The 114,934-nt window shown below is 62.4% G+C and carries 103 protein-coding genes, 1 pseudogene and 1 riboswitch; of the genes and pseudogenes, 71 read left to right on the top strand and 33 right to left on the bottom strand.

Features of this window, described 5'->3' with window-relative positions; all coding sequences use genetic code 11:
- Positions 1-65: 65 nt before the first annotated feature.
- The 7 genes from NKH42_RS08455 (at position 66) to NKH42_RS08485 (ending at position 8,237) form a co-directional block, all read left to right on the top strand.
- Complete coding sequence (locus tag NKH42_RS08455; RefSeq protein WP_352751576.1) at positions 66-1,376, top strand: lytic murein transglycosylase; 1,311 nt, start codon at positions 66-68, stop codon at positions 1,374-1,376.
- Between the two features lie 199 nt (positions 1,377-1,575).
- Entirely contained in the window at positions 1,576-3,219 is a 1,644-nt protein-coding gene (locus tag NKH42_RS08460; RefSeq protein ID WP_352506125.1) for an ABC transporter substrate-binding protein, read from the top strand.
- 18 nt (positions 3,220-3,237) lie between these two features.
- Positions 3,238-4,305, top strand: coding sequence for an ABC transporter permease (locus tag NKH42_RS08465; protein WP_352506126.1), 1,068 nt, complete (start codon positions 3,238-3,240; stop codon positions 4,303-4,305).
- A 13-nt stretch (positions 4,306-4,318) separates the two neighbouring features.
- The gene (gene nikC / locus NKH42_RS08470) at positions 4,319-5,239 is read left to right on the top strand and encodes a nickel transporter permease (RefSeq protein ID WP_254816191.1); all 921 of its coding nucleotides are present in this window, start codon (positions 4,319-4,321) and stop codon (positions 5,237-5,239) included.
- A complete protein-coding gene (locus tag NKH42_RS08475) occupies positions 5,236-6,069 on the top strand; it encodes an ABC transporter ATP-binding protein (RefSeq protein WP_352506127.1) in 834 nt (277 codons plus the stop codon). The genes nikC and NKH42_RS08475 overlap by 4 nt, the downstream gene beginning before the upstream one ends.
- On the top strand, positions 6,066-6,815 hold the full coding sequence (locus NKH42_RS08480; protein WP_352506128.1) for an ABC transporter ATP-binding protein: 750 nt from the start codon (positions 6,066-6,068) through the stop codon (positions 6,813-6,815). Before NKH42_RS08475 ends, NKH42_RS08480 begins: the two co-directional genes overlap by 4 nt.
- Positions 6,816-6,959: 144 nt before the next feature.
- Positions 6,960-8,237, top strand: coding sequence for a 4-aminobutyrate--2-oxoglutarate transaminase (locus NKH42_RS08485; RefSeq protein WP_352475991.1), 1,278 nt, complete (start codon positions 6,960-6,962; stop codon positions 8,235-8,237).
- Between the two features lie 63 nt (positions 8,238-8,300).
- Here NKH42_RS08485 and NKH42_RS08490 read toward each other — a convergent pair whose 3' ends face one another.
- Together NKH42_RS08490 and NKH42_RS08495 are read right to left on the bottom strand one after the other, a co-directional pair.
- A complete protein-coding gene (locus NKH42_RS08490; protein ID WP_352475990.1) occupies positions 8,301-8,903 on the bottom strand; it encodes a sulfotransferase family protein in 603 nt (200 codons plus the stop codon).
- Positions 8,904-9,023: 120 nt separating this feature from the next.
- Positions 9,024-10,274, bottom strand: coding sequence for an NAD(P)/FAD-dependent oxidoreductase (locus NKH42_RS08495; RefSeq protein ID WP_352506129.1), 1,251 nt, complete (start codon positions 10,272-10,274; stop codon positions 9,024-9,026).
- A 422-nt stretch (positions 10,275-10,696) separates the two neighbouring features.
- On the opposite strand from NKH42_RS08495, the gene NKH42_RS08500 reads away from it, so the two are divergent.
- From NKH42_RS08500 to trmB, 17 genes are all read left to right on the top strand, one after another.
- The gene (locus NKH42_RS08500) at positions 10,697-11,989 is read left to right on the top strand and encodes an imelysin family protein (protein WP_352506229.1); all 1,293 of its coding nucleotides are present in this window, start codon (positions 10,697-10,699) and stop codon (positions 11,987-11,989) included.
- Positions 11,990-12,043: 54 nt separating this feature from the next.
- Positions 12,044-12,355, top strand: a complete 312-nt coding sequence (locus NKH42_RS08505; protein WP_352506130.1) for a (2Fe-2S)-binding protein — start codon at positions 12,044-12,046, stop codon at positions 12,353-12,355.
- Positions 12,321-12,806: a bacterioferritin gene (gene bfr, locus NKH42_RS08510; protein WP_023676883.1), complete on the top strand. Its 486-nt coding sequence runs from the start codon at positions 12,321-12,323 to the stop codon at positions 12,804-12,806. Before NKH42_RS08505 ends, bfr begins: the two co-directional genes overlap by 35 nt.
- A gap of 12 nt (positions 12,807-12,818) precedes the next feature.
- Positions 12,819-14,423, top strand: coding sequence for a di-heme oxidoreductase family protein (locus tag NKH42_RS08515; protein WP_352506131.1), 1,605 nt, complete (start codon positions 12,819-12,821; stop codon positions 14,421-14,423).
- Entirely contained in the window at positions 14,423-15,496 is a 1,074-nt protein-coding gene (locus tag NKH42_RS08520) for an imelysin family protein (RefSeq protein WP_352974036.1), read from the top strand. Before NKH42_RS08515 ends, NKH42_RS08520 begins: the two co-directional genes overlap by 1 nt.
- A gap of 2 nt (positions 15,497-15,498) precedes the next feature.
- Positions 15,499-16,605, top strand: a complete 1,107-nt coding sequence (locus NKH42_RS08525; RefSeq protein WP_352751479.1) for a DUF1513 domain-containing protein — start codon at positions 15,499-15,501, stop codon at positions 16,603-16,605.
- Positions 16,606-16,764: 159 nt separating this feature from the next.
- Positions 16,765-17,457 carry a tRNA (adenosine(37)-N6)-threonylcarbamoyltransferase complex dimerization subunit type 1 TsaB gene (tsaB, locus tag NKH42_RS08530; RefSeq protein WP_352506134.1) on the top strand — a complete coding sequence of 231 codons (693 nt, stop codon included), beginning with the start codon at positions 16,765-16,767 and terminating at the stop codon, positions 17,455-17,457.
- Complete coding sequence (rimI, locus tag NKH42_RS08535; protein ID WP_254816257.1) at positions 17,457-17,951, top strand: ribosomal protein S18-alanine N-acetyltransferase; 495 nt, start codon at positions 17,457-17,459, stop codon at positions 17,949-17,951. Before tsaB ends, rimI begins: the two co-directional genes overlap by 1 nt.
- Before the next feature lie 21 nt (positions 17,952-17,972).
- Positions 17,973-18,773, top strand: coding sequence for a lyso-ornithine lipid O-acyltransferase (olsA, locus tag NKH42_RS08540; RefSeq protein ID WP_352506135.1), 801 nt, complete (start codon positions 17,973-17,975; stop codon positions 18,771-18,773).
- 62 nt (positions 18,774-18,835) lie between these two features.
- On the top strand, positions 18,836-20,245 hold the full coding sequence (miaB, locus tag NKH42_RS08545) for a tRNA (N6-isopentenyl adenosine(37)-C2)-methylthiotransferase MiaB (protein ID WP_352751480.1): 1,410 nt from the start codon (positions 18,836-18,838) through the stop codon (positions 20,243-20,245).
- A gap of 83 nt (positions 20,246-20,328) precedes the next feature.
- On the top strand, positions 20,329-21,321 hold the full coding sequence (locus NKH42_RS08550) for a PhoH family protein (RefSeq protein ID WP_352464821.1): 993 nt from the start codon (positions 20,329-20,331) through the stop codon (positions 21,319-21,321).
- Between the two features lie 17 nt (positions 21,322-21,338).
- Positions 21,339-21,836, top strand: coding sequence for an rRNA maturation RNase YbeY (gene ybeY / locus NKH42_RS08555; RefSeq protein WP_352506137.1), 498 nt, complete (start codon positions 21,339-21,341; stop codon positions 21,834-21,836).
- A gap of 28 nt (positions 21,837-21,864) precedes the next feature.
- Positions 21,865-22,938 (top strand): hemolysin family protein, encoded by a 1,074-nt coding sequence (locus NKH42_RS08560; RefSeq protein WP_352448597.1) that lies wholly within the window; start codon positions 21,865-21,867, stop codon positions 22,936-22,938.
- Between the two features lie 69 nt (positions 22,939-23,007).
- Positions 23,008-24,594, top strand: a complete 1,587-nt coding sequence (lnt, locus tag NKH42_RS08565) for an apolipoprotein N-acyltransferase (RefSeq protein WP_352506138.1) — start codon at positions 23,008-23,010, stop codon at positions 24,592-24,594.
- Between the two features lie 137 nt (positions 24,595-24,731).
- Positions 24,732-25,151, top strand: a complete 420-nt coding sequence (locus NKH42_RS08570; protein ID WP_023676895.1) for a helix-turn-helix domain-containing protein — start codon at positions 24,732-24,734, stop codon at positions 25,149-25,151.
- Positions 25,152-25,482: 331 nt separating this feature from the next.
- Positions 25,483-26,772 carry a methionine adenosyltransferase gene (metK, locus tag NKH42_RS08575; RefSeq protein ID WP_023719567.1) on the top strand — a complete coding sequence of 430 codons (1,290 nt, stop codon included), beginning with the start codon at positions 25,483-25,485 and terminating at the stop codon, positions 26,770-26,772.
- Between the two features lie 11 nt (positions 26,773-26,783).
- A complete protein-coding gene (gene trmB, locus NKH42_RS08580) occupies positions 26,784-27,485 on the top strand; it encodes a tRNA (guanine(46)-N(7))-methyltransferase TrmB (protein ID WP_352506139.1) in 702 nt (233 codons plus the stop codon).
- 58 nt (positions 27,486-27,543) lie between these two features.
- Here the strand turns inward: trmB and NKH42_RS08585 are convergent, their stop codons facing one another.
- Positions 27,544-27,708: a hypothetical protein gene (locus NKH42_RS08585; RefSeq protein ID WP_254816264.1), complete on the bottom strand. Its 165-nt coding sequence runs from the start codon at positions 27,706-27,708 to the stop codon at positions 27,544-27,546.
- A 281-nt stretch (positions 27,709-27,989) separates the two neighbouring features.
- Here NKH42_RS08585 and rimP point away from each other — a divergent pair, with 281 nt between their 5' ends.
- From rimP to NKH42_RS08640, 11 genes are all read left to right on the top strand, one after another.
- Entirely contained in the window at positions 27,990-28,622 is a 633-nt protein-coding gene (rimP, locus tag NKH42_RS08590) for a ribosome maturation factor RimP (protein WP_254816265.1), read from the top strand.
- Positions 28,623-28,668: 46 nt separating this feature from the next.
- Positions 28,669-30,264 (top strand): transcription termination factor NusA, encoded by a 1,596-nt coding sequence (gene nusA, locus NKH42_RS08595; protein ID WP_023719563.1) that lies wholly within the window; start codon positions 28,669-28,671, stop codon positions 30,262-30,264.
- A 38-nt stretch (positions 30,265-30,302) separates the two neighbouring features.
- Positions 30,303-30,953, top strand: coding sequence for an RNA-binding protein (locus tag NKH42_RS08600; RefSeq protein WP_352644408.1), 651 nt, complete (start codon positions 30,303-30,305; stop codon positions 30,951-30,953).
- Entirely contained in the window at positions 30,950-33,517 is a 2,568-nt protein-coding gene (gene infB, locus NKH42_RS08605; protein WP_352506141.1) for a translation initiation factor IF-2, read from the top strand. The genes NKH42_RS08600 and infB overlap by 4 nt, the downstream gene beginning before the upstream one ends.
- Before the next feature lie 213 nt (positions 33,518-33,730).
- Positions 33,731-34,081, top strand: a complete 351-nt coding sequence (locus tag NKH42_RS08610) for a hypothetical protein (RefSeq protein WP_352506142.1) — start codon at positions 33,731-33,733, stop codon at positions 34,079-34,081.
- Between the two features lie 96 nt (positions 34,082-34,177).
- Positions 34,178-34,603 carry a 30S ribosome-binding factor RbfA gene (gene rbfA / locus NKH42_RS08615; protein WP_254816270.1) on the top strand — a complete coding sequence of 142 codons (426 nt, stop codon included), beginning with the start codon at positions 34,178-34,180 and terminating at the stop codon, positions 34,601-34,603.
- Complete coding sequence (gene truB, locus NKH42_RS08620; protein ID WP_352506143.1) at positions 34,603-35,556, top strand: tRNA pseudouridine(55) synthase TruB; 954 nt, start codon at positions 34,603-34,605, stop codon at positions 35,554-35,556. Before rbfA ends, truB begins: the two co-directional genes overlap by 1 nt.
- Positions 35,557-35,702: 146 nt before the next feature.
- Positions 35,703-36,797 (top strand): magnesium/cobalt transporter CorA, encoded by a 1,095-nt coding sequence (gene corA / locus NKH42_RS08625; protein ID WP_352751483.1) that lies wholly within the window; start codon positions 35,703-35,705, stop codon positions 36,795-36,797.
- A gap of 140 nt (positions 36,798-36,937) precedes the next feature.
- Positions 36,938-37,249 carry a 30S ribosomal protein S15 gene (gene rpsO, locus NKH42_RS08630; protein ID WP_280940423.1) on the top strand — a complete coding sequence of 104 codons (312 nt, stop codon included), beginning with the start codon at positions 36,938-36,940 and terminating at the stop codon, positions 37,247-37,249.
- A 407-nt stretch (positions 37,250-37,656) separates the two neighbouring features.
- Positions 37,657-39,804 (top strand): polyribonucleotide nucleotidyltransferase, encoded by a 2,148-nt coding sequence (pnp, locus tag NKH42_RS08635; protein ID WP_352686808.1) that lies wholly within the window; start codon positions 37,657-37,659, stop codon positions 39,802-39,804.
- Positions 39,805-39,892: 88 nt separating this feature from the next.
- The gene (locus tag NKH42_RS08640; RefSeq protein WP_352974038.1) at positions 39,893-40,906 is read left to right on the top strand and encodes a class I SAM-dependent methyltransferase; all 1,014 of its coding nucleotides are present in this window, start codon (positions 39,893-39,895) and stop codon (positions 40,904-40,906) included.
- 36 nt (positions 40,907-40,942) lie between these two features.
- On the opposite strand, the gene fabI is transcribed toward NKH42_RS08640, so the two are convergent.
- The 3 genes from fabI to fabA all read right to left on the bottom strand — a co-directional run bounded on the left by fabI (position 40,943) and on the right by fabA (position 43,632).
- Entirely contained in the window at positions 40,943-41,755 is an 813-nt protein-coding gene (gene fabI / locus NKH42_RS08645) for an enoyl-ACP reductase FabI (RefSeq protein WP_352475969.1), read from the bottom strand.
- Between the two features lie 13 nt (positions 41,756-41,768).
- Positions 41,769-42,989, bottom strand: a complete 1,221-nt coding sequence (fabB, locus tag NKH42_RS08650) for a beta-ketoacyl-ACP synthase I (RefSeq protein ID WP_352686801.1) — start codon at positions 42,987-42,989, stop codon at positions 41,769-41,771.
- Between the two features lie 124 nt (positions 42,990-43,113).
- Positions 43,114-43,632 carry a 3-hydroxyacyl-[acyl-carrier-protein] dehydratase FabA gene (fabA, locus tag NKH42_RS08655; protein ID WP_352506149.1) on the bottom strand — a complete coding sequence of 173 codons (519 nt, stop codon included), beginning with the start codon at positions 43,630-43,632 and terminating at the stop codon, positions 43,114-43,116.
- A 240-nt stretch (positions 43,633-43,872) separates the two neighbouring features.
- On the opposite strand from fabA, the gene irrA reads away from it, so the two are divergent.
- The gene (gene irrA, locus NKH42_RS08660; RefSeq protein ID WP_023676913.1) at positions 43,873-44,304 is read left to right on the top strand and encodes an iron response transcriptional regulator IrrA; all 432 of its coding nucleotides are present in this window, start codon (positions 43,873-43,875) and stop codon (positions 44,302-44,304) included.
- A gap of 253 nt (positions 44,305-44,557) precedes the next feature.
- Here the strand turns inward: irrA and NKH42_RS08665 are convergent, their stop codons facing one another.
- Complete coding sequence (locus NKH42_RS08665) at positions 44,558-45,115, bottom strand: SH3 domain-containing protein (RefSeq protein ID WP_023676915.1); 558 nt, start codon at positions 45,113-45,115, stop codon at positions 44,558-44,560.
- Positions 45,116-45,270: 155 nt separating this feature from the next.
- Between NKH42_RS08665 and NKH42_RS08670 the strand changes: the two genes are divergently transcribed.
- On the top strand, positions 45,271-46,272 hold the full coding sequence (locus tag NKH42_RS08670; protein ID WP_254816279.1) for a 2-hydroxyacid dehydrogenase: 1,002 nt from the start codon (positions 45,271-45,273) through the stop codon (positions 46,270-46,272).
- 71 nt (positions 46,273-46,343) lie between these two features.
- On the opposite strand, the pseudogene NKH42_RS08675 reads toward NKH42_RS08670, so the two are convergent.
- From NKH42_RS08675 to NKH42_RS08730, 12 genes and pseudogenes are all read right to left on the bottom strand, one after another.
- Positions 46,344-46,826: pseudogene (locus NKH42_RS08675) on the bottom strand (GNAT family N-acetyltransferase); the annotation flags it as partial.
- A complete protein-coding gene (locus tag NKH42_RS08680) occupies positions 46,823-47,584 on the bottom strand; it encodes a molybdopterin-synthase adenylyltransferase MoeB (RefSeq protein ID WP_352506150.1) in 762 nt (253 codons plus the stop codon). The pseudogene NKH42_RS08675 and the gene NKH42_RS08680, both read right to left, overlap by 4 nt.
- Positions 47,585-47,663: 79 nt before the next feature.
- Positions 47,664-48,812: a DNA replication/repair protein RecF gene (gene recF, locus NKH42_RS08685; RefSeq protein ID WP_352974040.1), complete on the bottom strand. Its 1,149-nt coding sequence runs from the start codon at positions 48,810-48,812 to the stop codon at positions 47,664-47,666.
- 26 nt (positions 48,813-48,838) lie between these two features.
- Positions 48,839-49,957, bottom strand: a complete 1,119-nt coding sequence (gene dnaN / locus NKH42_RS08690; protein ID WP_023676920.1) for a DNA polymerase III subunit beta — start codon at positions 49,955-49,957, stop codon at positions 48,839-48,841.
- Positions 49,958-50,156: 199 nt separating this feature from the next.
- Positions 50,157-51,629, bottom strand: a complete 1,473-nt coding sequence (gene dnaA, locus NKH42_RS08695) for a chromosomal replication initiator protein DnaA (protein WP_352751485.1) — start codon at positions 51,627-51,629, stop codon at positions 50,157-50,159.
- Between the two features lie 914 nt (positions 51,630-52,543).
- Positions 52,544-52,810, bottom strand: coding sequence for a 30S ribosomal protein S20 (gene rpsT, locus NKH42_RS08700; RefSeq protein WP_023676922.1), 267 nt, complete (start codon positions 52,808-52,810; stop codon positions 52,544-52,546).
- Between the two features lie 159 nt (positions 52,811-52,969).
- Positions 52,970-53,743, bottom strand: a complete 774-nt coding sequence (locus NKH42_RS08705) for an enoyl-CoA hydratase (protein ID WP_254816283.1) — start codon at positions 53,741-53,743, stop codon at positions 52,970-52,972.
- A gap of 24 nt (positions 53,744-53,767) precedes the next feature.
- Entirely contained in the window at positions 53,768-54,658 is an 891-nt protein-coding gene (gene mutM, locus NKH42_RS08710) for a bifunctional DNA-formamidopyrimidine glycosylase/DNA-(apurinic or apyrimidinic site) lyase (protein ID WP_352751487.1), read from the bottom strand.
- Entirely contained in the window at positions 54,651-55,892 is a 1,242-nt protein-coding gene (locus tag NKH42_RS08715) for a phosphopentomutase (protein WP_352751489.1), read from the bottom strand. Before NKH42_RS08715 ends, mutM begins: the two co-directional genes overlap by 8 nt.
- Before the next feature lie 388 nt (positions 55,893-56,280).
- The gene (locus tag NKH42_RS08720) at positions 56,281-56,901 is read right to left on the bottom strand and encodes a TadE/TadG family type IV pilus assembly protein (RefSeq protein ID WP_352751491.1); all 621 of its coding nucleotides are present in this window, start codon (positions 56,899-56,901) and stop codon (positions 56,281-56,283) included.
- Positions 56,902-56,931: 30 nt separating this feature from the next.
- Positions 56,932-57,492: a TadE/TadG family type IV pilus assembly protein gene (locus NKH42_RS08725; protein WP_352751493.1), complete on the bottom strand. Its 561-nt coding sequence runs from the start codon at positions 57,490-57,492 to the stop codon at positions 56,932-56,934.
- Positions 57,493-57,644: 152 nt separating this feature from the next.
- Positions 57,645-58,067: a pilus assembly protein N-terminal domain-containing protein gene (locus NKH42_RS08730; RefSeq protein WP_254816289.1), complete on the bottom strand. Its 423-nt coding sequence runs from the start codon at positions 58,065-58,067 to the stop codon at positions 57,645-57,647.
- Positions 58,068-58,410: 343 nt separating this feature from the next.
- Between NKH42_RS08730 and NKH42_RS08735 the strand changes: the two genes are divergently transcribed.
- The 9 genes from NKH42_RS08735 (at position 58,411) to NKH42_RS08775 (ending at position 67,474) form a co-directional block, all read left to right on the top strand.
- Entirely contained in the window at positions 58,411-58,581 is a 171-nt protein-coding gene (locus tag NKH42_RS08735) for a Flp family type IVb pilin (protein WP_254816290.1), read from the top strand.
- Between the two features lie 152 nt (positions 58,582-58,733).
- A complete protein-coding gene (locus tag NKH42_RS08740) occupies positions 58,734-59,252 on the top strand; it encodes an A24 family peptidase (protein ID WP_254816291.1) in 519 nt (172 codons plus the stop codon).
- Positions 59,253-59,440: 188 nt separating this feature from the next.
- Positions 59,441-60,256 (top strand): Flp pilus assembly protein CpaB, encoded by an 816-nt coding sequence (gene cpaB / locus NKH42_RS08745; RefSeq protein WP_352751494.1) that lies wholly within the window; start codon positions 59,441-59,443, stop codon positions 60,254-60,256.
- Positions 60,253-61,782 carry a type II and III secretion system protein family protein gene (locus NKH42_RS08750; RefSeq protein ID WP_352702306.1) on the top strand — a complete coding sequence of 510 codons (1,530 nt, stop codon included), beginning with the start codon at positions 60,253-60,255 and terminating at the stop codon, positions 61,780-61,782. Before cpaB ends, NKH42_RS08750 begins: the two co-directional genes overlap by 4 nt.
- Before the next feature lie 14 nt (positions 61,783-61,796).
- Positions 61,797-62,531, top strand: a complete 735-nt coding sequence (locus NKH42_RS08755; protein ID WP_352751495.1) for a CpaD family pilus assembly protein — start codon at positions 61,797-61,799, stop codon at positions 62,529-62,531.
- Between the two features lie 55 nt (positions 62,532-62,586).
- On the top strand, positions 62,587-63,870 hold the full coding sequence (locus tag NKH42_RS08760) for a CpaE/TadZ family protein (RefSeq protein WP_352751496.1): 1,284 nt from the start codon (positions 62,587-62,589) through the stop codon (positions 63,868-63,870).
- A 29-nt stretch (positions 63,871-63,899) separates the two neighbouring features.
- Entirely contained in the window at positions 63,900-65,405 is a 1,506-nt protein-coding gene (locus NKH42_RS08765) for a TadA family conjugal transfer-associated ATPase (RefSeq protein WP_352751498.1), read from the top strand.
- 29 nt (positions 65,406-65,434) lie between these two features.
- A complete protein-coding gene (locus NKH42_RS08770; protein WP_352751500.1) occupies positions 65,435-66,448 on the top strand; it encodes a type II secretion system F family protein in 1,014 nt (337 codons plus the stop codon).
- A gap of 9 nt (positions 66,449-66,457) precedes the next feature.
- Positions 66,458-67,474, top strand: a complete 1,017-nt coding sequence (locus NKH42_RS08775; protein ID WP_254816298.1) for a type II secretion system F family protein — start codon at positions 66,458-66,460, stop codon at positions 67,472-67,474.
- 114 nt (positions 67,475-67,588) lie between these two features.
- Here the strand turns inward: NKH42_RS08775 and NKH42_RS08780 are convergent, their stop codons facing one another.
- Positions 67,589-68,410 (bottom strand): tetratricopeptide repeat protein, encoded by an 822-nt coding sequence (locus NKH42_RS08780; protein ID WP_254816398.1) that lies wholly within the window; start codon positions 68,408-68,410, stop codon positions 67,589-67,591.
- Positions 68,411-68,533: 123 nt separating this feature from the next.
- Between NKH42_RS08780 and NKH42_RS08785 the strand changes: the two genes are divergently transcribed.
- From NKH42_RS08785 to pdeM, 5 genes are all read left to right on the top strand, one after another.
- Positions 68,534-69,898 carry a leucyl aminopeptidase family protein gene (locus NKH42_RS08785; protein ID WP_352506160.1) on the top strand — a complete coding sequence of 455 codons (1,365 nt, stop codon included), beginning with the start codon at positions 68,534-68,536 and terminating at the stop codon, positions 69,896-69,898.
- Positions 69,899-69,967: 69 nt separating this feature from the next.
- Positions 69,968-70,318, top strand: a complete 351-nt coding sequence (locus NKH42_RS08790) for a MarR family winged helix-turn-helix transcriptional regulator (RefSeq protein ID WP_023676939.1) — start codon at positions 69,968-69,970, stop codon at positions 70,316-70,318.
- Positions 70,281-71,192 (top strand): C40 family peptidase, encoded by a 912-nt coding sequence (locus tag NKH42_RS08795; protein WP_502896125.1) that lies wholly within the window; start codon positions 70,281-70,283, stop codon positions 71,190-71,192. Before NKH42_RS08790 ends, NKH42_RS08795 begins: the two co-directional genes overlap by 38 nt.
- A gap of 67 nt (positions 71,193-71,259) precedes the next feature.
- Positions 71,260-73,782, top strand: coding sequence for a ligase-associated DNA damage response DEXH box helicase (locus tag NKH42_RS08800; RefSeq protein ID WP_352702300.1), 2,523 nt, complete (start codon positions 71,260-71,262; stop codon positions 73,780-73,782).
- Entirely contained in the window at positions 73,779-74,495 is a 717-nt protein-coding gene (gene pdeM, locus NKH42_RS08805; protein ID WP_352506163.1) for a ligase-associated DNA damage response endonuclease PdeM, read from the top strand. The genes NKH42_RS08800 and pdeM overlap by 4 nt, the downstream gene beginning before the upstream one ends.
- A 2-nt stretch (positions 74,496-74,497) precedes the next feature.
- On the opposite strand, the gene NKH42_RS08810 is transcribed toward pdeM, so the two are convergent.
- The 3 genes from NKH42_RS08810 to NKH42_RS08820 are packed head-to-tail and all read right to left on the bottom strand — an operon-like array spanning position 74,498 to position 79,108.
- Positions 74,498-75,433 (bottom strand): dimethyl sulfoxide reductase anchor subunit family protein, encoded by a 936-nt coding sequence (locus NKH42_RS08810; protein WP_352506165.1) that lies wholly within the window; start codon positions 75,431-75,433, stop codon positions 74,498-74,500.
- Positions 75,434-75,443: 10 nt separating this feature from the next.
- Positions 75,444-76,178, bottom strand: a complete 735-nt coding sequence (locus NKH42_RS08815; RefSeq protein ID WP_352506166.1) for a 4Fe-4S dicluster domain-containing protein — start codon at positions 76,176-76,178, stop codon at positions 75,444-75,446.
- Positions 76,175-79,108 carry a molybdopterin oxidoreductase family protein gene (locus NKH42_RS08820; protein ID WP_352506167.1) on the bottom strand — a complete coding sequence of 978 codons (2,934 nt, stop codon included), beginning with the start codon at positions 79,106-79,108 and terminating at the stop codon, positions 76,175-76,177. The genes NKH42_RS08815 and NKH42_RS08820 overlap by 4 nt, the downstream gene beginning before the upstream one ends.
- A 279-nt stretch (positions 79,109-79,387) precedes the next feature.
- Between NKH42_RS08820 and NKH42_RS08825 the strand changes: the two genes are divergently transcribed.
- Positions 79,388-80,290, top strand: coding sequence for a LysR substrate-binding domain-containing protein (locus NKH42_RS08825; RefSeq protein ID WP_352506168.1), 903 nt, complete (start codon positions 79,388-79,390; stop codon positions 80,288-80,290).
- Positions 80,291-80,295: 5 nt separating this feature from the next.
- Here the strand turns inward: NKH42_RS08825 and NKH42_RS08830 are convergent, their stop codons facing one another.
- The 4 genes from NKH42_RS08830 to NKH42_RS08845 form a co-directional block, all read right to left on the bottom strand.
- Positions 80,296-81,552 carry an Hsp70 family protein gene (locus NKH42_RS08830; protein ID WP_352506169.1) on the bottom strand — a complete coding sequence of 419 codons (1,257 nt, stop codon included), beginning with the start codon at positions 81,550-81,552 and terminating at the stop codon, positions 80,296-80,298.
- A 108-nt stretch (positions 81,553-81,660) separates the two neighbouring features.
- The gene (locus NKH42_RS08835; RefSeq protein WP_254816308.1) at positions 81,661-82,452 is read right to left on the bottom strand and encodes a TIGR02186 family protein; all 792 of its coding nucleotides are present in this window, start codon (positions 82,450-82,452) and stop codon (positions 81,661-81,663) included.
- The gene (locus NKH42_RS08840) at positions 82,452-83,375 is read right to left on the bottom strand and encodes a sulfite exporter TauE/SafE family protein (protein WP_352506170.1); all 924 of its coding nucleotides are present in this window, start codon (positions 83,373-83,375) and stop codon (positions 82,452-82,454) included. The genes NKH42_RS08835 and NKH42_RS08840 overlap by 1 nt, the downstream gene beginning before the upstream one ends.
- A 191-nt stretch (positions 83,376-83,566) precedes the next feature.
- Positions 83,567-87,421 (bottom strand): peptidoglycan-binding protein, encoded by a 3,855-nt coding sequence (locus tag NKH42_RS08845; RefSeq protein WP_352974041.1) that lies wholly within the window; start codon positions 87,419-87,421, stop codon positions 83,567-83,569.
- 552 nt (positions 87,422-87,973) lie between these two features.
- Between NKH42_RS08845 and NKH42_RS08850 the strand changes: the two genes are divergently transcribed.
- The 8 genes from NKH42_RS08850 to NKH42_RS08885 all read left to right on the top strand — a co-directional run bounded on the left by NKH42_RS08850 (position 87,974) and on the right by NKH42_RS08885 (position 97,387).
- Positions 87,974-88,435, top strand: coding sequence for a MerR family transcriptional regulator (locus NKH42_RS08850; protein WP_352506231.1), 462 nt, complete (start codon positions 87,974-87,976; stop codon positions 88,433-88,435).
- Between the two features lie 248 nt (positions 88,436-88,683).
- A complete protein-coding gene (locus NKH42_RS08855) occupies positions 88,684-90,480 on the top strand; it encodes an acyl-CoA dehydrogenase (RefSeq protein ID WP_352506172.1) in 1,797 nt (598 codons plus the stop codon).
- A gap of 238 nt (positions 90,481-90,718) precedes the next feature.
- On the top strand, positions 90,719-91,888 hold the full coding sequence (locus NKH42_RS08860; protein WP_352506173.1) for an acyl-CoA dehydrogenase family protein: 1,170 nt from the start codon (positions 90,719-90,721) through the stop codon (positions 91,886-91,888).
- Positions 91,889-91,896: 8 nt separating this feature from the next.
- Positions 91,897-92,352: an OsmC family protein gene (locus NKH42_RS08865; RefSeq protein ID WP_254816313.1), complete on the top strand. Its 456-nt coding sequence runs from the start codon at positions 91,897-91,899 to the stop codon at positions 92,350-92,352.
- 17 nt (positions 92,353-92,369) lie between these two features.
- Entirely contained in the window at positions 92,370-93,578 is a 1,209-nt protein-coding gene (locus NKH42_RS08870; protein ID WP_352506174.1) for an acetyl-CoA C-acetyltransferase, read from the top strand.
- Between the two features lie 12 nt (positions 93,579-93,590).
- Positions 93,591-95,810, top strand: coding sequence for a 3-hydroxyacyl-CoA dehydrogenase NAD-binding domain-containing protein (locus tag NKH42_RS08875; protein WP_352506175.1), 2,220 nt, complete (start codon positions 93,591-93,593; stop codon positions 95,808-95,810).
- An 81-nt stretch (positions 95,811-95,891) separates the two neighbouring features.
- Positions 95,892-96,536: a S24 family peptidase gene (locus NKH42_RS08880; protein ID WP_352506176.1), complete on the top strand. Its 645-nt coding sequence runs from the start codon at positions 95,892-95,894 to the stop codon at positions 96,534-96,536.
- 11 nt (positions 96,537-96,547) lie between these two features.
- Positions 96,548-97,387 carry a thermonuclease family protein gene (locus NKH42_RS08885; RefSeq protein WP_352738427.1) on the top strand — a complete coding sequence of 280 codons (840 nt, stop codon included), beginning with the start codon at positions 96,548-96,550 and terminating at the stop codon, positions 97,385-97,387.
- Here the strand turns inward: NKH42_RS08885 and NKH42_RS08890 are convergent.
- On the bottom strand, positions 97,350-99,005 hold the full coding sequence (locus NKH42_RS08890; protein WP_352506178.1) for a lysine--tRNA ligase: 1,656 nt from the start codon (positions 99,003-99,005) through the stop codon (positions 97,350-97,352). The genes NKH42_RS08885 and NKH42_RS08890 overlap by 38 nt on opposite strands.
- Before the next feature lie 248 nt (positions 99,006-99,253).
- Between NKH42_RS08890 and NKH42_RS08895 the strand changes: the two genes are divergently transcribed.
- A complete protein-coding gene (locus NKH42_RS08895) occupies positions 99,254-99,664 on the top strand; it encodes a tellurite resistance TerB family protein (RefSeq protein WP_352506179.1) in 411 nt (136 codons plus the stop codon).
- A gap of 8 nt (positions 99,665-99,672) precedes the next feature.
- On the opposite strand, the gene NKH42_RS08900 is transcribed toward NKH42_RS08895, so the two are convergent.
- On the bottom strand, positions 99,673-100,524 hold the full coding sequence (locus NKH42_RS08900) for an ABC transporter substrate-binding protein (RefSeq protein ID WP_352686756.1): 852 nt from the start codon (positions 100,522-100,524) through the stop codon (positions 99,673-99,675).
- Between the two features lie 270 nt (positions 100,525-100,794).
- On the opposite strand from NKH42_RS08900, the gene NKH42_RS08905 reads away from it, so the two are divergent.
- The 3 genes from NKH42_RS08905 (at position 100,795) to NKH42_RS08915 (ending at position 103,027) form a co-directional block, all read left to right on the top strand.
- A complete protein-coding gene (locus NKH42_RS08905; RefSeq protein ID WP_352506181.1) occupies positions 100,795-101,526 on the top strand; it encodes a helix-turn-helix transcriptional regulator in 732 nt (243 codons plus the stop codon).
- A 97-nt stretch (positions 101,527-101,623) separates the two neighbouring features.
- Positions 101,624-102,262, top strand: coding sequence for an acyl-homoserine-lactone synthase (locus NKH42_RS08910; RefSeq protein WP_023677342.1), 639 nt, complete (start codon positions 101,624-101,626; stop codon positions 102,260-102,262).
- Between the two features lie 15 nt (positions 102,263-102,277).
- Entirely contained in the window at positions 102,278-103,027 is a 750-nt protein-coding gene (locus NKH42_RS08915; protein WP_352506182.1) for an enoyl-CoA hydratase-related protein, read from the top strand.
- A 24-nt stretch (positions 103,028-103,051) separates the two neighbouring features.
- Here NKH42_RS08915 and ppk2 read toward each other — a convergent pair whose 3' ends face one another.
- Positions 103,052-103,954, bottom strand: a complete 903-nt coding sequence (ppk2, locus tag NKH42_RS08920; protein ID WP_352506183.1) for a polyphosphate kinase 2 — start codon at positions 103,952-103,954, stop codon at positions 103,052-103,054.
- A 213-nt stretch (positions 103,955-104,167) separates the two neighbouring features.
- Between ppk2 and NKH42_RS08925 the strand changes: the two genes are divergently transcribed.
- The 3 genes from NKH42_RS08925 (at position 104,168) to NKH42_RS08935 (ending at position 107,401) form a co-directional block, all read left to right on the top strand.
- The gene (locus NKH42_RS08925) at positions 104,168-105,433 is read left to right on the top strand and encodes a sensor histidine kinase (RefSeq protein ID WP_352506184.1); all 1,266 of its coding nucleotides are present in this window, start codon (positions 104,168-104,170) and stop codon (positions 105,431-105,433) included.
- Between the two features lie 117 nt (positions 105,434-105,550).
- Positions 105,551-106,276: a phosphate signaling complex protein PhoU gene (gene phoU, locus NKH42_RS08930; RefSeq protein ID WP_352506185.1), complete on the top strand. Its 726-nt coding sequence runs from the start codon at positions 105,551-105,553 to the stop codon at positions 106,274-106,276.
- A gap of 117 nt (positions 106,277-106,393) precedes the next feature.
- A complete protein-coding gene (locus NKH42_RS08935; RefSeq protein WP_023677347.1) occupies positions 106,394-107,401 on the top strand; it encodes a magnesium and cobalt transport protein CorA in 1,008 nt (335 codons plus the stop codon).
- 110 nt (positions 107,402-107,511) lie between these two features.
- Here the strand turns inward: NKH42_RS08935 and NKH42_RS08940 are convergent, their stop codons facing one another.
- Entirely contained in the window at positions 107,512-108,036 is a 525-nt protein-coding gene (locus NKH42_RS08940; RefSeq protein ID WP_352475925.1) for a GcrA family cell cycle regulator, read from the bottom strand.
- A gap of 355 nt (positions 108,037-108,391) precedes the next feature.
- On the opposite strand from NKH42_RS08940, the gene NKH42_RS08945 reads away from it, so the two are divergent.
- The 3 genes from NKH42_RS08945 (at position 108,392) to NKH42_RS08955 (ending at position 111,690) form a co-directional block, all read left to right on the top strand.
- Positions 108,392-109,591 (top strand): aspartate aminotransferase family protein, encoded by a 1,200-nt coding sequence (locus tag NKH42_RS08945; protein ID WP_352506186.1) that lies wholly within the window; start codon positions 108,392-108,394, stop codon positions 109,589-109,591.
- A 14-nt stretch (positions 109,592-109,605) separates the two neighbouring features.
- Positions 109,606-110,517: an ornithine carbamoyltransferase gene (gene argF / locus NKH42_RS08950; RefSeq protein ID WP_352506187.1), complete on the top strand. Its 912-nt coding sequence runs from the start codon at positions 109,606-109,608 to the stop codon at positions 110,515-110,517.
- Between the two features lie 162 nt (positions 110,518-110,679).
- Complete coding sequence (locus NKH42_RS08955) at positions 110,680-111,690, top strand: Hsp33 family molecular chaperone (RefSeq protein WP_352506188.1); 1,011 nt, start codon at positions 110,680-110,682, stop codon at positions 111,688-111,690.
- A gap of 6 nt (positions 111,691-111,696) precedes the next feature.
- Here the strand turns inward: NKH42_RS08955 and apaG are convergent, their stop codons facing one another.
- Positions 111,697-112,089 carry a Co2+/Mg2+ efflux facilitator ApaG/CorD gene (gene apaG, locus NKH42_RS08960; protein WP_352506189.1) on the bottom strand — a complete coding sequence of 131 codons (393 nt, stop codon included), beginning with the start codon at positions 112,087-112,089 and terminating at the stop codon, positions 111,697-111,699.
- A 228-nt stretch (positions 112,090-112,317) separates the two neighbouring features.
- On the opposite strand from apaG, the gene NKH42_RS08965 reads away from it, so the two are divergent.
- Positions 112,318-113,472 carry a ceramide glucosyltransferase gene (locus tag NKH42_RS08965; RefSeq protein ID WP_352506190.1) on the top strand — a complete coding sequence of 385 codons (1,155 nt, stop codon included), beginning with the start codon at positions 112,318-112,320 and terminating at the stop codon, positions 113,470-113,472.
- A 35-nt stretch (positions 113,473-113,507) separates the two neighbouring features.
- On the opposite strand, the gene NKH42_RS08970 is transcribed toward NKH42_RS08965, so the two are convergent.
- Positions 113,508-114,698, bottom strand: a complete 1,191-nt coding sequence (locus NKH42_RS08970) for an O-succinylhomoserine sulfhydrylase (RefSeq protein ID WP_352506191.1) — start codon at positions 114,696-114,698, stop codon at positions 113,508-113,510.
- A 69-nt stretch (positions 114,699-114,767) separates the two neighbouring features.
- A riboswitch (SAM riboswitch) is annotated at positions 114,768-114,845 on the bottom strand.
- Between the last annotated feature and the right edge of the window lie 89 nt (positions 114,846-114,934).

Consider the following 114,934-nt stretch of genomic DNA (forward strand, 5'->3'; position numbering starts at 1 on the left):
ATCGCGCTCGTGTCCTCGAATGGCATCCCGAACCCCCCAGCGCAAAGCGCGCCAAACTGTTCGCGATGTCCTCGCACACCTGTTCGCGATGTCCCCGGTCCAAACACAGGACAGAGGGGGGTAGGACGGATCGCTGTTTTCGCAAAATAGCCGTCGCGTTTCTTCTTGCAGTCCTCTTTGCCCTCATCCTCGCCACCCCCGCCTCCGCGGCAAAGATCGACGACCAGTTCCGCGCCTGGCTTGGCAACGACCTCTGGCCCGAAGCCAAGGCCAAAGGCATCTCCAGGAAAACCTTCGATGCCGCCTTCGACGGCGTCAAGCCGAACCTCAAACTGCCCGGCCTGGTAAAGCCTGGCGAGAAGGCGACGACGCCGCGGAAGCAGCATCAGGCCGAGTTCGGTTCGCCCGGCGCCTATTTCGCCGAAACGGTCGTCCGTGCGGTGACCGCCGGCGGCCGCACCCGCGAGGCGGCCAACGCTAGGACCCTTGCAGCGATCGAGAAACGCTACGGCGTGCCTGGCGAAGTGCTGCTGGCGATCTGGGGCCGCGAGAGCGGCTTCGGCGCAGCGAAGCTGCCTTATGACGCCTTCGAGGTGCTTGGCACCAAGGCGTTCATGTCGACCAAGAAGGAATTCTTCCGCACCGAGCTCTTGGCGGCGCTGGAGATCGTCGAGCGCGGGCTTGCCCCGGTCGGTGCGATGAAATCGTCCTGGGCCGGCGCGCTCGGCCAGCCGCAGTTCATGCCGACGTCGTTCCTCAAGCATGCCGTCGATTTTGACGGCGACGGCCGCACCGACATCTGGAATTCGACGCCCGACATACTGGCATCGATCGCCAATTATCTCGTGCATTATGGCTGGGTCAGGGGCCGCGGCTGGGGCTTCGAGGTGACGGTGCCGGAGAGCGTCTCCTGCTCGCTCGAAGGTCCGGACCAGGGCAAGAAGATTTCCCAATGGGCTGATATGGGCATCAGGCGTGTGTCGGGTAAACCGTTCCCGGCGAGCGAACTGAAAGCCGAGGGCTTTCTTTTGATGCCGGCCGGGCGTAGCGGCCCGGCCTTCATCGTGACCCCCAATTTCTACGTGCTAAAGCAGTATAACACCAGCGATCTCTATGCCCTGTTCATCGGCCATGGCGCCGATCGCATCGCCCATGGCGACAGCAATTTCTCGGGCAATTGGGGCGCGGTCGGCGGGCTCTACCGCTCCGACATCGCCGCCCTGCAACGGGCGCTGGAAGCCAAGGGCTACGATGTCGGCAGCGCCGACGGCCTGCCTGGCTTCAAGACGCGCCGCTCGATCGGCAAGTGGCAGGCCAGCAACGGCCGTTCCGCTACCTGCTTTCCCGACGCCGACCTGGTTACCGCGCTGAAATAGCCGGATTTTCGCACCGCCGGTCTGGCCCAATCAACCGTTCTGCAAATGCTCGTTGCCGCGCTCGAAACCGCCGGATATGGTGAGCCGGAACCGCATAAAAATTGCCGATCGACGGACCGGGGATCACCGTTCGACGCGGCAAGAAATGCCACAACCCTGAGCCGGGAACTCAGGTCAACAAAAACAGGGAACACTTAAAATGATGATGGAAAAGTTTGCTCTAGGCACCCGCTTCTTGCTCGCGGGCGCGGCAATGTCCGCGCTGCTCCTGGCCGGTGCGCCTGCCTTCGCGGTCACGCCCGCCGACACGCTGGTCGAGGGTTTGGCCATCGACGACATCATCTCCATGGATCCGGGCGAGGCATTCGAATTGTCGACCGCCGAAATCACCGGCAACACCTACGATCTCCTGGTGCGCCTCGACCTCAGCGACACCTCGAAGGTCAAAGGCGATCTCGCAGAAAGCTGGAGCGTTTCCGACGACGGCCTTACCTACACGTTCAAGCTCAAGCCCGGCCTCAAATTCGCCTCCGGCAATCCGATCACGGCGGCGGACGTCGCCTATTCGTTCGAGCGCGCCATCAAGCTCGACAAGACCCCGGCCTTTATTATCGGCCAGTTCGGCATCGACGGCGGCAACGTCACCGAGAAGGCCAAGGCTGTTGATGATACGACGTTCCAGTTCACCGTCGACAAGGCCTATGCGCCGAGCTTCGTGCTGAACTGCCTGTCGGCGACGGTCGCCTCGGTCGTCGACGCCAAGCTGGTCAAGGAGCATGTCGCCGCGGTCACGCCGAGCGCCGACTACAAATGGGACAATGATTTCGGCAATGCCTGGCTGAAGACCGGCTATGCCGGCTCCGGTGCCTTCAAGCTGCGCGAATGGCGGGCCAACGAGGCCGTCGTTATGGAGCGTAACGACAATTACTACGGCGAAAAAGCCAAGTTTGCCCGCGTCATCTATCGCTTCATGAAGGAAAGCTCGGGCCAGCGCCTGGCGCTTGAGGCTGGCGACATCGACGTTGCCCGCAATCTCGAGCCGAACGATCTCGATGCCATTGCCAAGAACGCCGACCTCACCACCACCTCAGCCCCCAAGGGCACGGTCTTTTACATCAGCCTCAACCAGAAGAACCCGAATCTCGCCAAGCCCGAGGTTCGCCAGGCCTTCAAATATCTTGTCGACTATGATGCATTGAGCTCGACCATCCTCAAGGGCATCGGCGAGATCCACCAGACCTTCCTGCCGAAAGGCGTGCTCGGCGAGCTGGACGAGAATCCGTTCAAGCTCGACGTCGCCAAGGCCAAGGAACTGCTCGCCAAGGCTGGCCTCGCCGACGGCTTCAGTGTCACTATGGACGTGCGCAGCAGACAGCCGGAGACAGGCATGGCTGAATCGATCCAGCAGACGCTGGGACAGGCCGGCATCAAGCTGGAGATCATCCCCGGCGACGGCAAGCAGACGCTGACCAAATACCGCGCCCGCAACCACGACATCTATATCGGCCAATGGGGCCAGGACTATTTCGACCCGAATTCCAATGCCCAGACCTTTGCCAGCAACCCGGACAATTCGGATGAAGGCAAGACCAAGACGCTGGCCTGGCGCAACGCCTGGGACATCCCGGACCTGACCAAGCAGACCGAAGCTGCCCTGCTCGAGAAGGATTCGGCCAAGCGCGCCGCAATGTACCAGGATCTTCAGAGGAAGATCCTCGATACCAGTCCTTTCGTCATCATCCACCAGCAGCTGGAAGTGGCTGGCCTGCGCAAGAACCTCAAGGGCTTTGCACTCGGCCCGAGCTTCGACACCAACTTCGTCGGCCCGGTTTCGAAGGAGTGATGTCGGCGGACGCGCCGCATGAGCTTGGCTGAAAGGGAAACGACGGCGGGGCGCGGCAGCGCTCGCGCCGTTGCCATTGCCTCATCGATCGCCCGGTTCCTGGTCATCGCGATAACGACTTATCTCGGTCTGCTCGCGGTGACCTTCTTCATCGGCCGGGTGATCCCGATCGACCCGGTGCTGGCGGTGCTCGGCGACCGGGCGCCGACCAATGTCGTCGAACGAACGCGCCGCGAGATGGGTCTCGACCTGCCGTTGGTCGAGCAGTTCTACATCTATGTCAAACATGCCTTGAATGGTGATTTCGGCACCTCGGTGCTGACCACCAATCCGGTGATGACGGACATCCGCCGCGCCTTTCCGGCGACGCTGGAACTGGCAACACTGGGGACGCTGATCGGTTCGGTGATCGGCGTGCCGCTTGGTGTGCTGGCGGCCGTGCGGCGCGGCAGCATCATCGACCAGATCGTGCGCATCATCGGTCTTGTCGGCTATTCCGTGCCGATCTTCTGGCTGGGGCTGCTGGCGCTGGTGCTGTTCTACGCCAAGCTGCAATGGGTCGCCTTTCCCGGCCGCCTCGATATCGTCTACGAATACACCTTCACGCCGATTACCGGCTTTTACCTGCTGGATGCACTCTGGCAGCGGCAGTGGGACGTATTTGCCGATGCCTTCCGCCACATCATCCTGCCTGCCTCGCTGCTCGGCTATTTCTCGCTCGCCTACATCAGCCGCATGACGCGCTCCTTCATGCTGAACGAACTCACCCAGGAATACATCGTGGCGGCGCGCGCCAAGGGCCTGTCGGAAACGCGCATCATCTGGGGTCACGCGCTGCGCAACGCCGCGGTGCCGATGGTTACGGTGATCGCTCTGTCCTATGCCGGGCTGCTCGAAGGCTCGGTGCTGACCGAGACGGTGTTTTCGTGGCCGGGCATCGGCCTCTACATCACCAACTCGCTGCAGAACGCCGACATGAATGCCGTGCTTGGCGGCACGATCATCATCGGCTCGGTCTTCATCGGCATCAATCTTTTGTCCGACCTGCTCTACCGGCTGCTCGACCCAAGGACCAAGGCAGGATGAGGACCAAGGCAGGATGAGCGCAGAAGCGATTCAAACCCGCCGTGATTGGCTGCTCAGCGAGCGGCCGGCGTCGCGCGTGCAGGCAAGGCTCGGCCGCGCCTATGTAGCCTGGCGGCGCTTTTCCGCCAACCGGCTGGCCTTTGTCGGCCTGCTCATCATCATCGCCCTGCTGGTGGTCGCGGCCTTCGCCGATGTGCTGGCGCCCTATTCGCCGACATTCGGCGACCTCAAGGGCTCGCGGCTGCTGGCGCCAAGTGCCGCGCACTGGTTCGGCACCGACGATCTCGGCCGCGATATCTATTCGCGCATCATCTTCGGTTCGCGTTGGACGCTCTATGTCGTCATTCTGGTCGCCATCATCGCCGCGCCCATCGGCTTGCTGGTCGGCACCGTTGCCGGCTATGCCGGCGGCTGGACCGATGCGATCCTGATGCGCATCACCGACATCTTTCTCGCCTTTCCGAAGCTGATCCTGGCGCTGGCCTTTGTCGCCGCGCTCGGCCCCGGCATCGAAAACGCGGTGCTCGCCATCGCCATCACCTCGTGGCCGCCCTATGCCCGCATTGCCCGCGCCGAAACGCTGACGGTGCGCAATTCCGACTATATCAAGGCGGTGCAACTGATGGGCGCTTCGCCGTTTCGCATCGTGCTTCGCCACATCATGCCGCTCTGCATCTCCTCGCTGATCATCAGGGTGACGCTCGACATGGCCGGCATCATCCTGACCGCCGCCGGCCTCGGCTTCCTCGGCCTCGGCGCGCAGCCGCCGCTGCCGGAATGGGGCGCGATGATCGCGTCGGGCCGACGCTTCGTGCTCGACCAGTGGTGGGTGGCGGGCGCGCCGGGCTTTGCCATCCTCATCGTCAGCCTCGGCTTCAACCTGCTCGGCGACGGCCTGCGCGACGCGCTCGATCCGCGAAGCGGTGACCAATGAGCACGCTTCTCGAAGTCGACGACCTGCGCGTCACCTTCCCGACGCGCACCGGCCTGATCGAGGCAGTGCGCGGCGTTTCCTTCTCGCTCGGCCGCGAACGGCTCGGCATCGTCGGCGAGAGCGGTTCGGGCAAGTCGCAGACCGGCCGCGCCATTATGGGCGTCACCCCGCCGCAGGCCGAGGTGACCGCAAAGACGCTTGCTTTCGACGGCATCGACCTGCTGGCCGCCTCGCCGCGCGAGCGCCGCGCACTGCGCGGCAAGCGTATCGCCATGATCCTGCAGGATCCGAAATATTCGCTCGACCCGGTGATGAGCATCGGCCGCCAGATCGTCGAGACACTGCGCACGCATGAGACAGTCTCCAAGGCCGAAGCCCGCGACCGCGCGCTTGCCATGCTGGAGGCTGTGCAGATCCGCGATCCGGCCCGTGTCTTCGACCTGCATCCGCACGAGGTTTCCGGCGGCATGGGCCAGCGCGCCATGATCGCCATGATGCTGATCGCCGGGCCGGAGATGATGATCGCCGATGAGCCGACCTCGGCACTCGACGTCACCGTGCAGCTCGACGTGCTCGGCATCCTCGACCGGCTGGTCAGCGAGCGCGGCATGGGGCTGATCTTCATCTCGCACGACCTGCGCTTGGTCTCATCTTTCTGCGATCGTGTCATCGTCATGTATGCCGGCAAGGTGGTCGAACAGCTCAAAGCCTCGGAGCTCGGCCGTGCCCAGCATCCCTATACGCGCGGCCTGCTCAACTGCATGCCCAAGATCGGCGCCGACCGTCACCCGCTGCCGGTGCTCGACCGCAAGCCGGAGTGGGCGGCATGACGGCAGCCCTTTCCGTCGACCGGCTGGAGGTGGTCTTCGACCGTTTTCGCGCGCTGAAGGGCGTCAGCCTTGAAGTCGAGTCCGGTGAATCCTTCGGCCTGGTCGGCGAGTCCGGCTCCGGCAAGTCGACGTTACTCAGGGCAATCGCCGGCCTGGCGCCGGCCGCTTCGGGCACCATCGCCGTCAACGGCAAACGGCTCGGCGCGCGCCGCGACAAGGCGTTCTACCGCGAGGTGCAGATGGTCTTCCAGGACCCGTACGGCTCGCTGCACCCGCGCCAGACCGTCGACCGCTTGCTGCAGGAGCCGCTCGCCATTCACGGCTTTGCTGACGGCGAAAAGCGCATCCAGCGGGCGTTGGACGAGGTCGGCCTGGGCACCGGCTTCCGTTTTCGCTATTCGCATCAATTGTCCGGCGGCCAGCGCCAGCGCGTGGCAATCGCCCGTGCCCTGATCCTCGAACCGTCGATCCTGCTGCTCGATGAGCCGACCTCGGCGCTCGACGCTTCGGTGCAGGCGGAGGTGCTGAACCTGCTGGAGGAGATCCGGCGGCGGCGCAAGCTGACCTTCCTGATGGTCAGCCACGACCTCGCCATCATCACCCATATGTGCGAGCGGCTGATGGTGATGCAGAACGGCGAGGCGGTCGAGCACCTCACCGCCGGCGACCTCGTCGAGCGCCGCGTCACCAAGGACTACACGCGCAATCTGCTGAGGGCGAGCGTGGGGTTTGTCAGGACGGCTTGAGCGACGGGCGTTCGGTTGCCGACATCGGCATCGACAGGCCCAATCGCCGGGCGACGGTGCCAACTTGAGGAAAACCTGAAATAAGCCCAAAAGAGTCTCAACAGCCATCAAACGAGAGCGGGCGCCGGTCCGGTGAGGGATACGATGACAAATTCAGCCATTTCCGAACGCAAGAACCAGTCGATTTCGCGCGGCGTCGGCATGACCACTCAGATCTACGCCGATCGCGCCGAAAACTCGGAAATCTGGGACGTCGAAGGCCGCCGCTATATCGATTTTTCGTCCGGTATCGCTGTCGTCAACACTGGCCACCGTCACCCTAGGGTGATCGAAGCGGTCAAGGCGCAGCTCGACCGCTTCACCCATACCTGCTACCAGGTCGTGCCCTACGAGAGCTATATCCGGCTGGCCGAACGGCTGAACGGCATGCTGCCCGGCAAGTTCGACAAGAAGACGATTTTTGTCACCACCGGCGCCGAGGCGGTCGAGAACGCTATCAAGATTGCCCGTAACGCCACCGGCCGGCCGGCGGTCATCGCTTTTTCCGGCGGCTTTCACGGCCGCACCTTCATGGGCATGGCACTGACCGGTAAGGTCGTGCCCTATAAGGTCGGGTTCGGCGCCATGCCGGCGGATGTCTTCCATGCGCCGTTCCCGGTTGCGCTGCACGGCGTGTCGGTCGCCGATTCGTTGGCGGCGCTCGACCGGCTGTTCAAGGCCGACGTCGATCCGGCCCGCGTCGCCGCCATCATCGTCGAGCCGGTGCAGGGCGAGGGCGGCTTCTACGAGGCGCCGCGCGACTTCATGACCGCATTGCGCAAGATCTGCGACCAGCATGGCATGCTGCTGATCGCCGACGAGGTGCAGACCGGCTTTGCCCGCACCGGCAAGATGTTCGCCATGGACCACCACGAGGTGGCGGCCGACATCACCACCATGGCCAAGAGCCTTGCCGGCGGCTTTCCGCTGGCGGCGGTCACCGGACGTGCCGAGATCATGGATGCGCCGAACCCCGGCGGGCTCGGCGGCACCTATGGCGGCAGTCCGATCGGCGTCGCCGCGGCGCATGCCGTGCTTGACGTCATCGACGAGGAGAAGCTCTGCGACCGCGCCAACACGCTGGGCAACCGTCTGAAGCAGCGCCTGCAATCGATCCGTGACGAAGCGCCGGAGATCGTCGATATCAGGGGCCCCGGCTTTATGAACGCGGTCGAGTTCAACGATGTGACGAAGGGCCTGCCGTCGCCGGAACTCGCCAATGCGGTCCGGCTGAAGGCGCTCGACAAGGGTCTGATCCTGCTGACCTGCGGCGTCTACGGCAACGTCATCCGCTTCCTCGCGCCGATCACCATCCAGGACGGCGTCATGAACGAGGCGCTCGACATCCTGGAAAGTTCGATCCGCGACGCCCGCGCCGCCTGAGCGGCGAGGATATGGCCTGGGATTCAACTGCGGCGAAGGCCGAGATAGGCGGCAAGCCGCCGTTCAACGCCCTATGCGAGCACGAAATTCGGCAGTCGAATTGGTGCGTGGAAACGGTTCGGAAGGCAACTGTACACCGAGAAAGGCACAAAGCGGCTCCCACCCTTCGGAGGCCTGATAAGTAAGAAGGCGTTCAGGTGGCAGCGTTGATTTCACGGAAGCGTTATGTGCTTCATAGACAGCGATTGCGTAATCACGGTTATCAAATCGACCGCCAAAGACAGTGTTTCCAATCACCGCCACACCAAAGGACTGTGGATCATTGGTAGCAGCATCCATCGTGAGCCCTATTGTTTGCGCCATGCTGTCATACCAGGCTTCGGGGTCACGAACTGTCAGGATAACCTTCGCATCAGGGTAGTGGTCACTCACTTCGCGCCAAAAATGCGCCGTTGGCCAATCGACCGCGGAAAGATAGCGGGCATATGCCGCATCCCAGGTCGGGAGTTGTCCCTGGCCGGCTGCGCGCCACAGCGTCTTCTGCTCGGGATTGGCGTGGACATCTGCCATGTGATGACACGGCCCGAACCCAAGATGCTCCAACGCGAGCTTCAGCGAATATGTGCCAGTGCGACCCATGCCTGCGCCAATGACATATAGAGCCATGAGCACCCCCCGACGATTTCAATTGGTCAAAATACCGCTGTTTCCTTTACTTCGCTATATGTTTGAAGGTCAGCTCCCGGTCGAACTAGACTAGGTCATTCAGGGTGATTGGGTTTGATCTTATCCCGCAGCGCGGACAGGCTCTTCTTCCTGGAAGGCGGCGAGCGCCGCCTTCAGCCCGTCGGGCCCAGTCGCGACAATCTGCGGCGACGGCGAAAAGCCGGCGCCGAGCATCTTGCGGCCAAGCATGTGGTCGCCGGGCCGGTTGACCGATTCGATGCCGAGCAGCCGGCTTCCGGCATAGTGGTAGATAGAGAATTTGTTCTCGGCCACGTCGCCCAGCACGAGATGGCTGTCGCCGCCCGCAATCAGGCCGACCATCTGCAGCTTCATGTCGCCGATATCGGACCAGAACCACGGCACCGCCGAGTAATTGTCGGTGTGGCCGGCAATGGTGCGAGCGGCGAGCCGCGCCTGGTCGGTGGCGTTCTGCACCGATTCCAGCCGCACGTCGCCGCCTGTGAACCAGTGCCGGTAGGACGCCGCGTCGCCGATGGCGAGGATTTCCGGCACCGACGTGCGCATCTGCTGGTCGACGCGGATGCCGTTGGCGATGGCAATGCCGGCGGCTTCGGCCAATTCGACATTCGGCACGACGCCAATGCCGATGACGACCATCTGCGCCGGCAATCTTTCGCCAGATGAGGTGATTGCAGCCGAAACACGGCCGTTCTCGCCCTCCAGCCGTTCGATGGTGGTGCCGGTAAGGATGCGCACACCGGTCGCCTCCAGCCGCTGGCGCACATGGCCGGCGATGACCGGCGCGACGGCGCGCCCGAGCAGCCGGTCGACCGCCTCGACCACCGTGACCTTGCGGCCGGCGGCGGTGAGCGTTGCGGCAATCTCAAGGCCGATGAAGCCGCCGCCGAGGATGACGACCTCCTCGCTTTGCGCGCTTAATTCGCGGATCAGGCGGGCATCACTGAGCGAGCGCAGCGACACAACGCCAGAAAGCTCCGACCCCGGCAGCGGCAGCAGGCGCGGACGCGCGCCGGTGGCGAGGATCAGCCGGTCGAACGGCAGCACGCCGCCTGATATCTCCAGCCGGCGGCCGGCGACGTCGATCCGCTCGACCCGCAGGCCTGGCCGGTAGTCGATGGCGCTGCCGGTATAAAAAGCCTCGCCGCGCAACGGTTGCGGCTTTGCTTGCTGATCCTTGATGAAGGTCTTCGACAGCGGCGGCTTGTGGTAGGGCAATTCGTCTTCGTCGCCGATCAGGATTACCGGCCCGTCATAGCCTTCTTCGCGCAGACTGGCGGCCGCTTGCACGCCCGCATGACCCGCACCGACAATGACGACCCCGATCTTCATAACAGCCCGATTCCTCACCCAAATCTAGGACGTCACGCCAGGTGGCGATTGTCTGGTCCCGCCGCAAGAGCGCCGATCCGGGTCGCACCCGGAACGGCCGCCTGTCAACCGCGTCATGCGCCGGCATTCCTATACATCGGTGTTAAAGTTGACAGTTCTAGTTTAGAATAATTCTAAACTATTGTTTCAATTGAATTTTTTCTACGCCACCAGTTGACATCCGGTGTCTTCGCCGTTTTATGGAAGCTCGCGCGTCAGCGCATCCCTTTGATGTCTGGGCCTTGAACCCTTTCGATTGGAGGCATTTCGGTGTCTTTCTTCCGCGAACCGCGCGATGGCGCGACCCTTCTTTGCCCGCTGGCAGCTGCCCGCCGCGGCGCCGGCATTTCATTGATTCCCGAGGAGAGACAGTCATGAGAACGATGATCAGGGCACGGTATGGCGGCAGGCTTGCGGCGATCGGGGCCACCGCGATGCTCACGGCGGCTGTGTTCGTGCTGCCGGCCAAGGCGCAAACCGATGCCAAGGCGGTCATCAAGACCTATTCCGACATCGCGCTCGCCAAATACGAGGATTCGCTGATCACGGCCGAGGCGCTCGACAAGGCTGTCGATGCGCTGCTCGCCAAGCCATCGGCCGAGACGCTGAACGCCGCCCGCGAGGCCTGGAAGGCATCGCGCGTTCCCTATCAGCAGACCGAGGTCTATCGCTTCGGCAATGCCATCGTCGACGACTGGGAAGGCAAGGTGAACTCCTGGCCGCTCGACGAGGGCTTGATCGACTATGTCGCCAAGGGCTACGGCACCGAGTCGGATGCCAACGCTTTATACACCGCCAATGTGATCGCCAATAAGTCGATCGAGATCAACGGCAAGAAGGTCGACGCCACCAATCTGACGCCGGAGTTCCTCTCCGGCACCCTGCAGGAGGCCGGCGGTATCGAGGCCAATGTGGCGACCGGCTATCACGCCATCGAATTCCTGCTTTGGGGTCAGGACCTGCACGGAACCGGTCCGGGCGCCGGCGAGCGGCCCTACACCGATTACGACCTCGCCAATTGCACCGGCGGCAATTGCGACCGTCGGGCGCGATACCTGAAATCGGCGAGCGACCTTCTGGTTTCCGATCTAAAGGATATGGTCGACTACTGGAAGGAAGGCGGCGCCGCCCGCAAGAACCTTGTCGATGGCGAGCCGAACGCCGCCATTTCGACCATCTTCACCGGGATGGGCTCGCTGTCCTATGGCGAACTCGCCGGCGAGCGGATGAAGCTCGGCCTTTTGCTGCACGATCCGGAAGAGGAGCATGATTGCTTCTCCGACAACACCTACAACTCCCATCTCTACGATGCGATCGGCATCCGTGCCGCCTATCACGGCAGCTACACGCGGCTTGACGGCACTGTCGTCGAGGGGCCGTCGGTGGCCGACATGGTCAAGGCGGCCGATCCGGCGATCGACAAGGAATTGTCGGCTAAACTGGATATCACCATCGCCAAGATGGAGGCCATCAAGGCGCGGGCGCTTGCCGGCGAGGCCTATGACCAGCAGATCGCCGAGGGTAACGCTGACGGCAACGCCACCGTGCAGGCGGCGATCGACGCGCTGGTCGATCAGACCAAGTCGATCGAACGCGCCGTCGGCACCCTGAAGCTCAATGCCATCGCCTTCGAGGGCTCGGACAGCCTCGATTCACCGGACAAGGTGTTCCAGTAAACTTCGAAACCAACAGCCACGCGGCGCAATGAGCGCCGTTAGCCAGAGCGACAAATGCTGATCTGCCATTGCAACATCATCACCGAAAAGGAGATAGAGCAGACGATCGTCGGACTGCTGGATGAGGACCCCTGGCAGCTGATCGTGCCGGCGAAGGTCTACCATGCCATGCACAAGCGCGGTCGCTGTTGCGGCTGCTTCCCAAATGTGGTCGAAACGATCATTCGGGTCACCGAAAATTATCACGCCCGCTCGGCGGCGAGCGGCGTGGACATCGTTTCACACCTGGATCGCGTCAGAGGCCTGCGCGTCCAATACGGGAGCAGAATCCATGAAAGGCGAACAGCAGATCATAGAGCGGCTTAACGAGGCTCTGTTTCTGGAACTTGGAGCGGTCAATCAATATTGGGTGCATTTCCGGCTGCTGGAAGACTGGGGATACGCCAAGCTGGCGAAGAAGGAACGCGCTGAATCGATCGAAGAAATGCACCATGCCGACCGGCTCGTGGCGCGCATCATCTTCCTTGAGGGCCATCCGAACCTGCAGTCCGTGGCGCCGCTGCGTATCGGGCAGAATGTCAAGGAAGTGCTCGAATCCGATCTTGCCGGCGAATATGACGCGCGCACCGCCTACAAGCGTTCGCGCGAGGTTTGCAACGAAGCAGGCGACTACGTGACGATGAAGCTGTTCGAGGAATTGCTGGCTGACGAGGAAGGTCACATCGACTTCCTCGAGACGCAACTCGACCTGCTCGCCTCCATCGGCGAGGAAAAGTACGGCCAACTCAACGCAGCGTCGGCCGACGAGGCGGAATAAGGACATGCCGGAATGCGGCGCCCCCTAGATTTCTTGCGCCGCTTGCCGGCCGAAGATTGCGGCCTGCCGCCTCAGAAGAAGCCGCGGTACGGGATCCTTCGCGGCCCTTTTCTTGCCGTGGTGGCGACGCTCACAGCCTCGGCGCTGGCCGGAGCGCCGCAACCGGCGGGGCTTGCCACCAGCCGCACCGATCTGACGCCGAAGGATCTGGCGCGCGTCATCGCGATCACCAGGCCGACCAGCGATTTCTCCAAGCCCGAGCAATTCGAATTGATGCAGGGCGGCGCCGGCACCTCGAAGAAGGACGTCAACAAGGATGCCTTCTCGCAATCCTCCGCCAACATCGGCTTCGAGGAAGAGGGTACCTTCAAGCTCGGCAATGCCATTTTCCGCAAGAACTGGGTGTCGTCGCCATCCTCGACACAAGCCTCGGATGGGCTCGGTCCGCTGTTCAACGAGCGCGCCTGCCAAAACTGTCATCTGAAGGACGGCCGCGGCCATCCGCCCGAAGGCGACAGCGGCACCACCTCGATGTTCCTGCGCCTGGCAAGGGAAGCCAGTACCGAGGAGGAGAAAGCCGCACTCGCCGATCACAAGGTGCTCAACTTTCCCGACCCGGTCTATGGCACACAACTTCAGGAGCTAGCCGTTCCCGGCCTGCAGGGCGAAGGCAGGATGCATGTCGATTATCAGGAGCAGAAAGTAAAACTGGCGGACGGCAGCGTCGTGTCGCTGCGCAAGCCGAGCTATTCGGTCGAGGGTCTCGCCTACGGGCCGCTCGATCCGCACACCACGCTGTCGCCGCGCATGACACCGCCGATGATCGGCCTTGGCCTGGTGGAGCAGATCGCTCCTGCCGACATCCTTGCGCATGCCGATGCGACCGACCGCGATGGTGACGGGATTTCCGGCAGGCCCAACATAATACGCGACAGCAGCAGCGGTGAACTGACGCTCGGCCGTTTCGGCTGGAAGGCGCAGGCGGCTTCGATCCGTCAGCAATCGGCGGACGCTTTTGCCGGCGATATCGGCATTTCGACGCCTGAGGTGCCGAGGCACTGGGGCGATTGCAGCGCCGCAGAAAAGACCTGCCTTGCCCTACCCAACGGTGTACAGGAGCGCCTCGGTCCGGTCGAAGCGCCGCCGCCGGTCGTGGACCTCGTCACCTTCTATTCGCAAAACCTTGCCGTGCCGGCTCGGCACGATCTCGACAGACCGGATGTGCTCGCCGGCAAAAAACTGTTCTACGATATGGGCTGCATCTCCTGCCATACGCCGAAATTCGTCACCCGTCGCGGAACCCCGAACAGAGCGCACGCCTTCCAGCTGATCTGGCCTTATTCCGATTTCTTGCTGCATGACATGGGACCCGGCCTTGCCGACGGACAGGCGGTGGGCGAGGCCACGGGAAGCGAATGGCGCACGCCGCCGCTGTGGGGCATCGGGCTCACCCAGACCGTCAGCGGCAACACCTTCTTCCTGCATGACGGGCGCGCACGCAGCCTGGCCGAGGCAATCCTGTGGCATGGCGGCGAGGGCGAGAAGGCGCGTGACCGCTTTGCCGCTGCCAATGCGGCCGAACGCGCCGCGCTGATGAAGTTTCTGGAGTCGCTCTGATGCGGAAGCGTCTTGCACTCGCGCTGATGCTGGTCCTCGCCGATGCGCTGCCGGCATCCGCCGCGGTGAAGGCTTCGGATGTGATCCAGCGGGCGATCGACGGCTTCGTCCGCCCGGCCTATACCAGGCTGCATGACCACGCGGACAGCTTGGCCAAGACCATGCACGCGCTTTGCCAGGCGCCTTCGCAAGATACTCTCGATGCGGCACGCGCCGAATTCTCAGGCGTCGTGGATGCCTGGTCGGTGGTGGAAATCATCCGTTTCGGGCCGATCGCCGAAAACAACCGGCTTGAGCGCATGCTGTTTTGGCCGGACCGCAAGAGCATCGGCCTGAAGCAGGTGCAGGCAGCACTGGCCGGCAAGGATCCGGCGGCCGCCGATCCGGCCCAACTGGCGACAAAGAGTGTCGCCGTGCAAGGGCTCGGCGCATTGGAGTTCGTGCTCTACGGCGATGACGCCGGTCAATTGGCCGGCAAGGGCGACGCCTATCGCTGCGCCTATGGTGCAGCCATTGCCGGCAATGTCGAGACGATTGCCGCCGAGGTCGGCGAGGCCTGGAACAAGCCCAACGGCTTTGCCGCGCTCTGGGCCCATCCCGGTCCGCAGAACGCGCTCTATCACGACGGAACCGAAGCGGTGACCGAACTGGTCGGCGTCTTCATCAACGAGTTGGAAATGGTTCGCGACGTGCGCCTGAAAGGCTTCCTGGGCGCCAAGCCGGAGGCCGACAAACCGAAACAGGCGATTTATTGGCGCTCGCAGAACACCGCACGCTCGCTGACCGGCAATCTGGCGGGCATGGATGCGCTGTTCCAGGCCTCCCAGCTTGGCGATGCGCTGCCGCCTGATGCACGCTGGATGGCGGAATCGGTCCACATCCAATTCACCAACGGGATCGAGGCCGCCAAGGCGATCAGGGGTCCGATCGACAAGGCACTAGCCGATCCGACGTTGCGCCAGAAGCTCGACTACTTCGCACTGGTGACATCCAGCCTGACGACCCTGATCGGCACCAGGCTGACCGCCGAATTCGGCCTGACCGCCGGGTTCTCGTCACTGGATGGCGACTGATCATGAGGACGCCGCTGATCGATCGGCGCGATTTCCTGAGGGCCGCGGGCGCTGGTTTCGTGGCGGCGATGGCGCCGTCGGCCTGGGCAAATACACTCGACGCCGACGCGGTCTTCGCCACGGCTTTCGTCAAGCGCGACGGCAGCTATGGCGCGGCCGTCCTGTCCGAGGCCGGCAAGTTGTTGCACACGATCGATCTGCCCGATCGGGGCCACGACGTTACCTTCGACCCGGTGTCTAAGCGTTCGGTGGTGTTTGCCAGGCAGCCGGGCACCTTTGCTGTCGTCTTCGACCATACCGGCCGCGATGAACCGCACACCATTGCCAGCGTTGCCGGCCGGCATTTCTTCGGCCATGGCGTGTTTTCGGCCGATGGCACGCTGCTCTACGCAACCGAGAACGATTTCGACAATGCCGACGGCGTCGTCGGCGTCTATGACGCGCATGCGAAATTCAAGCGCATCGGCGAGTTCCCGACCTACGGCACAGGCCCGCACGAGCTTTTGCTGCTTTCCGACGGCAGGACGATTGCTGTGGCCAATGGCGGCATCGAGACGCATCCGGATTATGGCCGCGCCGAGCTCAACATCGCAACGATGAAGCCTTCCTATGTTCTGGTCGACCGCCTTACCGGCGATCTCACCGAAAAGCACGAATTGCCGCCAGCGCTGCACCAACTGTCGATCCGCCATATGGATGCCGACCGCTCCGGCACCGTCTGGTTCGGCTGTCAATACAGGGGGCCGGGTACCGATCGTCCCCCACTGCTCGGCCGCGCGCCGCGCGGCATGGACTTGAAATTGCTCGACATGCCGCAGGACGTGCTCTCGACCTTCAGAAATTATATCGGCTCGGTCGCGGCCAACCCTGCCGCCGGCACCATCGCCGTGTCTTCGCCTGAGGGGAATTCGCTTGCCGTGATCGACACGGCCAGCGGCCGCATCGTCGCCAGCAAGGCGCTGGTCGAGGTCTGCGGCGTTGCACCCGATGGGGAAAGCTTCATGGCGACGACCGGCGCCGGCGAAATCGTCGAGGCCGGTGGCTCGATACGTTCCGAGCCGGACTATGTCTGGGACAATCACCTGCTGCGTATCGAGCAGGTCGGCTAGTTCCGATACCTATTGTGGCGATTGCGTGCGTTGGAACTTACATTCTTGGACCCGCGCCGAAGCCAAGTCGCCTGACGATTTATCCATTATTCCCTTGCGGGGATCAGCTCTGGCGGGCAGAGGGAAGCTGTTTTCGAAACTGTCTCAACCGGCCGCTTCATGAAGTTGCTTGCCATCGACTGTGCCGCCAATCTCTGCGCCGCCTGCGTCTACGACGCGGCGGCCGGGAAAGAACTCGGCCGTTCGGTGCTCGATCTCGGCAAGGGTCATGCCGAGCATCTGATGGGTGTCATCGAAGGCGCGTTGAAGGCGGCCGGAAGCGATTATGCCAGCCTCGGCGCCATTGCCGTTTCAACCGGTCCGGGCTCCTTCACCGGACTGCGTGTCGGCGTCTCGGCGGCGCGCGGCCTGGCGCTGGCGCTGAAAATCCCGGCGATCGGCGTGACGACTCTGGAGGCACTGGCGGCAGAGACCGCAGCGATATTTCCCCGCCGCGCCGTGATCGCAGCGCTCGATGCAGGCCGCGAGGAGATCCATGCGGCACTTTACGATGAGAGGTCGGTTCTGATCTATGGTCCGGCTGTGACCACGCTCTCGCACGCCGCAGCCATGGCGATCGACATCTCTCCGGTTCTGGCGGGCACGGCGGCAACCCAAATTGCCGCGGCGGCCGGACGCAGCTTCGATCTCGGTGAGACGGCGGCCACCGCCGACATCGCTGTCTATGCGCGGCTGGCCGCGGCCCAAGGTGCCGGTAAACACGGCGAGGGCGAAAAGCCGAAACCGCTTTATCTGCGGGGCGCCGACGCCAAGCCGCAGGCCGGCTTTGTTCTATCCAGGCAAAAAAACTGATGCGTATTCCATTCCTCCAGCCGCGTCGCAGGGACTATGCGATCGAGCCGCTGACGGTTGCCGACAGCGCGGCCATGTCGGTGCTGCATCGCGAGGATTTCGCGCGGCCGTGGACCGACGACGAATTCGCCGCGCTGCTCGAGCAGGACACGGTGTTCGGCTATGCCGCGCGCGAGACCGGACAGGGCGCCAAGCCGCCGGTGGGCTTCGTCCTGGCGCGGCTGGCCGCCGGCGAGGGGGAGATCCTGACGGTCGCAGTGGCACGCTCGCACCGGCGCCGGGGGCTCGGCTGGCAATTGATGGATGCGGTGCTGCGTGAACTGCACGCACAGCGCGCCGAGGCGCTTTTCCTTGAGGTCGACGAGACCAACGTCGCCGCGATCGCGCTCTACCGGCGGCTGGGCTTCCGCGAGGTCGGCAAGCGCGCCAACTATTACAAGTCGCCGGAGCACGGCCCGACCGGCGCCCTTGTCATGCGCCGCGATCTTCGCTAGCCAAACGCCGGGGTGGTGCGGATGATCGGAAAAATCAGGATTTTCCTGGCGCTGGGGCTGGTTGTCGTCGGCTCATTGGTGCTTGTGCCGCTGCAGGTCTTGTCGATGAAGACCGGGCTCTGGCGCGAGACCTTCATCCTGAAGATCTGGCACAGGATGATCATCAGGGCGCTCGGGCTGCGCATCCATGTCAAAGGGGCGCTATCCGGCCAACGCCCATTGCTGGTCGCCGCCAACCACATCTCCTGGACCGACATCATGGTGCTGGGATCGATGGTCGACGTGACGTTCATCGCCAGAGCCGACATGGCCGGCTGGCCGCTGATCGGCATGCTGTCGAAGCTGCAACGCACCGTCTTCATTGAACGTGAGCGCAAACGTTCGTCGGGCGACCAGGCGAGCGAGATCGCCCGCCGGATGGCCAAGGGGGACGCCATGGTGCTGTTCGCCGAAGGCTCGACCGGCGACGGCAACATGATCCTGCCGTTCAAGAGCACACTGTTCGGCGCCGCTACGATGGCGATTGCTGAAGGGGCGGCCGAACAGGTCTTCATCCAGCCGGTGGCGATCGTTTATACGCGCCTGCATGGCGTGCCACTCGGCCGCCGGCATCGGCCGGTTGCCGCCTGGATCGGCGATGAGGAGCTGATGCCGCACCTCAAGGTGCTGATGGCCGAGGGCGCTCTCGACGTCGAGGTGCATTTTGGCGAGGCGATTGCTTTCTCCAAGGGGTCCAGCCGCAAGGAGACGGCAAAGCAGATGGAACGCCAGGTGCGCGAGATGGTGCAGGCGGCGCTCGCCGAACCGCGCCCGAGCCGGTAGTCTGCTCGGTACCGGCCAGATTCGTCTGTTTTTTGTCAGGGAAAGGCGCTAGAAGCCGCGAAATGGAATTGAACACGATAGAACGCGACGACATCGGCGCTGCCGCCGAAGACCTGGTCGTTCTGCCTGCCGCGACCAGGAAGGTCTTCGTCAAGACCTATGGCTGCCAGATGAACGTCTACGATTCGCAGCGCATGACCGATGCTCTGGCCATCGACGGCTATGCCGCGACAGACGCCATTGGCGAGGCCGATCTGGTGCTGCTCAACACCTGCCACATCCGCGAGAAGGCGGCGGAAAAGGTCTATTCCGAACTTGGGCGCATCCGTGAGTTGAAGGCGGAACGTGCCAAGGCCGGGCGCGAAATGCTGGTCGGCGTCGCCGGCTGCGTGGCGCAGGCCGAGGGCGCCGAGATCATCCGTCGCTCGCCGGTGGTCGATCTGGTCATCGGCCCGCAGACCTACCACCGGCTGCCCGGTGTGCTGGCGAAGGCGCGGAGCGGAGAAAAGATCGTCGAGACCGACTATGCCGTCGAGGACAAGTTCGAGCATCTGCCGCAGCCCAAGCGCGCCGAACTGATCAGGCGCGGCGTGACGGCGTTCTTGACCGTTCAGGAAGGCTGCGACAAATTCTGCACCTTCTGTGTCGTACCCTATACGCGCGGCTCGGAAGTCTCGCGGCCGGTGGCACAGATCGTCGCCGAAGCCGAGCGCCTGGCGGATGCCGGCGTGCGCGAGGTGACGCTGCTCGGCCAGAACGTCAACGCCTGGCATGGAAGAGGCGAAGACAGCGAGGAATGGGGCCTTGGCCGGCTGCTGTTCAGGCTCGCAGAGATTCCAGGTCTGGCGCGGCTGCGCTACACGACCAGCCATCCGCGCGACATGGACGATGAATTGATCGCCGCCCATCGTGATTTGCCCGCGCTGATGCCCTATCTACATTTACCGGTGCAATCCGGCTCGGACCGCATACTCAAGGCGATGAACCGCAGGCATATGGCCAAGGACTACCTGACGTTGATCGACCGCATCCGTGCCGCGCGGAACGACATCGCACTGTCCGGCGATTTTATCGTCGGCTTTCCCGGTGAGACGGAAGCGGATTTCGAGGCGACGATGCAGTTGGTGGAAGACGTCAACTATGCCTCGGCCTTCTCGTTCAAATACTCTCCGCGGCCCGGCACGCCGGGCGCCGAAATGAACGATCAGGTGCCGGAGGCCGTCAAGGACGAGCGCCTGCAGCGATTGCAAGCGCTGCTTCTGAAACAGCAGCAGCATTTCGGCGCAAGCCTGGTCGGCAGGACCATCGACACGCTGGTCGAAAAGCCGGGCCGCCAGGCCGGCCAGAAGGTTGGCCGCTCGCCGTGGCTGCAGCCGGTTATTGTTGATGAAAAGGCCGGCGAAATCGGTGACATTATCCAGGTACGAATCACGAAGGCGGGCTACAACAGCCTGTTCGCCGAATTGGCCTGAAGGCCTCGGCAGATGAGGAGAGACGGTTGAGCGCTGCTGAAGTCAAGAACCTGCCCCAGAATCTACCCTCCGGGGCCTCGGATATGGCGCACATCGTACTGACTTTCGACAATAACAAGCTTGCCAGCGCCCTTTACGGCCAGTTCGACGAGAATCTGGCCAGGCTCGAGCAGAAGCTCGGCGTCGACATCCGCTCGCGTGGCAACCAATTGACCATCAAGGGCTCTTCCTCAGCCGCCGAGCAGGCACGCCGCGCCTTGGACAATCTTTACGGCATTCTGCAGAAAGGCACTGATATCGGCCAGTCCGATGTCGACGGCGCGGTGCGCATGGCGATCGCCACCGACGACCAGCTGACGCTGCCGACGCTGGAGCGCAAGGGCAAGGTGTCCGCCGCCCAGATATCGACACGCAAGAAGACCATCTATGCCCGCTCGCTGAACCAGGACGCCTATATGCGCGCGCTGGAGCGGTCGGAACTCGTCTTCGGCATCGGCCCGGCCGGCACCGGAAAGACCTACCTGGCGGTGGCGCACGCGGCAATGCTGCTCGAACGCGGCATGGTCGAACGCATTGTGCTGTCGCGCCCCGCGGTCGAGGCCGGCGAACGGCTTGGCTTTCTGCCGGGCGACATGAAGGAGAAGGTCGATCCCTATCTGCGGCCGCTCTATGACGCGCTCTACGACATGATGCCGGCCGACAAGGTCGAGCGGGCGATTGCCGCCGAGGTCATCGAGATCGCGCCGCTGGCGTTCATGCGCGGCCGTACGCTGGCGCATGCCGCCGTCATCCTCGACGAGGCGCAGAACACCACGCCGATGCAGATGAAGATGTTCCTGACCCGGCTCGGCGAGAACTCGCGCATGATCGTCACCGGTGATCCGACCCAGATCGATCTGCCGCCGAACACCAAGTCCGGCCTGGTCGAGGCGCTGAGAATTCTCGACGGCGTTACCGGCATGGTGACGGTCCGCTTCAATGAAGGCGACGTCGTCAGACATCCGCTGGTCGCCGAGATCGTCAAGGCCTACGACCGTGACGGCAAGCTGGCCAGGGGCTTAGGTGTCGAAAGCTGATATGATTATGCGGCCGCATGGCTGAGGAGCAAAAGGCGGGAGGGCCGCTTCCCGTCGAGATCGATATCGCCATAGAGGCGGGCGACTGGCCCGACGAGACGACGCTGACGCGGCTGGTCGACCACGCCGTATCGGCCGCCTTTGTCGAAACCGGTGCGGACGGCCGTTCCGAGCTCAGCATCGTCTTCTCCGACGATGCCCATATCCGTACGCTCAATGCCGGCTGGCGCGGCAAGGACAAGCCCACCAACGTCCTGTCTTTTCCGGCTTTTCCCTTTACCAGGGGCGGGCCTCTGCCGCCGATGCTCGGCGACATCGTGCTGGCCGCCGAGACTGTCGCGCGCGAGGCGGCACTGGAAGACAAGCCCGTCGAGGACCATATCTCCCATCTCGTCATCCATGGCCTGCTGCATTTGCTGGGCTATGATCACGAAACGGATGCCGAAGCGGATCTGATGGAAGCGACAGAGCGCGCAGCACTTGCGAGGCTTGCCATTCCCGATCCCTACACGTAATTACAAAAGACCAATTGACCGGACGATGATGAACGACAAACCAGAGACTGCCGCCCGCTCCGACGCCGGCAGTGTGATCAAGCCTTCCGAAACGACGGAAGAGGGCTCGAGTCCGAGTACCACGACCGGCAGCTTCGCCAGCGAGGCATCGCCTGCCGGTCCTTCCCTGTTCGATCGCGTGCTCGGGCTTTTCAGGCACCGCAACGGCACCAGCCTGCGCGAGGAGATTGCCGGTGCGCTTGCCGAAACGGCGAGCGATGCAGAATCCTTCTCGCCCGGCGAACGCGCCATGCTCAACAACATCCTGCGCCTGCGCGAAGTGCGGGTCGAGGACGTCATGGTGCCGCGCGCCGACATCGAGGCGGTCGAGATCACGACGAAGCTCGGCGATCTTCTGGGGCTGTTCGAACAGTCCGGCCACTCCCGCATGCCAGTTTATTCGGAGACGCTCGACGACCCGCGCGGCATGGTTCATATCCGCGACGTGCTGGCGCATATCACCAAGGTCGCCCGCGTCAGAAAGGGCAGGACGACCAGGAAAACCCCGGTCGCGACGGTTCTCGATCTCGCCCAGGTCGATCTGGCGCGCACCATCGGCGATCTCAACCTGATCCGACCGGTGCTGTTCGTGCCGCCGTCGATGCTCGCCTCCGACCTGATGGGGCGAATGCAGACGACGCGCACCCAGATGGCGCTGGTCATCGACGAATATGGCGGCACCGACGGCCTCGTCTCGCTCGAGGACATCGTCGAGATGGTAGTCGGCGACATCGAGGACGAGCATGACGAGGACGAGCCGATGATCACCCAGGCCGGCGAAGGCGTCTTCATCGTCGACGGCAAGGCCGAGATCGACGACGTCGCCAAGATGATCGGCGAGGATTTCGCCGCCGGCGAGCACGGCGAATATGTCGACACGATCGGCGGCATGATCTTCAATACGCTTGGCCGGGTGCCGGCGCGCGGCGAAGTGGTGCAGGCCATACCCGGCTTCGAGTTCCATGTGCTCGACGCCGATCCGCGCCGCGTCAAGCGCGTGCGCATCGTCGAGACCTTGAAGGGCGAGCGGCGGCGCCGCGCCGTGCGCACCGAGCAGGCTTAGGGTTTGTTTGGAGGCAAGCCCGCGGCCTGATAAATCTTGCGTCCTGATTCGCACGACTCGGAAGCATTGATGGAGCGCCAGGCCGGCCGGATAATTCTGCTTTGGGGCTGGCGGCGCGCGCTGGTGGCGTTTCTTGCCGGGGCGCTGGCGGTTCTTGCCCAGGCGCCTTACGATTTCTTCGCCGTCTGCTTCGTTTCGTTCCCACTGCTGGTGTGGCTTCTCGATGGCGCGACCGGCGAAGCCTCGGACGGTTTTCTGCGGCGCTTGCGGCCGGCTTTCGCCGTCGGCTGGTGGTTCGGTTTCGGCTACTTTCTTGCCGGTCTCTGGTGGGTCGGCTCGGCGCTTCTGGTCGAGGCCGACAGCTTTGCCTGGGCCTTGCCGTTCGCGGTGGTCGGCATCCCCCTCGCGCTGGCCTTCTTTTACGGTTTCGCTGCCGTGGTTGCCCGGCTGTTGTGGAGCAACGACATCGGCCGCATCGCCGCGCTCGCCTTCGGCTTTGCGCTGGCGGAATGGCTGCGCGGCTTCCTGTTCACCGGCTTTCCGTGGAATGCCGTCGGCTATGCGGCGATGCCGGTGCCTTTGCTGATGCAGAGCGTCTCGGTGACCGGCATGGTCGGCATGAACGCGCTGGCGGTCTTCGTCTTCGCGCTGCCGGCGCTGCTTGCGGCGCGCCAGCATCTTCGCCTCGGCGCGGCGTTGCTTGTCGTTCTCGTCGCCGCCCATGCCGGCTTCGGCTATATCCGGCTCGCCGCCCCCGAAAAACCGGCGGCCCATAGCCTCGACGTCCGTATCGTGCAACCTGCCGTCGATCTCACGGAAAAATGGGATGCCTCGGTGCGTGACCGCATCTTCGCCACCATGATGGGGCTTTCGGCCAGGGCACCGGAACCCGGCCATGACAGGCCGCAATTGATCCTGTGGCCGGAGACCTCCGTGCCGTTTCTGTTCACCGAACGTCCGGATGCCTTGCCTGCCATCGGAGAGATGCTTGGCGATGGCCAGATGCTGCTTGCCGGCGTCGTTCGCGAGGAAGGCGGCTCGGCGGCTCGCAGCCGTTACTACAACTCGGTCGTGGCGATCGACGAAAGGGGCGAAATCGTCGATGCCGTGGACAAGGTCCACCTGGTCCCCTTCGGCGAATATCTGCCTTTCGCCGATCTGCTCGGCCGCCTCGGGCTTGAGCAGCTTGTTGCCGGTCCGATGACCTTCGCGGCCGGCAATGAGCGGCACCCGATCGCGCTGCCCGGCGGTATGCGGGCGCTGCCGTTTATTTGCTATGAGGTCATCTTTCCCGATCTCGTCGCGGTTGACGCTACGACAGCCGCGCTTATTGTGAACGTCACCAATGACGCTTGGTTCGGCGACACGCCGGGGCCGTACCAGCACTTCAGGCAGGCGCAGATCCGGGCGGTGGAGAATGGGGTGCCCCTGTTGCGCGCGGCTAATAACGGCATTTCGGCCGTTGTCGACCCGCACGGTCGCATCGTCGACGCGCTGGCAATCGATGCACGCGGCGCCATCGATGTGCGTGTGCCGATCTCCAACCAAGCCATCGTTTCCTCCAGCCAACGACGCATTAACGGAATGCTGATCATGTTTTTGCTCGCCGTAGCGGCATGCATTTTGAACGTAAGGCAAAGGCTACGGGCGAATTGACAGCCGACACATTAGAAACTCATACTGTAAGCGCCTGAAAATTTTCGAAGTCGATAAGGTCGTTCTGTTGGGGCACGGGCCGCGGCGTCGTTTGGGCAGCAAAGTAGAAAAAGCCGGAAAAATTCGGCGAGGACAAAATGACAGAAGAAAACAAGAAAAAGCCGAATCCGATCGACATCCACGTCGGAAGCCGCATCCGGCTTCGCCGCAATATGCTGGGAATGAGCCAGGAAAAACTGGGCGAAAACCTCGGCATAACGTTCCAGCAGATCCAAAAGTACGAAAAGGGCACCAATCGCGTTGGCGCCAGCCGTTTGCAGGCAATCGCCTCCATACTCGGCGTGCCCGTCGCCTTCTTTTTCGAGGATGCGCCCGGTCAGGAGCCCGTGGGCAACCGTGGATTTGCCGAGGATGCGTCGATGACCTCCGCCGTCGAATTCTGCGGCAGCCCGGAAGGGCTCCAGCTGAATCGCGCCTTCGTCAAGATCGCCGACGTGAAAGTGCGCCGTAAGATCATTGAGCTTGTGAAGTCGCTCTCCACCGACGAGGTCGATTGACTGGCTCGCGAAGAGTTCAAAGAGGTAGAGTTCGTCGTGGCTGGGCAGGCAATTTCTCGCGCTTGCCCGCATCGAGGGATGTGCATTCCGCAGATGCGCCAAAGCGCGGATCGATTTTGCTCGACACGCTTCCTCGAAGCCGTTTTCCCTCAGTCTGTTGGCGCAAGGGCTGATCGCAGTGCGCCCTGCCGCCGTCTCGGGATGCAAAGATAAATAACGTCAAAATTCATGCCAGAACGGCTGCATGGCTTGACGACCGGCGCCCGGCACCGTTAACAACTGGCGCGCCAAAATCGGCGGCCTGCCGATATTTTTTCAAGAGGGGACACCCGTGACGCGGCACAATTACTTCTTCACCTCGGAATCCGTTGCCGAGGGCCATCCCGACAAGGTCTGCGACCGCATCTCCGACGAGATTGTCGATCTCGTCTATCGCGAAGCCAGAAAGACCGGCATGGACCCGTGGAAGGTCCGCGTTGCCTGCGAGACGCTTGCGACAACCAATCGCGTTGTCATCGCCGGCGAGGTGCGCGTCCCCGAGACGCTGCTCAAGAAGGACAAGGAGGGCAATGTCCTGAAGGATGCGGCCGGCCATCCGATTGTCAACCCGGCCAAGTTCAAGTCGGTCGCCCGCAAGGCAATCCGCGAAATCGGCTACGAGCAGGCCGGCTTCCACTGGAAGACGGCCAAGATCGAGGTCCTGCTGCACGGCCAGTCGCCGGATATCGGCCAAGGCGTGGACAACGCCTCCGACCGGCAAGGTGAGGAGGGAGCCGGCGACCAGGGCATCATGTTTGGCTATGCCTGCCGCGAAACCCCGGACCTGATGCCTGCGCCGATCTATTACAGCCACAAGATCCTCGAACTGCTGGCCGCTGCGCGCCATGAAGGCAGCGGTGATGCAGGCAGGCTCGGGCCGGATGCCAAGAGCCAGGTCACCGTCCGCTATGTCGACGGCAAAGCGGCGGAAGTGACGCAGATCGTGCTGTCGACCCAGCATCTCGATGAGACATGGGATTCGAAGAAGGTGCGCAACGTCGTCGAGCCCTATATTCGCGAAGCACTGGGCGACCTGAAGATCGCCGACAATTGCAACTGGTACATCAACCCGACCGGCAAGTTCGTCATCGGCGGGCCCGACGGCGACGCCGGCCTGACCGGCCGCAAGATCATCGTCGACACCTACGGTGGGGCTGCGCCCCATGGCGGCGGCGCTTTCTCCGGCAAGGACACCACCAAGGTCGACCGCTCGGCCGCCTATGCGGCGCGCTATCTCGCCAAGAACGTGGTTGCCGCGAAGCTCGCCGATCGCTGCACTATCCAGCTTTCCTATGCGATCGGTGTCGCCCAGCCGCTGTCGATCTACGTCGACCTCCACGGCACCGGCAAGGTCGACGAGGCAAAGCTCGAGCGTGCACTGCGCACCGTGATGGACCTGTCGCCGTCCGGCATCCGCCGCCACCTCGATCTCAACAAGCCCATCTATGCCAAGACGTCGTCCTACGGCCATTTTGGCCGCAAGGCCGGCCGCGACGGATCCTTCTCCTGGGAGAAGACCGATCTCGCCAAGGCGCTCAAGGACGCTCTCGCCGAACCGGTCGCCGAAGCAGTCGCCGCCTAACCGCGGCGCCTATGGACCCGAAGGACCGGCCAAGCCGTGCGACCGAGGCCTTTTTCGGTCGCCGGCGCGGCAAGACCATTCGACCACAGCAGGCAGCGGCGCTGGAGAGCGGCTTTGCCGCCTACAAGCTCGATCTGACGGTTGGACCACCGGCCGATCTGCGCAGCCTTTTCGAAGCCGGAGTTTCCGCTGTCCAGCTCGAAATCGGTTTTGGCGGCGGCGAACATCTTCTGCACCGTGCTACGGCCAGCCAGGCGACCAGCTTTATCGGCGTCGAACCTTTCGTCAACGGCATGGCCAAGATGATGATGGCGGTCCGGGAGCGGCCGCTTGCCAATCTGCGCGTCTATGATGACGACGCCACGCGCCTGCTGGACTGGCTGCCGCAGGCTTCGCTTGACGGCATTGACCTCCTCTATCCGGATCCGTGGCCGAAGAAGAAGCACTGGAAGCGGCGCTTCGTCAGCCCGGTCAATCTCGACCGCTTCGCGCGCGTCCTGAAGCACGGCGGAAAGTTCCACTTTGCGTCCGACATCGACAGCTATGTGAACTGGACGCTGCTGCATTGCCGGGCCCACGGCGCCTTCACGTGGCAGGCAAACGAAGCAGCCGACTGGCATCGGCCCTATGATGGCTGGCCGGGGACGCGCTATGAGGCCAAGGCCATTCGCGAAGGCCGACGGCCCGCCTATCTGACCTTCGTGCGGAAATAAGCGGGAAATTAGAGCTGAGTAAAGGCGAGCGGCCGAAGGCTCTCGGCGCTCACTTGGCTCAGAAGCGACGGATCTTGTCGAAGGCTGCCGGCTCCATGCCGAGATTGCGCAGATCATGCGCACGCGGCTTGCGACCGTTTTCCACAGCCCGCGACGCTGCTACGGCGCTGCCGAACACGCTAAAGACATCGCCTATGGCTGAAAAAAATCCACGATTGTTCATAATCGTACCCTTTCGAGCGCAGTGAGCGCTCCAATTGTGCAATGCAACATAGATAGTCGTGCGTGGCCGGTGCTCAAAGGGGCATAACTGCATGGGCGCCATGCATTTGGCGCAGCGCTGCGGACTCGGTGCCTTGCCGTCATGCAGGACGGGCTTGAAACGAGGACCATGATCGTCTATATCAGCTTCAAATTCTTGGTCGGTATGACGAAGAGTGGGTCCACCCGGTCCCGCTCTTTTTTATTACCTGCCGACCAACAGGGATCGAGCGACAGGACCGAATGACAGTGACGGCGAGCGAAGGCGACGACCGCATCATCCGCGAAAGCGGCATCGATGCGCGCATCGCGCTGATCGTTCAGCCGGTACTGCGCGCCATTGGCTTTCGCTTGGTACGTGTGCACCTGTCGGGCCAGAACGGGCTGACGCTGCAGATCATGGCCGAGCGCGAGGACGGCACCATGACGGTCGAGGATTGTGAAGAGGTCAGCCGGGCGGTGTCGCCGGCGCTCGATGTCGATGATCCGATCGAGAAGGCTTATCATCTCGAAGTGTCGTCGCCGGGCATCGACCGGCCGCTGGTCCGCAAATCGGACTTTGCAGCCTGGGCCGGCCATCTGGTGAAGATGGAGACGTCTGTCCTCGTCGCCGACCGCAAGCGCTTCAAGGGCAAGATCGCCGAAAGCGACGCGGACGGTGTGGTGATCGAGCGCGACAAGGCCGCTTACGGCGAGGAGCCGACAGTGCGTGTTCCCTACGATGCGATTGCCGAAGCGCGGCTGGTTCTGACCGACGATCTTATCCGCGATGCACTGTCGAAGGACAACCGGGCGCGCAAGGAAGCCAGGAAACGCCGCGGCGAACCCGAAGACGCACCAGCGGGTGCGGAAGACGAAACCGAACAGGAAATGTGATTGGGCTGCCGGCGGTAAGGTCGGCGACAAGCTCGGGAGAAACAAGATGGTTGTAAGCGCCAACAGGCTTGAACTGCTGCAGATCGCCGATGCGGTCGCGCGTGAAAAGTCGATCGACAAGTCGATCGTCATCGCCGCCATGGCCGATGCGATCCAGAAGGCCGCGCGCTCGCGCTACGGCCAGGAAACCAATATCCGGGCGGATATCAATCCGAATACCGGCGAGATGAAGCTGCAGCGGCTGATGGAAGTGGTCGAGAAGGTCGACGACTACGCGACCCAGATTGCCATTTCCTCGGCGCGCGAGCGAAATCCGGACGCCCAGCTCGGCGATTTCATCGCCGAACAGCTGCCGCCGATGGATTTCGGCCGTATCGCCGCCCAGTCGGCCAAGCAGGTCATCGTGCAGAAGGTGCGCGAGGCCGAGCGCGACCGGCAATATGACGAATACAAGGACCGTATCGGCGAGATCGTCAACGGCACCGTCAAGCGCGTCGAATACGGCAACGTCATCGTCGATCTCGGCCGCGGCGAGGCGATCATCCGCCGCGACGAGCTGATTCCGCGCGAAAACTACAAGTATGGCGATCGCGTCCGCGCCTATGTCTATGACGTGCGCCGCGAACAGCGCGGCCCGCAGATCTTCCTGTCGCGCACCCATCCGCAGTTCATGGCGAAGCTGTTCACCATGGAGGTGCCGGAAATCTACGACGGCATCATCGAGATCAAGTCGGTCGCCCGCGATCCGGGTTCGCGCGCCAAGATCGCTGTCATCTCGCGCGACAGCTCCATCGATCCGGTCGGTGCCTGCGTCGGTATGCGCGGCAGCCGCGTCCAGGCGGTCGTCGGTGAATTGCAGGGCGAGAAGATCGACATCATTCCGTGGTCGCCTTCGGCGGCGTCCTTCATTGTCAATGCGTTGCAGCCGGCGGAAGTCGCCAAGGTCGTGCTCGACGAGGATGCCGAGCGCATCGAGGTCGTCGTTCCCGATGATCAGCTGTCGCTGGCCATTGGCCGTCGCGGCCAGAACGTCCGTCTTGCCTCGCAGCTCACCGGCTGGGATATCGACATCCTGACCGAGCAGGAAGAAAGCGAACGCCGCCAGAAGGAATTCGTCGAACGATCGTCGCTGTTCATGGAAGCCCTCGACGTCGACGAGATGGTCGGCCAGGTGCTCGCTTCCGAAGGCTTCACCAGCGTCGAGGAAGTCGCGTATGTCGATTCCGGCGAAATCGCGTCGATCGACGGCTTCGACGAGGACACTGCTTCGGAAATCCAGACCCGCGCCCGCGAATATCTGGAGAAGATCGAAGCCGAGCACGACGAGAAGCGCAAGGCCCTCGGCGTCAAGGATGAATTGCGCGAGATTCCCGGCATCACCACCGCCATGATGGTGACGCTCGGCGAGGACGGCGTGAAGACGATCGAGGATTTCGCCGGCTACGCCGCCGACGACCTGACCGGTTGGAAAGAACGCAAGGACGGCGAGACGAAGGTATTCCCGGGTGTGCTCGCCAACCATGGCGTATCACGCGCCGATGCCGAGCAGATGGTCCTGGCGGCTCGCCTGAAGGCTGGCTGGATCACCGAAGACGAGCTTGCCGCCGAGGGCGTGCCGGCTGACGAAACCGTCGGTGCGTGAGGTGAAACCGCATCGCACCGAACCCGCCCTTGGACGAGATGAACGATCGCACCTGCATCGTCACCCGCAGGCAAGCCGAACCGGATGAACTGATCCGTTTCGTCGTCGGCCCGGATTCGGCCGTCGTTCCGGACATCAAGAGAAACCTGCCCGGCCGCGGTTGCTGGGTGACGGCCGACCGCCTACATATAGACAAGGCAGCGGCGAAAAACCTGTTTGCCCGTGCTTTTAAGGCGCAGGTGAGCGTGCCAGCCGATCTTGGCGGTATGGTCGACGCGCTGCTTTCCAGGTCCGCTCTGGGCATGCTTGGCCTGGCCCGCAAGGCGGGCGCCATAGCGCTCGGAGCGACCAAGGTCGAGAGTGCCGTGCGCGGCGGACTTGCACTTTTCGTGCTCCACGCGACCGAGGCTTCCGACGATGGCGTCCGCAAGATAAGCCAGGCGCGACGGGCAACCGTCCACCTCGGCGGGCCTGCGATCCGCGCTTACAAACTTTTCTCCGAGGCCGAGTTGAGCTTGGCATTGGGGGGTACAAATGTGATACATGCTGCCGTTCTCGCGGGAGACGCGGGCAGGGCGGTCCAGAAGCGCATGGTTGCGCTCGACCGATATCGGGGCGGTTCCCCGGACGATCTGGCAATGCTTGCGGCCGTTGCTGACGAGGATGATGCCGCAGAGGATATGGAATGAGCGATACGAAATCGGGCGACGACAAGACGCTGAGTGTTACGCCGAAGAAGACCTTGACGCTGAAGCGCCCCGGTATGGAACAGGGCACGGTGCGCCAGAACTTCTCGCATGGCCGCACCAAGTCGGTGGTCGTCGAGACCAAGAAGCGCAAGTTCTCGCTGCCTGGCGACAAGCCGGAGCCGGCGGCAGCGCCTGTGTCCGTTTTCACGCCGAAGCCGGTTGCGGCAGTGCCTGCCGTGCAGGAAGCTCCCAAGGCGCCGCCGCCTCCGCCGCCGCTCGAACGCGGCGGCATGGTGCTGAACGAGTTGTCGCGCCAGGAAATGGAAGCACGCCGCCGGGCTCTCGAGGGCTCGAAGGTCCGCGATGTCGAGGATCGCCAGCGCGCCATCGAGGAGGCCAAGCGCCGCAGCGAGGACGAAGAGCGCCGCCGCCGCGAGCGCGAGGAATCGGCTCGCCGTCAGGCCGAGGAAGAGGCACGGCTGCAAGCCGAGGCCGAATCCCGCCGCCGTGCCGAGGAAGAGGCGCGCCGCCGTGCGCCGCTCGCCGCCGAACTGGCGACAGTCGATGACGAGGAAGAGGTCAAGCCGAAGCGGACCGGTGCCGGTGCACCGGTGCGCCGTCTCGTCACCCCCGAAGTGGCACGTCCTGCCAAGCCGACCAAGGGCGAGGAAGACCGCCGCCGCGGAAAGCTGACGCTGAATTCGGCTCTTTCCGACGAGGATGCGCGCGCCCGCTCGCTCTCGTCGATGCGCCGTCGTCAGGAGAAATTCAAGCGCGCGTTGCATAACGAGCCACGCGAGAAAGTCATGCGTGAAGTGATCCTGCCCGAAACCATCACCATCCAGGAGCTGGCGCAGCGCATGTCCGAGCGCGCTGTCGACGTGGTCAAGTTCTTCATGAAGCAGGGCCAGATCCTGAAGCCTGGAGACGTCATCGACGCCGACACGGCCGAACTGGTCGCCACCGAATTTGGCCACACGGTCCGCCGCGTCGCCGAGTCCGACATCGAAGAGGGCTTGTTCAACATCGCCGATCGTCCGGAGGACCTGCAGCCGCGTCCGCCGGTGGTAACGATCATGGGCCATGTCGATCACGGCAAGACCTCGTTGCTCGATGCCATCCGCAATGCCAACGTCGTGTCCGGCGAAGCCGGCGGCATTACCCAGCATATCGGCGCTTATCAGGTCGAGAAGAACGGTCACAAGATCACGTTCATAGACACGCCCGGCCACGCCGCCTTCACGGCGATGCGTGCCCGCGGCGCCCAGGCGACCGATATCGCCATCCTCGTGGTGGCAGCCGACGACAGCGTCATGCCGCAGACGATCGAATCGATCAATCACGCCAAGGCGGCCGGCGTTCCGATAATCGTGGCGATCAACAAGATCGACAAGCATGACGCCGATCCGCAGAAGGTGCGCTCGGAACTGCTGCGCCACGAGGTGTTCGTCGAATCGATGGGCGGCGAGGTGTTGGATGTCGAGGTGTCGGCGACCAAGGGCATCAATCTCGACAAGTTGCTCGAAGCGATCCTGCTGCAGGCCGAAATCCTCGACCTGAAGGCCAATCCGGACCGCACCGCCGAAGGCGTGGTCATCGAAGCCCAGCTCGACAAGGGCCGCGGCCCGGTCGCTACGGTGCTGGTGCAGACCGGCACGTTGATGCCGGGCGACATCCTCGTCGCCGGCAACGAATGGGGCCGGGTACGCGCGCTCGTCAACGATCGCGGCGAGCAAGTCAAGGAAGCGCCGCCGGCAATGCCGGTGGAAGTCCTCGGTCTGCAAGGTACGCCGCTGGCCGGCGACCGCTTCGCCGTTGTCAACAACGAGGCCCGAGCCCGCGAGATCACCGAATATCGCCAGCGTCTGGCGCGCGAGAAGGCGGTGGCCAGGCATGCCGGCCAGCGCGGCTCGCTTGAACAGATGATGTCGCAATTGCAGACCAGCGGATTGAAGGAATTCCCGCTGGTCATCAAGGGCGACGTGCAGGGTTCGATCGAGGCGATCAACGCGGCGCTCGACAATCTCGGCACCGACGAGGTGCGCGCCCGCATCGTCCATGCCGGGGCTGGCGGCATTACCGAAAGCGACGTGTCGCTGGCGGAAACCTCGGGGGCTGCGATCATCGGCTTCAACGTTCGCGCCAATGCGCAGGCCCGCGCGGCCGCGGCTGCGGCAGGCATCGAGATCCGCTACTATTCGATCATCTACAATCTGGTCGATGATGTGAAAGCGGCTCTTTCCGGCCTGCTCTCGCCGGAGCGTCGCGAGACCTTCATCGGCAATGCCGAGATCCTCGAGATCTTCGACATCACCAAGGTCGGCAAGATCGCCGGCTGCCGTGTCACCGAAGGCAAGGTCGAGCGTGGTGCGGGCGTGCGCCTGATCCGCGACAATGTCGTCATCCACGAAGGCACGCTGAAGACCCTGAAGCGCTTCAAGGACGAAGTTTCGGAAGTTCCGGCCGGCCAGGAATGCGGCATGGCCTTCCAAAACTACGAGGACATGCGCGTCGGTGACGTCATCGAGTGCTTCCGCGTCGAGATGGTGACCAGGACGCTGTAGTGTCGGCATATGGAGCAAGAACGAAGCCTTGAGTACCGCTTTGTTCTGTCTCCTGCCGATTTTTCAGGGGTCTACTCAAGGGCGCGGAGCGAAAGTCGTCTCGGCGCCCTGAGACGGTTGTTTTACTGCTTTCTCGTTGGCATTCCGCTTGTGCTTGTCACAAACTATCTCGACGGCTCCGGTGCTTTGGCCGGAGTCGCGGGAGTTGTGGGCATGATGACCATTGTCACGGGTATCATGATCAATCTCGGCCCCATTCTGGCGAGGCGAGTCGAGGTTGCTCATTTCGAGCCTGAACCCACCATGATCCGAGTGGATGTCGCCGGCATCTCAAAGCGTGCCGCAGATACAGAGATCCACATCGGATGGAAATCCGTAAGCCGAGTTACTCTGACCGAATTCGGCATCGGTTTTGTGACGCAAGAGGGTGGCTGGTTTATTCCGATGAGTGCATTTGGGTCCGAGAGCGATTTGAAAGCCGAATACGACAGGATCGTTTCGTTCATGGTCTCATTACAGGCCGGCCCGGAGACAGAGCATTCAGTGCCGCGCACCTTACATTAGCTGAGGTGCAGGTTCCTTGGGGTAGCCAAGCCGGATCAACGGCGCTAAGTCAACCGTTTGAGGCGGTTCGAACCCGCACTGAGAGAAGAGATTTTCATGCCAAGACCACCATCGGCTGGCCCATCCCAGCGCATGCTGCGCGTCGGCGAGCAGGTGCGCCATGCGCTGTCCGAGACCTTGCAGCGCGGCGAGATCCTCGATCCGCTGATCGAGAATGCCGTGGTCTCGGTCTCCGAAGTGCGCATGTCGCCCGATCTGAAGATCGCCACCGCCTTCGTCTCGCCGCTTGGCGCCAAGGATGCCGGTGCGGTGGTCGAAGCGCTCAACAAGCATGCGAAGTTCGTCCGCGGCCGCGTCTCCGGCGCGCTGCGGCAGATGAAGTACATGCCGGAATTCCGCTTCCGGCTCGACACCAGCTACGACAATTTCCAGAAGATCAACGAATTGCTGCACTCGCCCGAAGTGGCGCGCGATCTCAGCGCCGACGACAAAGACAAAGACGACCGGAAGGACAGCGAATAGTGGCGCGCCGCGGCAAGAAGAAGGGCCGGCCGATCTCGGGCTGGCTGATACTGGACAAGCCGGTCGGCATGGGCTCGACCGAAGCCGTCTCCAAGATCAAGTGGCTGTTCCAGGCGGAGAAGGCCGGCCATGCCGGCACGCTCGACCCGCTCGCGTCCGGCATGCTGCCGATCGCACTTGGTGAAGCGACCAAGACGGTGCCTTACGTCCAGGACGGCGCCAAGGTCTACCGCTTCACGGTTGCCTGGGGCGAGGAGCGTTCGACCGACGACCTCGAAGGCCCGGCGACCAAAAGCTCGGACCGCCGTCCGGCGGAAGCCGACGTGCTGGCGCTGCTTTCGAAATATACCGGCGTCATCATGCAGACGCCGCCGCAATTTTCGGCGATCAAGATCGCTGGCGAGCGCGCTTATGACCTTGCCCGCGATGGCGAGACGGTCGACATTCCGGCACGCGAGGTCGAGATCGGCCGGCTCGACCTGGTCGAGCATATGGTCGATCGCACCATCTTCGAGGTCGAATGCGGCAAGGGCACCTATGTCCGCTCGCTGGCGCGCGACATGGGCCGCGAGCTCGGCTGTTTCGGCCACATCGCCGAGCTGCGGCGGGTCGAGGTCGAGCCGTTCACGCAGGAAGATTTCGTTACCCTGGCCGAGTTGGAAGCCGCCCGCTTCGGCGAGCAGGGCGAGCCGCAAGCAGCGGACGCCCCGATCGACTTCGGTGCCATCGATGCACTTCTGGTCGACACCGCCGCCGCGCTCGAATGCCTGCCGCAGGTCGCGATCAGCGATGATGCGGCAACCAAAATCCGCCTCGGCAATCCGGTCATCATTCGCGGCCGTGACGCGCCGGTAGAAGCGGAGGAGGCTTGCGCCACCGCGCGCGGCAAGTTGGTCGCCATCGGCGCTATCGAGCAAGGCATGTTCAAGCCAAAGCGGGTCTTTATCGGGTAACAGCTGTCGCCCGGCGCATGATCTCCAAACCGGATTCTATTTTGGGAAACGATCATGCGTTAAATCAACGGCGCTACGGTGCCGTTTGCCGTCCGAAAGGATGCGCTGCGCTGTAGTGCCGTTCGACGCTGCACTCGAGGGGGCACATGGCAAAGGCTGACACGGTCAACAAACGAGCGGCGCTCAAAACACGGAGGCCGCCGGTTGGGGCTTCGCCGGGCACGCTGATCGCCGACCCGGCGGCGCGCCGCTCCGAGCTCAGGCTGACGTTGATCTCGCCCGAGAAGTTCAAGACGATCGACAATGCCAGCATCGACGACGTCAACACCCATTGCCACAATTGGCCGGTCATCTGGCTCGACTGCACAGGCCTCGCCAATATCCAGCTGATCGAGGAGATCGGCCGGATTTTCAACCTGCATCCGCTGGCGCTGGAAGACGTCGTCAACACCGGTCAGCGGCCGAAGGTGGATTTCTTCGAGGACCACGCCTTTGTCGTCGTCAGGATGATCGACGACGTCACCGCGCACCGTTACGAACAGATCGCCGTCTTCTTCGGCAAGACCTTCGTCGTCACCTTCCAGGAGCGCGAAGGCGACCCATTCGATCCCGTGCGCAAGCGGATCGCAAGCTCGGTGCCCAACCGCTTGCGCTCGCGCGGCGCCAACTATCTCGCTTATGCTTTGATCGACGCCATCGTCGACAGCTATTTCCCGCCGATCGAGGCTGCTGGCGAATTGGTCGACAGCATCGAGGACCAGATGCTGCACCAGGCGCACAAGCACCAGATGCGGCAGCTTCACGAATTGCGGCGCGATGCCAATGTGCTGAAGGGCGTGCTTTGGCCGATGCGCGATGCGCTGGCGACCATGATCCGCAACGACGTGCCCTATGTGAAGGCCGAAACCAAGATATTCCTGAACGACACGCTCGATCATTCGCTGCGATTGATCGAACTGGTCGAAACCCAGCGCGACATGCTGACCGGCCTGATCGAGATGCACTTGTCGCTCAGCCAGGCGCGCACCAACGACGTCATCAGCTACCTGACGATCGTCTCGGTGATCTTCATGCCGCTTACCTTTCTCGTCGGCGTATGGGGCATGAATTTCGACCCCGACACCTCGCCCTGGAATATGCCGGAGCTGAAGGCCTATTACGGCTATCCCCTGTCGCTCGCCTTCATGGCGCTTGTTGCGGTCGGGCTCTTTGCGTACTTCAAATGGAAGAAATGGCTCTGACTAGGCGGAAGTGCCCGTTTATGCAGCGAAAAGCCGGCTTGTGAATTAGGCTGGCCTTTTTGTCGGAATTGCACTATATGCGCCGCAGCTTCGCGCTTTGACGCGTTGCTTGCACCGGCCCCTGCTGGACGACATCCCGGCTGAGGGCGTCCCGTTTCCTCAAACAGACAAGGAAAAACACGATGTCGATTACTGCCGAACGCAAGAAGGAATTGATGGGCGAATTCGCAACCGCCAAGGGCGATACCGGGTCTCCGGAAGTTCAGGTGGCCATCCTTTCCGAGCGCATCAAGAACCTGACCGATCATTTCAAGGACCACAAGAAGGATAACCATTCCCGCCGTGGTCTGCTCGCTCTCGTTTCCCAGCGCCGCAGCCTGCTTGATTATCTCAAGCGCAAGGACGACGCGCGCTATCAGACGCTGATCGAGAAGCTCGGTCTGCGCCGTTGAGGAATTGACCGGCGGGTTCTTTCGAGAGCCCGCCGGTCGCGCATTGGAGCATCGGATCATCCAAGGCTCCAATGAAGGAAGCAGAGCGCCGCGCACCGGTTTGGCTGCGCAAAGGACGCTCTGAAGTTTTAGATTTGCGCAGGATACTTTCCGAAAACCTGGTTTTCGGGTCCCCGCGCAAGGCCAGTCGGATCGATTGGCCAACCCGGTTTCGAACAGCAGAGGGCCACTCGAAACCGCCCATGGACGGTCATGGGGCAGGATTGCAGGACGCTCGTGCGGCACCGCGCCGAATAGCCGAGCTTCCCGTTGTCTTGCCCGTGGCTGCCCGAGAAAGGAAGCCAAGGGAAAGGGGCATCCGCGCACGCTGAAACGGCGCGGCCCTTTCCGCATACGAAGGACAAGACATGTTCAATTACCACAAAGTGGAAATCGAATGGGGCGGCCGCCCGCTCATTCTCGAAACCGGCAAGATCGCGCGTCAGGCTGATGGCGCGGTGCTGGCCACCTACGGCGAAACCAAGGTTCTCGCCACCGTCGTCTCGATGAAGGAGCCGAAACCCGGCCTCGATTTCTTCCCGCTGACGGTCAACTACCAGGAAAAGACTTACGCCGCAGGCAAGATCCCGGGTGGCTATTTCAAGCGGGAAGGCCGTCCGAGCGAGAAGGAAACGCTGGTTTCCCGCCTGATCGACCGCCCGATCCGCCCGCTCTTCGCCGAAGGCTACAAGAACGACACGCAGATCGTCGTCACCGTCGTCCAGCACGATCTCGAAAATGATCCGGACATCCTGTCGATCGTCGCCACCTCCGCCGCCCTGACCTTGTCCGGCGTGCCGTTCATGGGCCCGGTCGGCGGCGCCCGCGTCGGCTACATCAACGGCGAATACGTGCTCAACCCGCACGTCGACGAGATGCAGGAATCGAAGCTCGACCTGGTCGTCGCCGGCACCGCCGACGCCGTGCTGATGGTCGAGTCCGAAGCCAAGGAACTCGGCGAGGACCTTATGCTGGGCGCCGTCATGTTCGGCCACAGGGGCTTCCAGCCGGTGATCGACGCGATCATCAAGCTGGCTGAAGTCGCGGCCAAGGACCCGCGCGACTTCACCGCGCCGGACTATTCCACACTTGAAGCCGAGATGCTCAAGATCGTCGAAGGCGAGCTTCGCGACGCCTACAAGATCACCGACAAGCAGAAGCGCTATGCCGCCGTCGACGCCGTCAAGGCGAAGGTCAAGGCCGCGTTCGCGCCGGCAGAAGGCGAAGAGGCCAAATACACGTCCGAACAGATCGGCACCGTGTTCAAGGAGCTCCAGGCCAAGGTCGTGCGCTGGAACATCCTCGACACCGGCTCGCGCATCGACGGCCGCGACCTGAAGACGGTCCGCAAGATCGTCTCGGAAGTCGGCGTCCTGCCGCGCACGCACGGCTCGGCGCTGTTCACCCGTGGCGAGACCCAGGCGCTGGTCGTCGCCACGCTCGGCACCGGCGAGGACGAGCAGTATGTCGATTCGCTGACCGGCATGTACAAGGAGAAGTTCCTCCTGCACTACAACTTCCCTCCCTATTCGGTCGGTGAAACCGGCCGCATGGGTTCGCCGGGCCGCCGCGAAATCGGTCATGGCAAGCTCGCCTGGCGCGCCATCCGGCCGATGCTGCCGACCGCCGACCAGTTCCCCTATACGTTGCGCGTCGTTTCGGAGATCACCGAGTCCAACGGTTCGTCATCGATGGCTACCGTCTGCGGCACCTCGCTGGCGCTGATGGATGCCGGCGTGCCGCTGGCCAAGCCGGTCGCCGGTATTGCAATGGGCCTGATCAAGGAAGGCGAGCGCTTCGCCGTGCTCTCCGACATTCTTGGCGACGAGGACCACCTCGGCGACATGGACTTCAAGGTTGCCGGCACCGCCTACGGCATCACCTCGCTGCAGATGGACATCAAGATCGAGGGCATCACCGAGGAGATCATGAAGATCGCCCTCGACCAGGCCAAGGAAGGCCGTCAGCACATTCTTGGCGAAATGGCCCATGCCCTGTCCGGCGCGCGTGCCGAGCTCGGCGAGTTCGCACCGCGCATCGAGGTCATGCACATTCCGACCGACAAGATCCGCGATGTGATCGGCTCGGGCGGCAAGGTCATCCGCGAAATCGTCGAAAAGACTGGTGCCAAGATCAACATTGAGGATGACGGCACGGTCAAGATCGCTTCGGCCAACGCCAAGGAGATCGAGGCGGCGAAGAAGTGGATACACACCATCGTCGCTGAGCCGGAAGTCGGGGAGATCTACGAAGGCACGGTCGTCAAGACCGCCGACTTCGGCGCATTCGTCAACTTCTTCGGCCCGCGTGACGGTCTCGTCCACATCTCGCAGCTCGCCAATGATCGTGTCGCCAAGACCTCCGATGTCGTCAAGGAAGGCGACAAGGTCTGGGTCAAGCTGATGGGCTTCGACGAGCGCGGCAAGGTCCGCCTGTCGATGAAGGTCGTCGACCAGGCCACCGGGAAGGAAATCGCTCGCGACAAAAAGAGCGAAGGCGAAGAAAACGCCGCCTAAGCTGATCTAACTATGCAATCGAAGCGGGCGCGCCGGAAGGTCGCGCCCGTTTGCATTCAACAACAGCCTTGCAGTTCAAGAGTGGTGAATGTCCGCCGAGCCGCTGAAAACGCTTTTCCACCCATTCGAGGCAGGGGCTGTGTCCCTGCCACGAAAGGATGAATGCATTCTCTTTCTCGGTGCCGAGCCCGGCTTTCGCTTACCCGCAGGCTTTGATGCCAAGCTTCATCTCGTCCAAGGCTTCAGGCCGCATTTTCGTGCCTTGCAGGCCTCCGGCTTCACTGTCACGCCGCAGGTCGAAGGCGAGGCTTTCGACGCGGCATTTGTGCTCGCCGGCCGCCATCGCGGCCAAAACGAGTTGCGCGTCGCCGAAGCGGTCAAACGCGTGGTACCAGGCGGGTTGATCGTCGTCGCCGGCGGCAAGGACGATGGCGTCGCCAGCCTGCGCAAGCATGTCGGCGCCCTTGTGCGGCTCGAAGGCCACCTGCCGAAACATCACGGCATTGCCTTCTGGTTTCGCCGGCCGACCGATACCGTTGCCGCGGCAACGCTTCGCGCCGCCAATCCGGACTTGGTGGTCGAGGACCACTTCCGCACGGCCCCAGGCATGTTTTCCTTCGACAAGATCGATGCGGGATCGAAGCTGCTGGTCGAAAATCTGCCCAACGATCTGCGTGGCAGTGTTGCGGATTTCTGTGCAGGTTGGGGCTATGTCGCTGCCGAGGTCGCCGCCCGCTCACCCGGCATATCGGCACTTGACCTTTACGAAGCGGATTTCGAGGCGCTGGAGGCCGCCAAAACCAATGTCGGCAACACAGGCGTGGAGCCACGTTTCTTCTGGACAGATCTTTTGAGCGAACCGGTGGAGCGCCGCTACGATGTGGTCGTCATGAACCCGCCCTTTCACCGCAGCCGGGCGACTGAGCCGGAAATCGGTGCCGGTATGATCCGCGCGGCAGGCAAAGCGCTGAAGCCGGGCGGCCGGTTGTTAATGGTGGCAAACCGTCAGCTTCCCTACGAACCGGTGCTGGCGGCCGCCTTCTCCACCCATGCGGAGCTCGCCCGTGACGGCATGTTTAAGGTCTTCTCGGCGCGACGCTGAAACGCTGCGGCGCAAGCCGGCGACACGTCACTCGCGCTATTCCCGTCCGGCGTCAGTCTGCTTCAACTCGTCAAGCGTCGGCATGGACACGATGTGATAGCCGGAATCGACATAGTGGATTTCGCCGGTGACGCCGGAGGACAGGTCGGACAGCAAATAGAGCGCGGAGCCGCCGACTTCGTCGATCGTCACCGTACGGCGTAGCGGCGAATTGCGCTGCTGGTAGGAGAACATGTGGCGTGCGTCGGAAATCCCGGCGCCCGCAAGCGTCCGTACCGGTCCCGCCGATATGCCGTTCACCCTGATGCCGCGCGGGCCGTAGTCGTTGGCTAGATAGCGGACGCTGGCCTCCAGCCCGGCCTTGGCAACACCCATGACGTTGTAGTTCGGCATGACGCGAACCGAACCCGCATAAGTCAGCGTGATCATCGAGCCGCCGTCCTTCATCAACGTGGCGGCGTGGCGGGCAACCTCGGTGAAGGAATAGCAGGAGATCACCATGGTGCGGATGAAATTGTCGCGGCTGGTGTCGGCGTAGAGGCCTTTCAGCTCGTTCTTGTCGGAAAAGCCGATGGCGTGAACGATGAAGTCCAGCCCGCCCCACGCCTTGCCCAAGGTCTCGAAGGTGGCGGCGACCGACGCGCTGTCCTCGACGTCGCAAGGCACCACCAGCGATGCGCCCAGCTTCTCGGCGAGCGGCTTGACCCGGCGTCCGAAGGCGTCGCCCTGATAGGTGAAGGCGAGTTCCGCGCCATGTTCGGACAGTTTGCGGGCGATACCCCAGGCAATGGAATGATCGTTGGCGACACCCATGACAAGCCCGCGCTTGCCGTTCATCAATCCGTCCATGGTCGGCAAATCCTTATGCGGAATAGCGCTGGAAAATCAGCGTAGCGTTGGTGCCACCGAAACCGAACGAATTGGACAAAACAGTGTCGATCCTTGCGTTGTCGATGCGCTTGCGCACGATCGGCATGCCTTCGAATTCCGGATCGAGGTTCTCGATGTGGGCGCTCTCGCCGATGAAGCCGCCTTGCATCATCAGGATCGAGTAGATCGATTCCTGCACGCCGGCCGCACCTAGCGAATGGCCGGTCAGCGATTTCGTCGATGTGATGAAAGGCATGTTGTCGCCGAACACCTCGCGGATGGCGCCCATTTCCTTGGAGTCGCCGACCGGCGTCGAGGTGCCGTGCGTATTGATGTAGTCGACTGGTGAAGTGACGGTCGCCATTGCCTGTCGCATGCAGCGTGCCGCGCCTTCGCCCGATGGCGCCACCATATCGTAGCCGTCCGATGTGGCGCCATAGCCGACGATCTCGGCATAGATCTTGGCGCCGCGCGCTTTTGCGTGCTCGAGCTCTTCAAGAATCAGCACGCCGGCGCCGCCGGCAATGACGAATCCGTCGCGATCGACGTCGTAGGCGCGGGAGGCGACCGATGCCCTGTCGTTGAACTTGGACGACATGGCGCCCATGGCATCGAAGAGATCCGACATCGTCCAGTCGAGATCCTCATGGCCGCCGGCGAACACGATGTCCTGCTTGCCCCACTGGATCAGCTCGTAGCCATTGCCGATGCAATGCGCTGACGTCGAGCAGGCCGATGAGATGGAATAGTTGACGCCGTGGATCTTGAACCAGGTGGCAAGCGTCGCCGACGCGGTCGACGACATCGCTTTTGGCACCGCGAACGGGCCGATCCGCTTGGGGCTGCCGTTTTTGATCGTGGTCTCGGCCGCCTCGACGATTGCACGGGTCGACGGTCCGCCGGAGCCCATCACGATGCCGGTGCGCTCGTTGGTGATGTCGGTCTCGTCGAGGCCGGCATCTGCGATCGCCTGGTCCATTGCGACGTGGTTCCAGGCAGCACCCTGCGACAGGAAGCGCATGGCGCGACGGTCGATCATGCCCGACGGATCCAGTGTCGGCGCACCCCACACCCGGCAACGGAAGCCATGCTCGGCGAAAGAGTCGGAGAAGCTGATGCCGGATCTGGCATCGTGCAGCGAGGTCTGCACCTCGTTGGCATTATTGCCTATCGACGACACGATGCCGAGACCTGTGACTACGACCCGTCTCATTCGCAACTCCTTCCAGCGCGGACCTCCGAAACCTGAAATCGATTTGCGGAACGGAACCATGCGCAAAATTAAAGTGCTACAGCGTCCTTTGGACGTCCAAGACGTGGCACTGTAGGGTCTTCGTTCAGACGGCGGCCGATTGCTTGGAAAGACCGACCTTCAGATCCGTTGCCGCATATATGGGCTCGCCATCTGCCTTCAGCCAGCCATCGGCGATACCAAGCACAAGCCGACCGCGCATCACCCGCTTGAAGTCGACGCCATACTCCACCTTCTTGACCGTTGGCGTGACCATGCCTTTGAACCTCACCTCCCCGGTCGACAGCGCCATTCCCTTGCCGGGTTCACCGAGCCATCCGAGATAGAACCCCGTCAACTGCCACATGGCGTCCAGGCCCAGGCATCCCGGCATGATCGGATTGCCGATGAAATGGCAGGCGAAAAACCACAAATCCGGCTTGATATCGAACTCCGCGCGGATGAAACCCTTGTCGAACGCACCGCCAGTTTCGCTGATCTCGGTGATGCGGTCGAACATCAGCATCGGCGGATAGGGCAGCTGCGCATTTCCCGGTCCGAACAGCTCGCCGCGGGCGCAGGCAAGCAATTCCTCGTAACCGTAGCTGGATTTCGAACCCGCCATCAATCTCGTCCCCGTGATCGTCCCGGGCGAAAGGCGCCCTTGTCGGTGGTTTCCTAACACAATCTGTTTCAGGCCGGAAACCGGCGTTTGCGCTTAACCTGCCCGTCTGCCCGGGTCAATGCGCGCTATTGATCGCATTCGGTCGACAGAATATATGTCAGGACACGTCCAGTTTCGGCAGATGCTCAATTTCTGCCATGTTGGACGTGTCTGAGGCGGAACTGTGAGCGCGACGGATAGATGGATCTGGGTTGCCGGAAGGATAATGTCGCTGTGGACAAGCGGGTTCGCGAGGCCGGTCTGAGGCCGACACGCCAGCGCATCGCACTGGCCGATCTGCTTTTCGCCAAGGGCGACCGCCATCTTTCGGCCGAGGAACTGCACGAGGAGGCGCTTGCCGCCGGCGTGCCGGTGTCCCTGGCCACCGTCTACAATGCTCTGCACCAGTTTACCCAGGCAGGTCTTCTGCGCATCCTTGCCGTCGAGGGATCGAAGACTTATTTCGACACCAACACATCCGATCACCATCATTTCTATATCGAGGGCGAAAACAGGATCTTCGATATCGACAGCGGCCCGGTGACGGTTTCCAACCTGCCGGAACCGCCGGAAGGCATGGAGATCGCCAATGTCGATATCGTGGTGAGACTGCGTCCGAAACGCTGCGACTGACCGGCGCCTTATGAATTCCTGGATTTGACGCTCCGGCTTTGAATGGGTCGCCGTCGCGGTGGCGGCTTTTGTCTTCTATGCGATCGCTGGTGTTCCTGGTGGTTGTTTGGGATATGGCTTGAAGCTGTCGAGCAGTTTCCAGGATACCCATCTCGGCCGCATCGGCCGCTAAACCATCCCCGAACCGAAGATCAGCGAAACAAGTGCCGGATCCGGTGCTTGCCGTGCTGGCCCGACCTGCGGTCCAGAAACGTCAGTTCTTGACCTTTTCGCCGGGATAGGCACCCCAGACGAGCGACTGCGCGAGCCAGCCGGTATGACCGTCGAAGGTCATTTCGCACCACTGGCCATCGCAGGACTTGATCGTGCCCATCACCCCCGGTTCGAGGATCGCGATGACGCCAGCATCTTTTGCCGGGTCGTCTAGGAGGTTGACGCGAGCGTCCTTGCCGCGCTGCCAGGGGGCGACGATCGCCGTGCGGCGGCCCGAAAGCAGCGACTGATTGATCCAGCCTTCCGAGCCGTCGGCATCGCGCACACGGCGCCACGTATCGAACTCCTGGATGATCTCCATCGGCAGGCCTGGCTTCATATACATCCAGTCGACGGAATAATTGACGCCCGGCCCAACGCGCGAGTTGACGCGGCCGGATTTCAGGCTGACGAAGCGCGGCAGCGGCAAGCCGCTTGGTCCGAGCGTGACGCTCTGGGCGGGTGCCGCGGCACTTTGCGCCATCACCAGTGGGCTATGGATGAGAGCGCCGAGGAATGCTGCACTGAGGGTCAGGCGGAGCGACGCGAAACCAGACACTTTCGTTCCTTTCGGCGCCGGCCCATCGGCCTTCGCCCCTTTTTCTTTGTCTTCGGCGGAACCGCTTGTTACATGAATGACCGGTACCGCGATCGGCTCTCAGTTTCGCCGTTCTTGGTTAAAGAGGTCTCAACGAGATCGGGTTCGAGGAAACAATGGCAGGCAAAAAGAAGCCCCTCGTCATCATCACGCGCAAATTGCCCGACCCGGTCGAGACCCGCATGCGCGAGTTGTTCGACGCCCGCTTGAATGTCGAGGACAGGCCGATGACGCAGCCGGAATTGGTGGCGGCGGTCAAGGAGGCCGACGTGCTGGTGCCGACCGTCACCGACAATATCGATGCGGCGCTGATTGCCCAGGCTGGCGACAACCTCAAGCTGATCGCCAATTTTGGCAATGGCGTTGACAAGATCGATGTTGCGGCAGCGGCCAAGAAAGGCATCACCGTCACCAACACGCCGAACGTGTTGACCGAAGATACGGCCGACATGACCATGGCGCTAATGCTGGCCGTGCCGCGGCGGCTGGCCGAAGGCGCCAACGTGCTGACCGGCGACAAGAAATGGGCGGGCTGGTCGCCGACTTGGATGCTCGGCCGGCGCATCTGGGGCAAACGGCTCGGCATTGTCGGCATGGGTCGCATCGGCACCGCCGTCGCCAGGCGCGCCAAGGCCTTTGGCCTCTCGATCCACTACCACAACCGCCACCGCGTGCTTCCGGCAATCGAGGACGAGTTGGAAGCGACATATTGGGAAAGCCTCGACCAGATGCTCGCCCGAATGGACATTATCTCGGTCAATTGCCCATCGACACCGGCAACCTTCCACCTGCTTTCGGCGCGGCGGCTGGCGCTTCTGCAACCGTCAGCTTACATAGTCAACACCGCGCGCGGCGATATCATCGATGAGGAATCGCTGGTCAAGCTCATCCATGACGGCAAGATCGCCGGCGCCGGCCTCGACGTCTACGAGCACGAGCCGGCGCTGAACAGCAAGCTGCTGAAACTTGCCCACAAAGGCAAGGTCGTGCTGTTGCCGCATATGGGCTCGGCGACCCTCGAAGGCCGTATCGACATGGGCGAGAAGGTAATCATCAACATCCGCGCCTTCTTCGACGGTCATCGTCCGCCCGACCGTGTGCTGCCGCTGAGGGCGTGACCTGCCATCGCGCCGGCATGGTCTTGCCGCGGCAACCGCGCGTTCGTCTTTGGATAGCGTTTGCCTACGGGAAGCATCTTGCGCATGGTGATCGAGGTCGGCCGGTCGTAGCCCTTGTGCGCTGTCCGTTCGGTTTCACGAAAACCGAGGCGGGCAAAGGCTGCGTGATTTCCGGTCAGCTCGATCCGGGTCTGGAGCTCGATGGCGGTCCTGTTGTGGCTGCGGGCAAGATCTTCGACGGCCTGCATCAGCTGTTTTCCGACGCCTTGTCCCTGAAGCGTCGGCTCGACCGCGAGCTTTCCAATATAGAGGTCGTTTGCGCGCTTAAGGACGAAGACGCAAGCGACGATCTCGTTTTCCTTCAGGGCCAGGAATGCTGTCTCCTCCAGCGCTCTAGCCCTGAGATTTTCAACGGTAAGGCGATGCGCCGAGGACGGCGGGTCAATGACGCCGTCCATGAAGGCGAAGGCGCGCATGATCAGAGCCAGGACCTCGTCCCACCGGTCGAAATCGGCCGCAAGCTGCACAATGGAGACCTCGGCAGACTGGCTCACGGGCTGGTTCGCTTGTAGCGGATCGTGTCGAAGCGTGCCGCCAGCGCATCGTAGAGCAACAGTCGCCCGACCAGCGGCTCGCCAATCCCGGTGATCAGCTTGATCGCTTCCATTGCTTGCAGCGTGCCGATGACCCCGGTCAGCGCGCCGACAATGCCGGCCACCGCGCAGGACGGCACCAGTCCCGGCGGCGGTGCTTCGGGAAAAAGATCGCGGTAGCTTGGGTTCAACTTGCCGTCCGGGCCGGTCTCGAAAGGCTTCAGTACGGTGACCGAGCCGTCGAAGCGGCCAACGGCGGCGTGCACGAGCGGCCGGCTTTCGGCGGCGCAGGCGTCGGCCACTGCGTAGCGTGCCTCGAAATTGTCGGAGCCGTCAACGACGATGTCATAACGGGCGATGAGGGCAGGGGCGGTGTCTGCGGTCAGCCTGAAATTGTGCTCTTCCACGACTACGTTTGGATTGATGCGGGTGATCGCAGCCTTGGCACTGTCGGTTTTTGCCATGCCGACCATGTCCGTGCCGTGAATCACTTGTCGTTGCAGGTTGGAAAGGGAGACGCTGTCGTCGTCGACGATACCGAGCGTGCCAACGCCCGCAGCGGCGAGATATTCGAGCACCGGCGCACCCAATCCGCCGGCGCCAATGACCAGCACCCGCGCCCGCTTTAGCCGCTGCTGGCCGGCGCCGCCGATTTCGGGCAGCACTATGTGGCGGGCGTAGCGTTCGAGCTCTTCGTCGGTAAGGGCGGCTGTGATCATCCCCGGGACCATATAACGGAGGAAAAAACTTGTCAGGCATCAATGCGTGCCGCTCAGAAGTGCGCGCCATGGCCGAAGGTCAAATGGTCGGCCTGACCTTACCGTGATCTACGGTCAGGAACTGCGCTCGTCCCTTGAGGCTGTCAAACAACGCGGCATCGGTCCCGGTCATGAAGGCCTGGCAGTTCAGTTCCTCCAGGATCGAGAACAAGGCCGCCCGTCGACCGCCGTCGAGATGGGCGGCAATCTCGTCGAGCAGCAGGATCGGCGTCATGCCCGATATTTCGCCGGTTAGCCGCGCATGCGATAAGACGATGCCGACCAGCAGCGCCTTCTGCTCGCCGGTCGAACAGAGCTCGGCTGGCATCGCTTTGGGCCGGTGGCGCACCACGAGGTCGGTACGGTGCGGGCCGTCGAGCGTGCGCCCGGCGGTGCGGTCGCGGTCGCGCCCCTGGGCAAGGGCGCGACGGAACCGTTCCTCTACGTCGACGGCCGGTAAAACACCGATTTCGCCTTCCAGTTCGCCCGAGATGCCGATGTCGGCTTGCGGAAACGGTCCGTCGCCGGGCAGCCGGTCGATCATGGCGGCGAGCAGGCGCACCAGTTCGGCACGCGCCGCGGCAATTGCCACGCCGGTCTCAGCCATTTGCATCTCGATCGCATCGAACCACGCACTGTCGCGCGAACCGTCGGCGAGCAGCCTGTTGCGGCCGCGCATTGCCTTTTCGTAGTCAAGCGCGCGCTGGCCGTGGCCGGGATCGATCGCAAGCACCAGCCGGTCGAGGAAGCGCCGACGATCGGCCGCCGGCCCGGGGAACAGGCCGTCCATAGCCGGTGTCAACCAGACCACGCGCAGCCATTCCAGCATGTCTTCGGCTGAGCGTGCCGCCGCGCCGTTGATCCGCACTCGCCGGCCGCCTTCGCCGTCGCTGCCCGCTATTCCGGTACCGATCTCGACCTGGCCTTCCGGCCCGTCAAGCCGGGCATGCAGCGCAAAGCCACCATCACCGCCTTCGCGCGCCACCTCGGCATAGGGTGCGCGGCGCAAGCCGCGGGCAGGCGTGAGCAGCGAGATCGCTTCAAGCAGATTGGTTTTTCCGGCGCCATTGTCGCCGGAAAAAACCACGGCGCCGGGATCAAGGTCGATTGCCAACGCCGCATAGTTGCGGAAATTCGTAAGTGTGAGCTTACTTATGTAGGTCTGCTGCGGTTTTGCAGATTTGGTCACGGCAGCAAGATGGCCCCGTTCGGGCCCTACACCCGCATCGGCATCAGCACGTAGAGCGCGGTCTCGTCGGCCATATCGTGGATCAGCGTCGGGGAACCGGCATCCGCCAGCATGAACTTCGCCTCCGTGCCGGTCAGTTGCGCGGCAACGTCGAGCAGGTATTTGGCGTTGAAGCCGATCTCGATCGGATCAGACGAATAGTCGGCCGCCAGTTCCTCGGTGGCACTGCCCGAATCCGGGTTGTTGACCGCAAGCGTGACCTGTCCTTCGGCGATCGAAAGCTTCACCGCCCGGCCGCGTTCGGACGAAATGGTCGAAACGCGATCGACGGCAGCGGCGAAACTCTGGCGATCGATAATCAGCTTCTTGTCGTTGCCGGTCGGAATGACGCGCTGGTAGTCCGGGAAAGTGCCGTCGATCAGCTTGGAGGTCAAGATAACGCTGCCGATGGTGAAACGAATCTTGGTGTCGGACAACTCGGTGGTGACTGCAACATCGGGATCGTCGACCAGCTTTTGCAACTCGCTGACCGTCTTTCGCGGGATGATGACGCCAGGCATGCCCTCAGAGCCTGCCGGCGCATCGATCTCGGCCCGCGCCAGCCGGTGGCCGTCGGTCGCGACAGAGCGCAGTTTCAGCTTGCCGCCGGCCTCGTGCGTGTGCAGATAAATGCCGTTCAGATAATAGCGCGTCTCCTCGGTCGAGATGGCGAACTGGGTCTTTTCGATGAGGCCCTTTAGTCCGACGGAATCGAGCCGGAAAATATGCGAGAACGACCCGGCTGAAAGTTCGGGAAAGTCGGACTGCGGCAGGCACTGCAGGCGGAAGCTCGAGCGCCCCGACGTCACCGTCATGGCGTTGCCGTCTTCGTCGGTCTTCAGCGCCACCTCCGCGCCGTCGGCAAGCTTGCGCACGATGTCGTAGAGCAGATGCGCCGGGACCGTTGTCGCCCCGCCGCGCTCGACCTTTGCCGGCGTCGCTTCGGTCACCTCCAGGTCGAGGTCGGTCGCCTTCATTTCAAGGCTGGCCCCCTCGGCGCTGAGCAGCACGTTCGACAGGATCGGAATGGTGTTGCGCCGCTCGACCACGCGGTGAACATGGTTGAGAGACTTCAGGAGATTTGACCGTTCCAGGATAACACGCATGACGAAACAGGCTCGCTTGAATGAATGAACGGGTCTCCGGCAAGCGGTGCCCCGCGAAAGGTCTGAACAGGCTCAGAATCTGCGTAAACTGACAGGAAAAACCCGGCAAACGCAAGCCCGCGCCACCGGTTCGGACCGGCTGCGCGGGCTTTCTAGGCATAAAAAGGCCGAAGTTCGCGAGCCGGCGTTTCTCGGGCCATCAGGCCTGGTCGTTGATCAGCCTTCTCAGCAATTCGAGCTCCTGCGCCAGTGTGTTGTCGGCACCGGAAAGATCCTCGATCTTGCGCACCGCATGCAGCACGGTCGTATGGTCGCGGCCGCCGAACCGCCGCCCGATCTCCGGCAGCGAGCGCGGCGTCAAAACCTTCGACAGATACATAGCGACCTGCCGCGGCTTGACGATGGTGCGTGTGCGCCGGTTGGACAGCAGTTCGGTCTTCGACACGTTGTAGTGGCGCGCGACGATGCGCTGGATGTCCTCGATACGCACCCGCTTCGGTTCACCCGAACGATAGATGTGGCCGAGGATCTCATCGATGCGGTCGATGGTGATCTGCGGTTCGAAGGATTGGCGAAACAAAAGCTGGTTGAAGGCACCTTCGAGCTCGCGCCCGCTGCCGGTCACCGTGCGGGCGACGTGGTTGAGGATCTCTTCGGAAATATCCAGCGACGCATCGTCGAGCTTGGCGGTGGCAAGCCTGAGCTTGAGCATACCGATACGCATGGCGAAATCCGGGGCCGACATTTCCAGCGCGACGCCGCCGTTGAGGCGCGAGCGGACGCGTGGCTCCAGCGACTCCAATTCGGACGGCGGCCGGTCGGCAGCGACCACCACCTGCTTGGCGCTGTCGAGCAGCATGTTGATCAAATGGCAGAATTCGTGCTGGATCGACTTGCCCTGCAGGAACTGCATGTCGTCGATGATGAGGAGGTCGATGTCGCGCAGCTGTTCTTTCAACGTCAGTGCGTTGTTGTCGCGGATCGCGGTGGCGAACCGCCACATGAAATACTCAGCCGTCAGATAGACGACCCGCGATTTCGGATTCTGCTTCAGCGATTCTGCGGCGATCGCCTGCAACAGATGCGTCTTGCCCAGTCCGACCGTTGCGTGAAGAAAGAGCGGATTGAAACGCACCGCGCTCGACTGCGATTCCGCGACCGCCTTGGCGGCGGCAAAAGCCACTCGGTTCGATGGTCCTTCGATGAAGGAGGTGAAAGTGTAGCGTGGATCGAGCGGCGAACCGAGAACGTTGTGCCGGAACTCGGTTTCTGCCGGCATCCCCGGGCGGGGTACCGGGACCCGTTCGACCCTGCTGGGGCTCGCCGTGCCCGCAGAGAGCGCGGTTTGCGTCTGCCTGGTCATCTTGCGCGCCGGCGCCACTTCTGGCTCAACGCTGTTGCGGCCCTGTCGTGTGGCGGTGCGAACCACGATCTCGATCTTGAGGATCTCCGGATCCTCGTGCTTCCACAATTCGGTGATGAGATCGAGATAGTGGCCGTTGATCCATGAACGCAGGAATGCGGTTGGCACTGAGATGCGGACAATGCCCTTAGAGGATTCAGCGACCTTCATGCGCCCGAACCAGCTCGAATAGACCTCGGTTCCCAGACGCGCCTTCAACTGGGCCTTGACCCGATCGAACTTCTGTTCAGCTTCATTGGAAGCCGCCATGTCGTTCCTTCCGACTAACGTTCCAGGAAATGGGAGGTCGCCTGTAAGCTCCCTTTCGATGCCGCCGCTCTGCATGATCGAGTTCCTTGTCTCTTGTACCTGTTTTCCGCCGGGGATGCGCCTCCTGCATCCATGTTTCCGGCGACCGTGTCTTCGCTGCGACACCATCGCCGCCGCCGGCTGATGAATCGCCTCGTTGTCGGTCCGGCGCCGAAGCGCCGATCCGCTTTGGTCATGTCAGGGCAACAAAATGCCGTCCGGCGAACAACCGCCGGCGCACCGTCGACCTGCCATGTACAATTACGCCAGTCCCCTACCGTATCGAAAAGACAAACCAACCCCGTCCGCGGAGTTGAATCCGCGCCGCAAACTCTGCCAATTTGAGCTGGCCGGTTTCAGGCTGGTCAAGGGCCAAGGGCCCGTCCCTTCGATGGACAGACATTACCGAAATCGTTGTGGATAGAGCAAGGCCACCCCTAACGGATTTTTAAGGAATCTGACTAGCAAGGGACTTTTCGAACGCCATGCTGCAATAGTTGATTTTGACAAAGCCATTGTGATTCAAACCCTTTTCCGGCGAATATGAAAAACGCTACACAACGCGAAATTTTCTGAAATAATTCACTTGACAGCCAATTGTCGCCTATCGGCCGCAGCTGATGTGAACAAGCTGTGGATCACCATCGGTAAGCTTATGAAAAGAAACGGAAATCCGTGACGCTCGGAAATTTTCGTATTGGCGGATTCGGAGGCTCCGAATATGAGCGGGCATGTATATGCCGGCAAAGCATTTCGAACTTTGAAATGCTCGCGGAGCGCCATTTTGCGGGCTTTCTTTTAAGTACTTGCCGGCAAACGAAAAAACCCGGCGCGATTGGCCGGGTTTGAAGTAGCGCAGTTCAGGAATGGATATATCAGGCTGACAGCACCTTGACCCGTTGGGCCAACCGCGACACCTTGCGCGATGCCGTGTTCTTGTGCACCACGCCCTTGGTCGCGGCGCGCATCAGTTCCGGCTCGGCCACCTTGAAGGCAGCCTGTGCGGCCGCCTTGTCGCCAGCCGCGAGCGCCTCTTCGACCTGGCGGATGTAGGTTCGGACGCGGGAGCGGCGGTTCTTGTTGATCGCTGCGCGACGGGCGATCTTGCGCGTTGCCTTTTTGGCCGAGGAGGTATTGGCCATGGTGCCTCTCTTCTGATCTGGTGGGCGCTTGCGGGATACCGCGGGGCGCAAAAAACAAACGGGCAGCCACAGGCCGCCTCGGTTGGTGCGGCTTATAGTTCAGCTTTTCCGGCACGTCAACGCTGCAGTGTTTTCTTTTTGACCGGTGCCCTCGTCATCTCATCGGTTCGTGAAATTCGGCTTCCGCTTGCCGGTGAAGGCCGCCATGCCTTCCTTCTGGTCATCCAGCGCAAACAGCGAATGAAACAGCCGGCGCTCGAACCGTAGACCCTCGGTGAGCGTCGTCTCATAGGCGCGGTTGACGGCCTCCTTCGCCATCATCACCGACGGTAAGGAAAAATCGGCGATCTTCGCTGCTGCCTTAAGCGCTTCCTCGATCAACTCGCCGGCTGGCACGACGCGCGAGACAAGGCCGGAACGCTCGGCCTCGGCTGCGTCCATCATTCGCCCCGTCAGGCACATATCCATCGCCTTCGACTTGCCGACAAAGCGGGTCAGGCGCTGCGATCCGCCCATGCCGGGCATGACGCCCAGCGTGATCTCGGGTTGGCCAAACTTGGCGGTGTCGGCGGCGATGATGAAGTCGCACATCATCGCCAGTTCGCAGCCGCCCCCCAGCGCATAGCCCGCCACCGCCGCGATGATCGGCTTTCGTGCCCGCGTAAATTCTTCCCAGCCGACGAAGAAATCCTGCACATAAGCATCCACGTAGGAGATCGACTGCATTTCCTTGATATCGGCACCTGCCGCGAAAGCCTTCTCCGAACCAGTGATGACCATGGCGCCAATGTCGGCATTGGCGCCCATGCTGTTCACCGAGGCGACCAGTTCCGCCAGCACTTGTGAATTCAGCGCGTTGAGCGCCTGCGGCCGGTTCAGCGTAATCAGCCCGACCTTGCCGCGGGTTTCGACGATGATGGTTTCATAGCCCATGCTTTGCTCCTCCTCGCTTCTGGTTTAAGCCTGACAGGCCCGGCAGTGGAAAGTCGAACGACCGCTTTGCACGATACGCTCGATGTGGCCGCCACAACCAGGCTTGGAGCAGGCTTCGCCCTCGCGATCGTAAACCGCGAAGGAATGCTGGAAGTAGCCCAGCGATCCATCGGTCTGCATATAGTCGCGCAACGACGAGCCGCCGGCGGCGATCGCATCGGCGACGACCGAGCGGATAGCTTCGGCCAGGCGTTCGCTCTGCTCTTTGGCTTTCTTGCCGGCTCTCGCGAGGGTGCCCGCTTCGCGCAGCGGCGACAGGCCGGCCCGCCAAAGCGCTTCCGAGACGTAGATATTGCCTAGCCCGGCAATTAGCCTCTGGTCCAGAAGTGCCGCTTTCAGCGGTGACTTGCGACCTTTCAGCAACGAAGCGAGCAGCGTGCCGTCGAGTGCGTTGCCTGTAGGCTCGACGCCTAATCCCGCCAGCATCGGATGCATGTCGGGCTCGCCTTCCGAAAACAGCATGAACCCGAAGCGGCGCGGGTCGTTGAAGATCACGCGAGAGCGGACGCCGGCAGGGGATGCGATGTCGAAGACGACGTGATCGTGAGCAGTGTTTTTCGAACGTTCGTGGTGGAACGCGCCGGGCGTTGCGCTCTCGTCGGCCGTTTCGATGCGAAACGAACCCGACATGCCGAGATGGCAGATCAGAACCGGGCCGTTGTCCATGTGCATTGTCAGATATTTGGCACGGCGGCCGAGCGCAGCAATCGTCTTGCCGGTCAGCCGCTCGGAAAATCTCGCGGGGAACGGAAACCGCAAATCCGGCCGGCGTGCCTCGACGTCGACAATGCGGGCACCTTCAAGGGCCGGCTGCAGACCGCGCCTGACTGTCTCGACTTCCGGCAGCTCAGGCATGGCCACCTATCGTGGCATGGAAGGAGGTGCCGTGACGGCCGCGCGCCAGCCCGAGATGTTCGGCCACGGTTTCGCCGATGTCGGCAAATGTCGCCCTCAGTCCGATGTCTGCGCCTTTGAAACCCGGCCGTGTCCCGATAACCGGAATCCGCTCGCGCGTGTGGTCGGTGCCGCGCCACGTCGGATCGTTGCCGTGATCGGCGGTCAAAATGAGCAGATCGCCTGACCTCAGCCGTGCGAATGCCTCGGGCAGGCGCCGGTCGAAAGCTTCGAGTGCGGCGGCATACCCCGCAACGTCGCGCCGATGCCCGAACTCGGTGTCGAAATCGACAAAGTTCGCGAAGACGAGGTCGCCGTCGCGGGCGTCTTCCATGGCGCCAAGCGCTTTGTCGAACATCGCCATGTTGCCGGCAGCCTTGCGGACTTCCGAGATGCCCCGGTGGGCGAAAATGTCGCCGATCTTGCCGACCGCGATAACCCGGCTGCCGCGCGCCGTCAGACGGTCGAGCAGCGTCGGTTCCGGCGGCGGTACGGCATAGTCGCGACGATTATGCGTTCGCTCGAACGTGGCGGCGGTTTCACCGATGAACGGCCGTGCTATGACGCGGCCGATATTCAGCGGATCGACGAGCCTGCGCACCACCTTGCAGAACTCGTAAAGCCGTTCCAGGCCGAAATGAACCTCATGCGCGGCGATCTGCAGGACGGAGTCGATCGAGGTGTAGCAGATCGGCTTGCCGGTGCGGATATGGTCATCGCCGAACCGTTCGATAATCTCGGTGCCCGGAGCATGGCAATTGCCGAGGATGCCAGGCACCTTCCCTTCACGCACCATTGCTTCGGTCAACTCGGCCGGAAAGGCGGGAATCGCGTCCGGGAAGTAACCCCAGTCGAAACGGACCGGCAGGCCGGCTATTTCCCAATGGCCCGATGGCGTGTCCTTGCCGCTCGAAACCTCTTGGGCCGCGCCGTGAAAGGCGGCGGCAAGCGGCGCACTGCCGGCATTCTCGAACCTGAAACCCGTCGCCGTTGCCGCCGCCTGGCCGAGGCCGAGCGCAAGCATGTTTGGTACAAGAAGGGGCCCGTCACGCAGGCCTTCGCGATCGGCGCGGCCTTCCGCGCAGGCCCGCGCGATGTGTGCGAACGTATTGGAGCCGGTGTCGCCATAGCGTTCGGCGTCGGCCGCGCCGCCGATGCCGAAGGAGTCGAGGACAAAAAGGAAGGCGCGTGCCATCGAAAGGTTCATCATTCCTGTGTGTTGGCTCAGACATAGGGTTCCGCGCCGCCATTGGCAATTCGGAAACCCAAACAGCACGGTTGGCATGCTGGTCCCGGAGAGACGAATCGCGGCATGGTCGATCTGCGGATGGAAATGCGCGGCGCGGAGCTCGCATGAGGCTTGCCATGACAGCATTCGCCGCCGTACTGGCTTTGCTGCTGGAGGGGTCTTGCGCAAACCTGGCGCGCGCCGATGGCGCTATGTTATCGGAACGTTCCGTATCGGTATCGTCGCCGAACCGTTGCCGGTCCGAGGGACGATGTGCCGGCTGCAGCCATCGTGCGTGTAGTCTCGGCCCGCGGTTGCAAGCAATAGCAACAGACCGGTTAGCGGGCTTCAGGCGTCAGCAATCGCTGCACGGAATGGTCGGGCTCCTGCGCGGCCGCAGATAATAAGTTTCCGCCATCGATATCGAATTGAAGACCGAGCTCAACCCGAACCGGCTTTGGCCGTCCGCCGACCAGGTGATAATTGGCTTGTAGGCGAGATCGCTCTCGACCCGAATGAGGAAAGTGCCTTTGATCTTGAGCGCGCTCGGGACCGTTGTGGTGGAATCCTTGACAGCGTCGAGACTAGAGACGCCATCCACCAGTTTGCGCGACCACACGACCAGGACTTTCGGCGTCGTCTCGTTCGTCACCTGTATCGCCGTGATAATGATCTTCGGTTTCGAGCGGTTGTAGGGCTGGAGCGTGGAACTGCCGATCGCCATGATAGCATCGACATCGGCCGCCTTGATGGTCTGCTGCTGTGTGACGAGGTCCGCTACCATGCTGCCGATGCGGCTGACCTTCTTGCTGGTCTCGATGGCTTGCGAGGCCTCCATTGTCATAAAGTACATGATCAACAGGACAGGCACGATGAGGGCAAACTCGACGGCCGCAATACCGCGGCGGTCCGAGCAAAGCCGGACTGTTCTTGTACAAATCCCCGCGATGCCCAACTGTGCCACCGCACGAATCATGGCTTTGCCCTTTTCAAGCGACTAGGTGGTTCAGTTTTCGAAAGGCTCGTTCTGCCAAGTGATCGAGGCGAAATGCAGCGTTTTGCCGTCCTTCAGATTGGCCATCGATTTGGCCATGAAGTCGGTCATCACCGGCCATTTGTAAAAAACCCGCAGCATGTTTCTCGACTCCGCCGGGCCCGGTGCGACCGTGAAGGTCTGTGTGCTCGTGCCCTTGGTCAGCACGACGTCGCCATCCTGGATCTTGAAACCGGCCAGCGCCGCATCGGCGAAGGTCGGGTATTCGCGCAAGTCCACCAGCAATCCGGGACAGGTCTTGGCGACCATGATCTCCAATTTGGTGCAGATCATATCCCGCAGCTTGGTGCCGGACACATCGGCCGGTCTTAGCTGGCCGGTACGCAACTGGCGCGCGATGTCGTCTGTGGCGTTTGCCATCACTTCCTGTGCGGCAAATGAAATGCAGCTCTCCAGGATGGCGAATACAAGAAGCGCGAAAGGAATTGCAAGCATGGCGAATTCGATTGCCGTGCTTCCGCGGCGGTCGCCCAAAAACCGTCTTGGAGAACCTGCTCGCCCAGCCTTGCTCATGTCCTCTGTCCGCCGATGCCGCTTCTGTATCGGTCCCACCCTTAGTCGGAACCGATTGAAGTCCGGTTGGAATGACCGTTAAATTCAACGGGAAGGCCTTAACCCGGCCATAACCGAAGCACGTTCTCGCCAAAGACGGAGACGTCGGCTAGCTAATGCCCGGCGCTCATCTCGGCTTCAGAGGCCTTCTCGGCATCGCTCTTATACGAGCTTTCGCAATATGGCGCGCAGGACATCGTCTGCACTTCGGCGCGTCGATAGATGCGCACCGACGCCGCCGCCTGGCGCACGACGGTTATTTGCTCATCGACGATCGGGTTGCCCTCCTGATCGAGGACGACAAGATTGGTGACGCCAAATCCCTTGCCGGTCAGTACGATCGTCGATGCGTCCTGCACGGAGGCGTCGGCGATCGCCGGATTGCCGACGACAATCGTATCGGCGGCGCGCGACAATTTGATGATCTTTGCCTGGTTCATCGTCACCTCGATGCCGGCGCCGGCCTTGGCTGGAAAGGCGAAAGCCGCTGCGGCACAAAGCACGGCAACTGGAAATGATGATCTCGGCCCGGCCATTGAGGCGCCCCCTGGCAAACTGTTCAACGGAACATGAACGAGATTGGTGAACCAACCGTTAAGCGGCTGGAGTCCAGGATCAAGCCGGAACCGGCATTGGGCCTAGCCGGCACGGCTGGAACGTCTTCGCCGAATTGCGCCTTTTGCGCCTTTTGTCGGCCCGGAGTCCTAGCGGCGGGTATTTTAGTTCTGGGTTAACCACGCAATGCCATCGAAGCGGGAAAGGAATCGGTAAGCCTGTTTATTAAGCCGATTGAAACAGCTTCTCCTTAGATTCGCAGTATCCGATCAGCCACCAAGAGAAGTTGACGGAAGTGCTGTAACAATTGGAGTAGGAGCTCAAATGTCTAACCTCATCGCACGTTTTGTGAAGGACGAATCCGGCGCGACCGCTATCGAATACGGTCTGATCGCCGCTCTCATCGCGCTCGCCATCATGGTCGGCGCCACCTCGCTCGGCACCGCGCTGAACGCCAAGTTTGACAAGATTGCCACCAAGGTCAACGCTTCGTAAGCAACAACATTCCGTTGCTTCCCAATAAGGGCCGCCGCACTGGCGGCCCTTATTTAGTCCTACGCATGATTTTGAACTTTAGACCTCATCAATCGTTAATCGAACATACCTAGGCTGGGACCAGGTACAGTTTGACCACAGGCGCCACGCCCATGCTTGAAGCCGTGATCTTCGTCGTCTTTCCATTCTGCATGCTTTTTGCCGCAATCTCCGACATGCTGTCGATGACGATCGCCAATCGCGTGCCTGTGCTGCTCGTCGTTGTCTTTGCCTTGGTTGCGCCCTTGACCGGCATGGACTGGGCCACTTATGGCGGGCACTTCGCCGCCGGCGGCCTGGTTCTTGTAGTGACATTCGGCCTGTTCGCGCTTGGCGGCATGGGCGGCGGCGACGCCAAGCTCTTGGCCGCCACTGCCGTATGGATGGGACTGAACATCCATCTCGTCGAGTATCTCGTCACCTCGACGTTCATCGGCGGTCTGCTGACCCTTGCCATCATCGCCTATCGAAAATCGCTGCTTGCCGCCGTCACAAGCCACAATCGGTTCCTGCGCCATTTCGCCGATGAGGCGACCGGCGTTCCGTACGGCATTGCGCTTGGCATTGGCGGTCTGCTCACCTATTCCGACTCACCGTTGATGGCCTGGGCGCTTACCAGGCTGGCGGGCTGAATTCGCTTTACGCCGTTGGCGCCGAGCAGGCGAATTGGCCACGTTTTCCTTCGGGCCAGAGTTGTCGCTCTAATTTATGTAAACCTTAAATTAATCACGATCGTAAGTATAACATTAACCTTGTTTTGACGATTGCCGCTGCAAAGTCCGGCTTGGCTAGTGGTTTGCCAAGGGCGAGGTTCGGACAGATGCCAGCATCCCGATTAATTATTCTAGGCGTGGCGATAGCCGCGGCCGGTGGTGCAGGCTATGTCGCGAAGAACATGGTTGTGGCTCCGCCGCCTCCGGTTGTCGATTCCGGTCCTCAGGCGCCGGCGATCGCGCTGCAGGATGTGCTTGTTCTTTCCGGCGACGTTCCGATGGGCAGTCCGCTTGAAAACAACATTTCCTGGGAGTCATGGCCGTCCGCCGGCATCAACGCAAATTTCATCACCCGCGCTGCCGAGCCTGAAGCGCTGGACAAGCTGAAGGGCGCCGTCGCCCGCGTGGCGCTCTATGCCGGCGAGCCGCTGCGCCGCTCGAAGTTGATCGGTGAAGGGCAAAGCTTCATGTCGTCGATCCTGCCCTCCGGCATGCGGGCTGTCGCCACAAGCATTTCGGCCGACACCTCGGCCGGTGGCTTCATTCTTCCGAACGATTTCGTCGACGTCATCATGACCCGCAGATCCGATGCCGCCAATGGCGGTGGTCCGGGCTTCACGACCGAAACTATCCTCAAGAACATTCGTGTCCTGGCGATCGATCAGACCATTCAGGAGGATGAGGAAGGCAAGAAGACCAGAGTCGGCCAGACCGCCACCCTGGAGCTGACGCCGCAGCAGTCCGAGATCATCACCGTCGCACAGCAGATGGCGGATCGCCTGACACTGGCGCTGCGCTCGATCAAGGACAGCCAGGACAAGAATGTGGGCGAGGCCGACTACCTGGTTTCCGGCAACGGTCGGCGCGGCACCGTGCGGTTGATCAAGTCGGGCGAAGTTTCCGAGGTGGGGGCAAGGAAATGAGGCTAAAAACCAAACTGCCGCTCACCCTGGCTGCGGCGATCGGCCTGTTTCTCCTTGGAACGAATGCATATGGCATCCTCGATGCCAGTGCGGCGGGCAATGCCAGGGTCACGGCTTCGACCGCCACCCAGCGGGTCAAACTCGGACTCAATAAATCGGTGGTCATCGACCTGCCGAGCGATGCCTATGATATCCTCGTCGCCAACCCCGCTGTAGCCGACGCGGTGACCCGCACCGCCCGCCGCATCTATCTGTTCGGAAAGGCGGTCGGCGAGACCAACATCTTCGTCTTTGGCCCGAATGGCGAGCAGATCGTCAGCCTTGACCTGGCGGTCGAACGCGATGTTGCCGGGCTGGAGGATTATATCAAGCGCTTCATCCCGTCGTCGGAGGTCAAGATCGAGTTGCTGAACGACAACGTCGTTCTGACGGGAACCGTGGACACTCCTCTGGACGCCAAGCGCGCGGCCGATCTGGCAAACATCTTCGTGTCCGGCGGCGAGGCGACCACGGGTCAATATTCGCAGACCGCTGCCGGCGGTTCGGCCGAAGCCGGCGTCGCCATCGACAACCCGGATGCCGAGCGCCGCGTCAGCAAGATCGTCAACCTGCTGCAGATTATCGGCGACGACCAGGTGACGCTGAAGGTGACGGTTGCCGAGGTCAGCCGCACGGTGATGAAGCAGCTCGGCGTCAACATGGTCGGCAACGGCAGCAGCAACGGCATCAGTTGGAGCGCTCTCACCACGCCCGCATACGGATTGGGAAAGCCACTGTCGCAATATTCGGGGGCGGCGATCGGCAGCTCAACTCTTCAAGCGTACATAAACGCCATGGAGCAAAGCGGTGTCATGAAGACGCTGGCCGAGCCGACTCTCACCGCCGTTTCCGGCGAGAAGGCGACCTTCAAGGTCGGCGGCGAATTCAATATCATCACCGGCCGAACAAGCAACGTTTCAAACGACAATCAAACTGGCCAGATTACCTACGAGCACGAACGCCTTGAATATGGAATTGGGCTCGAATTCCAGCCGGTCGTGCTCTCGGCGGGCCGCATCAGCCTGAAAGTGAGGACGTCGGTTTCGGAACCTACGACCGAAGGCGCCGCAGTCCTGGAAGGTGCCGGCGACTTACCCGGCACCACTTTGCTGTCGATCCGCAAACGCCTGGCCGACACCACGGTGGAATTGCCCTCCGGCGGTTCCATGATGATCGCCGGCCTTGTCCGCGACGACATCAGGCAGGCGGTTGCCGGGCTGCCCGGCCTGACCAAAATACCGGTGCTAGGCACGCTGTTCCGCAGCAGGGATTTCGTCCGCAACGAGACCGAACTCGTCATCATCATCACGCCCTATCTGGTGAAGCCGGTGGCGCGCAACGATCTTGCCAAGCCGGATGACAATTTCAACGCAGCCAGCGATGGCGCCGGCATGTTCCTTGGCCGCGTCAACCGCGTCTACGGCACCATGCAGACCGACAAGCCCAACGGCCGCTATCACGGCGTTGTCGGCTTTATCTACAAGTAAGCGGGGAAGTCGACATGTCTCAGGCAGTATCGAAGGCAAGGGCGGTCACCGCGATACAGTCCGTTCATTCGCGGATCTGGCGGCCGGCCGTTCCGATCATAGCGATCGCGGTAGCGGCATCACTGGCCGGCTGCGCCAATCGCGACAGCGTCACGGTCGGTGCCATACCGGACGACTATCGCACCACGCATCCTATCGTCATCGCCGAGAAGGTCCAGAAGATCGACCTTCCGGTCGGCGCCGGCGACCGTGGCATGACCAGATCCCAGCGTGACACGCTCCTGGGCTTTCTCAACGGATACGACAGGAGCGCGGCTCCGGTGCTGACGATCGAGATTCCGAGCGGCTCAGCTAACGAAATCGCAGCGGCCGCGGCCGGCCGCGATTTCGCCAGGCTCGCCATAGCCAGCGGCATCAGCCGGAAGCGGATCGCCATGCGGTCCTATCAGTCTGTTTCAGCCGAAGCGTCCGCACCGGTCCGCGTTGCCTACGTCTCGGTGAAGGCTCAGACGGATAAATGCGGGCGCTGGCCCGAAGACCTGCTGCAGACTTCGGAAAACAAGCACTATGCCAATTTCGGCTGTTCGTATCAGAACAACCTGGCTGCCCAGATGGCCAATCCGTCCGATCTGATCGGGCCACGCAAACCGTCGCCGATCGACGCGGAAAATCGCGGCGCGGTGATCGACGTCTATCGTGACAGGGGTATTTCGGACGAATTCCTCGGCAATTCGGAAGTCGATTATTAACGAGTGTCGAGGCTCAACAAACTCTAAGCCGCGCAAGTCACGGAAAGTGATGACAATGAGCAATCTTGCCTATGACACAGAGGTACCGGGCGGCGAAACCTCGGAGCAGGATATTGCCGCGATGCAGGCGTTGCGGCCGATCCCGCGCATTTCGATCCAGGCATTTTGCGAGACCGAAGGCGTAGCCAATCCGGTCGAGCGCGCCGGCGAGGATCGCCGCATGGCCAAGGCCCATCTGAAGGTGCATATGGGGGGCATCCCCACCGCTATCGAATTCTATCAGTCGGCGCCGACACCGAACCTGATCCTGCTTGAATCCCGCAGCGAGCCGAAGCTGTTGCTGGAACAACTCGCCCAGCTCTCCGAGCATTGTGACCCGACCTCCAAGGTGGTGGTTGTCGGCCACTACAACGATGTCGGCCTGTATCGCGAACTCATTCGTTCGGGCATCTCCGAATATGTCATCGCGCCCGTATCGATGGCCGACATCGTCAGCGTGGTGTCTTCGATCTTCGTTGATCCGGAAGCTGAGCCGATCGGCCGCTCGATTGCGTTCATCGGCGCCAAGGGCGGCGTCGGCTCCTCGACCATAGCCCATAATGTGGCCTGGGCCATGTCGTCCCTTTTCAAATCCGAAGTGGTTGTCGCCGATCTCGACCTCGCCTTCGGAACGGCCAATATCAACTTCGACCAGGACCCGGCCCAAGGCATTGCCGAGGCGGTCTTCTCGCCGGAACGCGTCGACGAGGTCTATCTCGACCGACTGCTCGCCCAATGCGCCGAGCACCTGTCGCTACTTGCGGCCCCTTCGACCCTGGAGCGGGTCTACGATTTCGATCCCGACGCTTTCACCCAGCTTATCGACATAGCCCAGCGTAGCGCGCCGCTCCTCGTGCTCGATGTTCCCCACTTGTGGGCCGGCTGGACCAAGAACACGCTGGTCAAGGCCGATGAGATCGTCATCACGGCGACGCCCGAACTGGCCAATCTGCGCAACACGAAGAACCTGGTCGACATGCTGAAGCGGCTTCGTCCGAACGATCCTGCGCCAAAGCTTGTGATCAACCAGGCCGGTGTGCCGAAACGTCCCGAGATTACGCCGTCCGACTTCTCCGAATCCCTCGGCCTTTCGCCGATGTCGGTCATCCCCTTCGAGCCGCTTTTGTTCGGAAATGCTGCCAATAACGGACGTATGCTCGGTGAAATGGATGCAAAGAGTCCGGTCGTCGCCACGATCAACGACATCGCCCATGTGCTGACAGGGCGCAGCGAAATCAAGGTGAAGAAAAAGGCTGGCCTCGGCAACCTGATAGGCAAGCTTTCGCGCAACAAGAAGTGATGCCTCAGCGGTGGAATTGGTAAGCGATCATGTTTGGTAAAAGAGGCAGCGACGACGGCAACCGGACTATCCCGGAATTCCGTCAGCCCGCACCCGCAGCTGCTGCGCCGGCTGCCGCGAACCCTATGGAAGCGGCTATAGGTGCCAGACCCGCCACGCTGCCGCCATCCGGCGCGCCTGCTGCTCAGGTTCGCCGTGCAGTCGAGCCGCCGCCATTGGCGCCGGAGCCGAAAACTATCCAGCGCCAAAAGAGCGAAACCTACTACGACACCAAAAGCCAGGTCTTCGCCGCATTGATCGACACGATCGACCTGTCGCAGCTGGCCAAGCTCGATCCCGAAAGCGCGCGCGAGGAAATCCGCGACATCGTCAACGACATCATCGCGATCAAGAATTTCGCGATGTCCATCGCCGAGCAGGAAGAGCTTCTCGAGGACATCTGCAACGACGTTTTGGGCTACGGGCCGCTGGAGCCACTGCTTGCGCGCGACGATATTGCCGACATCATGGTCAACGGCTCCAAGAACGTCTACATCGAAGTCAATGGCAAGGTCGAGCAGACCGGCATCCGGTTCCGCGACAACCAGCAGCTCCTCAACATCTGCCAGCGTATCGTCAGCCAGGTCGGCCGCCGCGTCGATGAATCAAGCCCGATCTGCGATGCGCGTCTTCCTGATGGCTCGCGTGTCAACGTCATCGCACCGCCCCTGGCCATTGACGGCACCGCACTTACCATCCGCAAGTTCAAGAAGGACAAGCTGACGCTCGACCAGTTGGTCAAGTTCGGCTCGATTTCGCCGCAAGGGGCCGAGATTCTCAAGATCATCGGCCGTGTCCGTTGCAACATCGTCATCTCGGGCGGTACCGGCTCGGGCAAGACGACGCTGCTCAATTGCCTGACCAACTATATCGACCGCGAGGAACGCGTCATCACCTGCGAGGACTCGGCTGAGCTGCAATTGCAGCAGCCGCATGTGGTGCGTCTCGAAACCCGCCCGCCCAACCTCGAAGGCGAGGGCGAAGTGACCATGCGCGACCTGGTCAAGAACTGTCTGCGCATGCGGCCCGAACGCATTATCGTCGGCGAAGTGCGCGGACCCGAAGTGTTCGACCTGCTGCAGGCGATGAACACTGGCCATGACGGCTCGATGGGAACGATCCACTCGAACAGCCCGCGCGAATGCCTCAACCGCATAGAGTCGATGATCGCCATGGGCGGCTACACGCTGCCGCAAAAAACCGTGCGCGAAATCATCGTCGGTTCCGTCGACGTGATCATACAGGCTGCACGCCTGCGCGACGGATCGCGGCGCATCACCCATATCACCGAGGTGATCGGCATGGAGGGCGACGTCATCATCACCCAGGACATCGTTCTTTATAACATCAAGGGCGAGGACGCGAACGGCAGGCTGCTGGGCGAGCACGTGTCGACCGGCATCGGTCGTCCGCATTTCTGGGAGCGCGCCCGCTACTACGGTGAGGAGCAGCGCCTCGCCGTTGCGCTAGAGGCAATGGAGAAGCGCGCTGACTGATCCGTCCGGAAACGTGGGGGCCAGGATCGATGTTCGGAATTGACGGCACCGTATTGGCATTCGTCGTGCTCGCCGGCTTCAGCGCCGGCGCTGTGGCCTATGCTTTCCTGTTCAACCGGATCAGCACCGAGAAGCAGGTCGGCAAGCGGCTTGAATCGATCAAGACTGCCGAGACGGATCGTTCCGTCGTCAAGGCTTCGCGCGATCGCGTCGCGGAAGCGGCCAAGCGTCGCAAGTCCGTCCAGGATTCGCTGAAGGATCTCGATCAAAAGCAAAAGTCCAATCAGAGCCTGGTCAAAAAACCACCGTTGAAGATCCAAATCCGTCAGTCCGGCATGAAGATCTCGCTCGAGCGCTTTTATGTCTACTCGGCGGCCTGCGGCGTCGTCTTGACGGCTCTTATATATTTCATCGGCGCACCGCTGCTGGTCTTGCCGGCTGCGCTGCTGGTCGGCGTCTTGGGTCTGCCACGCTGGTTCGTCTCGTTTCGCCGCGGGCGGCGCGTCAAGGCGTTCCTCAACGAATTTCCGAACGCGCTCGATATCATTGTGCGTGCGGTAAAATCCGGCCTGCCGCTGAACGATGCCGTGCGCCTGATCGCCAACGAATCCCCGGAGCCGGTCAAGACCGAGTTCCGCCGCATCGTCGATTCGCAGCAAATGGGTTTGTCGATCCCCGACGCGGCCATGCGCATGCCAGAAACGATGCCGTGCACCGAGGCGAGCTTCTTCGGCATCGTCATCCAGATCCAGTCTCAGGCCGGGGGCAATCTTTCCGAAGCGCTGGGCAATCTTTCGCGCGTGCTTCGCGATCGCAAGAAAATGAAAGCCAAGGTCCAGGCGTTGTCCATGGAAGCCAAGGCATCCGCCGTGATTATCGGCGCGTTGCCTTTCGTCGTCGCCTGTCTCGTCTATTTGACGAGCCCGAACTACATCATGCCCCTATTCACCACCAGCACCGGCAATCTGATCCTCGGTTGTTCCGGCGTGTGGATGTCGATAGGCGTCCTGGTAATGCGCAAGATGATGAATTTCGAAGTCTAGGACTCGCGTATGACCGATCACGTCGTCAGAACTCTCACCGATCCGTCCCTGCTGATCGCACTGCTGGTCGGAATAGCGGTGTTTGCGACCGTCTTCACGCTGCTGCCCGCCTTTGGCGGGAACCAGCTCAAGGCGCGCATGAAATCCGTGGCGCTGGAGCGCGATGAGCTGCGCGCCAAGCAGCGGGCGCGGCTGGCAATCGAAGCCGACCGCCGCCGCAAGGGCCTGCGCGAAGAACAGTCGGTCGGCATGCGCAATATTGTCGATCGCCTGGATCTCAGGCGTGCGCTGGCGGATGAAGGTACCTTGCAGAAATTGAAAGTGGCGGGTTTTCGCGGGCAAAATCCGCTGACGCGCTTCCTTTTCTTCCGTCTCGTCCTGCCCTTCATCGGCTTTGCATTGGCGGCGATGTATCTGTTCGTGCTCGGCGGATTGCCCGAGCAGCCGTTTTTCGTGAAGCTGTTCGTGTGCATCGTGGTTGCCTATGCGGGGTTCTACGCGCCGGTGCTCTACGTCAACAACCGCGCTACCAAGCGCAAGCAGTCGATTCAGATGGCGTGGCCGGACGCGCTCGACCTGATGCTGATATGCGTCGAGTCCGGCATGTCGGTGGAAGCGGCGCTTCGCAAGGTCGCCGATGAGATCGGCGCGCAATCTGTGGCATTGGCGGAAGAATTCATCCTGACCAACGCCGAGCTTTCCTATCTGCAGGAGCGCAAGCAAGCCTACGAGAACCTTGCAAGCCGAACTGGCCTGGAATCCGTCAGGTCGGTGTCCCAGGCGCTGGTTCAGGCCGAGCGCTACGGCACGCCCGTGGCGCATGCGTTGCGGGTGCTTGCCAGTGAGAGCCGCGACATGCGCATGAATGCCGCCGAGAAGAAGGCGGCCGCGCTGCCGCCGAAGCTCACCGTGCCGATGATCCTGTTCTTCCTGCCGGTACTGTTCGCCATCATTCTTGGTCCCGCCGGCATCCAGGTGAGCCAGCGCGGCATCTTCGGCGACCAGCCGAAATCCAGCAGCGAGTAGCACCAGCGGCGTTGCCAGAAACGCTGATACGATTCAGCCACGCTGCCGGTGCAGCGCGGCTCTTTGCGTTAGACATGTTGCGGAATTCGCGCGCCGGTTCGGCGGTCGAAGCGGTCAGTTGGTGGCAGGCTTTGCCTTGTCCTGGTCCTTGAGCTGGCTCCAGGCATTCTGCTGCGCCAGCATCTGGCGAAGGTAAGCGACGTTAGCCTGCGCCTGATCCGGCGACAGCTCTTGCGAGGCGATCTTCTCGGCCTCGTCGAAACGGCCTTGCAGACCGACGACCAGCGCCAGGTTCTGGCGAACGCGGCTATCTGCATTCGGCTGCTGGGCGGCCGAGCGCATATAGGTTTCGGCCGTGCGCAAATCGCCTTCCAGCACGTACGACATGCCGAGATTGGAAAGGATCGACGGTTCGTTCGGCCTGAGGTCAAGCGCCTTGCGATAGCCTTGGCGCGCCTCATCCTTCTGGCCCAGCTGGTCGAGAATAGCAGCTTCCGCCGACACCAGTTTCCAATCAGGATATTCAGGGGTCTGCGCGCGGCGCACGGCATCGAGAGCCGGTTCGAACTGTCCGTTGGCGGCAAGTGCCTTGCCATAGGCGGCGAGCACGTCGCGGTCCTTCGGCAAGGCGATCGCCAGCTTGCGCATCACCGCAAGCGATTGGTCTGCGTCGCCGTCCATCTGCAGCGCCGCGGCATAATTTGTGGCGATGCGCTTGTCGCTGGGGTTTTTCGCATAGGACTGGCCGAGCGCCATCGTAGCGTTGTGCAGTTCGCCCGCCGACATTGTTTCCAGCGGCCTGCCGCTTGGACGAGAAATCGAACCAGTCGTCAATTTGCTGGTTCCGCAGCCAGCGACGCCTGCGGCAAGCGCCATCATCAACGCCGTGCTGATCAGCCTGTTTGCGCTGGCGTTCATCCTGCGGTTGGTCAGCATCGGCACCAAGGCTCCGTTCATCGCGTGACCATTTGCGTGGTCATCTTCCCTCCCGCAGAAATATTCTGTTAACCCTAACGGAGAGTTAAGAAACGCCGACTCGGAAAACCCGGAGACCAGCGAATGCCTGTCGAACTCGTCGAGAAAGAATTGAGCAATGCGCTGCCGGTCCATCTGGTGGCGAAGGATGCTCTGGCGGCAGCGGGCCTTGCGCCATCCTCGGTCGCCTGGGCCAAGGCCAACGGCTTCTCCGGCGAAGCTGGCAGGACGCTGATCGTGCCTGGCGACAACGGCGCGATTGCCGGAGCCCTGTTCGGCACCGGTGATGACGAGGGCGCACTGGCCGTCGGCGCACTGGCGAGAGCCTTGCCCGCGGGCGACTGGCGTTTTGCGTCGGCACCCGCCAAGCCGGAGCTTACGGCACTCGCCGTGGCGCTCGGCGGCTATGTCTTCACCCGCTACGGCAAGAAGCCAGGCAAGAGCCTTCGCTTCGCGCTGCCGGCAGGCACCGACGCTGCCCGCATCCGCCGCATCGCCAATGGCATTTTCCTGGCGCGCGATCTGGTCAACACGCCGACCAGCGATATGGGCCCCGGCCAGCTGGAAAAAGCCGCCCGGACCTTGGCCGCGACGCACAAGGCCGAAATATCGGTGACCAAAGGCGACGATCTTCTTACCGCCAACTTTCCGATGATCCACGCCGTCGGTCGGGCATCTGCCGACGCGCCGCGCCTGATCGACATGATTTGGGGGCCGAACAATGCCCCCAGGATAACGCTGGTCGGCAAGGGCGTCTGCTTCGATACAGGCGGTCTCGACATCAAGCCGTCCTCGGGCATGCTTTTGATGAAGAAGGACATGGGCGGCGCTGCCAACGTGCTGGGCCTCGCTTCCATGATTATGGCCACCGGGCTGAAGGTCCGGCTACGCGTGCTCATCCCGGCTGTCGAGAATTCGATAGCCGGCAACGCCTTCCGGCCAGGCGACGTGCTGGTGAGCCGCAAGGGCATCACCGTCGAAATCGGCAACACCGACGCCGAAGGACGGCTGGTACTCGCCGATGCCTTGGCCTTGGCCGATGACGAAGAGCCGCAGATGCTGGTCGATATGGCGACGCTGACAGGCGCTGCCCGTGTTGCGCTCGGTCCCGACCTGCCGCCGTTCTACACCGGTGACGAGGCGCTTGCATCCGAGCTGGCGGACGCCTCCGTTGCGGTCGAGGATCCGTTATGGCGCATGCCGTTGTGGAAGCCCTATGACGCCAAGCTGGCGTCGAAGGTGGCCGACATCAACAATGTCACGTCAGACGGTTTCGCCGGCTCGATCACCGCGGCGCTTTTCCTGAAGCGCTTCGTGGAAAAGACCGCCGGCTGGGCGCATGTCGACATCTACGCCTGGAACCCGTCCGACCGCCCGCACGGTCTTGCCGGTGGCGAAGCGCAAGGCATCCGGGCGCTGGAGCAGGCCATTTCGAACCGCTACGGTTGATTCTCGGGCATAGCCGACGAAGGTATTGACTGAAACGGAACCGAAACAATTTTCAGTCATGCTGGACGGATGTCGATTATCATGCGTCCAAGCCAGGCCTTGCGACTATGGCAACAGGTGGTGTTATCCGAGGTGCGTGACGACGCGCCCGATCTCACCATGCGCCAGACGGCGATCCTGTTCACCATCTATCTCGATCCACCGCCACACACGGTGCGGGGGTTAGCCGCCCGCCTCAACGTCACCAAGCCGGTGATCACCCGTGCGCTCGATACGATGGGGGCGCTGAAACTGGTGTCGCGCCACCGCGACGAGCTCGACAAGCGCAACGTGCTGGTCAGGCGCACAGTAGAAGGCGCGCTCTTTGTCGAGCGCTTTGGCGATGTTATCATTGCCAGAGCCCAAGAGTTGCCCATTTGAACGAGTTGCCGATTTGACCGCCAGGGATGCCCGCCTCCATGCCTTCCGCTCCGATCTCGCCGACGCCAGGCTGAAAGGCGAGGTTTCCGCCGACCGTTTCGTCGCCGGCCGGCCGGCTCGCATATCAGCCTCCGTCGCTGACATCCGCAGGGCGCCGCGGCCGGACGCCGGCGTCGATACCCAGCTTCTGTTCGGCGAAGACGTCCTCGTCTTCGAGGACGTTGGGGGCTGGGCCTGGATACAGGCCGAGCGCGACGGCTACGTCGGCTATGTCGCCGACACTGTGCTGGGCGGTCGGGATCATGCGGCCACGCATGTTGTCTCGGTGCCGCGCACTTTCCTGTATCCGGGACCGGATTTGCGGTTCCCGGTGAGCGGGGAGCTCTCGATGGGGTCATTGGTGGCGGTGACGGGCTCAGCGGAAACGCGCGGCACGCATTATGCTCTGCTGCCGTCCGGCCAGGCGGTCATCTCGGGTCATCTCAGGCCTGTCGCCGAGTTTGCCCCCGACTACGTCGCGGTCGCCGAGTCGTTTCTCGGCACGCCCTACCTGTGGGGTGGCGTCTCCGGATTCGGCATCGATTGTTCCGGTCTCGTGCAACTTGCAATGCACATGGCTGGCAGGCAAGTGCTGCGCGACACCGACATGCAGGCGGCGACCGTCGGCGAACCGCTCGATCCCGGGCCGGATTTTGCCGGGTTGCGGCGCGGCGACCTGGTCTTCTGGAAAGGCCACGTCGCGATCATGACGGATCCGGAGACCATGATCCACGCCAACGGCCACACCATGCTGGTGTCGCGCGAAGGAATGAGGGAGGCGGTCGCCCGTATCGGTTATCTCTATGGCGGCCCGACCGGGTTTCGCCGGCCATAACGCGAATCGATCACCTTTTGTTCTGATTCTGCTTGGCGATTGCGCGTCGCCGCGCTACCTCTGGCACGTGACAGAGCAGCCGCGCCTTGCCCAACAGAATGCCGCCGTCGTCCTGCCCGAGCCATTCGTCAAATGGTTTGCGGAAAAGGGCTGGTCGCCGCGCGCTCACCAGATCGATTTGCTGGCCAAAGCCCAGGACGGGCAGTCGGTATTGCTGATCGCCCCGACCGGCGCCGGCAAGACGCTGGCCGGGTTCTTGCCATCGCTGACCGAACTGGCCGGCCGACCGAGGATAAGGCCGGGGCAGGCGCATCGAGGCATCCATACACTCTACATCTCGCCGCTGAAGGCGCTGGCCGTCGACATCGAGCGCAATCTCGGCAAACCCGTCGCAGAAATCGGGCTGCCGGTCACCGTCGAGACGCGCACCGGTGACACGCCCGCACACAAGCGCCAGCGGCAGAAGCTGGCGCCGCCCGACATTCTCCTGACCACGCCCGAGCAATTGGCCCTGCTGATTGCCGCGCCCGATGCCAGGCGCTTCTTCGAGGACCTGCGCTATGTCGTGCTCGACGAATTGCATTCGCTGGTGACCTCGAAGCGCGGGCATCTCCTGTCGCTCGGGCTGGCCCGGCTGCGCTCGTTTGTGCCGGCCCTCCAGACGATAGGCCTGTCGGCGACGGTCGCCGAGCCCGACGAATTGCGGCGGTGGCTGGTCAGCCAGAATCCACCAGGGCCGATGGCCGACCTGATCGTCGTCACCGGCGGCGCCAAGCCCGACATCTCCATTCTCGATTCGGAGGAGCGCGTGCCGTGGGCGGGACATTCGGCCCGCTATGCAACGCCGGAGATCTACAACGAGATCAAGCGCCACAAGACAACCCTGCTGTTCGTCAACACACGCAGCCAGGCGGAGCTGCTGTTCCAGGAGTTGTGGCGGGTCAACGAGGACACCTTGCCGATCGCGCTGCATCACGGTTCGCTCGATGTCGCCCAGCGCCGGCGCGTCGAAAAGGCGATGGGCGAGAATGCCTTGCGTGCGATCGTCGCCACCTCGACGCTCGACCTCGGCATCGACTGGGGCGATGTCGACCTGGTCGTCCATGTCGGCGCGCCGAAAGGTGCCAGCCGGCTGGCGCAGCGCATCGGCCGCGCCAACCACCGTATGGACGAGCCGTCCAAGGCGATCCTGATTCCGGCCAACCGCTTCGAGGTGCTGGAATGCAGGGCGGCGCTCGATGCCAATTATCTCGGTGCCCAGGATACGCCGCCGCTGGTCAATGGCGGGCTCGACGTGCTGGCGCAGCACGTGCTGGGCTGTGCCTGCGGTGCGCCGTTCCATGCCGATGCGCTGTTTGGGGAAGTGCGGACGGCAGCACCCTACGCCAATCTCGATCGGCCGACATTCGATCGCGTCATCGATTTCGTCGCCACTGGCGGCTATGCGCTGAAGAACTACGAGCGCTATGCCCGCATCCGGTTGAACAAGGACGGGCTGTGGCGGGTCTCAAATCCTCGCGTCGCCCAGCAATACCGGCTCAATGTCGGCACCATCATCGAAGTGCCGGCGCTCAACGTCCGCTACGTCCAGGCCGGCAGCAGAGGCGCGGCTTCGCGTGGCGGCCGGGTTCTGGGCAAGATCGAGGAGGCGTTCCTCGAAACGCTGACGCATGGCGACACCTTCATGTTCGCCGGCAAGGTGCTGCGCTTCGAAGGTATCCGCGAGAATGAGTGCTTTGTCTCGAATGCACCCGGCAGCGACGCCAAGGTCCCGTATTACGGCGGTGGCAAATTCCCGCTTTCGACGTACCTGGCCGAACAGGTCCGCGCCATGCTGGACGATCCGCAGCGCTGGAAGAAGCTGCCGGAGCAGGTCGCCGACTGGCTTCGTTTCCAGGCCGACAAGTCGGTGCTGCCGAAACGCGACGATCTGCTGATCGAGACTTTTCCGCGCGGCAACCGCTACTATCTGGTGGCCTATCCGTTCGAGGGCAGGCTGGCGCACCAGACGCTCGGCATGCTGCTCACCCGCCGCCTCGACAGGGCGGGAGCCAAGCCGCTCGGCTTCGTCGCCACAGACTATGCGCTTGCCATATGGTCGCTTGCCGATATGGGCCGGATGTTCAGGGCGAAGAAACCGTCGCTGGCAGCGCTCTTCGATGAGGACATGCTGGGCGACGACCTCGAAGCTTGGCTCGCCGGCAGTTGGTTGTTGAAGCGCACCTTTCGCAATTGCGCGCTGATCTCGGGATTAATCGAGAAACGCCACCCGGGCCAAGAGAAGAGCGGCCGCCAGGTGACCGTGTCGACGGATCTCATCTACGACGTGCTGCGCAGCCATGAGCCTGACCATATCCTGCTGCAGGCGACGCGTGCCGACGCCGCGACCGGTCTGCTGGATGTCAGCAGACTTGCCGAGATGCTCTCGCGCGTCCAGGGCCGAATCATGCATAAGAACCTCGAGCAGATATCGCCGCTCGCCGTGCCGATCATGCTCGAGATCGGCAAAATGCCTGTGCACGGCGAGGCCGATGACACGCTGCTGATGGATGCAGCCACGCTGGTCGAGGAGGCCATGGGGACGAAATGACTGTCGCGCTGGCCATGGCTGCACCTCTGGCGGAGGTGGGTTCTGTCGATATCGCCGGCGAACGCGCGGTCTGCGACCGCCGCGGCGTGCTCTACTTTCCCGAATTCCGGCTTCTGGCCGTGTCCGACCTGCATCTGGAAAAAGGCTCCTCGCTGGCCAGGCGCGGCACGCTGGTTCCCCCTTACGACACCGGAGCCACGTTACTCCGCTTGCAAGCGGTAATCGCCGACTACCAACCTTCGATCGTCATCAGCCTGGGCGACAGTTTTCACGATGGCGGCGGCGCTGCGCGCATGCACGCAAGCTTTCGCGAAAGGCTGGAAGGCCTGATGGTTGGGCGCGACTGGTTCTGGGTCACCGGCAATCATGATCCTGAAGCACCGGCCGACCTGCCCGGCGAGACCGTGCGCGAATTGGCCATCGGCTCTCTGCTCTTCCGGCACGAGCCTTCGGCGGTAAGGGTGGAGGGCGAGATATCAGGCCATCTGCATCCTTGCGCCCGCATCGTGCAGCAAGGCCGCTCGGTGCGGCGGCGCTGCTTTGCCGGCGATGGCGGCCGCATGATCATGCCGGCCTTCGGCGCCTATACCGGCTCGCTCAATCTGCTTGATCGCGCCTATGCCGGGCTGTTCCGCCGTGAAACGCTGATGGCCTACATGCTTGGCACCGAACGCATCTTCGCGATTTCCCACGCGATGCTCAGGCCGGGCTGAACCTACCTGCCGTAGTACAAAGTGACGGTGTGCTTGGCCTCGGCGAAGAACAGCCAGCGCTCGACCAGCATGCCGGCGAGTTGGGCGATCGCGGCGAGCATCGACGAAACCGCCGCATAGGGCCACGGCAGGGCGAACGCCGCCACCAACAGCAACGCAGGCAAAGCAAAGGCCAGCACCTGCGTGATCTGGCGTAGCCGCACGCTGTGCTTGCGCGCGATGCGGAAGCCCATCTCCTTGAGCAAGTAGTTTTCCTCGGTATGCGGCCATTCCATCGACCGCACCGTGCCGCCGGCCAGACCCGTCGCCGTGTTGGCTGTGGTCGGGATTTCCAGCCGGTCGTTGTACCGCCAGGTCGCCAGCTTCCAGCCCCAGCCGAGCACGGTCAGCAATAGGGCAGCCGCGAGAAGCGTATTCGAGCCGACGGCAAAACCCTGCAGCAGCGCATTGAGCAGCACGCAGCCGGTCATTGCCGAAAAGATCAGATAGCCGGGCAGGGTGAAGCGGCTGTGCCATTGGGCGATAGGCTTCAACGACGCGTAGATCATGCCGGTGGTGCAGACGGTTGCGACCGCGCCGATGGCAGCGAGCAGCCCGGCGACAGCCACCCAGCCGCTCGTACGGCCGAGGACCACCCAGCCAATACCGAACAGTCCCGCCGGCATGAAGGTCGCAACCGACGCAACGCCTTCGCGTGACAGCCAGGAGCTTCGCCATTGCGAGAAGGCACGCCAGGCGCGTTCGGGACGGCCGAGATGGCCGGCCGACGACAGCAGGCCTGCCGAGATCAGGCCAAGCGCCAGCCCCATGCCGGTGAGGCCAAGCCAGAAATCGGGCGGGATAAAGCCCTGTCCGGCGAGCACGCCAAGTAGTGCGAGCAGGCCGTAACCGGCGCCCGTGGCGGTGGTGAAAAAGACGACGGAGAATGCTGGATGCATGAGACGCGGGTTAGTTCGAAAGCATGCGGTCGACCCAGCCGAGGAAGCCGCCTTCGGCCCGCACCGCTTCAAGCGCCGGCGCCGGCACCGATGCGGCGCGGGTGGTGTGGGCACGTGGCGGCAGATATTTGTTGGTCGGCTTATAGCCCATTTCCGGCATCAGATCGACACCGCCGCGCTCGGCCACCAGTTGCGAGATAGCCGATGCCGGATCGCCCAGATCGCCGAAATGCCGCGCGCTGGTCGGGCAAGCAGCGACGCAGGCCGGAACGCGATCTTCTTCCGCCAGATTGTTGTTGTAGATACGGTCGACGCACAGCGTGCATTTCTTCATCACGCCGACATCGGTGTCGAACTCGCGCGCGCCATAGGGGCAGGCCCAGCTGCACAATTTGCAGCCAATGCACTTGTCCTCGTCGACCAGCACAATGCCGTCCGAGGCCCGTTTGTAGGAGGCGCCGGTCGGACATACGGTGACACAGGCCGGTGTCTCGCAATGCAGACAGGAGCGCGGGAAATTGACCGTGCGCCCACCCATCTCAGTCATGTGCTCATAGCTGTGCACGCGGTTGAACCAGACCCCGTCGGCGTCGCCGCCATACGGATCGATGTCGGTCAGCGGCGCCATGTGGCCGCCGGTGTTCCATTCCTTGCAGGCGGTGACGCAGGCCTGACAGCCGACACAGGTGTCGAGATCGATGACCAGGCCGAGCTTCTTGTCGGTTTGGGCGGGAAGGCAGGTCATGGTCTGGCAGCTTCTCTTTCCCGGCGGAACTCTGCGCCGAAAGTGAGCTTGTCAGGCGAGGGTTCGAAATGCGGCGGCTGCCGGAACCGCTCGAACTGCGGCTCGGTGAAGCCGCCTTCCTCGGCCGCGCATTTGACGATGCGCACGCGCAGGTCGAACCACGCCGCCTGGCCGGTCACCGGATCGGAATTCGAATAGCGTTTGCCGCTGGCATCGGCGGAGGTCTGGTCGCCGATGATGTGGTTGAGCAGGAAGCCGCGATTGGATTCGGCCGCGCCATCCTTGAGCCCCCAGCTGCCGCGACGCTTGCCGATCGCATTCCACGTCCACACCGTATCGGCGTTGACGCCGTCGACCAGCTTGATCTGTCCTTTGACCTTGCCGTTGATGCTCTCGATCCACACCCAGTCGTTATCGACAAGCCCGAGGCTGGCGGCGGTCCGGTGATGCACGAACAGCCGGTTCTGGCTGGTGATCTGCCTTAGCCAGGCATTCTGCGAGCCCCAGGAATGATACATGTGCATTGGCCGCTGCGTCAGCGCGTGCAGCGGATAGGCTTGGCTGTCAACCGCAGTCTCTTCGAAGGGCGCATACCAGAACGGCAGCGGATCCATATAGGTCTCGATGCGGCTACGCTCGGCTTCCGGCGGCAGCACCCGGCCATGGCCGCGCGCCGCCAGGCGGAAGCGCTGCATCGGCTCGGAATAGAGTTGGAACACGATCGGCTCGGCTTTCGGGATGAAGCCCATGCTCTCGGCGAAGTCGAGATAGGAGCGGTTTGCCATCTTGTAGTAGCGCTGATCGGCGGCGAAATCCTGGTGCCAGAAGCCGCCATTGTCGATGTAGCGCTGCAACTGGTCGGGATTGACGTCGCCCTTGCCGACCAGGGTCCCGTCCTTGCCGCGCCAGCCGGCGAGTGGACCGACACCTGGCGTACGCTCGTGATTGACGATGTAGTCGGCATAGTCGCGGTATTTGGCGGAGCCGTCGTCATCGACGAAACCGGGCAGACCGAGCCGCGCGCCGAGTTCGATCAGCACCGTCTGGAACGGCCTGACGTCGCGGTCCGGCTCGACGACGGGATGGCGGATGGCGTCGCCCGGACCGTCGGCGTGGCTGATCGGCCGGTCGAGCAGACTGATACAGTCATGACGCTCGAGATAGGTCGTGTCCGGCAGCACCAGATCGGCAAAGGGCACGGTCTCGGAATAATAAGCGTCGGAATAGATGATGAACGGGATCTTGTACTCGCCCGCCGCATCGATATCGGTCAGCATCGCCATCGTCTCGACCGTATTCATCGACGAGTTCCAGGCCATGTTGGACATGTACATGAACAGAGTGTCGATCTTGTAGGGATCGCCTGCCCAGGCGTTACGGATGACCGTGTGCATGAGCCCATGAGCGGCCAGCGGCGCGTCCCAGGAGTATGCCTTGTCGATACGAACAGGCCTGCTGCCTTCATCGATCAGCAGGTCCTCAGGTCCGCAGACGAAGCCGAGCGGCATGCCTTCGAGCGGTGTCATCGGCTTCACATTCTTGCCGGCGGGCTTTGGACCCGGCGGCGCGGACCGCGGATAAGGCGGTTTGAAGCGGAAGCCGCCCGGCACGTCCACCGTGCCGAGAAGCACCTGAAGCAGATGAATGGCGCGGCAAGTGTGAAACCCGTTCGAATGGGCCGAGATGCCGCGCATCGCATGCATCGACATCGGCCGACCCTTGATGGTCTTGTGCCGGCGGCCGGCCCAGTCCGTCCAGGCCACCGGCAGTTCGATTTGCTGTTCGAAGGCGACATGAGCGAGTTCTGCAGCAATGCGTCGGATCGTGTCGGCGGAGATGCCGCACCGGTCAGCGACGGCGTCGGGTGAATAGCACTCGTCCAGATAGCGGTCGGCGACGAGTTGGAAGACCGGCACGCAGCGGCGGCTGTCGACGAGAACGCTGCCGGTCAGTGCGGGCTTTGCGTCGGTATCGCCGGCGTCGACAGGCGTCTTCGCCACCCTGTCCCAAGCCAGCGGATTGCCGTCGCCGTCGCGCATGAACAGCCCGTCATCGGCGGCTCCAGGCTCCTGAATGACCAGGATGTGGGCGTTGGTGTAGCGCAAGAGGTAGTCGAGATCGACGCGCCCTGCCTTCAGCAATTCGTGGATGAGGGCGAACACAAACAGGCCGTCGGTGCCGGGCCGGATGCCGATCCAGTCGTCGGCAATCGCGTTGTAGCCGGTGCGGCAGGGATTGATTGAAACCACCTTGGCGCCGCGCGCCTTGAGCTTGCCGAGGCCGATCTTGATCGGATTGGAATCATGGTCTTCGGCAACCCCGAACAGCATGAAATACTTGGTGTTGTCCCAGTCGGGCTCGCCGAACTCCCAGAACGAGCCGCCAATCGTGTAGAGGCCGCCGGCTGCCATGTTCACCGAGCAGAAACCGCCATGGGCCGCGAAGTTCGGCGTGCCGAACTGGCTCGCCCACCAACCGGTCAGCGATTGCGACTGGTCGCGGCCGGTGAAGAAGGCGAGTTTCTTCGGATCGGTCTGGCGGATGTTCGAAAGCCGCTCTGTCGCGAGCGACAAAGCTTCCTCCCACTCGATCTCGCGGAACTCGCCCGAGCCGCGCAGTCCGGTGCGCAGCAATGGTTTCGTCAGCCGGGCCGGGCTGTAATGCTGCATGATGCCGGCGCTGCCTTTGCCGCACAGCACGCCGCGATTGACCGGATGATCCTTGTTGCCGTTGATGTAGCGGACCTTGCCATCTTTGATATGGACGTCGATGCCGCAGCGGCAGGCGCACATATAGCAGGTGGTCTTGGCGATGCTGTCGGAGACATCAGGCGAAGTATCGACGCCGTCGCGTTCAGCGGGCGCTCGCGTATCGGCAAGCGGCCGTTGTGATGGTGCCGAATTAGCTCCGCGCAGCAGGTTGTTGGTCATGATCCGGTGATGCTCTTGCGCCCCGCGAACTTGGCTCTCGTCTTCGGGCCTGGGCCGCGCATGTAATGCTCTTCCGGGCGATAGCGTTCACCCAAGAGCCGCCGCCGCAGGCTGCGGGTCCAGTGCGCAAACACGGATTTGAACCGCCCCACCAATTTTACCCTCGACTGCTCTGGCGCGACTTTTTTCCAATTTCGAGCCAAAATTTAGAACAAAGCGACCGATCCGTCTAACAACTTGCTCTTGTAATTCCAATCGGATTTGCTTCTTAGTGTCGGAATGACCCTGGACCAGTTGCGGATCTTCGTCGCCGTCGCCGAACGGGCGCACATGACCAAAGCGGCCGAGTTGCTGGGCATCTCACAGTCGGCCGCATCCGCCGCGATCCGCTCGCTCGAACAGCAGCATGGCGTCCAGTTGTTCAACCGCGTCGGCCGCAACATCGAGCTCGCCGAAACCGGACGCCGATTCTTGCCCGAGGCCAAGGCGGTCCTCGAGCGGGCTGCGGCCGCCCACAACGTGCTGGAGCATGTCTCGCAAACGATCACCGGCAGTCTCTCGATCGCTGCCAGCCAGACCATTGCCAGCTATTGGCTGCCGCGCCGGCTCGCCTCTTTCCACGAAGCCTATCCTGCCGTCAGGCTGAGCGTGAGCATTGGCAACACCAGGCAGGTCGAGACCAATGTACTTGATGGCGCAGCCGATTTTGGCCTGGTCGAGGGGCGCACCGAATCCGACATTTTGCGGCGTGCCAAGGTCGATATCGATCGCATGATGCTGGTCGTGGCGCGCTCGCACCCTGAGATCGCGGAAGTTTCGCCTGGACATCCCGATCTTGGCGGGCTTCGCTGGATCATTCGCGAAGGCGGTTCGGGCACGCGCGAGGCGCTGGAGGACCTTGCCCGACGCGACGGGATTTCGTTCGCGGACCTGCAGATATTCCTGGTATTGCCGAGTAATGAGGCTATTCGCCAGGCGGTCGAGGCCGGCGCCGGCGCCAGCATCATCTCGGAACTCGTCGCCGCCCGCGCGGTCGCCGAAGGTAGCCTGCGTTCTGTGCCGGTCGATCTGCCGAAGCGCGAATTTGCCATGATCACGCATCGCGACCGGCAGCCGAGCCTGGCCCAGATGGCGCTCAAGGCGCATCTTGGCGGCAAAGCTGAGAGACTCGCGCCGCTTTAAGCCGATCAGCCGAACTTCCGCTGCGCGTCGAGCGCCAGCCCAAGCCCGACCGAGCCGAACACATCGCCTTGGATTACCGACGCCTGCGGCACCAGCGCCAGGATCCGCTGCCTGGCCAGCGGGATCGCGGTCGATCCGCCGGTCAAGAACAACGCGGTGATGTCCGAGGCCTTCACCTGTGCGTCGCGGATGGTCTGCTCGACTGTAGCCGCAACACGCTCAATGTCTCTGGCTATGGTGGCTTCGAGACCCTTGCGCGTGATTTCTGCCGTGAACCTCACCTCTGGCAGCGCGACCTCGACATCGGCCGACGAACGGTCCGTCAGCTCGATCTTGGCCTTTTCGACCAGCGCCGCCAGCGCGTGGCCGTAACGATGCTCGACGATGTGGATGAAGCGGTCGACCAGGTCTGCGCGCTCCGCCTCATAGCGGATCTGGCGCAGATGCGTCATCGCCCTCGCGGTATAGACCAGGTTGATGCGCTGCCACGTCGCCAGGTCGATGAAGTAGCTCGCCGGCAGATTACGTTTGCCATCCTTGGTCAGTGAGAGATAGCCGAGCTGCGGCATCACATGGGCGATGCTCAACAGCCGGTCGAAGTCGGTGCCGCCGATGTGGATGCCGCGGCTGGCCAGGATGTCGTCTTTGCGGTCAAGCGAGCGGGCGCGCTCGGGCGAGACGCGCACGATTGAGAAGTCGGACGTGCCGCCGCCCATGTCGACGATCAGCGCTAGTTCCTCGCGCGTCACCTTTTGTTCGTAGTCGAGTGCCGCGGCAATCGGTTCGAACTGGAAGGCGATGTGCTTGAAGCCGTGGGCACGAGCGGCATTTTCGAGTTCGTGCTCCGCCTTCGCGTCAGCCTCGGCATCGTCGTCGACGAACTGCACGGGCCGTCCCAGCACGACGCTGTCGACCGCGTCATGGGCCTCTTCTTCCAGCTTCTTTTTCAGATGGCCGACGAACAGGCCGACAATCTCCATGAAGCCGATCGAACGCGCCTTGATGCGCGTCTTTTCGTGGGCGAGCGAGCTGCCGAGCACACTCTTCAACGAGCGCATCAGGCGGCCTTCGATACTGTCCGTATAGTTGGCAAGGGCGCGTCGCCCGAAATAGGTGCGGTTGTCCTCGAAATTGAAAAACACCGCACTGGGCAGCGTGACCTGGCCGTCTTCCAACGCCACCAGCCGCGGCTGCCCGTTCCTGACCACGCTGACAGTGGAATTCGAAGTGCCGAAGTCGATCCCGGCGAATGCTGGTCGCATCGTGCGTTCCTGTATTTCTGATTTGGGGAGCAGCAGCTCGTGTCCGGTCGGGCCGGGGGTCGCGGTCTAACCCATACCCTCGGAAAGGGAAACCACTTTTACGAGAGTTCAGTCTTTCCTGAAGACCAGTCTTCCGAGCCAGCCTGTCAGCATGGCCAACGATACGGCAAAGACACCGTAGAGGAACGAGTAGTCGTGGGCGACGCGGAAGATCGACTGTTCGAAACCGGACTTGCGGATTTCGAGCTGGGCGGAGCTTTCCTTGATGAACAGGCCGCTCTTGAACAGGAAGGCGCGGGCCTTATGGGTGCCGACCGGAACGTTTGGGGCGAGCCTGACGGTGGCGCGGAACAGGTTCTGCGACAGGAACTGCACACCGCCGACATTCTCGCTGTAGAGGCCGGTCGCCGACTTGCGTTCGCGCAGCGCGGCGGTGAACTCCTCGATTGTCGCCGGGCTGTCGCCGGCGTCGGCTGGCTGCAAATAGAGGTTCGAGGCGCCAAGCGACAGCTGCTTGTAGCTGTTCGGATCGGTGACGTCCTGCAGCGGCCGGGTCGTCGCCACCGAATAGGAGACAGGTACGTTTTTGAAGGTCTCCGACTCCAGATTGACCCAGACGCCGAGCACCCGGTCCTTGCGGCGCACGACGACCGGTCGGGCCGGGCCTTCCAGCACGACGATCACGTCGTAGCGCCCTTGCCGCGCGACAAGCGGATCCGCATTTTCCAACGAGCCGAAGATGGTCAGGTCGGCGCCGGAAAAGCCGGCGGTAATCGAGACATTGTCGGTCGAAAGGCCGATCTGGATATTTTCGGTCAGAGGCGCCTGCGCCTTCGCTGGTGGCGCAGCCGGCAGCAGCGACAGCAAGGCGGCGGCCGCGAGCGTCCTTAAGCCAGCCATCAGCTCAGGCCCACGCCGGACAGCGAATAGAGGTTGGGTGGCGTGACGAAGAGATCGATGGCAAGCCGGATGGCGACCGCCAGCACCAGCAGCGCCAGCAGCGCCCTGAGTTGCTCGCCTCGCAGCCGCTGACCGGCCTTGGCGCCATATTGCGCGCCGGCTACGCCGCCTGCCATCAACAGGAAAGCGAGCATGACGTCGACGGTCTGGTTGGTGGTGGCGTGGACCAGCGTGGTGTAGGCCGAGGTGAAGATGATCTGGAACAGCGAGGTGCCGATGACCACGTTGGTAGGCACCTTCAAAAGGTAGATCAGGGCCGGCACCATGATGAAGCCGCCGCCGACGCCCATGATCGACGACAGGAAGCCAATCGCCGCGCCCAGCCCAAGCACCGGAATGACGCTGACGAAGAGCTTTGAGGCCCTGAACCGCATCTTCAGCGGCAGGCGGTGGATCCAATTGTGCTGGCCGGATTTCTTCAACACCGGTGCGGCGCCGCTGCGAGTGGCGCGCAATGCATTGACACTCTCGACGAGCATCAGTCCGCCGACAGTGCCGAGCAGCAGGACGTAGAGCAGCGAGATAAACAGGTCGAGCTGGCCGAGCCGGCGCAGGAGCGCAAAGACATAGATACCACCGGTCGAGCCGACGATACCGCCGGCTAAAAGCACGCCGCCAAGCTTGAAGTCGAGCGTGCCGCGCTTCATGTGCGACAGGGCGCCGGAGAAGGAGGAGGCGATGACCTGGTTGGCGCCGGTGGCGACCGCGATTGCCGGCGGTATGTTGTAGAAGATCAGCAGCGGCGTAATGAGAAAGCCGCCGCCCACGCCGAACATGCCCGACAGGAAACCCACCGCCGCACCCATGGCCAGCAGCACGAAGATGTTGACGGAAATTTCCGCGATCGGGAGATAGATGCCCACCCGTCAGTCTCGATCAGTTTGCCTCCTGGCGAATGCAACCGTTGCGGGCATTTTGCGCCAAAAGGCTATTTCGTTCTTGCGCCGGCCGGGCGGTGAAGTCAAACTTCGCCGCGCCGCCGAAACAAAAAACAACTCAATCAGTTAACAGGCAAATCTGTGGCAAGGGCGTCGCGGAAACGACGCATCCGCCGTTATTTACGCGCGAGCAGCGCCTTGACCAGCTTTTCGTCGATCGCGCCGGTTGCCCTCATATCGTTGTCGGCCTGGAAGGCCATGATTGCGTTCTTGGTTTTCAGGCCCATCATGCCGTCGGGATTGCCGGCCTCGTAGCCGTTCTTGTTGAGAATGCGCTGGATGTTCTGGACCGCTTTCTTCATATCGATGCCGGCGGTCGTCTGCGGTGTGCCGTCCTGCCACGATTCAGGAATGTCGGCCGAATTGGCGGCTGGATCGAGCGGCTTGGCTTTCCACAGTTCAGCCGCGGCCCGCGCACGCTCCAACTGCTCGGGCCTCAGCGCCTTGGCGATCTCGTCGCGCTTGGCCGCTGCATCCTTGTCGCCGGTCTTGGCGACGAGCGCGAACCATTTATAGCTCTCCTCGAGATTCTGCTTCATGCCGACACCCTTCGCCGCGAGGATGCCGAGGTTGAACTGGCTGTCCTTGACGCCGAGATCCGCCGCCGCCTGGAACCAGCGTGCTGCCGATTCGTTGTCGGTCACGCCGTCCGCCGCCATCGCAAACAGCACGGCAAGATTGTGCATTGCGCTGGCATTGCCCTGCTCTGCGGCAAGCTGGTACCAGGTCTTCGCTTTCTTGATGTCGCGTGCGACGCCGATGCCCTTCTCGTAGAAGTTGCCGATGCGGTATTCTGCCGGTGCGAAACCGAGTTCGGCAGCTTTCTCATACCATTTGGCCGCCGCCGTCATGTCTTCCTTAACGCCGCGCGACTCGGCGTAACGCGAGCCGATCTCGAACAGCGCCTTGGCGTCGCCGCCGGCCGCTGCATCGCGCAGGGCGGCCGGCCCGGCATCGGCCGGAACGTCGATCTTGGCAACGCCTGCCGGGGCAGCATCCGCCGGCGGCACAGTGCCGGTCGTGTCCTGCGTGGCAGCGGGGGCAATAGCAGGCGCGGCAGCCTTTGGCTCGGCGGTCGCCGCTGCCGGCGCGGGCACTGCGGCCGTGGTGTCTGGCGCCGCCAGGTCAGCGGACGCTCCGGAAGGCGAGGGCGCCGTCGATGCCTCGGCTGCCGGTGTGGCGGGGCCGGTTTGCGCCGCCGTGTCGTCCTTGGTCATCGATGCGGATGGCTCGGCCTGCCTGACGGTGGGCGACGGCTCGCTCTCCTGTCTTGTTGTCTGCGCGTCCGCCTTCGGCTCGCTGGCAACGCTGGCCAATGCGGTTTCCACCGGCTGTACGGGCACGGCCGGCGCCGCCTCATTGTCGGCGACTTCGACCGGGTCGGAGAAGAAGGCTTTGCCCAGTTGCAGGCCGGCAAGCGCCAGCATGATGGCGATTGCCCCCATCAGGATCGGCTTGCGCCGCGCCTTGAGCAGGTCGCCGATCCTGAGTGCCTTGACCGGGCCTTTCATCGTCGACTGGCGCTTGAGGGCGTCCGCCTCGGCGGCCGCCGCTTGCGCGGCCCTTCTGGCTGCCGCGATGAAGTCCGATTTCGCCGCCTCGGCGCTGCCTTCTCTGGCCGGCTGCCCGCGCTCGTCGCGCACGCGCTTCATGATGGCGCTGAGGTCGGGTGCGCCGGAGCCGGGTTCCAGTGGCCGGTTGGCGAGCTTGGGGTCGAGGGGCTCGTCGAGATCGACGCTCGGTATCTCGGCGCTCGGCGCCGAGCCTGCAAGCGGCGGCGTCTCGGCCTCCTTCTTGCCCTTCAGGGCGCGCGCCAGCCCGCCTAACATCGATTTCCTGCCGCCGCCTTGTTCGTTCTTTTCACGTGTCGTGTCTGAACCGAGAGCCGCCAGTGCGGCTGCGGCGGCGGCCTCGGCCGGCGTTCGCGGACCTGGCTCTCCGCGCACGAGCGCCGCGGCGCGGCCGTCGAGATCGGCCATGTTACCCGTTGACGGCAGCGACTGGTCGATGTCCATCGACGGTGCGTCCTGCACCGAGATCTTGGATGCCCGGCCGGAGCGCTTACTCAACTCGGCGCTTGCCGGTTCGCTGGTCTCCAGTGAACCAAGCCTGTCAACGATCTTGAGCAGCGTATCGTGGATAGCCTCGAACGTCCTCGAATTGCGCTCGTCCGAACGGCGCGTCAGCGCCTCGAGCGTCTTCAGGTCCTGGGCGAGGCCGGTAACGGCCGCCGTGTTGGCGCTTGATCCGGCCAGCGAGCGGACGGCACTCTCGGCCGCCTCGCGCGCCGCGCCGAGGATGGAATCGCGGGTTCCGGCCAGCGATTTCTCGATTTCGTTGAGACGCGGGCTGATGTCGTCGAATTCCGGCAGCGGCGTGCCGGGCTTGGAAAGGTGCGCCGTCAGGCCGGCGACCTGCGCTTCGAGGCTGCGGATCAAAGCCGGGTCGATGCTGGCGACTTGTGCGGCGGACGAATCCAGCCGGCTTGAGATGTCTTCGAGCCGACTCTCCAGGCCGCGGATCGCCGCCTCGTTGGCGGGATCTGGAACGCGTGTCTCCATCCGCTTGGCCAGCGCGGTGAAGCGGGCGTCGATGGCATCCATAATGTCGGCGTTGTCGACCTGCGGCATGCGCTGGTCCAGCCTGTCGGCGACCTCGTCCAACCGGCGCTCGAGGTCGCGAAACAGCATGTTGCCTTGTTCGATGGCGTCGCCCTGGCGGCGTTCCATCATGCTGGATAGCACGTCGAAGCGCTGCTCGAGCCCCTGGAAGATGTAATCGGCGTCGGGCATGGCCGGTGCGTGGTCGATCTTGTCGGAGATAAGCGCGATTTGCCTGGCAAGGCGCTCCATCGCCTGTTCCGGCAGATTGGCTCGGCCGGCCAGTTCGTCCACGCGGCTCGACAATGTGTTGAGCCGGTCGATGACCTCCCGGCCCGGACGATCCTGCGACACTTCTTCGATTTGCTGGGCCAGTGAATCGATCCGCTTCTCGATGCGTTCGAAGGGCTCGGGGTCGAACGAATTGGCTTGCGCGGCAACCGTCGAGGCGACGATCGCGCGGGAAATCTCGTCGAGCCGCTCGTCGATCTGGCTGAATGTGTCGCTGCCGCGATTGTCCTGCTGGCGGGCGAAATGATCGACCGCTCCGGCAAGCGTGCGGACCTTTTCTTCGAGCGAGCGCAGCGACAGCGATTCCGGCAGATTGCTGACGGCATTGCTGATCTGTTCGAGCCGCTCCGTCAGCGCCGACAGGCCGGGTGCGTCGGAGCGCTTGCGCTGATCGGCGTCGACGCGGTCCTCGAAGGCAGTCCAGCGGCGGTCGAATTCGTCCCAGCGGCGGCCGACCGCCTGCACGCTCTCCTCGCGCGCTAGCGTATCGAGCGCGGCCTTGACCTGCTCAAGCTCGAGCCGCAGCATATTGACGCTTCTGTCGTCGCTTTTTTCGGCCAGTGTCTGGATGGCGCCGGAAAGCCGCTCGAACTCGACGCCGAGTTCGGCGCTGCCTTTGCCGCCGCCATTTGACTGGAAGGCTCGCTCAATATTCTTGCGCAGTACGTCGAACTCGCGTTGCAGGCCGGAGGTCATCTGCTGGCGCAGCTCTTCGCGCAGGCCGCGCAATTCCCCGGCGATCTTGCCGGCTAAGGCGACGCTGTCCTCCTGACCGCGCACCCGGTCGATATCGCGGGCGATCGCCTGGTAGTTCTGGTCGAAGGCCGCTGCGGGACCTTTCGGCTGCTGCGCCTCGCGTGGGTCTTCATACCGGCGCTGCTGGCCATAGGGTTGAGCGCTGGGATAGCGCGGTTCTGCCGCGGGTCGGCGCGGATCGGGGTGGTTTGTCGTCTCCTCGCGCGTCCGCTCCAGCCGCTGCTCCAGAGTTTCCAGGGAGCGGTTGAGCTCTTCAAGCGTCGTGTGCGGCCGGCGTTGCCTGCCGGCGTTGAGTGTATCGAGGTAGGACCGCTTGCTGTTCATCAATGCGCCCGTTTCAGAATTGCTGGCTTTCACCAGGTTCCCAAAGTCCTGCCGGGACGAAGGCGACTGCGTGGCTTGTTGCAGTGGAAGACGAGCTTCCCGGGTCTCATCCGCGCTCCGAAAACCGTGAAAAATTCAATACAGGATAGACACGGGTAACCGACATGCGCACATTTCGCCCCAACGTGGTAAACAACGCGTTAACCAAGCTTAAGAAGTTGCAACTTTGTCGGCTGGCTGCGGACGGCGCCGGGTGTCTTCTATTGGACGCACAACAGACGCCGTGGAAGTTTGATCAGCCGCATGATCGTCCCCGAAATCGGCAACGACTTTTTAGGTCATCCGCCGGCGCTGCGGCATAAAGTTCCAAACCTAGAACGCTCTTGCGTGGTAAGGCGGCTATCGATATAGAATTGACGTAAACGTAAATGAGCGGATTACGCCGTTTGCGATTTGTTAGCTGAAACCACGAGTGGAAGCACGCCCCCGCTTTCACTCAGGCGACGCAAGGTCCGCGACCGCGACGCCACCAGACGGGGAAAGCCAGTGACCATGAAACTTATTTCGCCCGGTCAAGCCGCGGCCAATACCAACGATATGTCGAGCGAAACCGGTGAAGAGCTTGTCCGCATCGGCGAAATGGCCAAGAAATACGGAGTGACGCTGCGTACGCTGCGTTTCTATGAGGACAAGGGTTTACTCAACCCGCAGCGCGACGGCTCGACCCGCCTCTATACGCGCCGCGACAGGGCCCGGCTGAAGCTGATCCTGCTTGGCCGCAAGGTCGGATTCTCGCTGCGTGACGTCAAGCAGATGATGGACCTCTACGATCCGAACGGCTCCAACACAAAGCAATTGCGGCTGGCGCTCGACAAGTCGGAGAAGCAGCTTGCCCGTCTGCAGAAGCAGCGGGCGCTGATCGACGATGCCATCAGCGAACTGAGTGCTTCGATGTTGACTGTCCGGCAAATGCTGATCGAGCGCTCGACGCCGCAGGCCAGCGTGGCGAGCTAAACTAAGCTTTCGATTTCCGACGGATAAGAGCCGCGCGGCTTTCGCTGCGGGGTTCTTCGTCGTTTGCCGTCCTTCGCCGTTTGCGGTCTTGGCGCGCGGGAGAAAATTCGTCGCACCGCAGAATTGACGTTTACGCAAACGTCAACATTTGGTATCTCCGACCCGTCATACTGGCCCGCCTGCTATCCTCATACACTGGTACACTGGGGCTGATTTCGGGGCCAAGACCGCATGGTGGAGGAAAACGCATGCCGATCTACAAGGCGCCGATCCGGGACACGCTGTTCGTGCTGAACGAAGTGCTGGGGTATCAGCGCTATTCCAATCTTCCCGGATTTTCCGACGCCACGCCGGATGTGCTCGAGGCCATCCTTGCCGAAGGGGCGAAACTCGCTGAAAACGTGATGCAGCCGCTGAACCGTGTCGGCGACACGGAAGGTTGCGTGCGCCATGACGACGGTTCGGTAACGACGCCGAAAGGCTTCAAGGAGGCCTTCGACCAGTATCGCGAAGGCGGCTGGATGGGGCTCGCCGCACCTGTCGAGTTTGGCGGGCAAGGCTTGCCCTACGCGGTGCACACCGCGGTTGCCGAATACATGGTGTCGGCCAATATGTCGCTCATGATGTATGCCGGCCTGACGCAAGGCGCGATCGCTGCGATCATCACCCATGGCACCAAAGAGCAGAAGGCAACATGGTTGCCGAAGCTGGTCGAGGGCGCCTGGACCGGCACCATGAATCTGACCGAGCCGCACTGCGGAACCGATCTTGGCCTGCTGCGCACCAAGGCCGTCCCAAATGGCGACGGCACCTACAGGATCTCCGGCCAGAAGATCTTCATCTCGGCCGGCGAGCATGACATGTCGGACAATATCGTCCACCTGGTGCTGGCCCGTATCGAGGGCGCGCCGGATGGCGTGAAGGGCATCTCCCTGTTCATCGTACCGAAGTTCAAGCTCGATGTCTCAGGCAATCCCGGCGAGAAGAACACCGTCTCCTGTGGCTCGATCGAGGAGAAGATGGGTATCCATGGCAACTCGACCTGCGTCATGAATTACGACGACGCTGAAGGCACGCTGCTCGGCGAGGCCAATGGCGGGCTGAAAGCAATGTTCACCATGATGAATGAGGCGCGGCTTGGCGTCGGCCTGCAGGGGCTCTCACTATCGGAGGTCGCCTATCAGAATGCGGTTTCCTACGCCAAGGACCGTCTGCAGGGCCGCTCGCTGTCAGGACCGAAGGCGCCGGACAGGAAGGCCGATCCGATCATCGTCCATCCGGACATCCGCCGCAGCCTGATGACCATGAAGGCGTTCAACGAGGCCGGCCGCGCGCTGGCGCTGTGGACGGCGATCAAGTCCGACATCGCTCACCGCTCCGGTGACGACAAAGATCGCCAGGTCGCAGACGACTATACCGGCCTGATGACGCCGGTGGTCAAGGGCGTGCTCACCGACAAGGGTTTCGATCATGCGGTAATGGCGCAGCAGGTGTTCGGCGGCCACGGCTATATAGAAGAACACGGCATGAGCCAGTTCGTCCGCGATGCCCGCATCGCCATGATTTATGAGGGTGCCAACGGCATCCAGGCGCTCGACCTCGTCGGCCGCAAGCTGGCCTTGAATGGCGGCCGCGCGGTCCAGGTCTTCTTTAGGGAAGTCGGAGAGTTCTGCGAGGAGAACCGCACCGATGAGAAGATGGCGCCCTTCACCAAGGCGCTTAAAGAGGGCCTCGACGATCTGCAGGCGGCGACGATGTGGCTGGTGCAGAACGGCATAGCCAAGCCCGACAATGCGGGTGCCGCCTCGACCGACTACATGCATCTCTTCGGCCTGGTGGCGCTGGGCTATATGTGGGCCCGGATGGCCAAGGTGGCCGCAGCGAAATTGGCTGATGGTCCCGACGGCGCTTCGTCTTTCTACGACAACAAGCTGGTGACGGCGCGCTTCTTCATAGAGCGGATCATGCCGGAGACGTCGGCGCATCTTGCCCGCATCTCCAGCGGTGCCGACACATTGATGGCACTGGCGGCGGAAGCGTTCTAGCTTCGGCGTTCCCCTGCCCCTCGAGGGGAGGGTGGCCCGAAGGGCCGGGAGGGGTCCTGCCTGCAGTGCGCCGACCTCCATTCTGGTGCATGCCTTGGAGGAAAATGATCGCAATGCCGTGGCACATGGCGCAGGTTGTAAAAGATAAGGTCGAGCAAGTCATCGGCGACTCCACCCGGCCGCTTCGCGGCCACCCTCGTCTCGAGGGGGAGGGGGACGTCGGCGCGAGGGAGAAACCATGACCAACCCCGCCGAAATCCTGGGCCTTCCCAAGCCCGTCTGGGCGGCGGACGAGGTCGGCATGCTTTACGACATGGCGCACCGCTTCATGTCGGAAGAGATCGCGCCGCGTTACGACGAGTTCGAGAAGAACGAGATGGTCGACCGCGAAAGCTGGCAGAAGGCGGGTGCTGCCGGACTGCTGTGCGCCTCGATGCCGGAGGAATATGGCGGATCGGGCGGCACCTTCGCACATGAGAGCGCCATCATCGAGGCGATCGGCCATGTCGGCGTCGACGGGTTCGGCATTGGCCTGCACAATTCGATCGTTGCCCCCTATGTCCTCCACTACGGCTCGGAGGAGCAGAAGAAGAGGTGGCTGCCGAGGCTGGCGACCGGCGAACTGATCGGCGCCATCGCCATGACTGAGCCGGGTGCGGGCTCAGACCTGCAGGGCATCAAGATGCACGCCGAACAGGACGGCAACCGGTACAAGCTCAACGGCTCGAAGACCTTTATCACCAACGGCCAGCTCGCCAATTTCATCATCGTCGTTGCCAAGACCGATCCTGAGAAGGGCGCCAAGGGCATCTCGCTGATCGTCGTCGAGACTGACGAGGTGGAGGGTTTCGCGCGTGGCCGTAACCTCGACAAGATCGGCCTCAAGGCCAACGACACGTCGGAACTGTTCTTCAACGACGTGCGTGTGCCGACCTCGAACCTGCTCGGCAATGACGAAGGCCAGGGCTTCGTCCAGTTGATGCAACAATTGCCGCAGGAGCGGCTGCAGATCGGCACCACTGCTATTGCCATGGTCGAGCGGGCTCTGGCGCTTACCATCGACTACGTCAAGGAGCGCAAGGCCTTCGGCAAGGCCATCATCGAATTCCAGAACACCCAGTTCAAGCTTGCCGAATTGAAGACCGAGGCGACCATCGGCCGCGTCTTCTATAATGACTGCGTTGCCCGCCATATTAACGGTGGCCTCGACCCGGTGACGGCTTCGATGGCCAAATACTGGCTGTCAGACCTGCAAGGAAAAGTCGTCGACGAATGCCTTCAATTGCATGGCGGCTATGGCTACATGAATGAATATCCGATCGCCCGCATGTTCCGCGATGCCCGCGTCCAGCGCATCTACGGCGGCACCAACGAGATCATGAAATTGCTGATCGGGCGGAGCCTTTAGGAGGTCGCATGTCGAAGCATTTTGCTGGGCTTCGCTGGAAGTCGGGGGCACGGGAGGATTTCCTTTCCGGCCGCTATTCCCGGGTCCATGAACTTCATTTTGATGGTGGCGCGGTCATCTCCGCTTCCGCATCGCCGTCGATTGTGCCGGCACCTTTTAGCGATGCAACGATCGTCGATCCGGAAGAACTGTTCGTCGCTTCGCTTTCTTCTTGCCACATGCTCTGGTTCTTGGATCTGGCAAAACGCGCTAAGCTCAATGTCCGATCTTATCACGACGAAGCCGAAGGCCTGATGGCCAAGAATGCTGAGGGGCGCACAGCCATCACACATGTCACCCTTCGGCCGCTCGTCGAATGCGACGCAGATGCGGCTATGATCGAGAGTATTCATCACAAGGCGCACGACGCCTGTTTCATCGCCAATTCGGTGCGGACCGAAGTGGTGGTCGAGCCCCGATTTTAGATCACAGGAGATCACCAATGGCCGAAGCTTATGTCTATGATGCGGTGCGCACGCCGCGCGGCAGGGGCAAGAAAGATGGCTCGCTGCACGAAGTGCCGGCGGTGCGGCTCGGCGCCAAGGTGCTCGAGGCCATCCGCGACCGCAACGGGCTGGACACTAGCACCGTCGACGACATCATCTTCGGCTGCGTCGATCCGGTTGGCGAGGCGGGTGCGGTCATTCCACGTGCCGCCGCTTTCGAGGCCGGCTACGACACCAAGGCGCCCGGCATGCAGATATCGCGCTTCTGCGCCTCGGGCCTCGACGCCATCAATTTCGGCGCCGCCAAGATCGCGCAAGGCGCCGACGAGATCGTCATTGCCGGTGGCGTCGAATCAATGTCGCGCGTCGGCATGGGCGCCTCCGGCGGCGCCTGGTTCATGGATCCCTCGGTCGGCCTGCCCGGCTGGTTCGTGCCGCAAGGCATATCGGCCGACCTGATCGCCACCAAATACGGATTTTCGCGCGACGATGTCGATGCCTACGCGGTCGAAAGCCAGAAGCGTGCCGCCAAGGCGTGGGGCGAGGGCCGCTTCAAGAATTCGGTGATCTCGGTCAAGGACCAGAACGGCCTGACCATCCTCGACCATGACGAGCACATGCGGCCCTCGACCGACATGCAGTCGCTGGCCGCACTCAATCCGTCCTTCGTCATGCCGGGCGAAATGGGCGGCTTCGACGCCGTCGCCGTGCAGAAGCATCCCGAGGTGGAAGAGGTCAACCACGTCCACCATGCCGGCAATTCGTCCGGCATTGTCGACGGCGCGGCGGCCGTGCTGCTCGGCTCGAAAAAGGCGGGAAAGACGCTCGGCCTCAAGCCGCGCGCGCGCATCCGTGCGTTCGCCAATATCGGCTCCGAACCGGTGCTGATGCTGACCGGCCCGGTCGACGTCACCGAGAAGCTGTTGAAGCGGGCGAAGATGAAGCTGCAGGACATCGACTTGTTCGAGCTCAACGAGGCCTTCGCTTCGGTGGTGCTGCGCTACATGCAGGCTTTCGACATTCCGCATGACCGGATCAACGTCAATGGGGGGGCCATCGCCATGGGCCATCCGCTCGGCGCCACCGGTGCGATGATCTTCGGTACGGTGCTGGACGAATTGGAACGCCGTGATCTCAACACCGCGCTGGTGACGCTTTGCATCGGCGCCGGCATGGGCACTGCAACGATCATCGAACGCGTCTGACGGAGAGAGATGATGAGCTACACCAATTTCACCCTCGACATCGACGCCGACGGCATTGCGCTGGTCACCTGGAACATGCCGGACCGTTCGATGAACGTCTTCACCGAGGAGGTGATGCGCGAACTGAACGCCATCGTCGACAAAGTGGCAAGCGATGCAGTGATAAAGGGCGCGGTGATCACCTCCGGCAAGGATACGTTCTCGGGCGGCGCCGACATCACCATGCTGCAGAAGATGCTGGCGACCTTCGCCGCCGACAAAGCGAAGGACCCGGAGAAGGCGACCAAGGCGCTGTTCGACAAGGCGGGCGCTATGAATGGCCTGTTCCGTAAACTGGAAACCTCGGGCAAGCCGTGGGTTTCGGCGATCAACGGCACCTGCATGGGCGGCGCGTTCGAATTGTCGCTCGCCTGCCATGGCCGTGTCGCGGCCGATTCCGACCAGGTGAGGATGGCGCTTCCGGAAGTGAAGATCGGCATTTTTCCAGGTGCCGGCGGCACCCAGCGCGTGCCACGGCTGACCGACCAGCAGCAGGCGCTGCAAATGCTGACGTCCGGCCAGACGCTGTCGCCGCAGAAGGCCAAGTCAATGGGCTTGATCCATGAGATTGCCGAGGCGGACAAGCTGGTCGAAACTGCCAAGGCGATGATCAAGAACGGCTTGAAACCGGTGGCGCCATGGGATGAAAAGGGCTTCAAGCTGCCCGGCGCTCCGATCTATTCGGTGGCAGGTGCCAATCTGTGGCCGCCGGCCATCGCCATTCTGCGCCGCGAGACCTTTGGCAATTATCCCGCTGCCGCCGCCATCCTGAAATGCGTCTACGAGGGCCTGCTGGTGCCGTTCGATACCGCCTTGCGGATCGAGCAACGCTACTTCACCGAGATCATGCAGACCAGGGAAGCGGCGGCGATGATCCGCTCATTGTTCGTCTCGCTGCAGGAACTGAACAAGGGCGCTCGCCGCCCAGCTGGTGTGCCGGAAACGACGTTCAAGAAGATCGGCGTGCTCGGCGCCGGCTTCATGGGCGCCGGGATCGCCTATGTAACGGCCAAGGCCGGCATTCCGGTGGTGCTGCTCGACCGCGACATGGAGTCCGCCGCCAAGGGCAAGGCGCATTCCGAGACCCTGATCTCGGATCAGGTGAAGAAGGGCCGTGCCAAGTCGGAGGACAAGGATCGATTGCTGTCGCTGATTACGCCAACGGCCGATTACGCGGATCTTGCCGGCTGCGATCTTGTGGTCGAGGCGGTGTTCGAGGACTCGGCCGTCAAGAAGGATGCCACCGAACAGGCCGAGGCTGTACTCAAGCCGTCGGCGATCTTCGCCTCGAATACGTCGACCATACCGATTACATCGCTGGCCAGGAATTCGGCGCGGCCGAAGAATTTCATCGGCATCCACTTCTTCTCGCCGGTCGACAAGATGATGTTGGTCGAGATCATCCTCGGCAAGAAAACCGGCGACAAGGCGCTGGCCACCGCGATCGACTTTGTCCGCGCCATCAAGAAGACGCCGATCGTCGTCAACGATACGCGCGGTTTTTACGTCAATCGCTGCGTACTGCGCTACATGTCGGAAGCCTACAAGATGCTGATCGAAGGTGTTCCGGCGCCGATGATCGAGAATGCGGCGAAAGCCGCTGGCATGCCGGTCGGTCCTCTAGCGTTGACCGACGAGACGGCGATCGACCTTGCCCAGAAGATCATGAAGCAGACCACGCGCGACCTCGGCGACAAGGCGGTCGATCCGAAGCAGATGGCGCTGATCAACACGATGGTCGACACGCATGGTCGCTTGGGCCGTAAGAACAGCAAGGGCTTCTATGACTATCCGGCAAAACCGGCAAAGAAGAAGCTTTGGCCAGGCCTCAGGAACCTCTACCCGCAGCTGTCGCCGGAGCAGGTCGACTATGAGGAACTGAAGCAGCGGCTGCTGGTCACCATCGCGCTTGAGGCGGTACGGGTCATGGAAGAGGGCATCGTTACCGACCCACGCGAGGCCGATGTCGGCTCGATCCTGGCCTTCGGCTTCGCACCCTATACAGGCGGTGCACTGTCCTACATCGACGGCATCGGCGCGAAGAAATTCGTCAAACTCGCCAAGCGCCTGCAGAAGAAATACGGCGCCGAGTTCAAGGCGCCGAAGCTGCTGCTCGAGATGGCCGAGAAGGGCGAGACCTTCTACGAGCGCTTCGATCCCTATACCAGGAACGAGGCCAAGGAGGCGGCCTGACGCCGTCTCCGGCGGTGGACAAGATGGCGGCCAAGGGGTAGAACAGCGAAGGTATTTTTTCCTGTTTCGAAGGAGAGCAAGGTGCTCTCGCACGACCGCGTTTGGGCCGCCATCGACGCTCTTGCCGAGCGTTATTCGCTTTCGGCCTCCGGACTGGCCAGGCGCGCTGGGCTCGACTCGACCGCCTTCAACAAATCGAAGCGGCTGTCCTCAGATGGGCGGCCGCGCTGGCCGTCTACCGAATCGCTGGCTAAGATCATCGAGGCGACCGGCGCCTCGCTGGATGAATTTGCAGGACTGGTCGAAGGCCGGGGTAATTCCGGCGCACTGCCCGTGCAGAAATCGTCGGTGCCGCTGCTTGGCTTCGCCCAGGCGGGCGCCGGTGGCTTCTTCGACGATGCCGGGTTTCCGGCGGGGCAGGGATGGGACCTGATCGAATTGCCGGCACGGGCAACCGAAAGCTCCTATGCGTTGAAGGTCCAGGGCGATTCCATGCTGCCGCTCTACCGCAATGGCGATGTCCTCATCGTCGAGCCGGGAGCTACCATACGAAAGGGCGATCGCGTCGTCGTCAAGACCAATGCCGGCGAGGTGATGGCCAAGGTGCTCGACCGCCAGACACCGAAGTCGATCGCGCTGGTCTCCCTCAATCCCGATCACCCGGACCGCGACATCCCCATGCGCGATGTCGAATGGGTGGCGCGGATTGTCTGGGCAAGCCAGTAGGCGCGGGGCCGGTGCGTCTGCCTCACCTTGCCTTGGCTGTTCTGGCGATCCCGGCGATGGCCACGGCAATTGTCGCCGGCGGCCGCGCCGTCCAGAGCGAAAGCGGCGGCCCCTGGGAACAAATCCAGGTCGGCGCTGAACCGCAGCCCGCCGCGCCGGCTACGTCGGCCATCCCGAAACCAGTGCCGGCCAAGCAGGCGGCGCATTCGAGGGCAATCGATCCAGAAATCGTGGTGCCGCCGCAGCTCGGTTCCAACGAGCTTGAACGGATAGAGCCGCGCGCCCCGTTGAGCGATCTGGCATTGGCCGGACCGCCCAAGCCGCCAAAAACGAAAATGCCCGACGACTGGAAAGGCACGAAACTATTCCAGCCCGTCGCCTCGGCCGCCGGGGTCATCGAAGCAAAGGGCTATTCGATTGCGGTTTCCGGTATCGACATCGTCAAGCAGGAGGAGACTTGCACCGACGGCGGCGAGTCCTGGAATTGCGGCATTCGGGCGCGAACGGCCTTCCGCGCCTTTCTCCGCAGTCGTGCTGTGATCTGTGCCGTGCCGCCCGAAGGCGGTCGTGATCTGATCGCCGCCGAGTGCCGGATCGGCAATCAGGATATCGGCCAATGGCTGGTCGAAAATGGCTGGGCGCGCGCCGCCAAGGGCGGCCCTTATGTAGAAGCCGGCGAGAAGGCGCGTGCAGCAAAAAAAGGCGTCTTCGGGCCGGCGCCGAGCGTTTCAGGCCTGCCGCCGCTCCCGGCTGCTGCGTCGCGATCCGCGCCTGTAGCGCCTAGCTCGATCCTGGAGGAGCAGGACGGCGCCCTCATGCCGCCAGCTGACCAGCCAGCGCCCGCTGAATGAGCTCACGCGTTTCGGCGATGCCGTAGAGCGCGGCGAAGGAGCCGAAGCGCGGCCCGCGTTCCTGACCTATCAGCACCTGATAGATCATCTGGAAGAAGGCGACGGAGACACCGGGTCCGCCCTCCGGGCTCTGCTTGGAATGATCCTGGTAGCGCTCGATCTTGCGCGCAACATTGAGGGCAGCGTTCTGGATCGCCTCGCTGTCGGCATTAGCCGGCAGCGCGGCGAGCGCTTCCGAAAGCTTGGTCAGCGCCTCGCGCTCGACCGCGTCGGCAGCACGGTACACTTTCGCCGGCTTCACGAAATCGTCGAAATAGCGGATGGCATATTCGGCCAGCCGGTCGAGCTCGGGATGGGTCGTCGGCGTCACACCCGGCGCGTGGCGCGAAATGAAACCCCACAGCACGTCCCTGTTCTGCGCATTCGAGGCGCTGACCAGGTTGAGCAGCAGCGAGAACGGAACCGGCAGGTCGACTGCCGGGGGATTGCCGTCATGCATGTGCCAGACCGGATTGCCCAGCCGCTCCTTCCAGTCCTGCCTCTGATAGGCAGAGAGGAACGTATAATACTCGTCCACTGCCTTCGGGATAACGTCGAAATAAAGCTTCTTCGCGGTTCGCGGGCGCTGGAACATATAAAGGCTAAGACTCTCGGTCGGCGCGTAAGTTAGCCACTCGTCGATGGTTAGCCCATTGCCCTTCGACTTCGAGATCTTCTGGCCGTGCTCATCGAGGAACAGCTCATAATTGAAGCCCTCCGGCGCCGGAGCATCGAGCGCGCGGCAAATCTGCCCGGCGAGCTTGACGGAATCGATCAGATCCTTGCCGGACATCTCGTAATCGACGCCGAGTGCTGCCCAGCGCATCGCCCAATCGGGCTTCCATTGCAGCTTGGCATGACCGCCGGTCACCGGCGTCTCGAAGCGCTCGCCGGTGTCCGGATCGCGCCACACTATGGTGCCGGCGTCGAGCTTGCGCTCGTCGATCGCGACTTGCATGACGATCCCGGTTTTGGGATGGATCGGCAGGAAGGGCGAATAACTCAGCGCCCGTTCCTCGCGCAGCGACGGCAGCATAATTGCCATCACCTTATCAAAGCGCTCGAGCATCTTGAGCAGCGTCGCGTCGAAGCGGCCGGAAGTATAATAGTCGGTCGAGGAAGCGAATTCGTAATCGAAGCCGAAACGGTCGAGGAAAGCGCGCAGCCGTGCGTTATTGGCGGCGCCGAACGACGGATACTCATTGGAGAAAGGGTCCGGTATCCTGGTCAGCGGCTTGCCGAGATAGGCGCGCAGCATGTCCTTGTTAGGCACATTGTCCGGCACCTTGCGCAATCCGTCCATGTCGTCGGAGAAGCACAGCAGTCGCGTCTTGACCTTGTCTTCAGTCAGCACGCGGAAGGCGTGGCGCACCATAGATGTGCGCGCCACCTCGCCGAAGGTGCCGATATGCGGCAGGCCGGACGGGCCGTAGCCGGTCTCAAACAGCACCGTTTCCGGGTAGCCACCGATCGCGTAGCGAGCGACGATCTTTTTCGCTTCCTCGAATGGCCACGCCTTGCTTTCGGCGGCGGCGGTAAGGACTTCCGGGCTGAGATCGATCGGCTGTTGTTCGACCATGATGCTATTCCTGCAACTTGCCGGCATCCATGCCGGCAGCCGCATGCTCTAGACCATGATCCCGAAAAGTGGAACCCGGTTTCAGGGCAGGACCGCGATCAGGCAAGAAGATTAAGAGCTCCCGTCCCAATTTAGTCGGGATGGATCAAGTTCCAAGGCGTGACCGGAGCGCCAACGATGGCGGCTGTTTTTCCTTGCGGCGCTGGTCTCTCGTTCCTAACTTCGGGACCCATCTCAAGGAGTTGTAAATGCCATTGTCGCCACACGAAGCCATGATCTACCTGATGGTCATCACTTCGGCGTCGGACCGCGACATGACCGACATCGAACTGGCGCGGATCGGCGACGTCGTTCGATCCTGGCCGGTGTTTGAGGATTTCAATCAGGAGCGGCTGGTCGATGTCGCTCAGGCCTGCCAGGAAATGCTGCAGGAGAAGGACGGGCTGGAGGGCGTCCTGGCGCGTGTCGCCGAGGCGCTTCCGGAACGCTTGCGTGACACTGCCTATGCCGCCGCCTTCGAGGTTGCGGCCGTCGATCTCGAAATGCGCCTGGAGGAGGTGCGCGTGCTGCAGCTCGTCCGCCGGGAACTCGATCTCGATGCGCTGACGGTCGCCGCCATCGCGCGAGCCGCCAAGGCGCGCCTTCGCACGCTGACCTGAGCCGGCAGTCAGAAAAAGCTGACCGGAAAATAGCGAAGATAGAACTCGGCGAACGTACCTTTCACCGAAATTTCCTGCAGCGCGTAGTCGAATGCGGCCGCCAGTGCCGGATCGTCGGCCCTGGTGGCGATCGCCATGCCCGAGCCAAGGTATTCGGGCGCCAGATAGGGGCCGCCGGCAAAGCGGCAACAGCCAGCCGCATCGGAGCCGCCGAGCCAGAAGGCGAAACGCATGCCGTCGCCGAAGGCGGCGTCGATCTTGCCGGCTTTCAGCCTGCCATAAAGCTCCTCCGGCTTTGCGAAGGGGACGATTTGGACGTCGCCGAAATAAGTGCGCAGCATCCGCTCATGCGCGGAATCGGCTATCACGCCGACACGTTTGCTGCGCAGCCTGTCGAACATTGGTTCGGTCAGCGCCTGTGTCTTCAGCATGATGAAGCGTGCCGGAAATTGCAGGTAGGGGCGTGAGAATGCGTATTTCGACCGCGACTCCGGCCTCGCGGCGATGCCGGCAATGATCGCTTCGCCTTCGCCTTTCCCGAGCGCACCTTCGAGCTCGGCCCAGGGCAGCGCCTGGATCTGGCATTTTTCGGCAATGCCGAGCTCGGCGCAGATGGCGCGCGCCAGGTCGACATGGAAGCCCGACAGCCGGCCTGCCCCATCGAGGAAATTGAACGGCGGGAAATCCGTGGTGGTCAGGAATCGCAGCCGCGGCAGCATCGAAAGGTCCGGCTTTGGCAGCCGCTCCTTGGCGTCCCAAAACACCGGCACCTGCGGCTCCGCGGCGAGCGCATCAGCCGCAAGCGATTGCGCTCCGATCAATATCGAAATCAATGAAATGGATATGCGCCGAAACGCCACGCGACGACTCCGTCCGATCTTGCCCGACTTTAGTACGAAGTAACACAGTTTTTTGTACGAAAATAACGCATGCACAACGGTTTTTGGTTTCATCGTGACGATTTAGGGATATTGTTTAGTGAGTTTGCAAATGACTGTGTGATGCCGGCTGAAGAGGAGCGGTAGGGCGCACAAAGGGAGCAGCTTTGCAGTCCGGGGTTGATGGCGTGGTGCGGGTTGATCACTGCCATTGGCCTCAAGAGCGGAAGGCAACATGGGGTAGATGTTGCGATGGGTCATTTCGATCGTACCCTGGAACTGATAGATCAGTTGCAGCACGCCGGCACAGCGGCCGCCGTCTGCGAAAAGCTGCTGGGGGTAACAAGCGGGTTCGGGCTGACGGCGCTGATGGCCGGGACGGTTCCGCAACCCGGCACGCCGAGAAATCGGCAAAAGGACCATGTGCTGCTTTGCGACTGGCCGGCTGAATGGCTTGAGCGCTACGTTGCGCGCAACTACGTCGATCACGATCCAGTCGTCAGCCACATGAAGCAGCTTCAAGCGCCATTCCAGTGGCGGGAAGCGTCTCAGGGCATCCCTATCGGCAAGAGCGGCGGCGATGTCATGGGTGACGCCGGCGAATTCAAGCTGCGCGACGGGTTGGCCTTCCCGCTGATCACGCTCGATGGCCAGATCGTCATGGTGTCGCTGGGCGGCGAGGCTGTCGAATTGTCGGGCGCCGAATTCGGGCTGGTGTCGCTGGTCTCGACTTATGCGATTGGCCGCGCCATGCAGCTCCACACTATGGCGGGCAAAACCATCGACCATGTCGAATTGACGCCGCGTGAGCGCGAATGCCTGCAATGGGCCGCCGTTGGCAAGTCCGAATGGGAGATTTCACAAATTCTCGGCATTTCGGAACACACGTCAGAGAAACACCTTCTTAACGCCAAAAGCAAACTCGGTGCCGTCAACCGGGTCCAGGCCGTCGCGGAAGCGATAAGGCGCGGCTATATTAACTAGGTCGGCCGCGCCGGCCTAGAAATTCTTGCCTACGCGATCGCGTAATTTTTTCGGGGAAGCACGGCCGTATCTTCCTATTGAAACTAGGAGACGGCAAATGCTTTTTTCCCTCACGACCCAGGAATTGATGGAACGGCCCGACCTCTGGGAGGCAGTTCATCGTTTGCGTTACAGAGTTTTCGTCGAAGAGATGGGATGGACCGATCTGCAGCGCCCCGACGGCCTCGAGATCGATCAATTCGACCACGACGAGGCAGTGCACCAGATCGTCATCCGCAATGGCGAGCTCGCCGGTTACCAGCGGATGTTGCCGACGACTCGGGCACATCTTCTAACCGATGTGCTGGCGGACCTTTATGAGGGAACCCCACCGTCGGGCCCGAATGTCTATGAACTGACCCGCTATGCGGTTGCACCGGGGTTCCGCGACGGCCGGCGCGGCGTGTCGACGGTCGGCACGGAGCTGATCGCCGGCTTCGTCGAGTGGGGTCTGAAGCGCAACGTCAACCAGGTTATCATCGAATTCGAGCCGATGTGGGTGCTTCGCGCGCTGCAGCTGCATTTCCTGGCAACGCCGCTCGGTTACCAGCGTACCTATGGCAACCAGCAGGTGGTTGCCACACTGCTCACCTTCAACGAGCACACGCTCGACGTGGTGCGTTCGCGCCGCAACCACTTTGCGCCGGTGCTGGCCAGAGGGTACCCGGACATGCTCGGACAGAGACGCGCCTCGTGAGATTGGAGAGAGGCCATGAACGTTCATTCAAAAGCAGAATTCCGCAATCACACGCTGATCGTCACGGTATCGTCGGGTGACGGCCGCCCGGTGCTGGACAGGCTGGCCTATGAAAGCCTGGCCAGGACATTCCATGAAGCCGCTGCCGACGACCACGTCCGCGTCGTGGTCCTGCGCGGTCTGGCCGGGTGCTTCTGCCTCGGCGCCGATTTCTCCGAATTTCTCGACGCCACCAAACATCGGCGACTGATCGACGCCGTTACCGATATGTTTCGCACGCTGGCGACATTCCCGAAACCGGTCCTTGCCTGTGTCGACGGCGACGCCGTCGGCGTCGGCTGCACCATCCTGTTCCACTGCGACATGGTGATCGCCTCGAGCAAGAGCACGTTTCGGGTGCCGTTCGTCGATTTCGGCTTGGTGCCGGACGCGGCGACCAGCATCCTGGCGCCGCAGAAGCTCGGCTATGCCGGGGCGTTCCGCTTCTTCTGCCTGGGCGACACGCTCGCCGCCGAAGATGCCAGGGCACTGGGCCTTGTCGGCGAGATCGTGACGGACGCCAGCGTCGAGGAAGCCACGTTGGCAAGAGCCAGGCAACTCGCCAAGAAGCCTGTCGCGGCGCTGCAGCAGACGCGCGACCTGCTTAGGGGCGACACCGGCGCGCTCTGCGACCGCATCGACCAGGAGATCTCCCTTTTCCAGCAGGCGCTGCAGGACGACACTACGCTGAAGCGACTGCAGCGGATTGCCCGGCTGGCGGCATGACAGCCGCGTATCGATGAGGTGAGCTTATTTTTCGAGGAAAGTCGGCCCTTCGCCGATGATCTTCTTGTCCACCTTACCGATGACGTCGAGATCGCGGCCGTCATAGGGAAGCGACAGGAGAATGCGCTGCATGACGGCCAGCCGCGCGCGCCGCTTGTCGTTCGCCCGCACAATGATCCAGGGCGCGAACTCCTTGTGCGTGCGTTCCACCATCAGGTCGCGCGCCTTGGTGTAGTCGTCCCATTTGGTGATGCCGGCGATGTCGATCGGCGAAAACTTCCAGCTCTTCAGCGGGCTCCAGCGACGGTCGTGGAACCGCTCGAGCTGTGTTTCCCGGCCGATGTTCAGCCAGAATTTGAAGAAATGGATGCCTTCGTTGCGGATCATCCGCTCGAAATGCGGAACCTCGTCCAGAAATTGCTCGTGCTGCTCGGGCGTGCAGAATCCCATCACCGGTTCAACACCGGCGCGGTTGTACCAGGAGCGGTCGAAGGTGACGAATTCGCCCGACGTCGGGAAGTGGTCGACGTAACGCTGGAAGTACCATTGTCCAAGCTCGGTGGGTGTTGGCTTGGTCAGCGCCACGTTGCGCGCCGTGCGAGGGTTCAGATACTGGCGCAAAACGAAGATCGTGCCGCCCTTGCCGGCAGCGTCGCGCCCCTCAAACAGCGACATTACCCGCTTGCCTGTCGACTGCAGCCACGCCTGCGCCTTGACCAGCTCGATCTGCAGCTTCTCTAACCTCTCGTCATACTCCTCGCCCTTCATTTTCTTGTCGTAAGGGTAGCCGCCGGCGGTGAGCTTGCGGTCCTCGATCCAGTCGGGAAGCGTCGGAGCCTCGATGTCGAACTCCCGCTCCTTGCCGTAGATCATGATCTTCAGCGGCCCCGATGAAGCTGCAGTGGGGCTTTCTTTGGCGTTTTTCATCGAGACGAACCTTTCCAGCCTCCGGACTCATGCTATTGGAAGCCTTACGGCATCGGCCCGAAAATCGGAATCGATTTTCGGAAAGAACGATGCAGCAGATAATGCGGTAGAGCGTCCTTTGTGCGCCCAATTGGACGCACGGCGCTCTAGCGTCGGTCCAGCAGGAAGTTATTGAGCGTTGGCCGCACACGGAGCGCAGGCGACGGAGCGCAAATGGCCGATATCGGCACAGAGCGGAAAGGCAGGGCGCAAGCCGTCGCCATGCGGCTGTGGAACAGCCGCTGGCTGCTAGCGGCCGGCTTCGTTGCGGTTCTGATCGTTTATGGTTTTGCCGGCATGTCTGGCTATGTGGTGCTGCTGGCAGGCGCCGTGCTGGTTGCCGCGGCGATACTGCCGGCCGGCGTCGCCCGTCAATCGACCGAAAATGCCGCGGCCGTCGAGGCGAGCGGCTTGCAACAACTTTCCGGCGAATATCTCGCGGCAGCGGTTGCCGATCCGCTGATCATTTTCGATCGTTCCGCCGCCATCGTCCATGCCAACGCCGCCGCCTTTGCAGCCTTTGGCGGGATTGCCCCCGGCATGTCGCTGTCGCTGAAATTCCGCGCGCCCGAAATGCAGTCCTTGCTGGATAATATTTTGGCAGGCAACGTCGCATCGGACAGCGTCGACTACATAGAAAGGCTGCCGGTCGAACGAGCCTATCGGGTGAGCGCGTCTTCTGTCGGTCACGCCACGGATCTCTACGTGCTGGTGTTTAAGGACCAGAGCGAAGCGCGCCGGATCGACAGAATGCGCGCCGACTTCATTGCCAACGCCAGCCACGAGCTGCGCACGCCTCTCGCCTCGATTGCCGGCTTCATCGAGACGCTGCGCGGGCCGGCCCGCAACGACCCTGCGGCACGCGAGCAGTTCCTGCAGATCATGCAGAACCAGACCAGCCGCATGGCGCGCCTCATCGACGACCTTCTGTCGCTGTCACGGCTGGAGATGAAGCCCTATCTCAAGCTGGGAACCGAGGTCGATCTGCGCCAGGCCATCGACAGCGTAATCGATTCGCTTGGGCCGCTCGCAAAGGAAAACGGCGTCGTCATCGAGCGTGATTTCGCGGAAGGACCGCTCGCCGTGCCCGGCGATCGGGACGAGCTTTTCCAGGTCTTCGAAAACCTGCTGGAAAACGCCTGCAAATATGGTCAGTCGGGCGGACGCGTCGTGGTGTCGATCACGCGCAGCGACAGCGATACCGAACCGGGGATCGACGTCACTATCAGGGATTTCGGCCCCGGCATTCCCGAAGAACACATCCCGCGCATCACCGAACGCTTCTACCGCGTCGACGTCGAGAACAGCCGGACCCAGAAGGGCACCGGCCTTGGCCTATCCATCGTCAAGCATATCCTGACCCGGCACAACGCCAGGCTCTCCATCTGGTCGGAAGTCGGCAAGGGTGCGGCGTTCACCGTCCATTTGCCGGCTCGCTGACGCAGTACTATCTCTAGCCCATGATGGGCCGTTTCTTTTTTCTGTCATCCGGCTAGCGTATCAGCGGGGATTCGAGGGAGCGACTCAACCACAAGATCCCGGGAAGGCATTTGGTCCATGCAGTCCGTGCACATCGTCAGCGCCTATGACGAGGAGCTGAAATATCTGTCGAAGCGCATCGCGGCGATGGGCGGGCATGCCGAGCGCATGGTCGAGCAGGCCGTCGCGGCACTGGTCAATGCGGATCCGGGACTTGCCCAGAAAGTCATTCGAGACGACCTGGTTCTGGATGAGGGGCAGCGCGAGATCGACGACAAGGCGATCATCATCATCGCCAAGCGCCAGCCGATGGCGACGGATCTGCGCGAGATCGTCGGTGCGATCCGCATCTCGGCGGACCTCGAACGGGTAGGCGACCTCGGCAAGAACGTCGCCAAGCGAGTGGTTGCTGTCGCTGATGGGCGCCAGCCGAGCAGCCTGTTCCGCGGCCTCGAGGCTTTGGCTAATCTGGCGCTGACACAGCTCAAGGAAGTACTCGACGTCTACGCATCGCGGTCGGTGGAAAAAATCGGTTTCGTGCGCGACCGCGACGACCAGATCGATGCCATGTACACCTCGCTGTTTCGCGAGTTGCTGACTTACATGATGGAAGACCCACGCAACATCACGCCCTGCACGCATCTCCTGTTTTGCGCCAAGAACATCGAGCGCATCGGCGACCACGCCACCAACATCGCCGAGACGATCTACTATATCGTCACCGGGGACCAGATGCCGGCCGATCGTCCGAAGGGCGACAAGACGGACAAGGTTATTCTTCCCGCAACGCAACCAGCGAAATGAGTGTCTCTCGATACTAATGCGAATTTCGGATTCGCCACCTGACAGAAAATTGCGCTAAGCTTTCGACGCGCTGACTTCTCAGTTCCGCGATGAAGGCCCCGCCTCCAGGAGGCTGCGATGGAATATGTCCGCGAGTTTGCTCCTGCGCCGCCGATGTCGGGTATAATCGCTTGCGGCGTCTATACGGCTGGGCGGCGCATCGCCGACATTCCGATCGAGGAAGCCGGCGAATGGGCCGGGAAGCCGGGCCACGTGGTCTGGATCGGACTGCTGGAGCCCGACCGCAATTTGTTACTGCGCGTCCAGGCGCAATTCCATCTGCATGAGCTGGCGATCGAGGACGCCGAGCATCCGCACCAACGGCCGAAGATCGAGCAATATGGCGATGCCCTATTCATCGTTGCCCGCACGGCGCAGTTGATCGACAGCCGTGTCACCTTCGGCGAGACGCATCTGTTCGTCGGCGCCGGCTATATCGTCAGCGTCAGGCATGGCCCCTCGACCTCCTACGCCGCCGTTCGCCAGCACTGGGAAAGCTGTCCGCATTCCCTCGCCAAGGGCGAGGATTTCGTCCTCTACGCCATTCTCGATTTCATCGTCGACAACTACATGCCCGTGCTCGAGCAGATCGAAAACGAGGTCGAGGCGATCGAGGACAAGGTTCTGCTGAAACCGATGACCGGCTCCGATATCGAGCGGCTTTACATGCTGCGCCGCGATCTCTTGCGCCTGCGCAACGCTGCTCTGCCGCTGGTGGAGGTCTGCCGGCGGCTGACCAGCGCCGATCTGCCGCAAATCCACACAGCCATGCACCCGCTGTTTCGCGACGTCACCGACCATATCCGCACTGTCCAGGAAAAGATCGACAGCCTGCGTGAGGTTCTCGCTTTCGCCTTCGAGGCGAGCCTTCTGGTCGGTCAAAGCCAGGAGACGGCGATTTCCAAGAAGCTTGCCTCATGGGCCGCCATCTTGGCCGTGCCCACGGCATTCGCCGGCATTTATGGCATGAATTTCAGCGACATGCCGGAACTGAGGATGGAATATGGCTACCCGGCCGTCCTGGCGGCAATTGCCCTGATCTGCACGTTTCTTTACTGGCGGTTTCGCAAGAATGGGTGGCTGTAAGGGTAAGGGAATAGGCAGTAGCCAGTAGCCAGTAGAGAATAGGCAATACGGGAGTGAGTTGTTGGCGAAACGACCCTTGTGAAGCGCTATCTTCCCCTACTGCCTACTGCCTATCTATGCCGCCGCCGCTCCGATGCTGGCTGAAACGCCACGCGGGCGTGGTACTTGCAGTAGGGCCCGGTTTCGGCGGCGTCGTTGCCGCAGAAATGGAAATCTTCCGAAAGCGGATCGCCATTCGGCCATTTGCAGGTGCGCTCGTTCAGCTCGACGAGTTGCAGATGCCGCGAGATCGGCACGACGACGTTCTCGACCGGGCGGATATAGTGGCGCGCCACCGGTTCGGCATCGAACTGCGCCTTGAGCGCGGTCGCACCGATCGACATCGACGTGGTGGCATGGCGCGTGGCGCTTGCTGCCCGAGACACCGATTTCTGGATCGTCGATCCCTGTACCGTCTTCTTCTGGCGTGCCGGTGAGGCGGTCGTGCGTCCGCGACCGGACAGTTTCAGCCGGTGCACTTTGCCGATGACGGCATTGCGGCTGACCCCGCCAAGCTGTGCGGCGATCTGGCTGGCGCTGAGGCCCTCCGACCACAATTTTCTGAGAAGTTCGACTCGCTCGTCAGTCCAGTTCATGAGACCGCGCTCCTGCTGAAACGTGCGGCAATCGGAATCCATTCCCGACCCGGCTTCTGCCGGGCAGACACCACATATATCGGGTGATTAGGTCCGCCGCACGAAATCTAGTTATTTCTCTACTACAATTACCTTATGCGCTGACTCGGTGACAAGAGTCCCAAGGCCAACACGAATCGGTTTTTTCGGTTTTCCCCAACTTGCCCGGTCGCTTATGAGCCGGCGTTATGCTGGAGGGCTTGCCGCACGTCCTTGCGCGACCTTTTCGTTGACTTCACGGCCGAAAAACACGATAAGCCACAAGGGCCGCCGCTTTGGCGGCTTTTTGATTTTTCCGGTTCCGGAGACGCATATAATGAGCGGTTCGGCGCTTTTCGAGACCTTTGTTCGCGCACCCCTGGCTTTCGACCACGGTGAAGGCACCTGGCTGGTCACCGATAAGGGCGAGCGATATCTCGATTTCGCCGGCGGGATCGCCGTCAATTCATTGGGCTACAGCCATCCGCATTTGGTCGCGGCCCTCACCGAGCAGGCCGCCAAGCTCTGGCACGTCTCCAATCTGTACGAGATTCCGGGACAGAGCCGGCTCGGCGAGCGGCTGGCCGACGCCAGCTTCGCCGACAAGGTGTTTTTCACCAATTCCGGCGCAGAGGCGCTCGAATGCGCCATCAAGACGGCGCGGCGCTACCACTTCGTCAAGGGCCATCCCGAGCGATACCGCACAATCACCTTCGAAGGCGCCTTCCACGGCCGTACCCTGGCGACCATCGCCGCCGGCGGCCAGTACAAATACCTGGAAGGTTTCGGTCCCAAGGTCGACGGCTTCGACCAGGTCGGCTTCGACGATGTGGATGCAGCCGAAAAGGCGATCACGCCTGAAACCGCGGCGATCCTGATCGAGCCGGTGCAAGGCGAGGGCGGTATCAGGCAAGTGCCGACACAATCGCTGAAGCGGCTCAGGCAGCTCTGCGATCAGCACGGACTGCTTCTGATTTTCGACGAGGTCCAATGCGGCGTCGGCCGCACCGGAAAGCTGTTTGCGCATGAATGGGCGGGCGTCACCCCCGACCTGATGGCGGTGGCCAAGGGCATCGGCGGCGGCTTCCCGATGGGTGCCTGCCTCGCCACCGACCAGGCGGCGGTCGGCATGACCGCCGGCGTGCACGGCACCACCTTCGGCGGCAATCCGCTGGCGATGGCGGTCGGCAACGCCGTGCTCGACGTGGTGCTGGAAGACGGCTTTCTCGAGGACGTCCGGCGCAAGGCGCTGCTGTTGAAGCAGGGGCTCGCCGGTGTCGCCGACGAATTTCCGGATGTTATCGAAAGCATCAGGGGCACCGGCCTGATGCTTGGGCTTAAATGCGCGATGCCCAACACCAAGGTCACGGTGGCACTGCGTGACCAGCATCTCTTGACGGTTCCGGCCGGCGACAACGTTATCCGCCTGCTGCCGCCTCTCACCGTCACTGACGCCGAGATCCACGAGGCGCTCGAGCGCATTCGTGCCGGCGCCAAGAGCCTGGCGGATGCCATCGTCGCTGCCGCTGCGAAGTAATCCTGGAATTCCTGATGTCCCTTCGCCATTTTACCGATCTTTCTGCCGTTTCCGAAGGCGATCTGCGCTTCATGCTCGACGACGCAGCTGTGCGAAAGGCAAGGCTCAAGGCCGGAGAACGCAGCAAGCCGCTCGAAGGCAAGGTGCTGGCGATGATCTTCGACAAGCCGTCGACGCGCACGCGCGTATCGTTCGACGTCGGCATGCGGCAGTTGGGTGGCGAGACGATCATGCTGACCGGCACCGAGATGCAGCTTGGCCGCTCGGAGACCATTGCCGACACGGCCAAGGTGCTGTCGCGCTATGTCGATGCCATCATGATCCGCACCACCTCGCATGACCGGCTGTTGGAACTGACGGAAAACGCTACGGTCCCCGTCATCAACGGGCTGACCGACGAGACCCATCCCTGCCAGCTGATGGCCGACATCATGACCTTCGAAGAGCACCGCGGTCCGGTGGCCGGCAAGACGATCGCCTGGACCGGCGACGGCAACAACGTGCTGCATTCGCTCCTGGAGGCATCTGCGCGGTTCCAATTCAAGCTGAACGTCGCCGTGCCCGAGGGCAGCGAACCGGCTCAGAAGCATGTCGACTGGTCGAAAGCCAATGGCGGCAAGCTGAAATTCACCCGCTCGCCCGAGGAGGCCGTTCACGAGGCCGACTGCATCGTCACCGACTGCTGGGTGTCGATGGGCCAGGAGCACCGTGCCCGCGGCCACAATGTCTTCCTGCCCTATCAGGTCAATGCGGCACTGATGGCGAAAGCCAAGCCGGACGCGCTGTTCATGCACTGTCTGCCGGCGCATCGCGGTGAGGAGGTTACCGACGAGGTCATCGACGGACCGCATTCTGTGGTGTTCGATGAGGCCGAGAACCGGCTCCATGCCCAGAAGGCGGTCCTGGCCTGGTGCCTGGGCGCTTGATACGGGCCGCGATGATCCGGGCCGGCCTGATCTGCGCCGCCTTGATCCGGGCCGCCTTGATCCGGGAGTGGGTGGTGCCTATCTCAGGCGCATCACGCAAATCGAGCGCGTCTCGTCGCATGCGCCCCGGAGGGCGGCATCGCCGCGCCCCGGAGCTTTGTCATGTTGGAAACTCATCAATTGGCTGAACATAAACCCAAGCTCGGCGAATTCGGCTACGCCGGCGACGATCATGTCTTGCCGTTCGAGGTCGGCCCGCTCGACGTGCGCGGCCGCACCGTCCAGCTCGGGCCGATGCTCGACGCCATTCTCAGCCGCCACGACTATCCCGAGCCGGTCGCCCGGCTCCTGGCCGAAGCCTGTGTGCTGACGGTACTGCTCGGAACTTCGCTGAAATTCGAGGGCAAGTTCATTCTGCAGACCCGCACCGACGGGCCGGTCGACATGCTGGTCGCCGATTTCTCCACGCCGCACGCGCTGCGCGCTTATGCCCGCTTCGATGCCGACCGGCTGCAGGCTTTGACTTCTGCCGGCGAGACGTCACCGCAGACGCTGCTCGGCAGCGGCGTCCTGGCGCTGACCATTGACCAGGGCGCTCACACGCAGCGCTACCAGGGCATCGTCCAGCTCGACGGCGTCACACTGGAAGATGCCGCACGCACCTATTTCCGCCAGTCGGAGCAGATTCCGACGGACCTCCGCCTTTCGGTTGCCAAGCTTCTGACGCCCGGCGTCGGCGGTGCCCGCGAGCAATGGCGGGCCGGTGGCCTGCTGGCGCAATTCCTGCCGCAGTCGGCGGAGCGTATGCGCGTACCCGACCTTCCCGGTGGCGACGGCGATCCGCGTGAGGAAATCCATGACCCGACCGACAATTCCTGGCAGGAGCTGCTGGCGCTGCTTGGTACCATTGAACCGACCGAGCTGATCGATCCGACGATCGGCGCCGAACGGCTGCTTTACCGGCTTTTCCACGAGCATGGCGTCCGCGTGTTCGGCGGCGTGCCGGTCGCCGACCAGTGCTCATGCTCGAGGGAGAAGATCCGCGGCATTCTCGAAGGCTTTTCCGCCGAGGAGATCAGGGACAGCACCGAGGATGGCAGCATTCACGTCGCCTGCGAATTCTGCTCGAAGCAATATGACTTCGACCCGGCGGAGTTTGCAGCGGCTGGATGACGGCCCTCAATTGACGGTGCGCCGCGTGCCCGGCAAATCGAGCGAGAAGGCGGGGATGGCGACGTCGAACGTCTCGCCCCGCTTGTTGCGCATTGTGTAGTGCCCGACCATGATGCCGGACGGGGTCGAGAGCGGGCATCCGGACGTATACTGATAGCTGTCGCCGGGGTTGAGTCCGGGTTGCTCGCCGACGACCCCGGTGCCGCGCACTTCCTCGACTTTGCCGGTACCGTCGGTGATGTGCCAGTAGCGTGAAAGAAGCTGCACGAACTCATCCGACTGATTGTCGATGGTCACCTGGTAGCCCCAGACATAGCGGTTTTGCGGCGGATCGGAGTGATCCTCCAGATAGAACGGCCTGACCTGCACTTCGATGTTGCGGGTGACGGCGCTGTACATAAACTGCTCCAAAGCAATGTAGATGGAACTTTCGATGCTCAGCGCAGTTTGGTCAACGATGCGCAGCATCTTCTTGCCCGATCTCAAGCGCAGGTGCCGAAAAACAATGTCATTTGAGTGACACATGACAATGATGGTGTGCAGGCTTGTGCCGGACGACTCAGCGTTCTGTCGAATTGTTGAAAACGGCTGTCATGCGGCCGGCATTTCTGGAGTGACCAGATCTCGATGGAACCGACATACGCAGCCGCCCTCCTTTCCATAGCCCTCCTTCTTTCAAATCTCGCCAGCATCCTGTTAGCTTCGCAGAAGCTGAAGCGACCAGCCAGTATTGCACCGCCCGCGGCCAACGCGCCGCCGGTATCGATCGTCATCCCGGCGCGCGGCGTCGAGCCGTTTGCCGAAGAGACGCTGGAGCGCGCCTTCTCACTCGACTGGCCGCGCTACGAACTCATCTTCTGTGTCGCCCATGCCGACGACCCGGTGGTCAAGCCGATCACCGCCGCAATGGCGCGCTTTCCAGCTATTCGCGCCCGCCTTCTGGTCGGTGACGACCGCATCAGCGGCAATCCAAAACTCAACAATTGCGTGAAGGGTTGGGAGGCGGCGCGTTATCGCTGGGTCATCCTTGCCGATTCCAACGTGCTTATGCCGAGCGACTACGTCCAGTACCTGATGGCGGCGTGGCGGCACGACACTGGCCTCGTCTGCTCGACGCCGATCGGCTCGCGGCCGGACGGCTTCTGGGGGGAGGTCGAATGCGCCTTTCTCAACACGCTGCAGGCACGCTGGCAGTACGCTGGAGAGGCGCTCGGCCTCGGCTTCGCCCAGGGTAAGAGCATGTTGTGGAACAAGCCAATGCTCGATGCCAATGGCGGCATCCGCGCGCTTGCCGCCGAGATCGCCGAGGACGCCGCCGCGACCAAGCTGGTCAATGGGCTCGGACTGCGGGTCAATCTTGTCGCCTCTCCCTTCGAACAGCCGCTCGGCCGGCGCACGCTTGGCGAGATCTGGTCACGGCAGGCGCGCTGGGCGCGGCTGCGCCGCGTCACCTTTGCACTGTTCTTTGCCCCCGAAATCCTGATCGGCGCGGCACCGCCGCTAGTGCTTGCACTGATCGCTGCGGCTGACGCCGGCGTCAGCCTGCCGGCAACCGCCATCGCCGTGCTGGTCGCGGCCTACCTGCCGGAATGCGCCTTGGCCTCGGCCAAGGGATGGCACCTGTCGCCGCGCACGATCCCGGCGATGATGGCACGAGACCTGATGCTTCCCGCCATTTGGGCGCGCGGATGGCTGAGCGGCGCCGTCGACTGGCGCGGCAACGTGATGACTATCCAGACAAAGACTGTCGCGGAGCTGGAAGAGACCCCGTCCGGCGCCTGATCGGCACGTCCCCGCTGCCTCTGTTCGGCCCGCCCTTATCCGGCAACTCTCAGTGCCTGCTCGATGTCTTCGAGCAGGTCGTCGGCGTCCTCAAGGCCGACTGACAGCCTGAGCGTTCCCGGTCCGATGCCGAGCTCGGCGCGGGCTTCATCAGTCAAGTTCTTGTGTGTGGTCGTCGCCGGATGGGTGATCAGGCTCTTGGCGTCGCCGAGATTGTTGGAAATCAGCACGACGTCGAGTGCGTTCTGGAAGGCAAAGGCCGCCTGCTTGCCGCCCTTCACATCGAAGCAAATCAGCGTCGAGCCGCCTGACATCTGCTTCTTGACCACGGCCGCTTGCGGGTGGTCGGCGCGGCCGGGATAGATGACGCGGGCGATTTGCGGGCGCTCGGCCAGGAAATCCGCGATGCGGCCGGCACTTTCCGTCTGCTGGCGTACGCGTAGCGGCAGCGTCTCCAGGCCTTTCAGCAGCGTCCAGGCATTGAAGGGCGAGAGGCTGGGGCCGGTGTGGCGGAAATAGTCATGCAGATTCTCGTCGATCCATTTCTTGTCCGACAGAACGATGCCGCCAAGACAACGCCCCTGGCCGTCAATATGCTTCGTGGCCGAATAGACGACGATGTGGGCGCCGAGCTGCAGGGGTTTCTGCTGCAAGGGCGTAGCGAAGACATTATCGACGATCAGCCTGGCGCCGATCGAATTGGCAAGTGCCGCGACGGCGGCAATGTCGACTACCTCCAGCGTTGGATTGGTAGGGCTTTCCAGGAAAAACAGTTTGGTGTTTGGCTTGACCGCCTTTTCCCAATTGGCGATGTCGGTGCCGTCGACCAGCGTTGCCTCAATGCCGTATTTCGGCGCCAGCGTCTCGATCACCCAGCGGCAGGAGCCGAACAGCGCGCGCGCCGCCACGATATGGTCGCCCGCCTTGGCGCTACACAGCAGTGCTGCCGTCACCGCCGCCATGCCGGATGCCGTCGCGCGCGCGTCCTCGGCTCCTTCCAGCGCGCACATGCGTTTCTCAAACATGTCGACCGTCGGATTGGCATAGCGCGAATAGATGAAGCCCGGCTCCTCGCCCTTGAAGCGGGCCTCCGCCGCTTGCGCCGTCTCGTAGACATAGCCTTGGGTGAGATACATCGCCTCGGAGGTCTCGCCGAAGCCGGAACGCAGCGTCCCGGCATGCACGAGTGCGGTCTGAGGCTTCCAGTCGCGCTTCTTGGTCATCATTCCATCCAAACACCAAAATTGGTCCAAACAACAAAAAACCGGCCGCGAAAGTCGCAACCGGTCCATATGGCCTTGCGGCCGACGGTCCTTTAGCGACTTGTTTAACGTGGCTGCAAGCCGACCGGCCAAATCACCACGGGATAACGAGCTTTAGACCCGCGCCACGCTTGCGTCAATTGCCGGCATGATTAAGAGGGTTGTACCAAGCAGGTGCCAAAGGCGTCCACGGTCGGACC

It is taken from the genome of Mesorhizobium sp. M1142 (assembly GCF_040318565.1).
In the GTDB taxonomy this organism is placed as follows: domain Bacteria; phylum Pseudomonadota; class Alphaproteobacteria; order Rhizobiales; family Rhizobiaceae; genus Mesorhizobium.

Bases quoted from the DNA above. Each gene is read 5' to 3' on its own strand.
- NKH42_RS08940 (WP_352475925.1), bottom strand. From the start codon at position 108,036: ATGAACTGGACTGACGAGCGAGTCGAACTTCTCAGAAAATTGTGGTCG.
- NKH42_RS08475 (WP_352506127.1), top strand. From the start codon at position 5,236: ATGAGCACGCTTCTCGAAGTCGACGACCTGCGCGTCACCTTCCCGACG.
- NKH42_RS08780 (WP_254816398.1), bottom strand. From the start codon at position 68,410: ATGCTGACCAACCGCAGGATGAACGCCAGCGCAAACAGGCTGATCAGC.
- NKH42_RS08825 (WP_352506168.1), top strand. From the start codon at position 79,388: ATGACCCTGGACCAGTTGCGGATCTTCGTCGCCGTCGCCGAACGGGCG.
- NKH42_RS08735 (WP_254816290.1), top strand. From the start codon at position 58,411: ATGTCTAACCTCATCGCACGTTTTGTGAAGGACGAATCCGGCGCGACC.
- NKH42_RS08455 (WP_352751576.1), top strand. From the start codon at position 66: ATGTCCTCGCACACCTGTTCGCGATGTCCCCGGTCCAAACACAGGACA.
- miaB (WP_352751480.1), top strand. From the start codon at position 18,836: ATGGAATTGAACACGATAGAACGCGACGACATCGGCGCTGCCGCCGAA.
- NKH42_RS08585 (WP_254816264.1), bottom strand. From the start codon at position 27,708: ATGAACAATCGTGGATTTTTTTCAGCCATAGGCGATGTCTTTAGCGTG.
- apaG (WP_352506189.1), bottom strand. From the start codon at position 112,089: ATGTACAGCGCCGTCACCCGCAACATCGAAGTGCAGGTCAGGCCGTTC.
- NKH42_RS08490 (WP_352475990.1), bottom strand. From the start codon at position 8,903: ATGGCTCTATATGTCATTGGCGCAGGCATGGGTCGCACTGGCACATAT.
- NKH42_RS08830 (WP_352506169.1), bottom strand. From the start codon at position 81,552: ATGCGACCAGCATTCGCCGGGATCGACTTCGGCACTTCGAATTCCACT.
- ppk2 (WP_352506183.1), bottom strand. From the start codon at position 103,954: ATGAAAAACGCCAAAGAAAGCCCCACTGCAGCTTCATCGGGGCCGCTG.
- NKH42_RS08515 (WP_352506131.1), top strand. From the start codon at position 12,819: ATGCGGCGCCCCCTAGATTTCTTGCGCCGCTTGCCGGCCGAAGATTGC.
- NKH42_RS08725 (WP_352751493.1), bottom strand. From the start codon at position 57,492: ATGAGCAAGGCTGGGCGAGCAGGTTCTCCAAGACGGTTTTTGGGCGAC.
- fabI (WP_352475969.1), bottom strand. From the start codon at position 41,755: ATGGACGGATTGATGAACGGCAAGCGCGGGCTTGTCATGGGTGTCGCC.
- NKH42_RS08705 (WP_254816283.1), bottom strand. From the start codon at position 53,743: ATGGGCTATGAAACCATCATCGTCGAAACCCGCGGCAAGGTCGGGCTG.
- NKH42_RS08500 (WP_352506229.1), top strand. From the start codon at position 10,697: ATGATCAGGGCACGGTATGGCGGCAGGCTTGCGGCGATCGGGGCCACC.
- NKH42_RS08925 (WP_352506184.1), top strand. From the start codon at position 104,168: ATGGCCGATATCGGCACAGAGCGGAAAGGCAGGGCGCAAGCCGTCGCC.
- NKH42_RS08550 (WP_352464821.1), top strand. From the start codon at position 20,329: ATGGCGCACATCGTACTGACTTTCGACAATAACAAGCTTGCCAGCGCC.
- nusA (WP_023719563.1), top strand. From the start codon at position 28,669: ATGGTTGTAAGCGCCAACAGGCTTGAACTGCTGCAGATCGCCGATGCG.
- NKH42_RS08520 (WP_352974036.1), top strand. From the start codon at position 14,423: ATGCGGAAGCGTCTTGCACTCGCGCTGATGCTGGTCCTCGCCGATGCG.
- fabB (WP_352686801.1), bottom strand. From the start codon at position 42,989: ATGAGACGGGTCGTAGTCACAGGTCTCGGCATCGTGTCGTCGATAGGC.
- NKH42_RS08870 (WP_352506174.1), top strand. From the start codon at position 92,370: ATGGCCGAAGCTTATGTCTATGATGCGGTGCGCACGCCGCGCGGCAGG.
- infB (WP_352506141.1), top strand. From the start codon at position 30,950: ATGAGCGATACGAAATCGGGCGACGACAAGACGCTGAGTGTTACGCCG.
- NKH42_RS08680 (WP_352506150.1), bottom strand. From the start codon at position 47,584: ATGATCACAGCCGCCCTTACCGACGAAGAGCTCGAACGCTACGCCCGC.
- NKH42_RS08640 (WP_352974038.1), top strand. From the start codon at position 39,893: ATGTCCGCCGAGCCGCTGAAAACGCTTTTCCACCCATTCGAGGCAGGG.
- NKH42_RS08730 (WP_254816289.1), bottom strand. From the start codon at position 58,067: ATGGCCGGGCCGAGATCATCATTTCCAGTTGCCGTGCTTTGTGCCGCA.
- NKH42_RS08775 (WP_254816298.1), top strand. From the start codon at position 66,458: ATGACCGATCACGTCGTCAGAACTCTCACCGATCCGTCCCTGCTGATC.
- trmB (WP_352506139.1), top strand. From the start codon at position 26,784: ATGGACCCGAAGGACCGGCCAAGCCGTGCGACCGAGGCCTTTTTCGGT.
- NKH42_RS08485 (WP_352475991.1), top strand. From the start codon at position 6,960: ATGACAAATTCAGCCATTTCCGAACGCAAGAACCAGTCGATTTCGCGC.
- fabA (WP_352506149.1), bottom strand. From the start codon at position 43,632: ATGGCGGGTTCGAAATCCAGCTACGGTTACGAGGAATTGCTTGCCTGC.
- NKH42_RS08760 (WP_352751496.1), top strand. From the start codon at position 62,587: ATGAGCAATCTTGCCTATGACACAGAGGTACCGGGCGGCGAAACCTCG.
- NKH42_RS08860 (WP_352506173.1), top strand. From the start codon at position 90,719: ATGACCAACCCCGCCGAAATCCTGGGCCTTCCCAAGCCCGTCTGGGCG.
- NKH42_RS08955 (WP_352506188.1), top strand. From the start codon at position 110,680: ATGTTGGAAACTCATCAATTGGCTGAACATAAACCCAAGCTCGGCGAA.
- NKH42_RS08855 (WP_352506172.1), top strand. From the start codon at position 88,684: ATGCCGATCTACAAGGCGCCGATCCGGGACACGCTGTTCGTGCTGAAC.
- lnt (WP_352506138.1), top strand. From the start codon at position 23,008: ATGGAGCGCCAGGCCGGCCGGATAATTCTGCTTTGGGGCTGGCGGCGC.
- rimP (WP_254816265.1), top strand. From the start codon at position 27,990: ATGACAGTGACGGCGAGCGAAGGCGACGACCGCATCATCCGCGAAAGC.
- NKH42_RS08910 (WP_023677342.1), top strand. From the start codon at position 101,624: ATGCTTTTTTCCCTCACGACCCAGGAATTGATGGAACGGCCCGACCTC.
- NKH42_RS08965 (WP_352506190.1), top strand. From the start codon at position 112,318: ATGGAACCGACATACGCAGCCGCCCTCCTTTCCATAGCCCTCCTTCTT.
- NKH42_RS08600 (WP_352644408.1), top strand. From the start codon at position 30,303: ATGAACGATCGCACCTGCATCGTCACCCGCAGGCAAGCCGAACCGGAT.
- NKH42_RS08560 (WP_352448597.1), top strand. From the start codon at position 21,865: ATGAACGACAAACCAGAGACTGCCGCCCGCTCCGACGCCGGCAGTGTG.
- NKH42_RS08905 (WP_352506181.1), top strand. From the start codon at position 100,795: ATGGGTCATTTCGATCGTACCCTGGAACTGATAGATCAGTTGCAGCAC.
- NKH42_RS08815 (WP_352506166.1), bottom strand. From the start codon at position 76,178: ATGACCTGCCTTCCCGCCCAAACCGACAAGAAGCTCGGCCTGGTCATC.
- bfr (WP_023676883.1), top strand. From the start codon at position 12,321: ATGAAAGGCGAACAGCAGATCATAGAGCGGCTTAACGAGGCTCTGTTT.
- NKH42_RS08670 (WP_254816279.1), top strand. From the start codon at position 45,271: ATGGCAGGCAAAAAGAAGCCCCTCGTCATCATCACGCGCAAATTGCCC.
- NKH42_RS08610 (WP_352506142.1), top strand. From the start codon at position 33,731: ATGATGACCATTGTCACGGGTATCATGATCAATCTCGGCCCCATTCTG.
- NKH42_RS08845 (WP_352974041.1), bottom strand. From the start codon at position 87,421: ATGAACAGCAAGCGGTCCTACCTCGATACACTCAACGCCGGCAGGCAA.
- NKH42_RS08935 (WP_023677347.1), top strand. From the start codon at position 106,394: ATGGAATATGTCCGCGAGTTTGCTCCTGCGCCGCCGATGTCGGGTATA.
- NKH42_RS08915 (WP_352506182.1), top strand. From the start codon at position 102,278: ATGAACGTTCATTCAAAAGCAGAATTCCGCAATCACACGCTGATCGTC.
- corA (WP_352751483.1), top strand. From the start codon at position 35,703: ATGGCAAAGGCTGACACGGTCAACAAACGAGCGGCGCTCAAAACACGG.
- nikC (WP_254816191.1), top strand. From the start codon at position 4,319: ATGAGCGCAGAAGCGATTCAAACCCGCCGTGATTGGCTGCTCAGCGAG.
- tsaB (WP_352506134.1), top strand. From the start codon at position 16,765: ATGAAGTTGCTTGCCATCGACTGTGCCGCCAATCTCTGCGCCGCCTGC.
- NKH42_RS08720 (WP_352751491.1), bottom strand. From the start codon at position 56,901: ATGATTCGTGCGGTGGCACAGTTGGGCATCGCGGGGATTTGTACAAGA.
- rbfA (WP_254816270.1), top strand. From the start codon at position 34,178: ATGCCAAGACCACCATCGGCTGGCCCATCCCAGCGCATGCTGCGCGTC.
- olsA (WP_352506135.1), top strand. From the start codon at position 17,973: ATGATCGGAAAAATCAGGATTTTCCTGGCGCTGGGGCTGGTTGTCGTC.
- NKH42_RS08820 (WP_352506167.1), bottom strand. From the start codon at position 79,108: ATGACCAACAACCTGCTGCGCGGAGCTAATTCGGCACCATCACAACGG.
- NKH42_RS08750 (WP_352702306.1), top strand. From the start codon at position 60,253: ATGAGGCTAAAAACCAAACTGCCGCTCACCCTGGCTGCGGCGATCGGC.
- NKH42_RS08875 (WP_352506175.1), top strand. From the start codon at position 93,591: ATGAGCTACACCAATTTCACCCTCGACATCGACGCCGACGGCATTGCG.
- pnp (WP_352686808.1), top strand. From the start codon at position 37,657: ATGTTCAATTACCACAAAGTGGAAATCGAATGGGGCGGCCGCCCGCTC.
- NKH42_RS08890 (WP_352506178.1), bottom strand. From the start codon at position 99,005: ATGGTCGAACAACAGCCGATCGATCTCAGCCCGGAAGTCCTTACCGCC.
- NKH42_RS08755 (WP_352751495.1), top strand. From the start codon at position 61,797: ATGTCTCAGGCAGTATCGAAGGCAAGGGCGGTCACCGCGATACAGTCC.
- ybeY (WP_352506137.1), top strand. From the start codon at position 21,339: ATGGCTGAGGAGCAAAAGGCGGGAGGGCCGCTTCCCGTCGAGATCGAT.
- NKH42_RS08570 (WP_023676895.1), top strand. From the start codon at position 24,732: ATGACAGAAGAAAACAAGAAAAAGCCGAATCCGATCGACATCCACGTC.
- NKH42_RS08790 (WP_023676939.1), top strand. From the start codon at position 69,968: ATGTCGATTATCATGCGTCCAAGCCAGGCCTTGCGACTATGGCAACAG.
- NKH42_RS08480 (WP_352506128.1), top strand. From the start codon at position 6,066: ATGACGGCAGCCCTTTCCGTCGACCGGCTGGAGGTGGTCTTCGACCGT.
- NKH42_RS08895 (WP_352506179.1), top strand. From the start codon at position 99,254: ATGCCATTGTCGCCACACGAAGCCATGATCTACCTGATGGTCATCACT.
- NKH42_RS08850 (WP_352506231.1), top strand. From the start codon at position 87,974: ATGAAACTTATTTCGCCCGGTCAAGCCGCGGCCAATACCAACGATATG.
- NKH42_RS08740 (WP_254816291.1), top strand. From the start codon at position 58,734: ATGCTTGAAGCCGTGATCTTCGTCGTCTTTCCATTCTGCATGCTTTTT.
- NKH42_RS08770 (WP_352751500.1), top strand. From the start codon at position 65,435: ATGTTCGGAATTGACGGCACCGTATTGGCATTCGTCGTGCTCGCCGGC.
- rpsT (WP_023676922.1), bottom strand. From the start codon at position 52,810: ATGGCCAATACCTCCTCGGCCAAAAAGGCAACGCGCAAGATCGCCCGT.
- pdeM (WP_352506163.1), top strand. From the start codon at position 73,779: ATGACTGTCGCGCTGGCCATGGCTGCACCTCTGGCGGAGGTGGGTTCT.
- NKH42_RS08715 (WP_352751489.1), bottom strand. From the start codon at position 55,892: ATGGCACGCGCCTTCCTTTTTGTCCTCGACTCCTTCGGCATCGGCGGC.
- argF (WP_352506187.1), top strand. From the start codon at position 109,606: ATGTCCCTTCGCCATTTTACCGATCTTTCTGCCGTTTCCGAAGGCGAT.
- NKH42_RS08835 (WP_254816308.1), bottom strand. From the start codon at position 82,452: ATGGCTGGCTTAAGGACGCTCGCGGCCGCCGCCTTGCTGTCGCTGCTG.
- NKH42_RS08505 (WP_352506130.1), top strand. From the start codon at position 12,044: ATGCTGATCTGCCATTGCAACATCATCACCGAAAAGGAGATAGAGCAG.
- mutM (WP_352751487.1), bottom strand. From the start codon at position 54,658: ATGCCTGAGCTGCCGGAAGTCGAGACAGTCAGGCGCGGTCTGCAGCCG.
- NKH42_RS08865 (WP_254816313.1), top strand. From the start codon at position 91,897: ATGTCGAAGCATTTTGCTGGGCTTCGCTGGAAGTCGGGGGCACGGGAG.
- phoU (WP_352506185.1), top strand. From the start codon at position 105,551: ATGCAGTCCGTGCACATCGTCAGCGCCTATGACGAGGAGCTGAAATAT.
- NKH42_RS08465 (WP_352506126.1), top strand. From the start codon at position 3,238: ATGAGCTTGGCTGAAAGGGAAACGACGGCGGGGCGCGGCAGCGCTCGC.
- rimI (WP_254816257.1), top strand. From the start codon at position 17,457: ATGCGTATTCCATTCCTCCAGCCGCGTCGCAGGGACTATGCGATCGAG.
- NKH42_RS08795 (WP_502896125.1), top strand. From the start codon at position 70,281: ATGTTATCATTGCCAGAGCCCAAGAGTTGCCCATTTGAACGAGTTGCC.
- dnaN (WP_023676920.1), bottom strand. From the start codon at position 49,957: ATGCGTGTTATCCTGGAACGGTCAAATCTCCTGAAGTCTCTCAACCAT.
- cpaB (WP_352751494.1), top strand. From the start codon at position 59,441: ATGCCAGCATCCCGATTAATTATTCTAGGCGTGGCGATAGCCGCGGCC.
- NKH42_RS08460 (WP_352506125.1), top strand. From the start codon at position 1,576: ATGATGATGGAAAAGTTTGCTCTAGGCACCCGCTTCTTGCTCGCGGGC.
- NKH42_RS08810 (WP_352506165.1), bottom strand. From the start codon at position 75,433: ATGCATCCAGCATTCTCCGTCGTCTTTTTCACCACCGCCACGGGCGCC.
- NKH42_RS08765 (WP_352751498.1), top strand. From the start codon at position 63,900: ATGTTTGGTAAAAGAGGCAGCGACGACGGCAACCGGACTATCCCGGAA.
- NKH42_RS08970 (WP_352506191.1), bottom strand. From the start codon at position 114,698: ATGATGACCAAGAAGCGCGACTGGAAGCCTCAGACCGCACTCGTGCAT.
- NKH42_RS08945 (WP_352506186.1), top strand. From the start codon at position 108,392: ATGAGCGGTTCGGCGCTTTTCGAGACCTTTGTTCGCGCACCCCTGGCT.
- irrA (WP_023676913.1), top strand. From the start codon at position 43,873: ATGGATCTGGGTTGCCGGAAGGATAATGTCGCTGTGGACAAGCGGGTT.
- NKH42_RS08525 (WP_352751479.1), top strand. From the start codon at position 15,499: ATGAGGACGCCGCTGATCGATCGGCGCGATTTCCTGAGGGCCGCGGGC.
- NKH42_RS08495 (WP_352506129.1), bottom strand. From the start codon at position 10,274: ATGAAGATCGGGGTCGTCATTGTCGGTGCGGGTCATGCGGGCGTGCAA.
- dnaA (WP_352751485.1), bottom strand. From the start codon at position 51,629: ATGGCGGCTTCCAATGAAGCTGAACAGAAGTTCGATCGGGTCAAGGCC.
- NKH42_RS08785 (WP_352506160.1), top strand. From the start codon at position 68,534: ATGCCTGTCGAACTCGTCGAGAAAGAATTGAGCAATGCGCTGCCGGTC.